This window comes from Luteibacter yeojuensis, assembly GCF_000964085.1.
Taxonomy (GTDB): Bacteria; Pseudomonadota; Gammaproteobacteria; order Xanthomonadales; family Rhodanobacteraceae; genus Luteibacter; species Luteibacter yeojuensis_A.
Map to the genome: position 1 here is coordinate 56062 of NZ_JZRB01000007.1, position 97162 is coordinate 153223.

Sequence of the window (97162 nt, forward strand, 5' to 3'; positions counted from 1 at the left end):
GACGGGGCGGTGGTGAAGAAGAACGCCTTTGTCGCGGCGGGCGCCCTGGTGCCGCCGGGCAAGGTGGTCGGCGAGCGGGAACTGTGGGTGGGGAACCCGGCGAAGATGGTTCGGGTGTTGAGTGACAAGCAGGTGGAGCAGCTGTTCTATTCAGCGGCTAATTACGTGCGGCTGAAGGATGTTTACCTTGAGGAAGCCGGGTAGGGAGCATCGCGCGCAAGCGCGCTCCCACAGGCTTCCACAGGCTTCCGCAGGAAATGGGTGGTCGGGGCTTTTGGAACAGGGGCTTAGCGCCTGCACAAGGTGCTGCTTGATTTGGCCCCGCGACAGCACCACGCTGGGTGCCGAACAAGGAGACACCCATGGACAGCACCACCAACCCCTTGCTGGATCCCAGCGGCGACCTGCCCGCCTTTTCGGCCATCCGCCCCGAGCACGTTGAACCGGCCATCGACCGGCTGATCGCCAGCCAGCGCGCCGGCGTCGACCAGATCACCGCGGCGGGCGCGGCTCGCGATTTCGACCACGTCATCCTGGCGCAGGAGCGCCTGGACCAGGCCCTTTCCCGCGCGTGGTCGCCGGTGAGCCACCTGCATTCCGTGGCCGACAGCGAGGCCTTGCGCAAGGTGCACGGCGCGGCGGAAGAAAAGCTCACCGACCACGGCATCGAGATGGGGCAGAACCGCGACCTGTACGCGGCCACCCAGGCCGTGGCCGACCGCGACGACTTCGCCAGCCTGCCCGCCGCCGCCCGCGCCGCGGTGGAACACGCCCTGCGCGATTTCCGCCTCTCCGGTGTTTCCCTCGAAGAACCGGCGCGTAGCCGCTTCCGCGAGATCGGCGTGGAACTGTCGAAGCTCACCACCGAGTTTTCCAACGCCGTGCTCGACGCCACCGAGGCCTGGCACAAGCACATCACCGACGAACGCGACCTCGCCGGCATCCCGGCCTCCGGCCGTGCCGTGCTGCGCGAGTACGCCCGCGAGCAGAACCTCGACGGCTTCCTCGTCACGCTGAAGCAGCCCAGCGTGCAGGCGGTGCTCACGTACGCCGAGAACCGCGACCTGCGCTTCGACGTCTATTACGCCTACCAGACGCGTGCGTCGGACCAGGGCCCGAACAAGGGCAAGTTCGACAACAGCGAGCGCATCGAGAAGATCATGGCCCTGCGCCACGAGGCCGCGCAGTTGCTCGGCTTCGCCAACGCCGCCGAAGAATCCCTGGCCACCAAGATGGCCACCTCGCCGCAGGTGGTGCTCGATTTCCTCCGCGACCTCGCCGCCAGGGCGCGCCCGCGCGCCCGCGAGGAGCTGGCCGAGCTGCGCCACTTCGCCAACGAGACGCTGAAGATCGACAACCTCGAACCGTGGGACGTGGCCTTCGCCGCCGAGCGCCTGCGGGTGGAGCGCTACGCGCTGGACGAGGAGCAGCTGAAGCCGTATTTCCCGGCGCTGCAGGTGGTGCAAGGCCTGTTCGATGTCGTGGAGCGCCTGTATGGCGTGACGTTCACCAAGCGCGCCGATGTCGATACGTGGAACAAGGACGTCACCTACTACGATCTCAGCAACGCCGATGGCACCGTGTTCGCCGGCGCCTACGTCGATCTCTACGCGCGCTCGGGCAAGCGTGGCGGCGCGTGGATGGATGTGTGCGAAGCGCGCTTCCGCGATGGCGGGCAACTTCAGCTGCCGGTGGCGTTCCTCACCTGCAACTTCCCGCCGCCGACCGATGGCGCCCCCGCGCTGCTGACGCACGACGACGTGCTCACGCTGTTTCACGAGTTCGGCCACGGCCTGCACCACATGCTCACCGAAGTGGATGTGCCCTCGGTGGGCGGCATCGATGGCGTGGAGTGGGATGCGGTGGAGCTGCCCAGCCAGTTCATGGAAAACTTCGCGTGGGACCGCGAGGCCCTGCGCCTGTTCGCGAAGCACTATGAAACGGGCGAAGCGCTGCCGGACGAGCTCTACGAGCGCATGCTCAAGGCGCGCCATTTCCACACGGGCATGTTCCTCGTCCGCCAGCTGGAGTTCGGCCTGTTCGATTTCCGCCTGCACCTGGAGTACGACCCCGCGCGCGGGGCCCGCCCCATGGAGGTGCTGGAGGAGGTGCGCAAGGAAGTGTCCGTGCTGCACCCGCCGGTGTGGCAGCGCTTCCCGCACGCCTTCACGCATATCTTCGCGGGCGGCTACTCGGCCGGGTACTACAGCTACCTGTGGGCCGAGGTGCTCTCGGCCGATGCCTTCGAGCCGTTCGAGGCCGCCGGTGTGCTCGACCGCGCCACGGGCGAGCGTTTCCGCAAGGAAATCCTTGCCGTGGGTGCCACCCGCCCGGCCCTGGCCTCGTTCACCGCCTTCCGCGGCCGCGAGCCGCAGCCCGAGGCCCTGCTCAAGAGCTACGGCCTGGCCTGACGGCAGCCCGAAACCCGCCTGACGCCGGGCCGTCACGCGGGTTTCCTTTACAATGGCGCGATGAAGATCGCTTCGTGGAACGTCAATTCGCTCAAGGTCCGCCTGCCCCACCTCCAGCAATGGCTGGGCGAGGCCGCGCCGGACATCATCGCGCTGCAGGAAACCAAGCTCACCGACGACAAGTTCCCCGTCGATGAAATCGCCGCCATGGGCTACCGCGTCGCGTACTCGGGGCAGAAGACCTACAACGGCGTGGCCATCCTGGCCCGGGGCGAACTGGGCGATGTCGTCACCGACATCGAAGGCCTCGACGATCCGCAGCGGCGCATCCTCGCCGCCACGGTGGGCGATATCCGCGTCATCAACCTCTACGTGGTGAACGGCAAGGCGCTGGGCGACGAGAAGTACGCCTACAAGCTGCACTGGCTGGCGAAGGTGCGCGACTTCATCGCCGGCGAGATGGCAAAGCACCCGAAGCTGGTGGTACTTGGCGACTTCAACATCTGCCGCGACGACCGCGATGTGTACGATGCTGCCGCCTGGGGCGAGGATATTTTCTGCTCGCCGCCCGAGCGCGCCGCGCTGCAGGCCATCCTCGACACCGGCCTGCACGACAGCTTCCGCCTGTTCTCCGACGAGGCCGGTCTCTTCAGCTGGTGGGACTACCGCCAGGCCGCGTTCCGGCGCAACATGGGGCTGCGGATCGACCTCATCCTGATCAGCGACGCCCTCAAGGCCGTGGCCACCTCGTCCATCATCGACAAGGGCCCGCGGAAGTGGGAGCAACCGTCCGACCACGCGCCTGTCGCGCTGGAGTTGAACCTTTGAACGTACCGAAATCCGAATGGCCCAGTTCGCTCGATGACAAGGAACTGGAAGAACTCGATACCTACCTGCGCAGGCACGGTGGCGACGGCGACCTGATGCTCGACGGCGTGCACGGGCTGCTCTCCGCCGTGGCGGTGGGCCCGCTCGAGGTCAAGCCCGAGGAATGGCTGCACGAAGTGCTGCACGACGCGTTCGACGACGAAGACGAAGGCAACCGCGTGCTGGCGCTGCTGGCCAAGCTCAACGATTCCATCACCGCCGAGCTCGACGTCGACGCCTACGAGCCCATCCTGGGTGAAGTCGATACCGACGAGGGCCCCATGCTCTCGGCCGCCGGCTGGTGCGAAGGCTTCAGCCGCGGCATCGACATGCGCGCCGCGCTGTGGGAGTCGCGCCTGGCCGAGGATCCCGAGCTCATGCAGATGCTCGGCCCCGTCATGGCCCTGGCCGTGGACGAGGGCGTGCTGCAGGCCGACGCCGAGTTCGAAAAGCTCAGCGACGAGGAATACGACGAGTGCCTGGGCCAGCTGCCCGAGGTGCTCGTGGGCGTGGGCCAGTACTGGCAGGACAGGCCGCCGACCGAGGCCGAGATCACCGCCATGGCCAAGCCCCGCGAAGGCGAAGAACACCCGCCCCGCCAACGCGCGGGCCACTGGGTCCACTAACCCGCTCCAGCGTCTGGGCGCTCTGGGGCACATGTGGGAGCGCGCTCGCGCGCGATGCCCCCCGGAACGGATCGTTCGCCAGATGAGACTTCTCCGCCACGCCCGGAGAAGCCATCTTGTGCGCAGTCCAAGAACCCACCCCGGAGCCCCCATGACATACCGCAGCATCGTCCGCCGCATCCGCGGCATGGATACCGCCGACGGCGCCGGCGTGAAACTCAAGCGCGTGATCGGCCAGCCTGCCCTCGACATGCTTGACCCGTTCCTGCTGCTCGACGAATTCCGCTCCGACCAGGCCGGCGACTACATCGAAGGCTTCCCCGACCACCCGCACCGCGGTTTCGAGACGGTGACCTACATGCTCGCCGGCCGCATGCAGCACGGCGACAACCAGGGCAACCGCGGCGATCTCGGCCCGGGCAGCGTGCAGTGGATGACCGCCGGCAGCGGCCTCACCCACTCCGAAATGCCGCAGCAGGAAGAAGGCCTTATGTGGGGCTTCCAGCTGTGGGTGAACCTGCCCGCCGCCGACAAGATGACCGCCCCGCGTTACCAGGACATCCCGCCGGGCGATATCCCGGTGGTGCATCCGGCCACGGGCGTCACGGTGAAGGTCGTCGCGGGCGAACTGGCGGGCGCCACGGGCCCGGTATCCGGGGTCGCCACGGCGCCGGTCTACCTCGATATCGGCCTGGAGGCTGGGGCTGGCTTCGAGCTGGCGCTGCCCGAGGGCCATAGCGCGTTCGCCTACGTGTTCGATGGCAAGGCGGCCAGCGTGGCGGGCCAGCCAGTGGCGCGTGGCGAGCTGGCCGTGCTGTCGAAGGGCGATACGGTGGCCCTGTCGGCCGAGGAGCCCAGCCGTGTCCTGCTCGTCGCCGGGCGCCCCCTGGCCGAGCCGGTGGCCCGCTACGGCCCGTTTGTCATGAACACCCCGGCCCAGATCCACGAGGCCATCGCCGACTTCCGGGCCGGCAAGTTCTGACCGGGCGAACCTGAACGGAACACGGAAGTTCCCTTCGGCGTTTAAGTGCTGGACGGGGAAGGGTTTGTAGGCTTGGAGCCATTCGAATTCGCAAGCCCTTCATTGCCCATGCGCTTCCTGCTCACCGTCGTCCCGCTAGCCGCCGCCTTCATCATCGCGGCCTGCTCGCCTTCCGAGCCCCCGGCGCCCCAGTCGGCCGGCCCCGCCGCGGCGTCCACCTCCGCCTCGCCAGCCCCGGGCCGCACCTCGCCGGCCACCGCCGCGCTGGGCACGCCCGAGTGGTACACGTGGGTCGACAAGACGCTCGCGGTCAGCGACGACGGGCACGGCCCGCAGCCGAACACCCCGGCATGGGACGATGCGGTAAACGCCAAGCTGGGCGAAGAAGCCCCCCAAGCCGCCGCCGGCTCCGCCGAGTGGCAGCAAGCCGTCGACGCCCTGCTCCGCACCCGCGTCGCAACGCACTAGCTGAAAGAACGGTGGGAGCCCGCTTGCGGGCGATGGCTCTTCGCGATGTGCCATCGCCCGCAAGCGGGCTCCCACAAGAGCATGGCCGCAAGTCAGAGATCGACGGCGAGCGTGCTCTTGCCGTTAGGTACTTTCGTTTCGCCCTTGGGCAGCGACAACACCAATCCACCGGGCGGCTTGATCGGCTGCGTGATCGTCAGTACCGCCTTGCCGCCTTTCGCTTTCAGCGTATAGCCGAAGCGCCCGTAAGGCGTGCGCAGATCGCGCACCGCGATGCCATCGCCTTCCAGCCACGCCGGCTGCACGCCGGCCGCGATGACCACGGCCTGGTCGGCGTCGCGGTCGTACGCGAACAGGTCGAGCGCCGAGCGGACGTAATCCGAAGCGATCCACGCGTGCGGCATGTCGCCAACGAAGCGCGGCTTGCGTGCATCGTGGCCGACCACTTCGGCCCACTGGTTCCAGGCGGCGGGGCGGCGGTCGGCGAAGAAGAACGCGATGAGGTCGTTGGTGCGGTCACGCCAGCCGAGGCGGACGAACGTGGCGATGACGCGCAGCTCGTAGGGCGTGTAGTCCTCCCACGCCATCTTTCCATCGCGGCGGGCGACGAAGGCCTGCCAGTACTTCTCGAACGTCGCGTCGACCAGAGCCTTCGGCAGGCGTGAACCTTCGCCGCCGGGTGACAGCGCGATGGTCGTGGAGGTCGCATCGAAATCGCCGAGCTCGGCGGAGCCGGGGATGAAGTCGATGCCCTTGGCCTTTACGGCCGCGTTGATCGAGGCGTGCAGGTCGGTGCGGAATGCATCGCGTGATGCACCGAACGACTTGGCATCGTCGGCACGGCCGAGCACGCTAGCCAGGTCGGCCGCGTCCTCGTAACCCTTCAACGCCCAGAAATCGTCCCAGTACGAATGCATCGGCTTGGCCGAATAACCTTCGTGGCTGATCGACGCCGGCATCAGGCCATACAGCGCACGGTCGTCGCCTTGCAGGCGCGACGGCTGGCGCTCGCTGGCGCGCAGCGTCTCCATGTAGGCCACGGCCTTCTGCACGTGCGGGTAAAGCGCTTCGACGGTCTTGCGGTCGTGCGAGTAGCGCCACAGCTCGGCCACACTGAAGACCAGCTCGCCGTGGCTGTCGTTCTCGGGCACCGGATCGGAGCCACGTGCGTCGACGCAGCAGGGCACCTTGCCATTGCTGAACTGGTGCGGCGCGTACCAGGTGATGAACTCGCGTGCCACGTCATCGTGGCCCGTGCGTAGCAGGCCCTCGAGCATCATGGCGCCGTCGCGCACCCAGGTGCGCGAATACGAACGTGTGCCTGGCTGCAGGGCAGGCCCATCGCGCGAGATCAGGATCTGGGCGATGCCGCTCTTCATCGTGTCGACGATGGGCTGGGCGGCGGCAGGTACGCGTACGTCGACGCGGTCGAGCTTGTCGCGCCATTGGGCGGCCACGGCGTCGGCGTGCGTGGCGAGCCAGGCGCTGGCGTCATTCGGTGCTTCGACGAGGTCATCCTGCTTTACCGGGACGACCAAGCCGAGGTCGATGTGGCCGTGTGCGGGGACGTGTACGGGGTATAGGAGTGCGGCTTGGGCGAAGCCTGATTCGTCGTGCAGCGAACCGACGCCAGACCCAGCGTGGTCGCGAGGAGATGTCGCCGGCGAGCCGGCTCCTACAGGGGGAGCGGGTAGCGACAGGGTCGAGAGCGATTCGCCGTTGTCGATGCGTTCGGTCAGCATCTTTGGCATGTTTGCCGAGCCGATGACGGACGACGGTGCCTGTAGCGGCACGACCTTGCGTGCGCCGTTGACTGTGAGTGCCTTGCCGTCCCACGCCACGTCGCGGATGGTGGCGATGCCGCCGGGGGCGTTAAGGAACTGCGTCGGGGGATTCACCTGGAACGGCCGTGCGGCCAGCATCAGGGTGATGTCTTTCGCCGCATCGCTGTCGTTGGCGATGCGGTACGACAGCACAAGCTGCGATGCGCCGGGCGCGCCCTGCGCAAATGCCGTCGTGGTCAGCGACACGTCGCCCTTCTTCCACGTCACCGACGGCATGGGCAGGTAGCGATCCCGCAGCGACTGGGTCTCGGTGACATCCGCCCATGTGACGAGCTTGCCGCCGTCGATCAGGAACGGCTCGATGGAGAACCCGCCACGCACGATCTCGACGGCGCCATCCTCGGAGATCAGCGCGGAATCACGGCTACCGCCATCCACGCCGACGATGGTCCAGTACGATTGCTCGCCGGAGAAACCACGCGGGTACAGCCCGCGGCGGATCGCCTTCGCTCGCTGCTCGAACACCGCGTTGGGCGTTGGTGGCGGCACCGGCACGGCCTCAGGCTTGCGCGGCACCATGGTGAGGTTGTCGAAGCACAGCTCGCCCTTGTCCGGGCCCATGGCCGGCTGCGCTTCCTTGTAGACGACGAACTCCACCTCGCGCGTCTTGCGCAACGTGCGGTCTTTCACGGGGCCCCAGGCGAATTCCACCTGGCGGCTCGTTGCTTCCATCGTCTTCCACGCCGCGGGTGGCACGAACCCCGCCTGCTGGTACCACCACACGTTATCGCCGCTGGCGTCGATCAGCTTCAGCTGCAAGGTGTTGGCCGGCATGCTGCCGCGCACGTCGAAGCTGAGCGCGAAGCCTTCGGGGAAATCGATGGGCAGCGTCTTGCGGATGGAAGCCGCACCCGATACACCGTTGAAGTCGAAGGCAAGGCAAACGGCCTGGCCGTTCTTGCCGGGCGCGGTGTGCAGCGAGGCGGAAACGTCGTCGGTGTGCGTCGCGACCCAGCCCGTCGTCGCGTCGAAGGTAGCGAGCTTGGTGGCGCTCGCGGCGACCGACGCGAAAAGCAACCCGACTGCCACAGCGCACTGTGGGAGCGCGCTTGCGCGCGATGCTTTTTTCGAGGGGCTGGAGCTATCGCGCGCAAGCGCGCTCCCACAAGAGGTGGGCGGGTTGGGGAGGGAACTGGACATCGCGTTAGCCTTTCACACTGCCGAGCAGCAACCCTTCGAGGTAGTAGCGCTGCAGGGCGAGGAACAACACCAGCACGGGCAGGATGGTGACCACCGAGCCGGCCATCATCAGCTCGCTATCCTGCACGTGTTCGCGCGATAGCGAGGCCAGCGCGATGGGCAGCGTGTAGTGCTCCTGGCCGGTCAGCGCGATCAACGGCCACATGAAGTCGTTCCATGCGGCGAGGAAGGTGAAGATGGCGAGCGTCACCATGATTGGCTTCAGCAGCGGCATGATGATGGTGGCGAAGATGCGGAACTCGCCGGCGCCGTCGATGCGCGCCGCTTCCATCAAATCGTCGGGGATGCCGCTGGCGTACTGGCGCACCAGGAAGATGCCGAAGATGGTGGCCAGCGCCGGCACGATCACCGCGCCGTAGGTATTCACCAGGCCCATGTACTTCAGCAGCAGGAACAGCGGCAGCATGGCCACCTGCGCGGGGATGACCAACGCACCCAGCAGCAACTGGAAAATGCGCGCGCGGCCCTTGAACTCCAGCTTCGCGAACGCGTAGCCCGCCATCAGGTTGAAGGCGAGCGAGACGACGGTGATGCAGGTGGAGATCAGCAGGCTGTTGAACAGGTAACGGCCCATGCCCGCGTTCATGAACAGCTCGCGGTAGTTGGCCAGCGTGGCGTGCGTGGGCAGCACCGGCGGCGGCAGCGCGCTCGCCTCGCCCTGGGTCATGAACGACACCGAGACCATGTACAGCAGCGGCGCGATGGCGATGGTGGCCGCCGCGATGAGGAGGCCATTGATGACGGCCTTGGCCATGCGCGGGCTCATGCCGGCTCTCCCCGCTTCGACAGGCGAAGCATCGCGGCGGTGACCACGAACATGATCACGAACAGGATGAAGGCCACGGCGGACGCCGAGCCCAGGTTCCACCACTTGAAGCCTTCTTCGTACATCAGGTACAGCACCGACGTGGTGCTCTGCAGCGGGCCGCCTTCGGTCATCACATACGGTTCGGCGAACAGCTGGAAGTAGCCGGAGACGGTGAGGATACCGACCATCACCATGGTGGGCTTCAGCATCGGCAGCGTGATATGGCGGAACTGCGCCCAGGCCGAGGCACCGTCGATGCGCGCGGCTTCGTAGAGGTCACCCGGGATCGCCTGCAGGCCGGCCATGAAGATGATCATGTTGTAGCCGAAGTTCTTCCATACGGCGAAGAGGATGATCGTGGGCATGGCCCAGTGCGGGTCGCCCAGCCAGTCCACCGTGGGCATGCCGATCGAATCCAGCGTGTAGTTCACCAGGCCGTACTTGGTGTTGAACAGGTAGCGCCAGATCACCGCTACCGCCACCACCGTCGTGACGACAGGCGCGAACAGCGCGGTGCGGAAGAACGGCTTGAACCGCGCGAGCGGCGAGTTCAGCAGCATGGCCGCGCCCAGCGACGCACCCAGCGACAGCGGTACGCCCACCACCACGAAATACACGGTGTGGCCCAGCGCCGACCAGAACAGCGGGCGCTGCAGCAGCGTCCAGTAGTTCTCCAGCGCCACGAAGCGCAGGTTGCGGATGTCGGCCAGCGCGTAGAGGTCGTAGTCGGTGACCGAGAGCACCAGTGCGGCGACCACCGGCAGCAGGAAGAACAGGCCGAGGACGATCAGCGCGGGGGTGATGAAAACCCAGGCGGCGCGGGTGGTATTCATGGCGTTGCCTTGTGGCCGTGGTCGAGCATCCAGCGGCGTTTCTCGAGGAGACGATCGGCGCGGCGGTCGATCTCGGCCGCGGCCTGGTCGATGGTGAGGTCGCCGTGCGCGGCCTGCGCCGCCACCAGCTGCATCTCGGTGACGATGCGTTCCCACTCAGCCACAGGTGGCGTGGCCTTCACGCGCTCCAGCTGGTCGCGGAACGCGATGGCCTTGTCGTCATCGCGCAGCGCCGGCGCGGCCCACGACGAGCGGCGCGGCGGCATGTCGCCGAGGATCTGGTAGAAGCGCTCCTGGATGGCGGGGCGCGACAGGAATTCGATGAGCGCCCAGGCATCGTCCTTGTGTTTCGAGGCGCGGTAGATGACAAGGCTGGAGCCACCGGCGTTCGACGCGCCGGGGCCCGTCGGGCCTGGCAGCGGCGTGGTGCTCCAGTCGCCCTGTTGCCCGGGCGGCAGGCGCTTGCGGAACTCGCCGATATTCCACGGGCCGGAAAGATAGAACGCGTAAAAGCCCTGGCCGAACGCGGCCCAGGGGTTACCGATGCCGACGTTCGTCATCATCGGCGCCTGCTGCTCCTTGAACAGCGAGACGTAGAAGGCCAGTGCCTTCTTGAAGCCGGCGCTCTGGAAGTTGCCGTAGCGCCCGTCGTCGCGCAGCAGGGGCTCGGGCTGCTGCAGCGCAAGCGCCAGCAACTGCTCGAACTCGTTGGTCGGCAGCAGCACGCCAAAGGCCTTGCCCTTCGGCTGCGACAGCTTCGCCATCATGGCCTGCCATTCCGCCCAATCCTTCGGCGGGTGGTCGTACCCCAGCTTCGCCAGCATGTCCTTGCGGTAGAACAGCAGGCGCGTGTCGACGTACCAGGGCACGCCATACAGCGTGCCGTCGATGACATTGGTGGACCAGATGGCCGGGAAGTAATCGCCTTTGTCGACCACTTTCGATGCATGGACGCGCGCATCGAGCGGCTCCAGCGCGCCGAGCGCCACCATCTCCGGGATCCACGTATTGCCCAGCTGGGTGATATCCGGCGTGGAATCACCCGCGTAGGCGGTAAGCAGCTTCTGGTGCGCCGCCGTCAGCGGCAGCTGCTGCACCGACACATGCAGGCCCGGGTGCTCGCGCTCGAACTCGGGCAGCAGCTTCTGCACCGCCTCGCCCTCGCGGCCGATCGTCCAGAACTCCAGCGTGCGGGTTCCGCTGTCTTCCTTCGCGCACGACGCGAGCCCCGCGCTGGCAAGCACCAGCGCGGCGACGAGGGCAAGGCGGGCAACGCGCATCACCACAGGTTGGAAGCCGTCTCGGCGTCGAGCCAGCCACCCGTGAAGCCGGCGCGCTGCAGGCCCTTGCGGATGTACGGGTTCTTCTTCATGACGTTCCACACGAACTCGCTGCGGTAGTTCTCGATCATGAGCACGATGGGGCCCTGGTCGATGCCCAGGTGCACGGTATCGGCCCAGCCGAAGCCCGGCACGAGCTGGCCGGTGCGCAGGTCGGTCTTGGTGTCGAAGCTGAGGTTGAACGCGTCGACGAAGCCGTACTTGGTGAAGATGTGCTGGCCGTACTTCTTTTTCATCTCCTCGAGTGCGGGGATGACGATCTCGGGCGCAAAGGCGATGGAGCCGCCTGCGGCCGTCGGCACGATGGTGCCGTCGTCGGAGATGTAATCCAGGCCCGCGCCGCGCGCGGTGTAGCCTTGGAACGTACGCTCCTTGTCGCCCTGCTTGATGATCAGGCCGCCCGGGCCATTGCTGGCGGTGAGGCCCCACACGTTCTTGCCGTAGCCCTTCCAGCCGCCCGGGTTGGCGATGGCGTAAGCCTGCTGGGAATACGTGGCGCGGCGGCTGTTCTCGAAGTAATCCAGGCCCTTCTCGCGGTTCCACGCATCCTTGATGCCGCGGAAATCGATCCACGTATGGCTGTACTGGTGGCCGAACATCGGCGCGAAGTTAAGGAAGGTCTGGCCGTGGAACTCGCCCCACGTACGGTCGTAGGTCTTCGTCCACGCCGCCCAGGCATCGTCACCCACCGGGTGCGTCGGCGAGCCCAGCGCCATGATGTAGACCATCATGCCTTCGTTGTAGCCGGCCCAGTCGTGCGGGATGGCCTTGCCGCCCGGCGTCCAGCCCATGCTGATGAGCGGCGCGTTGTGCTGCAGCCAGGTCCAGTCCACGCGGCGGTAGATCTGGTCGGCCAGGTCGCGGATCGCTTTTTCCTTGGGCGTATCGTGGTCGTAGTAGCTCTGCGCGAACAGCACGCCGCCCAGCAGCAGGGTGGTATCGACCGACGACACTTCGACCCAGCGCGCGAAGCGCTTGCCGGTCTTCATGTCGAGGAAGTGGTAGTAGAAGCCGTGGAAGCCGGTGGCGTCGTCCTCGGAATCGTTCTGCGCGGATTCGTTGAAGAACTTCAGGGTGGCCAGCGTGCGGTCCACCGCCTGCTCGCGCGTCACGTAGCCGCGCTCCACGCCCACGCCATAGGCGGTAAGGCCAAAACCCACCGAGGCGATCGAGGCGAACGAATCGGTCGGGTAGTGATCGGGAATGAGACCATTCTCAGGGTTGGCGCTGTCCCAGAACCACTGGAACGTGCGCTTCTCCAGGTCGGCGATCATCGGCGGCACCGGGTGCAGATCCTTCGACGGCATGGCGGCCTGGGCCGGGTGGGCCTTGGTGGCGGCCTTGGGCGTCTCGCCGGCAAAGGCCAGCGGCGCGGCGCAGGCCATCAGGGCGGCAAGGGCGAGGGTGAGGCGCTTGGTGGCGGAGGCTTTCATGGGGGGGATCCTTGGAACGGTGAGGCTAGCGCTGGCGGCGTGGGGATGGCGCCAATGTAAACGTTTACGCCGAAAGGTCAGAAGAAGGCCCCGAAGGGCCCTGGATACCACCGGGACCATACGGCGCCCGTATGCCCGTGTCCATGGGCCGCAGGCTCACGCGGCCACCTGCGGCGCCGGGCATTCCCGCGCGATGAACTGCTCGTGGGTAGGCATGAGGTCCACGTTTTTCGACACCACCTCGCGGACGCTGGCCATGAACTTCGGCAGGTCGGCGTCGGGCATCTGGTCCACCATCGGGTGGTAGCCGGTGGGCATGATGCCCTGGCCCACCATGACCTGGACCCAGCTCACCATGGCGAACATCTCCTCGGCATTGCGGAAGAAGCGCCCGCTGTGCCGGAACAGGTCGATGTTGGCCTGCAGCGAGTCGGGTATGGACATGGTGCGGCAGTGGTCCCAGAACGGCGTGTCGTTCCGCTCCGTGGCCTTGTAATGCAGGATGAGGAAGTCGCGGATGCGCTCGGCCTCGAAACGGCTCTGCGCGTTGTAGCGCTCCACCAGCACCGGGTCGATGTCGCCGGTGGCCGGGAAGAGCTGCAGCAGGCGCGAGATGCCCGACTGGATCATGTGGATGGACGTGGATTCCAGTGGCTCCATGAAGCCACTGGCCAGGCCCAGCGCCACCACGTTGCGCATCCACGGCTGGCGGCGCACGCCAGTGGTGAAGCGCAGCGGCTTCGGGTCGGCCAGCGCCACGCCGTCGAGGTTGCCGAGCACGGTGGCCGCGGCCTCGTCGTCGCTGATGTACTGGCTGGAATACACGTAGCCATTGCCCGTGCGGTGCTGCAGCGGTATGCGCCACTGCCAGCCGGCGCCGCGCGCGGTGCTGCGCGTGTACGGCGTGGGCGGGCCCACCTTCGCGCAGGGCACGGCCATGGCGCGGTCGCAGGGCAGCCAGTGGCTCCAGTCGTCGTAGCCCGAGCGACAGGTGCCTTCGATCAACAGGCCGCGAAAGCCCGTGCAATCGATGAAGAGATCGCCCTCCACGCGGTCGCCGTTTTCCAGGCGCACCGCGGTGACATGGCCGTTCTCCGGATTCGTTTCGACGTCTTGCACCTTGCCTTCGGTACGGCGCACGCCGAGGCCTTCGGCGAACTCGCGCAGGAAGCGCGCGTACAGCGCGGCGTCGAAGTGGTACGCGTAGGCGATGCTGCCCAGCGGGTTGTTCGCGGGCACGTCGACGGGCGCCGGCATGAACTTGCCACGCATGGCGGCCACGGTGTTGACCGAGTAATCGAGCAGGTCTTCCGCCTGGCCACGCAGGCGCGCCTTGATCCAGTACTGGTGGAACGGCAGCAGGCCAATATCGTGGCCCATGGTGCCGAAGCCGTGCACGTAGCTGTCGCCGAGGCGGTTCCAGTCGCGGAACTCGATGCCCAGCTTGAAGGTGCCTTGCGTGCGCGCCACGAACTGCGCTTCGTTCAGACCCAGCAGCTGGTTGAACGCCTTGATGTGCGGCACGGTGGCTTCACCGACGCCGACGATGCCGATCTCTTCGGATTCGACGAGGCGGATGGTGGCTTGCCGGTTGAGCGTGCGTGCGAAGGCCGACGCGGCCATCCAGCCGGCGGTACCGCCGCCGACGATGACGATGTTCGTAGTGCCGTTAGCCATCGCGCCCAACCACCAAGCCTGGAATGAAAAGGCGCCCGCGGGGAGACTCGCGGGCGCTAAAAGCGGGCCTTGCCGGTCATGCCCACCGGCGAGGCCCGTACCACGTACGCGTTGCGGTGCTTAGAACTTGAAGCCGGCGGTGAACTTGGCCGTGCGGGGCACGCCCGACAGGTTACCCAGTTTGTTGTACGACACCGGGTTACCCGTCGTGCCAGGACCCACGTTCGGCGAGTAGTCGGCGAAGTTCTTCCAGTTGAACACGTTGAGGATGTCGAAGCGGATATAGAACTTCGTCTGGTCGTTCTCGTCGATCACGAAATCCTTGGTCGCCTGAAGATCGAGTTCGCGATAGCCAAAGATCTTGCCACCGATAAGGAACTTCGAGGCTGCCGGGACACCTGCGATCGGGTACGACGACTCGCCATGCTCGTAGTAGCAACCGCTGCCGCAGTTCTGGAAGCCATTCCACGGGAGCGGCGTGGCCACGATCAGCTTGCCCGAGAACGTGAAGCCCCACGGGCCGTCCAATGAGCCAGTGGCCACGAAGCGATGCTTCGCTGCCGCGTTGGAGGTAATGAACGGATAGTCGTAGATCGTGGCTTCGTCGAACGAGTAGTGTTCGTTGATGTCGCGGTTCTGCTTGGCGTGGCTGTAGGTGTAGGCGAAGTTGGCGCTCCAGCCCGATTCACGCGTGTACGGCTTATCCGCCGACAGCAGGACCTGGGTCGTGGCGGTGCGGATACCGTTGTTGCCCACGATCATCGAACCGAAGCCCGGGATACCGTTGTTCCACGGCTGGCTGCCGTTCTGGAAGAACGAGCCATCCGGATAGCGGTTGCCCAGCGTGAACGCGAAGCCATCGTACGAGAGAACGCGGGTGATCGTCGCATCCGTGTTCCAGTCGCCCACCTTGTTCGACATGCCGATGCTGAACTGGTCGGAATACGGCGCCTTCAGGTTATTGTTGAGCATGTCAACTTCCTGACCCAGGTTCGTGCCGTTCACGAGACCCTGGAGTGTGGTCAGGCCGTTGAGGTAGGCCGGATCCCACGCGAAGCAGCTGTTGGCGCCCACAGTGCAGGGATGGCTCGCAGTGTTGATGTTGATCTGCTGGTACGGCAGCGCCGACTTGGTCTGTTCGAGCTGCAGATAGTCGTACAGGTTGCGGTCGTAGGAGCGGCCGGCACCGGCGTGGATCACGTGCTCTTCGTCGGCGAACAGGTCGTATGATGCACCGAGGCGGGGGGCCCACTGGTTCTGCGCCTTACGCTGGCTGCCGTTGCTGATGTAGTCCTGGTAGTTGACGCCACCCTTCGCCAGTGTCTGCGCATAGGTCTGGCCCGGGAACAGCAGCTGTGCGTTCGGGTCGAGTGCGCTGAACGCAGCGACGACGTTGGCCGGCGTCTGCCAGTCGAGATACGACGGGGTTTTTTCCTTGTCCCAGCGCACGCCGATGTTCAGGGTGAGGTGGTCGTTCACCGACCAGTCGTCCTGAATGTACGCGCCGAACTGCTTGTCCTTCGTCTCGGAGACCGAGTTCAGGCCAGCCACCGGGTTCGAGAACTGGATTTTGTACGGGATCGCTTCCGTTCCGGTCGGATCGACGTTGTAGGTGTACTGGGGATTGACGTTCTGCGCATCCTGCGCGTGCAGCGTCACTTCCTTGTACTTCCAGCCGACCTTCACGACGTGGTCGCCCTGCCACGAGAGGTCGTTGAACGTAAAGTCATCCTGGATCAGCGGACCTTCTTGCCCCTTGATCTGAGTGGCCAGCGGCGACGCTGCACCGATACCAATGATCGTGGCGTCGTTGGCCGGCTTCCAGGTGTAGTTGTAGCCGTTGCCGTAGTTGACGGGGAGCGGGTCGTTGGACGAGTTCTCGTACGACGCCTTGAGTTCATTGAAGTACCAATCACCACTGTGCTGCCAGCGGAACGTGCCGCGGGTGTCGTGGTTCTCGGTAACGATCGACTGCTCGCGCGACTGGCCGGTGCCGATATTGTCAGCCTGGGTCTCGCGGCGCACCTGCGTGCTGATCTCGATACGGTCACGATCGCTGAATTCCCAGTCGATCTTGCCGAAGTAGAGTTTTTCGTCGAACGGCAGCGACGCAGGCCCGAAGGCACCCTGCACGTTCGTCGGCAGCAGGCCGAGCGAGCTCGCAGGTGCATCGGTGCCAGGCGTGACGGTGATCGGCGTATCAAACTTCTTCTGCTCGAACGTCACGAAGAAGTGCATCTGGTCCTTGATGATTGGACCACCCAGCGCGAAGCCGTACTCCTTTTCGAACGAACGGGCCTTGTCGCCTTCTTCCTCCGCCGGGGTGCGGCTGCGGTACTTGTCCGAGGTGTAGGTGTCGAACACTTCGCCGTGAAACTCGTTCGTACCCGACTTCGTCTCGGCGGTGATCGCGGCCGACGACACCTGGTCGTACTCGGCCTTGTAGTTCGTGGTGATGACCTTGTACTCGCCGATGGCGAGCTGCGGGAACGGGTTGCCCTGGCTGTTGACCTGGCCGGAGACGCCGCCCTGCTTCACGTAGCTCTTCTGGCCGACGCCGTCGATGAAGACGTTTACCGAGCTATCGTTTTGGGCGCCGCCACGAAGCGACGTGTGGCCCTGAGCGTCGACGTTAAACACCATGCCCGGCACGGTATCGGCGAACTCGAGGAAGTTGCGCGACACCTGCGGGATGGTCTGGATCTGGCGCAGCGAGATGTTCTTCGCCACTTCGGGCGTCTTCACTTCGGTCAGCGTCGAGGCGCTAACCGTGACACCTTCGAGCGACGCCGCGTTGGCGGCGCTGGCGGCCACCGGGGCCGACGAGGCGGCTAGGTTCAGCGTCGCCGTGGAAGCCACGGTGAGCGTCACGTTCTGCTGGGTGTTCGGGCCTGCGTCGACCTGATACGTCGCCGGCGGCAAGCCGTTGATGATGTAGTTGCCATCGGCGCCGGCCGTCGCCTTGCGACTCAGGCCCGTGGACGGGTTGAACGCGGTGACGGTGGCACCCGGCGTGGCCTTGCCCTTCAGGGTGGCGACCACGGTCTGGGCCATGGTGGGTGCGGCGGTGGCGGCGATGCTGGCGGCGATGACACCGCACAGCAGCTTTTTCTTCATCTGCATCGGAGCTTTCATGGTACCCCTCTCTCCCAATCTTCTTCTGAGTGTGTGACCCGGCCCGCTTGGGCGTGGACACGGTGGCCGGCCTTGCGGCCGCATCGCGGTGGTCTGGGCCACCTCTGTTGTCGGCGATCGCTCGCCACGCCCCCGCCCGTTCCACTGCGGCCCGAATGGTTGTCGCAATCCATCAATGGCGCCGTCCTGGTTCCCGCCACGGCCCGGCAAGCCGTGTAATGCCGACGGTGGATCAGTTCCGTCGTCGCGCCTGGTCGCTGGCGCCACACGAGGCGCGTACGACGAGTTCGGTGCCCACGACCACGCGCGGCTCGGGCGCGGCGTCCTCGGGGGCTTCGATCATGCGTGCCAGGCGGTCCATCGCCGCTTCGCCCAGTTCCGCGATGCGCACGCGCACCGTGGTGAGGGGCGGCGAGACGTAGCGCGCCATGGGAATGTCGTCGAAACCGGTGACGGCGATGTCACCGGGCGTGGCCACGCCGGCTTCGGCGAGTGCCGAGAGCGCGCCGATGGCCATCATGTCGTTGGCGGCGAAGATGGCATCCGGGCGCGGCGACATGGCCAGCGCTTCCTTCGCCATGCGGTAACCGGAGGCTTCGGTGAAGTCGCCCTGCAGCACCACGGCGGTATCGCCAAGGCCCGCGGCGGCCAGGGCTTCGCGGTAGCCGCGTGCGCGTTCTTCCACGTCGTGGTTCACCGCCGGGCCGGCGATGAACACGATGCGCTTGCGGCCACCGGCCAGCAGGTGGTCGACCATGGCCTTTGCGCCGCCGAAGTCGTCGACGTCCAGCGCGGCGTGGCGCTCGGAGCGCACATGGCTGTTGATCAACACGGTGGGCAGGATGATCGGGAGGTTCTCGTCGAGGAAGGCGGCGTCGGCGTGCGGCGACATAACCAGCAGGCCATCGACGCGGCCCTGCATCGCGCGCAGGGCGATGGCGGCCTCGGTGGCATCGCCGTGCGAGCTCGACACGAGCAGGTACAGCCCGCGGGCGCGCGCGGCAAGGTCGATGCCGCGGATAAGCTCGGAGAAGAACGCGCCGTGCAGGTCGGGCAGGAGGGCGCCGATGGTCTGCGTGCGGCGGGTGATGAGGCTGCGCGCCGCGCTGTGCGGCACGTAACGCAGGCGGGCGGCCACCTCGCGGATTCGCTTTTGCGTTTCCGCGGTGACACCGCCATGGCCATTCAGTGCGCGCGAAACCGAGGCCACCGAAACGTTGGCCATCCTCGCGACGTCTTTGATCGTCACACTCACTTAAGTGGTCGCCCTGCGTCCCCGGCCCCTCCGGGGTTTGACGGCGCGGAACGTAAACGTTTTCAGCGAGCGTGTAAAGTGTGTTAAATCAAGGGCTTGTTGCACTGCACGAGTAAACGTTATTACGGGCAATACCACTCAGCGGCGAGACGCAGATTAGCTTTGCGAATCATGGGGTTGTGTGGTCTGCACCGGGATTTTGCGTTGCAGCACGCTTCTTCGCAAAACATTCACCTATTTGAATAGCTGCCGCAGCCATGAAACGCCATTTACGCGCTGCCATGTAAACGCCATTTACGTCGGTACACTCCCCCGAACCCAAGCGAAGGAGTCGTATGCATGAAGCAACTGCGCCGCGCCACCCTGCTCGCCCTGTCCCTGGCCACCCTGCCTGCCTTCGCCCAGTCCGATCGCGAAGTGGTGGAGAAGATGGTGACCCGCTCCGCGAACGTCTGCCCCGGGCATAGCACGGAGCGCACCACGCCCACTGTGCGCGCCACGCCCGTGGGCGCCCTGCGCGTCATGCTCGAACGTGGCCTGGTGATGTGCCCCGATCGCCGCCTGGACGCCGACGCGCCCGCCGCGTTTTACGGCCGCGTGGGCGTGTTCGAGTGGAACCCGGAAGTGAAGGGCGGCTCCGATGTGATCGTGAAGCAGATCGACGCGATGACCCGCAAAGATGAGTACCCGCAGGACACCCTGGTGTGGGATGCGAAGGGTACGGCGTTGAAGCAGCGCACGGTGCCGGCCTTCGAGGCCAAGCCCGGCGCCGCCGTGCTGTATCACGTGGAGTGACGGGGCGCCTGTAGCAGCGCGTCGAGCCAGCTGGCCACGTCTTCGTTCGTCGGCGCCTGCGCGGCGAAGAGGATGCGATACATCATCGGAGCCACCACGCCATCGAGCACAGCCTCGGTGGCGAGGGTGCTTTCGCCGCGCGCGGCGGCACGTTCGTGGATGGCATCCAGTTGCTGCGTGCAGTAAAGCGCGCACTTGCCCGTGTTCTCGGTACCGGCGCCCAGCACGTCGCGCAGCATGGCGCGGCCCGGGCCCGAGGACATTTCGTCGCGGTATTGCTCGAGCCACGCCAGCAGGTCACCCTGATAGCTGCCGGTGTCTTCCGGTGTCGCCTCGGGGCGCAGCGTTTCCACGGCCACATCGGCCAGCAGCTGGCCAAGATCGCCCCAGCGGCGGTAGATCGTCGACGGGGTGACGCCGGCGCGCGTGGCCACGGCGGGAACGGTGAGGGAATCGCGCGGGGCTTCAGCGAGCAGCTCGCGCACCGCCTGGTGGATCGCCGCCTGCACGCGGGCACTGCGGCCGCCGGGGCGCGGGCCGGCCGTGCGGGGGATGAGGGGCGTCGTGCTCATGGGGCCGATTCTAGAACAAAAGCGAAATATTTGCTTTAGGCAGCCAGCGGCGTAGACTAACGCACATTCTTTGCTTTTGAGCTTTCGCCATGAGTGTGCAAGACACTTGGCGGCCGATCGCCGTCCACACATTGACGCTGGGCACCTTCATCGGGGCCTCGGCCGCGCCGACGCCGCTGTATCGCCTTTACCAGGCCGAATGGCATTTCACGCCAGCGGTGCTGACGGCCGTGTTCGCGGTGTACGCGTTTTCGCTGCTGGCCGCGCTGCTTTTCGGCGGGCGCTTGTCCGACCACCTCGGCCGGCGGCCGGTGATCGCCGCCGCCATCGCGCTCGATATCGTCGCCATGCTGGTGTTCGTGCTGGCCGCGAACCCGTGGTGGCTGGCCGCGGCGCGCCTGCTGCAGGGCGTGGCGACGGGCGTGGCGATGGCCGCGCTTGGCGCGGCCGTGCTCGACATCGACCGCCACCGTGGCGCCGCCGTGAACAGCGTGGCACCCATGATCGGCATGGCGGTGGGCGCGCTGGGCAGCACGGCGCTGGTGGTGCTCGCGCCCGCGCCGTTCCAGACCGTGTTCGCGGTGTTCATCACCCTGCTCCTGGTCGCCTTCGTGCTGACGTGGCAGGTGCCGGAGACATCCGGCGGCAAGCCGGGCGCGTTCGCGAGCCTGCGCCCCACTGTGGCCGTGCCGCCGCAGGCCCGGCCTGCGTTGCTTGCGGTCACGCCGCTCAACATCGCGGTGTGGATGCTTGGCGGGTTCTATCTCTCGCTGATGCCGTCGCTGGTGGCGAAGACCACGCATTCGTCGTCGCCATGGCTGGGCGGCCTCACGGTGGCGGCGTTGATGTTCAGCGGCGCGGTGGCCGTGCTGTTCGGCCTGCGCCACGTCGCACTGCGCACGCTGGTGGCGGGCGCCATCCTGCTCGCGACCGGGCTGGTGCTGGTGCTTGCCGGCGCGGCCGCGGGCTCGGCACCCTGGCTGATGGGTGGCTCGGTGGTGGCAGGCATGGGTTTTGGCGCCTCGTTCCTCGGCGCCGTGCGCAGCGTGCTGCCGCTGGCCGGGCCGCATGAACGCAGCCACCTCATGGCCGTGTTCTACATCGAGAGCTACCTGGCCTTCAGCGTACCCACCATCGCCGTGGGCTTCCTCGCGCAGCAGGTGGGTCTGCCTGCGGCTGTGAACATCTACGCGGGCATCATCATCGCACTGACGCTGGCGGCCCTCGCATGGATCGCGACGCGCGCGCACCACGTGCGCGCGCCGGCCGCATCGTGAGGGTTCACCCGGCTGGGTGGGCCAGCGCGTAATCGATGGCGGCGCGTACCGCCGCCACCTGCGCGTCGTTGCATTCCCTGGGGGTGGCGCGCGGGCTATCGGGGTACACCTCGGTGGTGGTGCAGTAACGCGCCGGGGTGATGCCGGCGCACAGGCCGAGCTGCGCCAGCGCGTACTCGATGACCCCGTGCGCCACTTCGGGGGAGCCGATGATTTCGCCACGGGCATCCGCCGGCGCGATGTGCGTGACCTTCGCCACCGCATCGATCACGGCTTTCTGGAAAGCTGGCTGAGGCTTGGCGGCATCGTCGACGAGATAGAAGCCGTCGGGGACCTCGCCCGGTTCGTATTCCTTGCCGTCGCGTGCCGCCAGCGCGGGGCGGAATTCGGATTCGTCGGTGTCCGTGGTTTCGTGCAGGTCGATGTGCATCAGCACCTTGTCGCCCAGCGGCGCGAGCAGGCGCACCAGTGCCGCCGACTCCGCGGCCGGGCTGCCCTCGCGGAAGTTGCGGTTCGGGTCGATCGCATCGAAGTTCCAGCGGTGGATGCGTTCGTACGCCCACGGGCTGACGCACGGCACCACGAGCACGTTGGCGCGGCCGGCGTAGGCATTGCCGTGTTCACGCAGGAACTGCAGCGCGCCGTGCACGCCGCTGGTTTCGTAGCCGTGGACGCCACCTGTCACCACCATCACCGGCAGCTCGTCGTGCCACCCGCGCGTGCGCACCACCAGGAAGGGGTATTGCTCGCCAGCGTAATCGACGGAACCGTATTCCGTGACGTCGAACGCGGCCTGCAGCGGTTCGATGGCCGAAAGCACCTCGTCGCGGTAGCTGCGGTGCTTCACCTGCTTCGCACGCCAGGCCTCGATCTCGGCGGGGCCCCAGGGCGTGCCGGGCGTACCGATGGGATAAGGCGTGGCGTGGGTCATGGCGTGAGGCTCTGGCTTAGGGCTTCCCGATTGTATACGCGCACCCCGGTACAAGTGGCCTATGGCGACGGCGGCGGGGCGGGCCTACGCTGGGCTTCGCACATCGTTGGCCCGGAGGAACGCGCATGCACGAGCTTCGCCCGACGCACACCATCCGCTGGCCGCTGCTGCTCGTGGGCGCGGTGCTCACGGGCGTGGTGGCCCTTTCCGTCCATGTGGTGATGCTGCAGGTCATCGGCATTCCCTACCCCGCGCTAGGCGCGATACCGAAGTGGTTGTTGTCGTGCAACGGTGTCACGAGCTACATCGCCGTCGTGGTGCTGGCGCTGCTTGCCGCGAAGCCAACACCGCTGGCTGCCGCGTGGGTGCGGTGGCTGTTGCTGACCGTGGCTTACCTCATGATCCGCGAGACGCTGCGCGCCGGCATCATGGAGGGTGTGGTCACCACGACGTACGCGAAGCCGTTGCTGGGCGTGCTGCCCAACATCGTCCTCGGCCTGGTCGTATGCGGTATCGCCACCGTGGCGGCCGACCGCCTGCCGCGCTGGGCCGCCGTGGTGTTTGGCACGGCCGCCATGTATGCGGTGGCCACGTGGCTGGTGCGCCCTTACCTCATGGCGCCGCTCACCGCATGGATTGGCTCGCTGGGGCTGCCGGAGGGCGACGAGGTGTACAAGGCGCCCTATGGGTTCCACGTGCTGCTGCCCGCGTACCTCACGTTCGCCGAGGCCGTGCTGGGCGCGTTCGTGGCATGCCGGCTGGCGTGGCGTAGTGGCCGCTACGCGCTCGCCGGGTTCGCCGTCGCGATGACCTTCCTTGTGCCTTTCCTGCATGCGACGGCACTGTTGCCGGTGTGGCTGGCCATCGTCGGCCCACTGCCGTGGTGGGAAGGATTCCTGAGCGCGTTCCAGTTCTCACTGGAGCATGCCGTGCTCGGCCTGGGCGCGGCGTTCGCCTGGTGGTGGGCAGTGCCGCGCGGGGAGCACTAGCGCCGTGCCGTCACGTCGCGTGCGCACCGCCGGTCGCCGCCGGTTTGGGCGTACGGCCGTACCACACGCTACACGGATCGCCCTCGACCACGCGCTTGCGCGTCGCCATGCCCAGCCATGCGAAGCCGGCGCTCAGTGCCATCGCGCCGAGGTCCACGCCCAGCACGTCGTAGCGACCTTCGGCCAGCGTGCGGGCAAGGCGATCGCCGTGCAGCGCGATGTCGAGGATGCCGACGGCGGCCGACACGGCGGCGGTGGCGAACAACAGGTCGACCGCGGCTTTTGCCGGGCGCCGCCAGAACGTCCACGCCACCGCGGCGAAGAACGCGCTGAAACACACCGGCTGCACCACGTGGGTAGGCTCCGCGCCGAACAGCGGGGCGAGGTGGTTGCCAACGAACGTCACCGATATGGCGAAGCACGTGCCGAGGCACACGCCCACCGTGGCGGTGGCCATGGCGCGCACCTTCATCGGTTGCTCGGCGCTACGGCGCTTGCGCCGGGTTTCGATGTAAAGCAGGTTGCCCGAATAGAACAGGAAGGCGCCGGCCAGGCCGAGGATGAAGTAAAGCCAGCGCAGCGACAGGCTGCCGAACGTGCCGAAGTGCAGGCCGAAGATGGCCGAGTACGTGGCGTGGTTCGCATCGCGCGCCCCCGTCAGCTGCACGTTGAGGATGCGTCCGCTCGCGGGATCGACGGCAACCATGCCGTATTCACCGAGCGTCTTCGTGGACGTGCCGCGCACCTCCGCCTGCGCACCCGGCTGGCCGTAGTGGACGTAGCGCATGTAGTCGGGCTCGAAGTTCGCGGCGCCCGCGTCGAGCGCGGCCTTGCGTGCCAGTGCGCCGAGTTGCGCCGGCGGCAGCATGGCGATGTCGCCCGTGGCCTTGCCCTTCGCCGCGTTCGCGTCGGCCATCGCCGTCGTATCGGGCAGCGCGCTGGTCATGCGCTCGAACGCACCCATCAGCTTGCCGTCGAAGATCGCGGTGTTGAACGCCATCAGCGCTACCAGCGTTAAACACAGCAAGGCGCCGGTGACGGCGAAGATGATGTGGAAGGGCAGGCTGAGGATGCCGATGACGTTATGCGCGTCCTGCCACAGCCGCTTCAGGTTGTGGCCCGGGCGCAGCGCGAACATCTCGCGCACCAGGTTCGGCAGGTGGATCAACACGCCGGTGAGCAGTGCCAGCCCGTAGATGACGCTGACGATGCCCATGAGGTAGATGCCGATCTCGGGGATGCCGAGGTCGTAGTGCAGCTCGTAGACGAAATCCGCGAGGCCATGCGTGTGGTCTTCGGAATCATGCGCGGCGGCATCGTCGACGGCTTGCGTCTTCCACGTGCCGTCCTTCTCCATCCAGTAGGCGGCCACCTCGTGCGAGGGGTGCCCGGCCGCATACGTGACGCCAATCGAATCACGCGCGGCGGGGTGCTTCGCGACGATGTCGGCGACCATCGCGTCGGCCTGTTCCATCACCTTCGCATCCGCCAGCTCCGCCTGCGGCAACGCCCAGGTGTCGATGGGGTCGTGGAACATGGTCAGCGCGCCCGCGTAGAACGCGATGAACAGCGCGAAGCCAGCGAGCAGGCCTGTCCAGGTGTGCACGGTGGTGAAGGTGCGGAGGGTGCTGGACTTCATGGCTCAGAGACCGGGCAGGGTGTGCTTGGCGAGGAACAGCGCCGCGAAGGCGCCCACGTTGGCGACGGCCAGCCAGCCCCATGCGCGCACGCCGGTGCGGAACATGAAGGTGGCCGCGATCACCACCGTCCACAGGGGGAAGAACGCCACCAGCCACGGCATCAGCACGGCCTCGCTGGAACCTGGCCACAGGTAAACGACCAGGCCGATGACGGCCATCGAGAGCGGGCAGCCCAGCAGGATGCCGGCGAAGGTCTTGGCGAGCATCAGCGCGGCTTCCTTTCGTCACCGGCCGGCTTGAGCAGCCACAGCACGTAGGGGAAGGCCACGGCGCCGAGCATCAGGGCGGTCAGCGTTGAGAATATTCCGGGAAGCGTGGTTTCACCGGCGACCCAGCAGGCCAGCGCGCCCACCGCCAGCGCCCCTGCCGCCAGCTTGCCGCCACGGCCCAAAGGCCGCGCCAGCGCGCGCTGGTTGCGGGAGGAGAGGTAGGCGAGAGCCATGGCGGCGAAGGCCACCAGGCAGCCGAGGAAGTTCATGGGCGGGACCAGCTGGGTAGTTATTGATAATTGTTATCATTCACCACTTTGGGGTCAACAATGGTCATCGCTTGACCAGTGCTCAAGTTTTGACCAACCCAACCGCTAACTGAACATGGGGGTTTGGTAAAACTAGCGTTAACCCCCAAAGTTAAATTAGAATTAACCCCTCGCTCCATCAACGCGGTGCACCATCTCGGTATGCCGTGAGACAGGAAAACAACGTAACTACCTGATGTAACTGCCATGCTGACCATCACCTTCCTCGCCATCGTCCTTGCCACCTGCGTCCTCGCGGTCGCTTCGGTCAAGCGCGTGCCTGAGGGCCAGGTGTTCAGCGTGCGCCGCGTCGGTCGTACGCCTGCCCTCCTGTCGGCTGGCACCCATGTGGTGCTGCCCCTCCTCGACCGCATCACCCACAAGATCGACCTGGGTGGCCAGGTGCTCCGCTTCGACGGCGGCACGGTGTATTGGCAGGTGCTGGAGCCGGCCGCGGCCGATCCGGTCATCGAGGAAGCCCCGGAACTCATCCGCACCAACGTGGTGGCCGCCCTGCGCAACGCCGCCACCGCCCACGCCGCGGACCGCCGCGCCGTCGGCACCCAGTTGAAGCACGCCGTGAACGGTTCGCTCCGCGCCCGCGGCATGCTGGTGACACGCGTCGAGCTCGACGCCGCTTAACGTTCGTAATAAAGCTCGGCTTATTAGGGAGGCGACGGCAACGTTGCCTCTTTTTTTGTGCCCCGCGCCTGGCATGGGCGATACTTGCCCGCCTTATCGTAGACATTCGCCGCCAATGCCCGCCCGCGACGACCTCAAAGCCCTCCTCGAACGCGGCATCGCCCAGCTGCAGGTCGACCTGCCCGCTGGCGCCGTCGAGCGCCTGCTCGATTACCGCGAGCTGCTCGAGCGCTGGAACAGCGCCTACAACCTCACCGCCATCCGCGAGGCCCAGGCGCAGGTCACCCTGCACCTCATCGATTCGCTGGCCATCCTTCCTTATGTGCACGGCCGCACGCTGGCCGACCTGGGCACCGGGCCGGGCTTGCCCGGGATCCCGCTCGCCATCGCCGAGCCGGCCCGCGAGGTGCTCATGGTGGATTCGAACGGGAAGAAGGTGCGCTTCCTGCGCGAGGCCATCCGTTCGCTGAAGCTGGGCAATGCCAGGGCGCTCCAGAGCCGGGTGGAGGACGTGGAGGGCACGTTCGAGTGCATCACGGCGCGGGCCTTTGCCTCGCTGGCCGACATGCTGGGCTGGGGTGGGCATCTGCTGGCGCCAGGGGGTACGTGGCTGGCCATGAAGGGGAAGCACCCGGCGGAGGAGCTGGCGGGGGTGCCGGCTGGGTTCGAGGTCGAGGCGATTCACAGCCTTGGGGTGCCGGGGGTTGAGGGCGAGCGGCATTTGGTCGTTATTCGCAGGAGCTGAGCGCCTCGCGAAACGCTGTCGCGCACAGGGGTGCGCTCCTACAGGGGGCCATCGCGCGCAAGCGCGCTCCCACAGTAAAACGCCACAGATGCTACGCTAGCGCCCCTTCCGTGCACGGTAGCTAGCGACTTTCCATGGCCCGCATCATCGCAGTCGCCAACCAGAAGGGCGGCGTCGGCAAGACCACCACTTCCGTCAACCTCGCCGCGGCGCTGGCCGCCGCGAAGCGCAAGGTGCTGCTTGTCGACTTCGATCCGCAGGGCAACGCCACCATGGCGTCGGGCGTGGACAAGCACGAGGCCAAGCCGAACGGCTGCGAAGTGCTACTGGGTGAAGTGGGCATCGAAGACGTGCTGGTGCGCACCGAGGCCGGCTACGACCTGATGCCGGGCAATGGCGACCTCACGGCCGCCGAGCTGAAGCTGATGGACGGCATGGCCCGCGAGCAGCGCCTGAAGGAGCAGCTGGCCAAGGTGGCCGACCGCTACGACACCATCCTCATCGACTGCCCGCCGTCGCTGCACCTGCTGACGCTGAACGCGCTCACCGCCGCGAACGGCGTGCTCATTCCGGTGCAGTGTGAGTACTTCGCGCTCGAGGGCCTGTCCAGCCTGCTCGATACCATCACGGCCGTGCGCCAGCGCCTGAACCCCGAGCTCGAGCTCGAGGGCCTGCTGCGCACCATGTACGACGTGCGCAACAACCTCGGCAACGAGGTGTCGTCGCAGCTCACCACGCACTTCGGCGAAAAGGTGCTGCGCTCGATCATCCCGCGCAACGTGCGCCTCGCCGAGGCGCCCAGCCACGGCCAGCCCATCCATCTTTACGACCGCGGTTCGCGCGGCGCCATCGCCTATATCGGCCTGGCCGGCGAGATCATCCGCCGCGAGCGCGCCCTGAAGGGCGGCGCCGAGCCCAGCGACGCCGAAGCCACCGCGCCGACCACGCCCTAAGGAGCCCCCATGGCAACAGCGAAGAAACGTGGACTCGGCCGTGGCCTCGATGCCCTGCTGGGCGGTGGCGCCGGCCCGGAAGCCGCCCCCTCGGTCATCGAGCAGGAAGGCGAGCTGCGCACGCTGCCCATCCACCATATCCAGGCCGGCAAGTACCAGCCGCGCCGCCACTGGAACGACGAGGCGCTCGACGAGCTCGCCGCCAGCATCAAGGCCCAGGGCCTCATCCAGCCGGTGGTGGTCCGCGCCCTCGGCAAGAACAGCTACGAGCTCATCGCGGGCGAACGCCGCTGGCGCGCCGCCCAGCGTGCGCAGATGAGCGAGATCCCCGCGCTGGTGAAGGACGTGCCCGAGCAGTCCGTGCTCGCCATGGCCCTCATCGAGAACATCCAGCGCCAGGAGCTCACCCCGCTGGAAGAGGCGCAGGCCCTGCAGCGCCTCGTCGACGAGTTCGACCTGACGCACCAGCAGGCGGCCGACGCCGTGGGCCGCTCGCGCGCCTCGGTGTCCAACCTGCTGCGCCTCAACGAACTGCCGGCCGCCATCAAGCAGCTGCTCGACGAGGGCAAGCTGGAAATGGGCCACGCACGCGCCCTGCTCACGCTGCCTTCGACCATCGCCGAGCCGCTGGCCCGCGAAGCCGCCCGCAACGGCTGGACCGTGCGCGAGCTCGAGGAAGCCGCCCGCAAGGCCCAGCTGGAACCCAAGGGCAAGGCCAAGTCGGCCGCGCCGGCCGACCCCAACGTGGCCAACCTCGAGCGCGAGCTGGCCGAGCGCTTCGCCACCCGCGTGGAGGTGGCCCAGGGCCGCGGCGGCAAGGGCAAGCTCGTCATCCATTACCACAGCAACGACGAGCTCGACGGCATCCTCAGCAAGATCCGCTGACGCCCGGGCCTGTAAGGAAATGCCGACGCCGCCGGTCAAAGGGGATGTGAACCCCAAGCAGCGCCAGTACGAAGCCATGGTGCGCGCCCTGTCGGCGGACCTCTACCGGTTCGCCTGGTGGCTGTCGCGCTCCGAGACCGTCGCCCAGGACCTGGTCCAGGAGACGTTCCTGCGCGCTTGGAAGAACCTCGACGCCCTGCGCGACGCCGAATCGGCCAAGGCCTGGCTGTTCACCATCCTGCGCCGGGAACATGCCCGGCTTTACGAGCGCAAGCGCCTGGAGGTGGTGGAGCTGGACGATACGCTGCCCGAGGACGCCGCCTACGCCAGTCCCGAGCGCAGCGGCGATGCCGCGCAGGTACGCGAGGCCATCGGCCGCCTGCCCGATAAATACCGCGCGCCGCTGGCCATGCAGGTGCTGGGCGGCATGAGCGCCGACGAGATCGCCGAGAGCACCGGGCAGAAGGCCGGCGCCGTGATGACCCAGTTGTTCCGCGCCCGCCAGCAGCTCAAGAAGCTGCTGGGCGGCCGCGCCGCGGCCGAGGGGGGCCGGACATGAACTGCCTCGACTTCCGCCGCCGCATCAGCGCCGAACCGCGTTCGCGCGACCCCGCCCTGCTCGCCCACCGCGATAGCTGCACCGAGGGCTGCGCCGCGTTCTGGCAGCGCGCGCAGCGCTTCGAGGATGACGTGGAAGCCGCCATGGCCGTGCCCGTGCCGGATGGCCTCGCCGACCGGATCCTGCTGGCCCACGCCACCGGCGAGCGCCGGGCCCAGGTGGGCCGCCGCCGCGCATGGCTGGCCATGGCCGCCTCGGTGCTGATCGCGTTCGGTGGCGTCGGCATGCTATGGCGCTACAGCGACCAGCATTCGCTGCCGGCCCTGGCCGTGGCGCACATGCCGTGGGAGATGGACTCGCTGGCGCTGACCCGGCCGATGACCGACGACCAGGTGGAAGCCGGCTTCGTCGGCCGCGCCACGCACCTGAAAGGCCCGGCCCCGGGCATGGTCACCTACGTGCACGACTGCACCGTGGGCCCGTACCCGGCGGTGCACGCCGTCACCCGCATGGACGACGAGCCCGTGGTGGCGCTGTACATGCCGGGCAAGATGGACGGCAAGCCCGGCACCTTCCACCGCGATGGCTGGGATGGCCGCGAGCTACAACTGCACGGCGGCACGCTGGTGCTGCTGGCGCAGGGGGCGAGCCGCAAGGCGATGGAGACGGCGGAACGCGGCTGGCGCGCCGCCATCGAAGGGCCCGCGCCGGCATCGATCGGCCAGATCTGAACGAATGCCGCGGGCGCGGCCCACGCGGCCGCCGCATCGGCGATAATGCCGCCCGATCCCCCCTGACCGCCCCCGGAACCACGATGACCGACCTCGCCGTGGTCGTGCCAGTCTTCAACGAGCGCGACAATATCCCGCCCCTCCTTGCCGAGATCGCCCAGGCGCTGCGTGGCCGCGTGGATTTCGAAATCATCTACGTCGACGACGACAGCACCGACGACAGCGTCGCCGTGCTCACCGCGGCGAAGAAGGATTACCCCGAGCTACGTGTCATCCACCACGTCACCCGCAGCGGGCAGAGCACCGCGGTGGCCAATGGCGTCCGCGCCGCGCGCGCGCCGTGGGTGGCCACGCTCGATGGCGATGGCCAGAACGACCCGGCCGACATCCCCAAGCTGCTCGCCGCCCGCGATGGCGCCGGCCCGCAGCTGAAGCTCTTCGCCGGCTGGCGCGTCACGCGCCGCGACAGCTTCAACAAGCGCATCTCGTCGAAGATCGCCAACGCGGTGCGCTCGCGCATGCTGCAGGACGATACGCCCGACACCGGCTGCGGCCTGAAACTGTTCGAACGCGAGACGTTTTTGCGGCTGCCCTACTTCGACCACATGCACCGCTACCTGCCGGCGCTGGTCAAGCGCGCTGGCTACGCCAGCCAGAGCGTGCCCGTGGGCCACCGCCCGCGCACGGCCGGCACGTCGAAATACGGCATGCTCGACCGCCTGTGGGTAGGCCTGGCCGATTTGCGCGGCGTGGCGTGGCTCATGCGCCGCGCGAAGGTGACCAAGACCGAAGAAGTCTGAAATCGCGACGATATGTAGGAGCCCGCTTGCGGGCGACAGCTTTTCGCGAAGAGCAGCAGGGCCTGCGGCGTTGTCGCGAAAGATGTCGCCCACAAGTGGGCTCCTACGGTTACCGCAGCGACAGATCGCGCGGCACCCACTTGTCCAGCATCTCATCGGCCTTCTCGCGGCCCAGCTCGATGAGCTCGCGCGCGCGGTAAAACTCGTACACCGCCGAGACATTGCGCGGCAGCTCGATGAGCAGGTCGGGCTGGTAGGCGGCCAGGCGCAGGCGCGAGAGGTTCGCCTGCATCAGGTCCATCGCCTGGGTCATCAGCTCGAACGCACCGGGGTCGCGGCGCAGTTTCGATTCCGCCGTGCCCGGCAGCACCTTGCCGATGAGCCGACCCAGCTTCGCCGCGTAGCCGTGGTCGGCCACGGCCGCGACGTCTTTCTCCGGCGCCTTCTGCAGTTCCGCGGCGCCATCGACGCTCACCGCCACCACGTAGTCGGCGTCCTCGCGCATGAGCGGCAGCACGGGCAACGGGTTCAGCAGGGCGCCGTCGACCAGGCGGCGGCCGCCGTGGGTATACGGGCGGAACAGCGTGGGGATGGCGATGGACGCGCGGATGGCGTCGAACAGCGGGCCCTTGGTGAGCCACACCTCGCGTTCGCGGTCGATATCGGTGGCCACCGCCGTGTAGGCGATGGGCAGGTCTTCGATGTTCACTTCGCCGATAAGCTCGCGCAGCGCCGCCATGATGCGGTCGCCCTTGATGAAGCCACCCCCGGAGAAGCTCCAGTCGACGAGGCGCAGCACGTCGAAACGCGCCAGCGTCGATACCCAGTCGCGGTAGATGTCGAGCTTGCCCATGCCGTAGATGCCGCCCACCAGCGCGCCCATCGACGTGCCGGAGATGGCGACGATCTCGAAGCCACGATCCTCCAGCGCCTCGATGGCGCCGATGTGGGCAAGGCCCTTGGCGGCGCCGGCGCCCAGCGCGAGCGCGACGCGGGGTTTGCGGGGGTGGCCGTTCGCGGCGGGCAGCGCGCCCGGGTCGGCGATATCGAGTTCGGTCATGGAACGCAGTGCGGGATCAGTGGTGGTTGCCGTTGCCGTTCTGGTAGCCGGAGAGGGCCAGCTGCAGCAGGATCTTCATCTCTTCGCGCAGGGGCAGCGGCGACACGATCTCGGCATCGGGGCCGTATTTCAGTACGTCCATCAGCAGCTCGCGCGAGTTCGAGTACGGCACCTTGAGCTCGTAGCGGCCATCGGGCATCCACTCGCCCTTCTGCTGCGAGTGCCAGTGCTCGTCAGCCACCCAGCGGGCGGCGTGCGAGGTGAAGCGGATGGCGGCCCACGCCTTGGGCTTGCCCGCGAAGATGCCGTAGCTGGAGGCGAGCAGTTCGTTGAGCTCGGCGTCTTCGACGTCCCTGGCGCGCGCCTCGAGCGCGGTCGGCTCGGCGATGCGGTCGACGGCGAAGCTGCGCAGCGCCTCGCGGTCGTGGTCCCACACGTCGAGGTACCAGTTGTCGCGGTAATGCGTGAGGCGCTGTGGCGACACCGTGCGGCGCGTATCGGCATTGGTGGTGCGCGCGCGGTAGCGGAACGTCACCTGGCGGCGCTCGAGCACCGCGCCGGCCACGATACGGAACACCTGTTGGTCGAGCTTGCGCGCGCCCCACGAGATGACCCGGATGCGGTCGACGGGCAGCGCCTTGCCGCTGCCGTGGTCGGAGAGCAGGCGCTCGATGCGTGCCTTGAACGGTGCCAGCGCACCCGCCAGCACGCCCGGATCGGAGCGGCCGATGAGTTCGTTCAACGCCATGAGGGCGGCGAGCTCGTCGCTGGTCAGCCACAGGCCGGGCAGCTCGAACGAATCGCCCTCGCCGGCCTCGTAGCGGAACGAGGCCTGGTCGCCGGCGACGCTTTGCACCGGCGCGCCGAGGGCATCGCGCAGGAAGGCCACGTCGCGGTACAGGGTGGCGCGCGAGCACTCCAGTTCATCCATGAGCCGCGAGAGCGGAACCGGATAGTGCGCGGACTTCAGGAGTCGGTGCAGCGTGAGAATGCGCTCGTAGCGGTCCATGGGTTTCGCCGGCAGGTGGAGCTTTACGGAGTGTTACCGCGGGGGCGTGACGCCCGTATCTACGCCCGCCAAGCATGGCCTTGGGCCGAGCCATTCGCAAGGGCGAAGAGACGCAGCCAGAAGGCCGAGGCGGCGGCCGGATTTAGATCGATTTGCACGCGGAATCAATCAGGGTAAAAATAGACCTTTGCCACCGCCCAAGCCCCCGACCATGGCGCCACCCGACGACGCCCCGGCCGCTGCGCTGGACCCGAGTGCCCAGGGCGCCGGGGCGCGTACCCGCCAGCTGTTCGCCATGCCCGCCGTGGTCCTCCAGACCGCGACGGCAACCGGCTATGGCCTGTGGATGGTGCTGGGCACGGCCGTGGCACTGGGGTCGTACCCCGATGGCCGCGGCGACGTGCTGGTGCCGCTCTCGTTCGGGCTGGTGCTGGTCGGCCTGGGCCTCGTGGCCACCTGCCTGCGCCTGCCGTTCGCCCGCGAGTGGCACGGCTGGGATCCATTCAGGCGCATGTTGCCTACCACCGAGGGCATGGTGGCGATGGCGAACTTCCTCCCCATGCTGGCGCTTGGCGGCCTGGCGCGGGGTGAGAACGATTTCTGGGCCACCCGGCTCGCGGGCGCCGCATTGATGCTCTGCAGCCTGGCGACGCTGATCTACACCGCGCGCGGCGTGGTGAAGGAGATGCCGGCGCCGCTGGCGGCGGTGGCCAACGCGCAGCCCATGGGCCGCGCGGTGTCGGCGGTGTTCGCCGGTGGGTTGTGGTTCTGGCGGTGCGTCGCGCTGCAGGTTGAGACGACAGTCGGGCCCCTGAACCCCTGGCGCCTGAGCATGCTGGCCCTGGGCCTGGTGCTTGGCGTGATCGAAGGCATGCGCTGGCGCGCCTTGCGGCAGATGGCCGAGGAACGTGGCCATGGCACGGCCCCCGCCGCCGGGGGCACGGGCACGCTGCTGGCGTGGTGCTTCGGCATCGCGGCGCTGTCGGTGGGGCTGCCGTGCGTCCTGCTGGTCTCCCACCCCACGGGCCCGCTGGTGGCCGTGGCCGCTGGTATGGCCGCGTTAAGCTGCGTTATCGGTCAATGTCTTGAGCAACGGTTGTACGGACGCGCCTGGGCGCAGTTCGGCGGCGCTTAAACCACTTTCCACATACGGGTAGACAATGAAGAAGATCCTCCTTGCCTCGCTCGTCCTTGCCGCGCTGCCTCTCGCTGCCCAGGCCCAGGACGCTTTCGCCCCCAACACGGTCGCCCCGGCGCCGAGCTCCGACGCCTCGAAGAACGGCGGCTGGACAGGTTCCGGTGAGTTCGGCTTCGCCTCGTCGCGCGGCAATTCGCGTTCGGAGAACGCAAACGCCAAGCTCGGCCTTTCGCAGGAAAACGAAGTGTGGAAGAACAACTTCTTCCTCAACGGCCTGCGTTCGAAGGGTGATGTCGAAGTCCAGGACGCCAACGGCAACACCGTGGACAAGTTCAGCACCACGGCCAACCGCTACGACACCGGCGCCTCGGTCGGCTACAAGTTCGACCCGCGCAGCTACGTCGTCACCGCCGCGCGTTATGAGCACGACGATTTCGGCGCCAACCTGTGGCAGGGCATCGTCTCGGTCGGCTACGGCTACATCGCGCTGAAGAACGAGCGCGCCGAGCTCTCGTTCGAAATCGGCCCCGGTTTCAAGCGCTACCAGCCGGCCAAGACCACCGAGGACGAAACCCAGCCCGATGGCACCGTGGTGGCGGTCACCCGCACGCCCAGCGCCGAAAGCGAAGTGGTCGGCCGCGGCCTGGTGAACGGCAAGTACCGCCTCACCGACAACACCGCGCTGGAAGATACGTTCCTGGTGGAAGCGGGCTCCAAGAACCAGTACTACCAGAACGACATCGGCCTCTCGGTCAGCATGACCAAGAAGATGGCGCTGAAGCTCGGCTACCAGATCCGCTACAACAGCGACACGCAGCCCGGCACGGTCAGCACCGACAAGCTGATGACGACGAACCTCGTCTACAACTTCTGACGTTGCATCGCGCGCAAGCGCGCTCCCACAAGAGGGGCACCACGCCTTTCTGTGGGAGCGCGCTTGCGCGCGATGCCCCACCCTCACCGCTGGGGCTTAAGCAACTCCCCCGCCCCCTGCGCCAGCAACATCGCCGCCACCGCATGCCCCAGCGCCACAGGCGTATCCCCGTCGCTATCCGCCTGCGCGCGGATCAGCTCACCCGTGTGCGCATCGCCCACCAGGCCATGCAGCGTGAGCCCGAACTCCGCCACCACGCACATGGCGCCGATGGCGACGGCGCAGCTGCCGCCCAGTTGTTCGTTCAACGCGCGCTCGGCGTCCACCGCCAGGCGCGTGTCGGCGTCGTCGATGGCGGCCATCAGCTCCGCCACGCGGGTATCGCCCTCGCGGATCTCCACGGTGATGGCGCCCTGGCCCGGTGCCGGCAGCCAGTCGGGGCTGGCCAGGCGGGTGCGGACGCGGCCGCCGAGGCCGAGGCGGTCGACCCCCGCGCAGGCCAGCACGATGGCGTCGTAATGGCCCTCGTCGAGCTTGGCCAGGCGCGTGTTGACGTTGCCGCGCAGGTCGAGCAGCTGCAGGTCGGGGCGCAGCGCACGCAGCTGGGCCTGGCGGCGTAGCGACGACGTGCCCACGCGGGCGCCGTTCGGCAGTTCGGCCAGGGTGGCGTAATCGTTGCTGATGAAGCCATCCGCGGCATCGGCGCGCGGCAGGATGGCCGACAGGGCGAAGCCCGGTTCCAGCACGGCCGGCACATCTTTCAGCGAATGCACCGCGATATCGGCGCGGCCCTCTTCCATCGCCACTTCCAGTTCCTTGAGGAACAGGCCCTTGCCGCCGATGGTGGCCAGCGAGCGGTCGAGCACTTCATCGCCCCGCGTGGAGAGCGGCACCAGCTCCACCGCCAGCCCGGGGTGCGCCTGGCGCAGCAGTGCAGCCACGTGTTCGGCTTGCCAGAGGGCCAGCGCGCTCTTGCGGGTGGCGATGCGAAGCGGTGCGATCATGGGGTGTCCGGTGGGGCGGCGTGCGATGGTGCCATTGTCCCGTAAAACGCCGGCGGCGCGCAGGGATCAGTTGTCGCTACGCAGCAGCTGGCGCACGGCCGGCAGGTTGCGGCGGCTCACTTCCGGCGCGCTTTCGGTACCCGCCAGCCGCGCAAGGACGCGGCCATCGGCCAGCGTGCGCAGGCCCGTCAGCCGCTCGCGTGGCACCAGGCAGTTGCGGTGCAGGCGGATCACCCGGTCGCCCAGGGCGGCCTCCAGCTGGCGCAGCGAATCATCGATGAGGCGCGAGCCACCGACGTGCTCAATGGTGACGTACTTTTCGCCGGCCACCAGCAGCAGCACGTCGGCCAGCGGGATGCGCACCTCGTCATTGCCACTGCGTGCGCGCAGCCACGCGCCGCGCGCCGGCTGGGTGGGCGTGAGCCGCGCCGCGGCGCGGTCCAGCGCCTCGTCCAGGCGCTCGGCGCGCACGGGTTTCAGCAGGTAATCCACCGCGCCGACATCAAACGCGCTGAGCGCGTGTTGCTCGTACGCGGTGCAGAACACGACCAGCGGGCGCGATGGCATCGCGGCGAGCTTCGCCGCCACCGCCGTGCCGGAAAGGCCGGGCATCTCGATATCCAGCAGCAGCACATCGGGCCGCTCGCTGGCGCATGCGGCCAGCGCGGCATCGCCATCGGCGACGCTGCCCACCAGCTCCACGTCGCTGCGGCGGGCGAGCAGGCTGGCCAGCCGTGCCCGCGCCAGCGGCTCGTCATCGGCGACCAGGACGCGCACGCGCTACCTCCGGCAGGAACAGGGTGACGACGAAGCGGCCATCGCGCGCCTCGGCCTTCACCGTGGCGCGCTCGCCGAACTGCAGCCGCACGCGCTCGCGCACGCTGCGCAGGCCATGCCCGGTGCCGGGGGTGGCGGGTGCGTCGGCCAGCGGGTTATCCACGGTGACCGCCACGCCGCCCTCGACACGGCGGCCGCCCAGGCGCACCACGCCGCCCGCGCGCGACGGCTGGATGCCGTGGCGGATGGCGTTTTCCACCAGCGGCTGCAGGAGCAGGCGCGGCATGGGCAGCGCCTCGGGCGTATCGATGTCGCGTTCCACCTGCAGCCGCGCGCCGAGGCGCAGGGCTTCGATCTCAAGGTACTGGTCGACGAGGCGCCATTCCTCGCCCAGCGTGCCCTGCGCGGCGCCTTCGCTCCCCAGCGCGGCGCGGAACAGCTCCGCCAGGTTTTCCACCGTGCGTTCGGCGGCGTCGGGGTCGACGCGGATCAGCGCCGCCACGGCGTTCATGCTGTTGAAGAGGAAATGCGGGCGGATACGCGCCTGCAGCGCGGCCACCTGGGCCTGCGCCACCGCCTCGACGCGGACCTGCCACTGCGCCACCACGTAGAAGTAGCGCAGCATGGCGGCGCCCAGCAGGCCGGTGGCCAGCAAGGTATCGCGGACGAAGCGCGCCATCGACGGCGGCGTGAGCCCAGCCCCCAGGTTATGGTCGAGCCACGCGACGACGGCGCTGGTGAGGCCGACCATCGACATCAGCACGAGCCAGACGGCCGCATAGGGCAAGATGCCCGGCAGCCGCTGCATCAGGGGCTTCGCCTTGCACAACACCACGGTGAGCAGGATGGCGAGCCATGCCGTGTAGAGCACCCCAACCGACAGTGAACTCACCCGCAGGTCGCCACCCGGGGCAAGCCACATTAGGCACGCGGTGATCGTGCCCACCACCAGCAACGCGAACAGGGTCGGCAGGCTGCAGAAATCCGGCAGCGGCGCCGACGCGCGGGGCGTGGTGGGCAGGTCAGGGGACGCATCGGCCATGCGCGGAGTATGCCGGAACCAACCCCCTGTAGGAGCGCGCTTGCGCGCGATGCCCCTGGTCAAACCGCGCCGAAAATCCCACCGAGCCAGGCCCGTATATCCCCAATCTCCGGCAAGCTAACCTGGTGCCCCATCGGGTAGGTATGCCAATCGATCCGATGCCCCAGCGTCTCGAGCAACTGCTTCGACTGCTCACCCAGCGCCAGCGGCACGACCGGGTCGGCCACGCCATGCCCCCAGAAGATCGGCGTGGCATGGTTCGCGCCCGCGCGTTCCGCCTCGATCGTGTCATGCAACGGCAGGTAGGCCGACAGCACCAGCAGCCCCGCCAGCGTTTCACGGTGGCGCAAACCCGCAGACAGCGTCATGGCGCCACCCTGCGAGAACCCCGCCAGCACGATGCGCGAGGCTGGCACGCCGCGTTCCTGCTCGCGGGCTATCAGCTGCTCCACCTCGTCGATGGAAAGGCGGATGCCCTCGGCGTCCTGCTTGTCCGCGATGGCCAGGCCCTTGATGTCGTACCACGCGCGCATGGGCACGCCGTTGTTGACGGTGACCGGGCGCACCGGCGCATGCGGGAACACAAAGCGGATGCCCGGCCAGGCGGGGTCCACCAGCTCAGGCACGATCGGCGCAAAGTCGTTGCCGTCGGCACCCAGGCCGTGCAGCCAGATCACCGCCCACTCGGGCGCGGGGCGGGTTTCGTGTTCGACGGTGGGGAGGGGCATGGCGGGGGTCCGGGCGTGGGGGATCGGGGCATCGTAGCAGCCGCGCTTATCGGAACAGGTGCGGCACGAAGCAGCTGGTGTTCCGCGTGATGCGGTCGTTGTCCTCGCGGATGCCGATGCCCGCAGGCTGGTCGCCGATGATCCATGAGCCCACGAGCGCGTGGCGGCCGTCGAACACGGGCAGCGGCGCGAGGGCCTGGTACACCGTATGCGGTGCCGCGACGCCGCGCTCGTGTGCGCCGAGGATGCGGATGCCCTCGCCTTCCCGCCCCCAGAACGGCTTCGCCACCGCCGGCCCCGCGACGTCCTCGCGGCGCAGGCTGGCGGGCAGCAGGTTCGGGTGGTTCGGGAACCATTCCCACAGCAGTGGCAGGATGGCCTTGTTCGACAGCAGCATCTTCCACGCCGGCTCGATGAAGCGCGTGCGCGACGGTGCGATGTGCGGCGCGAAGGCCTCGGTGACCAGCCACTCCCATGGGTAGAGCTTGAACAGGCGGTCGATGGGCCGGTCGGCGGGGTCGATGAACGCGCGGCCGTTCCAGCCAATTTCCTCGATGTCGAGCGCCTGCACCTCGTGGCCGGCTTGCAGGCAGGTATCGAGCAGGTAATCGGTGGTGGTGCCATCTTCCGGGTTGTCGTAGCACGCGGCGAAGTGCACGCGGTTGCCACCACCCATGGTGCGCCACCGTTCCACCAGCTTCTCGTGGATCGAATTGAACTGGTCGGCGCTGGGTTCGCGCGCTTCAAGCCAGTACCACTGCACCACCGAGGCTTCAAACAGCGACGTGGGCGTATCGGCGTTGTACTCGAGCAACCTGGGTGGCGAGACGCCATCCCACGACAGGTCCATGCGCCCGTACAACGAGGGCTCGCGGTCGAACCAGCTGCGCTCGGCAAGCCGTGCCGCGTCGTCCGTCAGGCCCAGCGCCGCGTAGCGGCCATCCCGGACGATGCGGTCCACGGCTTCCAGGCACATCGCATGCAGTTCGCCCGTGGCCGCTTCCACCGCATCGATGGCATCCGACTCGAACACGTAGCACGCGTCTTCACGCCAGTACGGCTGGCCGTCCAGCGTGTGGAAGCCAAAGCCGACGGCTTCCACCTCGGCCTGCCAGTTCGGTCGCGGCGTGATCGCTTCGCGGCGCATCAGCCGCCCCGTGCGCCGACGCGGCCGCTGGAACCAAAGCCGCCGCGCGAGCCGAAATCGAAGCCCGTCGGGCCGTGCCCGGTGAACCCGGTGGCACCGCTGGTGCCGCTGGCTGCGTACGCCCGCCCCGGGCCGGGGTCTCCTGCCACGCGGTGGCTGCTCCAGTCGCTGCGGTACCACGGGCCGTAGTAGTGGTACCCGCCGTAGTAACCGCCGCCGCTGTCGCGTGACTGCTCGTAGGTGCACTGCCCCGTGGCGTAGTCGTGCTCGCAGTCTTCCTTGCTGGCGTAGCTGTTGCGCTGCACGTCGGTGCTGGGCCAGGCCGCGTAGCCGACCAGGCCGATGACACCCACGGCGACGGCGGCCGAGCGCATGCGCTTGCCGCGGTCGCCGATGTTGAACAACGGCTCCGCCTTGCCGGCGGGGTGGAACGAGGGGTGCCGGTACCCGGGCGGCAGGTCGGGCTTCTTTTGTTTCGCCATGGCCGCGACCTCAGTAGGTCATGGCGGCGGCGTTGAGCGCGCCGACGCACGTGGCCACCACGGCCACGAACAGCGCCACCGAGCACATGTTCGCCTCGATCTTGCCGCGCAGGTCGCGGACGATGAGCCGAAGCACCCCGTGCGTCGCCAGCTGCACCGCCCATGCGACCGCGCCCCACAGGGCCAGGTCGAGCAGGCTCACGCTATGGGCGATGGCGCTGGCCAGCGGCAGGACGAAGCCGATGGCGGCGCCGGCCAGGCTGATGGCGGCGGCGAGGTTGCCCGCGCTGATCAGCGCCATCTCGCGCTGGGGGGTGATCCAGATGTACGTCACCAGGAACGCGACGAAGTAGAGGATGCCCAGGCCAAGGTAGGCCACGAAGGCGGGCAGGGTGAACAGATCCGCTGCGAACACGAACGCTTCCTTGTAAAAACGGCCTCCGTTGGCCGCCCCGCCATCATAGGCGAGGCGGCGCCGGTATTACTCGCCCAGCCCCAGCTCATTCGCAAAGAATGTCATCGACAGCGCCGCGTTGCCCACCCGCTGGCTGAAGGGTGCACCGATGCCATGCCCGGCGTTCATGCGGGTGAGTAGCAGCACGGGGTTGCCCGAGGTGCTGGCGTCCTGCAGGCTCGCGGCGAACTTGCGTGACTGCCACGGTGCCACGCGCGGGTCGTTGGCGCCGGTGGTAAGCAGCACCGACGGGTAGTTCGTGCCCTTCTTCACGTTGTACAGCGGGCCGTACGCGCGCATGGCCTTGGCTACGGCGGGATCCTTCACCGAGCCGTATTCGCTGACGTTGTACGGGCCGTTGGCGAACGCGGTTTCGTGGCGGGCCACGTCGTAGATGCCAACCATGGCGACGACGGCACGGTACTGCTCCGGGTGCTGCGTGAGCAGCGCGCCCATCAGCAGGCCGCCGTTGCTGCCGCCCAGGATGCCGAGGTGCTTCGTGTCGGTCCACTTCGTGTCGACCAGCGCTTTCGAGGCGGCGTAGAAGTCGTCGAACACATTCTGCTTGCGGGTCTTCTGGCCCTGCTCGTGCCACTGTTCGCCAAACTCGTTACCGCCGCGGATGTTCGCGTAGGCCAGCACGCCGCCGCGTTCCAGCCATGCCAGGTTGGGGCCGATGAAGCCCGGGGTCACCGGGATGCCGAAACCGCCGTAGCTGTAGAGGATGGTCGGGCGCTTGCCGTTGGGCGTGATGCCATCCATGGAGATGAGGGTGACGGGGATCTTGGTGCCGTCTTTCGACGTGCCGTCGATGCGGGTGACGCGCACCTTCGAGTAATCGGCGGCGGGCTTCACCTCGAACACGGTCTTCAGCGTGCCACTGGTGCCGTCGTATTCGGCCCAGCGGGTGGGCTGCGTCCAGCCGCTGTACGTGACCAGCGCCTTGTCCTGGCCTTCTTCGGCCGCGACGCCGCCGATGGTGATGCCGGTGGCGGGCAGCGGCAGGCGGCGGACGAACGTGGCCTTGCCGTCGTACTGGTCGGCCCACCAGTCGGGGCCGGCGCTGCGCACCACGAGGAAGCCGTTGCCCATGGGCGTGACGCGCTGGATGGCGCCCTCGCCCTGCGGTAGCACGTCGGTGGCCTTGCCCGTGGCATCGAGCGCCACGACCTTGCCGCGCGGCGCACCGACGAAGGTCACCACGTAGAGTTTGCCGCCCACCCAGTGCGCCGAACGCACGTCGGCCTCGCGGCCCAGCGCCTTCTTGAACGCGCCGTTGCCCTGGCGCAGGTAGACCTCGGCCGGGCCACCATCGCCTTCGTTCGCGAGCAGCGCGGTGGCCTTGCCGCCGTCGCCCGCCATGAGGATGTACTCGGCGACGGGCGAGTAGCCCTTGCCGAACACCACGGTGTCCTTCTCCTGGGTGGTGCCGATGACGTGGTGCGCAAGGTACGCATCGAACTCGCGCAGTGGCTTGTCCTTGGTCGGCGCGTCGAAGCGCGCGTACGTCACGCCCTTCTCGTCGCCATCCCACGACAGCGCCTGCGGCGTGGTGCCGCCACCGGCCCACGGCAGGCTATCGCTGAGCGGCTTGCCGGTCTGCGTATCGAGGATGTGGATGGTGGTGAGCTCGCTGCCGCCCTCGGCCGTGCCGTAGGCGAGGTAGCGGCCGCTCGGCGAGGGCCAGTATTCGGTGATGGCGGTGTTGCCGTCGCCCTTGTTGAGGTCCACCAGCGTGCGGACGGGGCCATCGGGCCAGGCCTTCGCCACCAGCACGGGCTGCGGCTGCGGCGGCGTGTTCTCGAAGTAGAACAGCGTGCCACCGGCCAGTTCGGGCGACGAGCGCGTGGTGGAAGTGATGGCGAGCTCACGGATGCGCGCGCTCAGCTCCTTGCCCATGGGCATCTTGCCGATGGTGCCTTCGGTGTAGGCGTTCTGCGCCTCGATCCACTTCTGCACGCCCTCGCCGTCGGGGTTTTCCAGCCAGCGGTACGGGTCGGTGAGCGCCTGGCCGCCGAGGGTGTCCTGCACGGCGTGCTGCGGCGTCGGCGGCGGGGTGGCCGTGGCGGCATGGGCCGCGCAGGCGGCGAACAGGCTGAGTGCCAGGAGGCGGGGGGCGAAGGGGCGCATGGGGCAACCTCGGGGAACGGGGCACCGAGCGTAGCAAACCCATGACGCCTGGCACCCCTGCCGCCAGTTGGGGCGCGGCACCCGTTATCCTCGTCCGATTTACCGTTGCAAGGCCACCCCATGCGCACGCTCGCCACCGCCCTTCTCGCCGCCCTGGCCGCCGCGCCGGCCCTCGCCGCGCCGCCCCCGCCGCTGGACATGGAAACGATCATGGCCGACCCGGACTGGATCGGGCAGGCGGTGGAAGACCCGTACTGGAGCGTCGACGGCAGCCAGGTCTACTACTCGCTCAAGCGCGACGGCAGCCCGGTGCGCGACCTCTACCGCGTGCCTGCGGCGGGCGGCCCGGCCGTGAAGCTCGACCCCGCGGCCGCCGCCACGGCCGATGGCACGAAGCAGGTGTTCGACCACGACCACCGCCACGCGGCCTTCGTGCGCCATGGCGACATCTTCCTCCGCGACGTGGCCAGTGGCCGCACCGTGCAGGTCACGCGCTCCGCGAAGGCCGAGACCTCGCCGCGCCTTTCGGCCGATGGCCGCCTGCTCACGTGGCGCGCGGGCGACGACTGGTTCGCGTACGACACGGCGGGCGGCCCGGCGTGGCAGGCCGCCGTGGTCGAGGCCAAGGACGATCCGAAGAAAGACAAGAGCGACGACCTGCAGGACCAGCAACAGGCGCTGTTCTCCACGCTGCGCGGGCTGAAGAGCGACGAAAAGGCGATGAAGGCCGATGCGGACCAGCTCGCCGCCGCTGACCCGGCCCGCGCGCCGGAATCGTTCTACCTCGGCAAGGATGTCGCCATCGTCGACACCTCGCTCTCGCCCGATGGCCGCTACATGCTGGTGGTGACGAAGGCCAAGGGCGCGGATGACGGCAAGGTGGCCGACCTCACCCATTACGTCACCGACTCGGGTTACGCCGAGCCGGAAAGCACGCGCACCTACGTGGGCCGCAACGACCCGGCGCCGCAGGCGCTGAAGCTGCTCGACCTGCGAGGCCACGCCGTGTTCAACCTCGATACCGCCACGCTGCCGGGCATCCACGACGACCCGCTCGCGGATATCCGCGCGAAGACCGTTGCCGCCCTGCGCAAGGAAGGCAAGGACGACCGCGCCGACGCGCTGGCGGTGCCGAAGACGCGCCCGGTGGTGGTGAATGCCGAATACAGCCCGGGCATCGTGTGGAGCGACGATGGCCAGCAGGTGGCCGTGCAGCTGCGCGCGGTGGACAACAAGGATCGCTGGATCGCCACGGTGGATTTCGCCCACCATGCACTCGCCACCCAGCACCGCCTCACCGACAAGGCGTGGATCAACTGGGACAACAACGATTTCGGCTTCCTGCGCGATGGCCGCACGCTGTGGTACCTGAGCGAGGAAAGCGGTTACTCGCACCTCTACACGCGCCCCCTCGGCGGCAAGGCCACGGCGCTCACATCGGGCCACTTCGAGGTCGACCACCCGGTGCTCAGCGGCGACGGCAAGACGTTCTACGTGCGCACCAACCCGGTGGCGCCGTACAGCTTCGATGTCTACAAGGTGCCGGCGGCGGGTGGCGCGCTCACGCGCGTCACGAAGTACGAGGGCATGGATGATTTCGCGCTGTCGCCCGATGGCCGCCAGCTGGCCGTGCTGCACTCCGCGCCGTACGTGCCCTCGCAGCTCGCCACGGTGGGCGTCGATGGCGGTACGCCGCGCGAGCTCACCCACACGGTGAAGCCGGCCTTCGCCGAACGCCAGTGGATCGCGCCGAAGATCGTGCAGGTGCCGTCGAAGCACGGCGCCGGCACCATTTATGCGAAGTTCTACGGCCCGGCCGATGCCACGCAAGCCGCCTCGCGGCCCGCCGTGATCTTCGTGCATGGCGCGGGCTATCTGCAGAACGTGCACCTGTCGTACCCGTCGTACTTCCGCGAGCAGATGTTTCACAACCTGCTGGTGCAGCGCGGCTACGTGGTGCTCGACATGGATTACCGCGCGTCGAAGGGCTACGGCCGCGACTGGCGCACGGCCATCTACCGCAACATGGGCCATCCGGAACTGGACGACCTGCTCGACGGCAAGGCCTGGCTGGTTGCGAACCAGGGCGTCGACCCGAAGCGCGTGGGCATCTACGGCGGCAGCTACGGTGGCTTCATGACCCTGATGGCCCTGCTGCGCGCGCCGGGCGAATTCGCGGCCGGCGCCGCGTTGCGCCCGGTCACCGACTGGACTTCGTACAACCACGACTACACCGCCAACATCCTCAACGACCCGCAGCTCGATCCCGAGGCCTACGCCACCAGCTCGCCCATCCAGTACGCCGACAAGCTGCAGGACCCGCTGCTGATCGAACACGGCCTCATCGACGACAACGTGCTGGCCAGCGATTCGATCCGCCTGTACCAGCGCTTCATCGAACTGCACAAAAAGAACTTCTGGATGTCGCTGTACCCGATGGAGCGCCACGGCTTCGTCCACCCCGATTCGTGGCACGACGAATACCGCCGCATCGATGAATTGTTCAAGGACAAGCTCGGCCAATAAAGCGCCCGCCCACCCCATGTAGGAGCCCACCCCCGTGGGCGACCGCTCTTCGCGAATGGCTGTCGCCCACGGGTGTGGGCTCCTACACGCAAGCAGGCAAGCGTGCATGGTGAAAATTTACGCGGAATTTACGGCGGTGCCTGCCGGCCTTACACCGTAAATATCCACGCGGCAGAAAAATACGCTCCGTCCCCTCATGACGGAACCTTCCCGTGGAATTCCTGTGCGTCCTCCTCATCGTCGTGCTCACGGCGGTGACGATCGGCTTCCTGATGATCTGCGACCGGCTCGGTCGCCGCTAAGGGAGCCGCCATGTCCTTCATCTATGTCGTGGCCACGCTGCTTGCCGTGGCCCTGTGCGGCTACCTTTGCGTGGCCCTGCTGAAGCCGGAGTGGTTCGAATGACCACCAACGACTTCCTGCAGCTTGGCCTTTACCTCGCCGTGTTGATGGCCCTGGTAAAACCGCTGGGCGCCTACATGGCGCTCGTGTTCGCCGATGCGCCCAACCGGGTGACACGGGTGGGTGCGCCCGTCGAACGCCTGCTCTACCGGCTCGCTGGCGTGCGTGCCGACGAAGACATGGGCTGGAAGCGCTACGCCCTCGCCATGCTGGTCTTCAACGTGGCCGGCGTGGCCGCGGTGTACCTGCTGCAGCGCACGCAGCAGTGGTTGCCGCTGAACCCGCAGCACCTGGGCACCATCACGCCCGATTCGGCGATGAACACCGCCATCAGCTTTGCCACCAACACCAACTGGCAGGGCTACGCGGGTGAATCGACCATGAGCTACCTCACCCAGATGCTCGGCCTGGCGGTGCAGAACTTCCTTTCCGCGGCCACGGGCATCGCCGTGCTCATCGCGGTGGTGCGTGGCTTCGCGCGCCGCGGCGCCGGGGCCGTCGGCAATTTCTGGGTCGACGTGACGCGCACCACGGTGTACATCCTGGTGCCCTTCTCCCTCCTTATCGCCGTGCTGCTCCTCTCGCAGGGCGTGGTGCAGACGCTTTCGCCGTACGTGGACGTCGCCACGCTGCAGCATGGCACGCAAAGCCTGCCGCTGGGCCCGGTCGCCTCGCAGGAGGCGATCAAGATGCTCGGCACGAACGGCGGCGGTTTCTTCAACGCGAACTCGGCGCACCCGTTCGAAAACCCCACGCCGTTCTCCAACTTCATCGAGATGCTGGCTATCTTCGCGATCCCGGCCTCGCTCTGCTACACCTTCGGGAGCATGGTGGGCGACCGTCGCCAGGGCTGGGCCATCCTTGCCACGATGCTGCTGATCTTCGTGCCGCTCACCGTCGGCCTGGTGGCCGCGGAGCAGGCCGGTAATCCGGCCTTGCACGGCCTCGCCATCGACGCGCAGGCATCGGCGATGCAGGCCGGCGGTAACATGGAAGGCAAGGAAACCCGCTTTGGCATCGCCTCTTCCGGCCTGTTCGCGGCCATCACCACGGCCGCTTCGTGTGGCGCGGTGAACGCCATGCACGATTCGCTCACGCCACTGGGCGGCCTGGTGCCGATGTGGCTGATGCAGCTGGGCGAGGTGATCTTCGGCGGCGTGGGCTCCGGGCTATACGGCATGCTGGCCTTCGCCGTGGTCGCGGTCTTCATCGCGGGCCTCATGGTGGGCCGCACGCCGGAATACCTGGGCAAGAAGATCGAGGCCCACGAGATGAAGATGGCGAGCCTGGCCGTGCTCATCCCCTGCGCGCTGGTGGTGGTGTGCACCGCCATCGCGGTGATGGTGCCAGGCGGCAAGGCGGGCATCGCCAACCCCGGCGCGCACGGCTTCAGCGAAATGCTCTATGCCGTGAGCTCGGCTGCCAACAACAACGGCAGCGCGTTCGCCGGCCTTTCCGCGAACACGCCGTTCTGGAACACCTTGCTGGCCATCTGCATGTTCCTGGCGCGGTTCCCGCTTGCCATCGCCATGCTGGCCATGGCCGGTTCGCTGGCCGCCAAGCGCCACGTGCCGCCCTCGGCCGGCACCCTGCCTACGCACACGCCGCTGTTCATCGCGCTGCTGGCCTGCGTCGTCATCGTCGTCGGCGCGCTTACCTTCCTCCCGGCGCTGGCCCTCGGGCCGATCGTCGAGCACCTCACGTCCATCACGGGCCACTGAATCATGACCACCCAAGCCCATGCCCCGCGCGGCTTCGACCGCGCGCTGGTGGCGCGCGCCCTCCGCGACGCGTTCACCAAGCTCAACCCCCGCCTGCAGTTCCGCAACCCGGTGATGTTCGTCGTGTTCGTGTGCAGCGTCCTCACCACCCTGTTGTGGGTGCAGGCGCTGGCGGGCCACGGTGAAGCGCCCACCGGCTTCATCTTCCAGATCTGCCTGTGGCTGTGGTTCACGCTGTTGTTCGCCAACTTCGCCGAAGCCCTGGCCGAGGGCCGCGGCAAGGCGCAGGCCGACGCGCTGCGCGGCTCGCGCCGCGACGTGGCCGCGAAGAAGCTGGTGGCGCCCCAACGCGATGCGCAGGTGGTGTTCACGCCGTCGAGTGAACTGCGCACCGGCCACCATGTTCTCGTTGAAGCCGGTGACATCGTGCCGGGCGATGGCGAGATCATCGACGGCGCGGCCAGCGTGGACGAGAGCGCCATCACCGGCGAATCCGCGCCGGTGATCCGTGAAGCCGGCGGCGATCGCAGTGCCGTGACCGGGGGCACCCGCGTGCTTTCCGACTGGCTGGTGATGCGCATCACCAGCAACCCGGGCGAGAGCTTCCTCGACCGCATGATCGCGATGGTGGAAGGCGCCTCGCGCCGCAAGACACCCAACGAGATCGCGCTAACCATCCTGCTGGCGAAGTTCACGCTGATCTTCCTGCTCGCCTGCGGCACCTTGCTGCCGTATTCGATCTACAGCGTGGAAGCGGCGGGCAGCGGCAACCCCATCACGCTCACCGTGCTGGTGGCGCTGCTGGTGTGCCTGATCCCCACCACCATCGGCGCACTGCTCTCCGCCATCGGCATCGCCGGCATGGACCGGATGATCCGCGCCAACGTCATCGCCACCTCGGGCCGCGCGGTGGAAGCCGCCGGCGACGTGGACGTGCTGCTGCTCGACAAGACCGGCACCATTACCCTGGGCAACCGCCAGGCGGTGGCGTTCCACCCGGCGCCGGGCATCGAGGAGCGCGAGCTTGCCGAAGCGGCCGACCTCGCCTCGCGCGCCGACGAGACGCCGGAAGGCCGCAGCATCGTCGTGCTGGCCGAGACGATGGCCGGCGTCGGCGGCCGTCGCCGCGATGCGGACGCCACCTTCGTGCCGTTCACCGCGCAGACGCGCATGAGCGGCGTGGATACGGGCACCCGGCACATCCGCAAGGGCGCCATCGACGCGGTGGAGCGCTATCTCAGTGCGCAGGACAGCCACCTGCCGCCGCTGGTGAAACGCATGGCCGAGGACGTGGCCCGCCGTGGCGCCACGCCGCTCATCGTGGTGGACGGCGCGCTCACGCTGGGCGTGGTCGAGCTGAAGGACATCGTGAAGGACGGCATCAAGGAGCGCTTCGCCGAGATGCGCCGCATGGGCATCCGCACGGTGATGATCACCGGCGACAACCCGCTCACCGCCGCGGCCATCGCCGCCGAAGCGGGCGTGGATGATTTCCTCGCCGAGGCCACGCCGGAAGCCAAGCTGGCCTACATCCGCGACATGCAGGCCGAGAACCGGCTGGTGGCGATGTGCGGCGACGGCACCAACGATGCGCCGGCGCTGGCCCAGGCCGACGTGGCCGTGGCGATGAACAGCGGCACGCAGGCGGCGAAGGAAGCCGGCAACATGGTCGACCTGGACTCCAACCCGACCAAGCTGATCGAGGTGGTGGCCATCGGCAAGCAGATGCTGATCACGCGTGGCGCGCTCACCACGTTCTCGATCAGCAACGACATCGCCAAGTACTTCGCGATCATCCCCGCCGCCTTCGCCACCACCTACCCAGCGCTCAACGCGCTGAACGTGATGCACCTGGCCACGCCGCAGAGCGCGATCCTGTCGGCGGTGATCTTCAACGCGCTGATCATCATCTTCCTCATCCCGCTCGCCCTGAAAGGCGTGGCCTACCGCGCCATGGGCGCCGCCGCGCTGCTGCGCCGCAACCTGCTGGTGTACGGCCTGGGTGGCGTCGTCGTGCCGTTCATCGGCATCAAGCTCATCGACATGTTGCTGGTCCTCGTCGGGCTGGCCTGAAGCGGAGTAACCCCCATGCATACCGTGAACCTCACCGTGCTCATCGACGACCCGGCCGACATCGACATGGAAGTGCGCGTCGTGGCCCCCGACACCACGGCCACGGCGGCCAGCGCCACCGTCACCCCGCTGAAGCCGCGCAACGCGCCGGCCATCGCCAGCACGGCCGACGACGACTACACCCTCGGCGGCTACGCCGGCATCTGAACCAACCCAAGAAGACCCCATGAAAACCGTTCTGTTGGCCGCCTGCGCGGCCGTCGCCACCCTCGCCCCGGCTGCCCACGCGGCCGACACGCCGCCGCTCACCGGCAACGTGGCGATCGTTTCCGACTACATGTTCCGTGGCCTTACCCAGACCTGGGGCCACCCTGCCATCCAGGGCGGCGCCGATTACACCAACCCCAACGGCTTCGCGGCCGGCACGTGGGCGTCCAGCGTCAGCGACCGCAGCTATGCGGGTGGCTCGATGGAGCTGGACCTTTACGCGAGCTTCGGCCGTTCCATCAGCGACGACTGGTCGTGGCGCGTGGGCCTTTACGGCTACCTGTACCCTGGCGCGAACCTCGACCAGGCCAGCGGCTACCAGCGCCGCACCTTCAATACCCTGGAGGCGAACGCCGCGCTCACGTGGCGGCAGTTCACGCTGAAATACAACCGCTCGCTTACCGACTACTTCGGTGCGGACCGCGAGCAGGGCTACGACGGCGACACGCACGGCACGGGCTACCTGCAACTGGATGCCGCGCTACCGCTCGCCGACGCCTGGTCGCTCGCGCTGCATGCGGGGCACACGCACTACACCGCGTCGCTCGCCACGCCGACGGCCTACGGCGTGCGCAACGTCAGCTACAGCGACTTTTCCGCCACCGTGAAATACGCCTTCAACGACCACTGGTCGGTGAGTGGTGGCGTCACCCACGCCACCAACGGCCGCTACTACAGCCACGTCTCCAGCTACACGGATGCCAGCGACACGCGCGACATCGGGGGCAACCGTGGTCTCGTCATGATCCAGGGCACGTTCTGAGGAACCCGCCATGAAAACCCTCCTCCGCCAGGCGATCGTCCTGTTCCTCGGCCTCACCGTGCTCACCGGCATCGCCTACCCGCTGCTCGTTACCGGCATCGCACAGGCCGCCTTCCCGCATGCGGCCAGTGGCAGCCTCGTCGAAGCCAACGGCAAGGTCGTGGGCTCGTCGCTCATCGGCCAGGCCTTCACCGAACCTCGTTACTTCTGGGGCCGCCCCTCGGCCACCACGCCCGCCGCGTACAACGCGGCGGCGTCCACCGGCTCGAACCAGGGTCCGACCAACCCCGCGCTCACCGATGCCGCGAAACAGCGCATCGCCGCGCTGCGCCAGGCCGACCCGGGCAACAGCGCGCCGGTGCCGGTCGACCTCGCCACCGCCTCGGCCAGCGGCCTCGACCCGGAGATCAGCCCCGCTGCTGCGGAGTACCAGGTGGGTCGGGTGGCCAAGGCGCGTGGTGTTGCGCCGGACAAGGTCCGTGAACTGGTCGCCGCGAATACGAAGGGGCGCCAGTTCGGCGTGTTGGGCGAGCCGCGGGTGAATGTGCTGGAACTCAACCTCGCGCTGGACCAGGCGGTCCGGTAACACCGGCCCGCCCTGTAGGAGCTCACACCCGTGAGCGACAGCTTTTTGCGTAGTCGCGACGAGCTGTCGCCCACAGGTGTGGGCTCCTACACGAGCATGCGGTGCATCAGGCGCCGACCACCCCCACACCCTGTATCGTTCGCCCCATGACCGACACCCGCGACGCTCGCGCCGACGCCCTGCTGAACACCGTGAACGGTGACGTGGGCCAGCGCCTGAAGATCTTCCTCGGCGCGGCGCCCGGCGTCGGCAAGACCTACGCCATGCTTTCGGCCGCGCGCGACCTGCGCCGGCAGGGCGTGGACGTGGTCGTCGGCTTCGTGGAGACGCACGGCCGCGCGGAAACCTCGGCATTGCTGGAGGGCATCGAGGTGCTGCCGACGCGCACGGTCCCCTACGCCGGTCGCGACTTCCAGGAGTTCGACCTCGACGCGGCATTGGCCCGCAAGCCCGCGGTGCTGATCGTCGACGAGCTGCCGCATACCAACCTGCCCGGTGGCCGGCACGCGCGCCGGTGGCAGGACATCGCCGACCTGCTCGACGCGGGCATCGAGGTCTACACCGCGCTCAACGTGCAGCACCTCGAAAGCCTCAACGACCAGGTGCGCCGGATCACCAACGTCGCCGTGCGCGAGACGGTGCCCGATGCCTTCCTTGACCGCGCCCGCGACATTGTCCTCATCGACCTGCCCCCGCGCGAGCTGATCACACGGCTGAAGCAGGGCAAGGTCTATGTCCCTGAAACCGCGGCCGTCGCGCTCGATGCGTTTTTCTCGCCCACCAACCTTGCCGCGCTGCGCGAGCTGGCGGTGGAAACGGTGGCGCACCACGTCGACAGCGACCTGCGCGAGCACATGCTGGCCCGCGGCGGCGCCATGCCCGTGCGCCGCCGCACCATGGCAGCCATCGATGGCCATGCGCAGAGCGAGTACCTCGTGCGCATGACCCGCCGCATCGCAGAGCGCCGCGGTGGCCCGTGGAGCGTGCTGTTCGTCGACACCGGCCATGTCGACGGCGAACGCCGCGAGCGCGTGGACGCGGCCATGCGTCTCGCCCGCCGCCTGGGCGGCGAGCCCGTGATCCTGCGTGGCCATGCCATCGCCGACGAGCTGCTGGCATGGGCCGACCGCGAAGGCGTGGGCCAGATCGTCGTCGGGCGCACGCGCGAACGGCCCATCGCGCGGCGCATGGGGTTTTCGCTGACGCAGCAGCTGCTGCGCCGTGGCGCGCACCTGGAACTCACCATCGTCGCCACGCCCGCCGAACGCGCCCGCGCGCGGCGCAAGCTGCGTTCCGGCGTTGGCGCGGCTGGCGGTACGCGGCGCGATTACGCGTTTGCCACGGCGGCGACGGCCGTGGCGATGGGCCTGTCCTTCGTCGCCGACCGCTTCCTGTCGGTGGCCAACCTCTCGCTCATCTTCCTCACCGCCGTGCTGGTGGTCGCGGTGCGCACGCGTATGGCCGTGGCGGTGTACACGGCCATCCTCTGCTTCTTCGGTTACAACTTCTTCTTCGCACCCCCGCGCTACACGCTGGCCATCGCCAATGCGGATGACGTGCTGGCGGTGGTGCTGTTCCTCGTCGCCGCCCTGGTGTGCAGCCGCCTGGCCACGCGGCTGGCCGGGCAGGTGCAGTCGCTGCGCGCGGCACAGGTGCGTGGCCGCGCGCTCGTCACGCTCGGCCAGCAGCTCGCCACCAGTGCCGACGCCGAAGGCATCCGCACCGCGGGCGCAAGGGCACTGGCCCGTGCGCTCGAGGCGGAAGTGGCGATGCTTGCGCGCAACGCAGGCGGCGAGCTGGCACTCGCCGTGTCGTCGCCCGATGCTTTCGCGCTGTCGACGCAGGATCGGGCCGCCGCCGACTGGTGCGACAAGCACGCCGAGCCGGCGGGCCGCTATACCGATACGCTGCATGGCGCATCGTGCTGGATGCTGCCGCTGGGTACGGAACACCACCGCGCGGGCGTGGTGGCATTGCGTTTCCCGCTCGGCGCGCGCGAGCCCGACGCCGACCGCCGCGGCCTGGCGCAGGCCATGGCCGAGGACATCGCCCAGGCGCTCGAACGCGCCCGCCTCGCGGTGGAACTGGAAAGCGCCCGGGTGCAGGGCGAGACCGAACGCCTGCGTAGCGCCCTGCTCTCGTCGGTCTCGCACGACCTGCGCTCGCCGCTGGCCTCCATGATCGGCTCCGCCGGCACGCTGCTCAGCTACGACGCCCAGTTGCCAAACGACGAGCGCCACGCGCTCCTGCAGGCCATCCTCGGCGAAGGCCAGCGCCTGGATCGCTATATCCAGAACCTGCTGGACATGACGCGGCTTGGGCACGGCACCCTGCAGCTCCACCGTGACTGGGTCGATGCCGGCGAGATCGTCGCGGCCGCCGTGGCCCGGTTGCGCAAGCTGATGCCCGATACGCATGTCGACGTGCACCTGCCGCGCGACACCGTGCTGCTTCACGTGCACCCTGCGCTGATCGAGCAGGCGCTGTTCAACATCCTGGAAAACGCGGCCAGCTTCTCGCCGGCGGGCGAGCCGGTGCGCGTGCTGGTGCGCACCGAGGCCGGGCGGCTGCTGTTCGATGTCAGCGACCGCGGCCCGGGCATCCCCGAGGAGGAGCGGGCGCGCATCTTCGACATGTTCTACTCGGTATCGCGGGGTGACCGCGGCAAGCAGGGCACCGGTCTGGGCCTGGCCATCTGCCGCGGCATGGTTGGCGCGCACGGCGGCACGGTGGAGGCCTTGCCCCACGCCGGCCAAGGCACCACCATCCGGGTCTCGCTGCCCTTGCCGCCGCCGCCCGACGAACCCGCATGAATCCCGCCGCCCCGCGTGTCCTCGTAGTCGATGACGAAGCGCAGATCCGCCGCTTCCTCGATATCGGCCTGCGCGCGGAGGGCTACCAGGTGGTGCTGGCCGCGAACGGTGCGGAAGGCCTCGGCCTGGCCGCCACGCAGAGCCCTGACATCGTGGTACTCGACATCGGCCTGCCCGACATGGAGGGACACGACGTGCTGCGCGAGCTGCGTACCTGGAGCCAGGTACCGGTCATCATGCTCTCGGTGCGCGATGCGGAAACCGAGAAGGTGAAGGCGCTCGACAACGGCGCCAACGATTACGTCACCAAACCCTTCGGCATCCAGGAGCTGATGGCGCGCCTGCGCGTCTTGCTGCGGCAGAGCGCCAAGGCCGGCCAGCCGGAAGCGCCGGTGCGTTATGACGACGGCGCGCTGGTCGTCGACCTGGCCCGTCGCGAAGTCTTCTTGCACGGCCAGCCCGTGGCGCTCACGCGCAAGGAGTTCGCCGTGCTGGGCATGCTCATCCGCCACCCCGGCCGCGTCGTGAGCCAGCAGCAGATCCTGCGCGATATCTGGGGGCCCACCCACGTGCAGGACACCCACTACCTGCGCATCGTGATGGGCAAGCTGCGCCAGAAGCTCGGCGACGACGCCACCACGCCCCGCTGGCTAAAGACCGAACCCGGCGTCGGCTACCGCTTCCCGGCTGCGTAGGCGTTCCCTGTAGGAGCGCACACCTGTGCGCGATGGGTGTTCGCGAAAAGCTGTCGCGCACAGGTGTGCGCTCCTACAAGGGGGTGGGGGCCTGTGAACCGTGCGGCACATCACACGTCGCTCGATTGCCCCGATTTCTCAGAATAGTCTGATTCCCTTCGCCCCCTCGCGCCCGCAGGCTCGTCGGCCCCTGTACCCCATGGAGCCACCATGCGCCTGCTTCCGATCGCCCTGCTCTGCCTCGTCGCCACGCCCGCGTGCGCCACCATCACCTGCAACGCCGAGCGCTATGTGTTCGGCAACCACCACTTTCCCTCGCACGACGAGGCCATGGCGCAATGCCTGAAAGAGGAAGCCTCGATGACCCACGCGGAGACGGGCGCCTATGAACACGGCACCGGCTGCCACGACGTGGGCGCGGTGGGTGAGCACGATGGCTGGCGCTACGGGCGCGTGGCGACGGCGGTCATAGCGCGCGAAAGCGGCGAGACCTACACCTTCGAGGGCTTGTGGATGTGCAAGCCGGTGGCCGACTAACGCTCGGTGTGGGAGCGCGCTTGCGCGCGATCGCGCGCAAGCGCGCTCCCACATATTCAAGCGGCGGCCGCCTGGCGGGAGAGGTAACGCCCGGGCGTATCGCCGAAGGCCTTGCGGAACATCGCCACGAACGCGCTGGGCGTGGCGTAGCCCAGCGAATCGGCGATCGTGGCCACGGTCTCGCCTTCGGCCAGCCGCTCCAGCGCGCGGGTGAGCCGCGCGTGCTGCCGCCACTGCGCCACGCTGCACTGGGTCTCCTCGCGGAATAGCCGCGTCAGCGTGCGCACCGACAGCCCGGCCCAGCTGGCCCATTCGTCGATGCCGCGGGTGTCCTCGGGGTGCTCGAACATCGCCATGGCCACGCGGCGCAGGCGGCGGTCGGTGGGCATGGGCAGGTGCATCGGCTCCACCGGCGCGTGGCGGATCTCGTCCAGCAGCACGGCGAGCAGCCGCTCGCGCTCGGGCGTCATCGGCGCGTCGGGAGCCCAGGTGGCCGCGCGCTTCACCACGGCGCGGAACACGTCGTCCACGCCCACAACGCAGGCGTGCTCGGGCAGGCCGCGGGCGGCATCCGGCGAAACGAACACGCCCCAGGCGCGGCTGGGCCCCGAGATGCTCACCGTGTGAAGCATTCCCGGCGGCATCCAGCCGGCCCGGTGCGGCGGCAGCAGGTAAGTGCCTTCATCCGTCCGGGTAACGATAAGGCCCTGTTCTACGTAGAAAAACTGGCCGCGCACGTGCTTGTGCCAGTCGATTTCCAGCTGGGAGGTTTCGCGCTCGGCGGCGTACGCCAGCAGGGGCGGGCCGTCGGCGCTGTCGAACAGCTCATGGAACTGGGATTTATCCATTTTGGCCTGATCTCGACATTATTTGGCCCGATGACGATATCAGGCCGATAGGGGACATGTATAACATTTGCATCCCCAAGTAACTGTTCCGTGCGTGGCATCCGCCGACAGCCAGCGCAGGCGAACACCGAGCCCGGAGGTCCCCATGATCCGCCTCGTCACCCACGATTACACCGACCTGCAGGACGACACCAGCGCCGGCGAGGCCCTGGTCACGTTCGTGGCCTGCGCCCATGCCATGCTTGATTCCACCACGCCAGAGGAGCAGCGGCGCCGCCTGGAGCCCCGCCTGCTGGCCCAGCTGCCCACCCTGCGGGCCCTCGGCGTGTTCGAACTGTTCGACGTCCGTAACCCCGCCCTGGCCGCCCTGTTGGCCGACGAGGAGTAAACGCTCCATAACTTGAAAATATCTGACGCAAGCATATTTGCCTTGACAACTATCTGGTTGGCAATAGAATGCGCGTCATGAATACGAACCTCTGCGCTTCACCGGACGGCCGCGACAGCCTCGGTGCCCTCATCGGCATGGTCCGCGGTGAAATCGTGCGGGCCATCGAGGCCGACCTCGCCGCGCAGGGTGCGGACCTGAAATTCACCCAGTTCCACGTGCTGAAGCGCCTGGCGAACATCGGCCCCATGACGGCCACCGAACTCGCCCGCGCCGTGGACCTGGACGGCGGCGCCATGACGCGCCAGCTCGACCAGCTGGAAGCCAAGGGGTACCTGCGCCGCACGCCGCACGAGCAGGACCGCCGCGCCCTGCGCATCGAGCTGACCGAAGCCGGCGTGGCGTTGTGGCGCCACCTGCATGAAAGCAACGTGGCCACGCTCGAGCGGGCGCAGAAGGACCTCTCTGGCGACGAGCGCACGAAGCTGCTGGATTACCTGCAACGCGTGCTGTGCGCGTTGCGCGAAAAAAACTGACTCTAGATACCTGAGGCAAAACGCATGCGTCTGCACACTCTCGTGGCGGCCATCGGTGCCGCCTTCGTCCTTTCCGGCTGTGTCACCAGCCGCGGACTGGAACCGCAGGGCCACCTGACCGACCCGGCCACCCTCCATGCCGAGAAGAGCCTCGCCAAGGGCGAGGGCGCCACCTCGGCGTGGCCGGCGGCCGATTGGTGGACGGGCCTGGGTGACGCCCGCCTGTCCGCGCTCATCGACGAAGCCCTGAAGGACAACCCGAACCTCGCCGTCGCCGACGCCCGCGTGCGCCAGGCGCAGGCCAAGGCCGGCACGGCCGACGCCAACCGCGCGCCCACGTTCAACGTGGGTGGCGGCGTGGCCGGCGCGCACCTGCCCGAAGGCCTGGTGGGCCCCGAGCTCGGCAAGTTCAGCTGGACGAAGTACGGCTACGGCAACTTCAATTACGACCTCGACCTGTGGGGCGGCAAGCGCGACGCGTTCGAGGCCGCCGTCGGCTCGCAGCGCGCCGCCGAGGTGGACGCCCGCGCCGCGCGCATCGAGATCAGCACCAACGTGGCCCGCGGCTACGTGCAGCTGGGCTACGCGTTCGACCAGATGGACGTGGCCAAGGCCGAACTCGACCGCAGCCGCGCGTCGCGCGACCTGACCAAGCAGCGCGTGGCGGCCGGCGTCGATAACCAGATGCAGGTGAAGCAGGCCGAAAGCGAAGTGGCGTCGGCCGAGCGCGAGATGGCGGTGGCGCAGCGTGCCATCGACAGCGCGCGCACCCAGCTCGCGGTGCTGCTCGGCAAGGGCCCGGACCGTGGCCTCGAGATCGAGCGCCCGACCACGCTGGCGCCCTCGGCCGTGGCCGTGCCCGCCAACGTGCCGGCCGACCTGCTCGGCCACCGCGCCGACCTGGTGGCCGCGCGCTGGCGCGTCGAGGCCGCGTCGAAGGATATCGACTCGGCCAAGAAGGAGTTCCTGCCCAACGTCACGCTCGGCATCCTCGCCGCGCAGGTGGCCGGTGGCTCGGATAACCTGTTCTCGTCCGCCGCCCGCTTCTGGCAGGTGCTGCCGGCCTTCAGCCTGCCCATCTTCGATGGCGGCCGCCGTCGCGCGAACCTTGCCGGCAAGGATGCGGAATACGACCTCGCCGTGGCGCAGTACAACCAGACCCTGGTGGGCGCGCTGAACGAAGTGGCCGACGACCTGGCCGGCCTCGATGCGCTGAACGCGCAGCTGCAGGCCCAGCAGCGCGCGCACGATGCCGCGCAGCAGGCGTATGACCTTTCACAGCAGCGCTACAAGGCCGGCGTGGGCAGCTACCTCGATTCGCTGGTGGTGCGCCAGCAACTGCTCGAGGCCGAACAGCGGCTTGTCTCGCTGCGCGCCGAGCAGGTCGACACCAGCGTGCAGCTCATCCAGGCGCTCGGCGGCGGTTTCCGCCCCGAAGCCGGCGACCAGCCCGTCGCCGCCGCCGACACCCATTAAGAACACACACACTTCAAGGCACTGACCGATGTCACAAGAAACCATCGCCCCCACTGGCGCGACCGTGGCGCCGCCGCCGAAGAGCCGTCGCGGCTTCTTCCTGAAGCTTCTCGTCGTCCTCATCGTCCTCGCCGCCATCGCGTGGACGGTGTGGTACTTCGTCGACGGCCGTTGGTACGAAGATACCGATGACGCGTACGTCAACGGCAATGTCGTCCAGATCACCCCGCAGATCGCCGGCACCGTCACCTCCATCGGCGCCGACGACGGCGACCTCGTCCACCAGGGCGATACGCTGGTGAAGCTCGACCCGAGCGACGCCGAGGTGAACCTGGAAAGCGCCCGCGCCAACCTGGCCAACACCGTGCGCCGCGTGCGCGGCCTGTACAACAACGTGACCTCGGCGCAGGCCGATGTCGCCGTGCGCCAGACCGCCGTCGACCGCGCCCGCGCCGACTACAACCGCCGCCGTGACCTCGCCAAGAGCGGCGCCATCTCGGCCGAAGAACTGTCGCACGCGCAGGACACGCTGATCTCCGCGGAAAGCGCGCTGGCCTCCTCGAAGCAATCGTACAGCAGCAGCAAGGTGCTGGTGGACGACACCGTCGTCGCCTCGCACCCCGATGTGCGCGCCGCCGCCGCCAAGCTGCGTTCGGCCTACCTCGACTTCGTGCGCTCCACCATCGTCGCGCCGGTGGATGGCTACGTCGCCAAGCGCAGCGTGCAGGTGGGCCAGCGCGTGCAGCCGGGTGCCGCACTGATGGCCGTGGTGCCGCTCCACGAGGTGTGGATCGACGCCAACTTCAAGGAAACCCAGCTGACCAAGATGCGCATCGGCCAGCCGGTGGATGTCACCGCCGACGTGTACGGCGGCGACACGGTGTACAAGGCCAAGATCCGCAGCCTCGGCGTCGGCAGTGGCAGCGCGTTCTCGATCCTGCCGGCGCAGAACGCCACGGGTAACTGGATCAAGATCGTGCAGCGCGTGCCGGTGCGCGTGGTGTTCACCGACCCGAAGCAGCTGGAGAAGATGCCGCTGCGCCTGGGCCTGTCGACCAAGGTCACCGTCTCCCTGCACGACCAGAACGGCCCGCTGCTTGCGCAGCAGGCTCCCACGCAGCCCGAGTTCTCGACGCCCGTGTATGACAAGCAGCTGGCCGATGCCGACAAGGATATCGCCCGCGTCATCCACGAGAACGCGTCGGCCGGCGAGGGTGCCGAGCAGCAGAAGGCGCCGAAGTAAGGAGCCCGCTCCATGAATACGCCATTCCGGCCACCCAACCTGGCGTTGTCCACGGTCGGCCTCTCGCTCGCGACCTTCATGCAGGTGCTCGACACCACGATCGCGAACGTGTCGCTGCCGACCATCGCGGGCAACCTCGGTGTCAGTTCCAACCAGAGCACGTGGGTGATCACGTCGTTCGCGGTAAGCAATGCCATTGCCTTGCCGCTTACCGGCTTCCTCACCCGCCGCTTCGGCGAGACCAAGCTGTTCGTGTGGGCCACGCTGTTGTTCTCGCTGGCCTCGTTCCTGTGCGGCATCGCGCAGAGCATGAGCATGCTCATCCTGTTCCGCGCCATCCAGGGCGCGGTGGCAGGCCCCATGTACCCGATCACCCAGTCGTTGCTGATCTCGATCTACCCACCCGCGAAACGCGGCATGGCGCTGGCGCTGCTGGCCATGGTCACCGTCGTGGCGCCCATCGCGGGCCCCATCCTCGGCGGCTGGATCACCGACAACTACACCTGGCCGTGGATCTTCTTCATCAACGTGCCCATCGGCATCTTCGCCTCCATGGTGGTGGCGAACCAGATGAAGGGGCGGCCGGAGGTGACCGAGAAGCCGAAGGTCGATTACGTGGGCCTCATCACGCTGATCATCGGCGTGGGTGCGCTGCAGGTGGTGCTCGACAAGGGCAATGACGAGGACTGGTTCAACTCCAGCTTCATCGTCATCACCGCCATCATCGCCGCGATCGGCCTGGCCGTGTTCCTTATCTGGGAGCTCACGGACAAGGACCCGATCGTGAACCTGAAGCTGTTCCGGCACCGCAACTTCCGCATGGGCACGCTGTGCCTCGTGCTGGCATACGCGGCGTTCTTCGCCATCGGCCTGCTGGTGCCGCAGTGGTTGCAACGCAACGTGGGTTACACCTCCACGTGGGCGGGCTTCGCGTCGGCGCCCCTAGGCATCCTGCCGGTGATCCTCACGCCGTTCGTGGGTCGCTACGCGCACAAGTTCGACCTGCGGATACTGGCCTCGGGTGCGTTCATCGTCATGGGCGCCACATGTTTCCTGCGCTCGGAGTTCTACCTCGAGGTGGACTTCTACCACGTGGCGATGGTGCAGCTGATCCAGGGCCTGGGCGTGGCGCTGTTCTTCATGCCGGTGCTGTCGATCCTGCTCAGCGACCTGCAGCCAAACGAAATCGCGGCGGGCTCGGGCCTGGCGACGTTCCTGCGTACGCTGGGCGGCAGCTTCGCGGCATCGCTCACCACGTTCCTGTGGGATCACCGCGCCATCGTCCACCACGAGCGCCTGGCCGAGAACATCACGCCGTACAACCAGAACGCCCAGGCGGCGCTCACCCAGATCGGCCATGGCGACCCGACGTACGCCGCGGCGTCGGTCAACGGCATGATCACGCAGCAGGCTTACCAGATCTCGTTCAACGAGGTGTTCCACCTGCTCGGCTTTGTGTTCATGGCGCTGATCCTGGTGGTGTGGCTCGCCAAGCCGCCGTTCGCGGCGAAGGCGGGGCCTGCGGCCTCCGGCCACTGAAAGCGAAAAGGCCCGGCGATGCCGGGCCTTTTCTTATGCCTCCGTAGGAGCCCACACCCGTGGGCGACAGCTCTTCGCAAAAAGCTGTCGCCCACAGGGTGGGCTCCTACCGAGGTGACGTCAGATGTCGAAGCCGACGCCGATGAGCGCCATGGTTTCGCCGCGGTTGGGCTCTTTGAAGCTGCCGTTTGAGATATGGCGTACCTGGAAGCTCAGGTTCTTCCACTGCCAGCCCAGGGTGCTCACGAACTGGTACCCCGACGACAGGGCCTGCGTGCGGCCGCCGGCCGTGCCGGCCACCTGGAAGCTGAAGAACAGCGGCTGGTACCAGTCGCCCTCGCTGCCGTAGTGCAGGCGGGCGCCCAGGGCGCCGACCCACACATTGTTGGTGACGCCCGGGTGCGAGTCGCGGTAGCGGCCGATGTCACGGCCCTTGATGTAGCCGATGGAGACATCCGGCGACCAGGTAATGCGGCTGGCGCCCATCGGGTGGGCGTCGAACACCGATTCCACGAAGAACGCGTTGGTACCGTGGCTATCCATGTAGCTGCGGCCACCCTGCACTTCGATGTGGGTGTCGGCGAAGGCGGGCAGGGTGGCGGCGGAAAGGCTGAGGGCGGCAAGGGCGCCGAGGGCAACGCGGGACGAGCGCATGGGGTGACCTTATGCTGGGACGTTTATGGGGACGGCATTCACGAACTGGATCGTTCGGTAAATAGTGTTCATCTGGCGTGAAAAAAGGGGTGGGCGCACCACGATTTCTGCCGAATAGGCGTACGCGTGCTGGCCCATGCCCGTCCATCTCGTCTCAAGCACCGGGTTGCCCGGCCGATACAGGCCAAGGGCCTCGCCGGAGCGGGGCCGATCCATCGATGGCACGGGGCAGTGGCAAGGTGACAGGGGCAAGCGACAAGGGAGCGACGAAGCGGCGCGCGCGGCGTATCCGCGTGGCGTTGTGGCTTGCCGCCGCCGCCGTCTCGGTCGGCGTGGTGGCCATCGTCGGCCGCCTTCAGTTCGACGCCTACCAGCGGATGCTGAGCGCCAGCCAACGGCAGATCGCCGGCGCGGCCTCGGGGGTCCGGCGCATGCTCGACCAGGACATCGACGCCAGCCTCGGCCCGCTGCTGGCCCTGCGCAACGGCGTAACCAGCCGCGACCCCGGCCCGCTCAGCACCGCCCTGGCCGAAGTGCAGGCGCGCCACCCCGAACTCGCCACCTTCGTCGCGCTGGATGGCGAGGGCACGGTCATCGCGGCCACCCGCCCATCGCTCATCGACTGGCGCCCCATGCACGATGCGCCGCGCCACGAATCGCTTGGCGCCAGCGTCCGTGTCGCCGTGGCCCCGGCACGCGACGGGCTGGGGCCCACCGTGCGGGTGCTGGTGGATTCCCGCGTCGCCGACCCGGCGGCGTTCGGCGCCCGCATCGACAGCGACCGCGCCACCGACATGCTCCGCCATTCCATGATCAGCGCGAGCGGCGTGCTTACCGTGTTCTCGTCCGAGGGCCATGTTTTCGCGTCGAGCCGCGACATAGCCTCGCAACGCTGGTCGATCCCGGGCGTGCTACCCGGCGCCACCGGCAGCTACGACGAAGGCGACTACATGTACGCGTGGGCCGCGTCGGCCACCTACCCGCTCGTCGTGCGCGTCGGCGTCGACCGCGCGATGATCCGCGCCGAGTGGTACAGCCAGGCCCAGGCCACCGTCATCGCGACGCTGGTGCTGTTGCTCCTGTTGAACGGCCTGGCCGCGTGGCTGGGCCGCGCGTACCTGCGCCAGGGCACGCTGCTCGAGGCGCTGACGCGCAGCGCGCGCCACCTGGGCGACGTGCAGCGCAGTGGCCACATCGGCCTGTGGGAAGCCGACCTCAGCTCGCGCAGCATCCTGTGGTCGGGCCATGTGCATGAGATCACCGGGCTGCCCGTCGACCAGATGGGTGGCCGGCTAAGCACCTATTACAAGCTGGTGCACGTGGACGACCAGCCGGCCGCCGTGGCCTGGCTGGAGCGCTTCGCGCACGGCGATGGCCCGTACGAGCTCGAACACCGCCTGTGCCGCCCCGACGGCAGCGAGGTGCGCGTGAACCTGCGCGCCGCGCGCATCACCAACGAGGTGGGCACCACCATCCTCGCGGGCACCATCAGCGAGATCACGGCGCTACACGAGACCCGCCAGCGGCTGCGCGAATCCGATCGCGACCTGGCGGCCAGCGAGGCGGCCTACCGCAAGCTGCTGTCGCGCATGCCGCTGCCGTTGCTGGTGGTGCGCGACGACCATATCGACTACGCCAACCCGCTGGCGGAAGAGCGCCTGGGCATGGAAGGCGAGAGCCTCACCGGCCGCCATGCGTCGCAGGTGATGGATGCCGACGCGCTCGCCGCGCTGCGCATGGGCAGCAGCGAAGGCACCGGCGTGGCCGCGTGGCTGGAGCCCATGCAGGGCATGCCGTTCGAAGCCGAGCTCGCGCTTTCCGATTACAAGGATTCGCGGGGCCGCGGCACGCTGGCCATCGTCCGCGACGTGACCGACCAGCGCCGCTACGAAGAACGCCTGAACCACCAGGCCACGCACGACGAGCTCACCGGCCTGCCCAACCGCCGCGCGCTGCGCGAACACCTCGACGGCCTGGTGCGTGAGTGCATCCGCGACAACACCGGCCTCATGGTGCTGTTCATCGACCTTGACCACTTCAAGTTCATCAACGACGCGCTGGGCCATGCGCTTGGCGACCAGGTGCTGCGCGACGTGACGCTGAAGCTGGGCGACGCGCTCGATGGCCTGGGCCACGTCGGCCGTTTCGGCGGCGATGAGTTCGTGGCCATGCTGCCGTTCGACGGGCCGCCGGCCAGGGCGCTGGATGTGCTGCCGCGCATCCAGCGCGCCATCGAGGAGCCGCTCGAAGTGGGTGGCACCATGCAGCGCCTGAAGTGCAGCATCGGCGTGGCCTTCGCCACGCGCGACGGCGCCGACGCCGATACGCTGATCCGCAACGCGGACACGGCCATGTACGACGCGAAGCGTTCGGGCCGGCACACGTGGAAGCGCTACTCGCCCGAGATGCACGCCACCGCCATGGCGCGCCTCACGGTCATCACCCGCCTCGCCGCCGCCCATCTCGACCAGGAACTGGCGCTGGCGTGGCAGACCCAGCACGACAGCGTGACGGGCCGGGCCATCGGCGTGGAGGCGCTGCTGCGCTGGCCCATGGGCCCGGGCGACCTCGGTCGGCCGGACCGGCTCATACCGTTGCTGGAAGAAACCGGCGCCATCGTGCCCATCGGCCAGTGGGTGCTGCGCGAGGCGTGCCGCCAGCAGCGCCGCGTGCTCGAGACCCTGGGCGAAGGTTGCCGCGTGGCGGTGAACATCTCGGCCCACCAGCTGGCGCATGCCGACCTGGTGGCCGATGTGCGCCAGGCCCTGCGCGAAACCGGGGCGAGTGCGTCGGCGCTGGAACTCGAACTCACCGAAAGCGCGTTCATGGACGAGCCGGAACGCGCCATCCGCACGCTGCACGAGCTGCGCGCCATGGGCGTCAGCATCTCGCTGGACGACTTCGGCACCGGGTACTCCAACCTCACCTACCTCTCGCGCCTGCCGCTGGACAAGATCAAGATCGACCGCCACTTCACCTCGGCGCTGCTCGAGGACAAGGTCGACGCCTCGATCAGCCGTTCCATCATCTTCCTGGCCCGCAGCCTGAACCTGCAGGTGGTGGCCGAGGGCGTCGAGACCCAGGGCCAGCGCGAGTGGCTGGAACGCGAAGGCTGCACGGCCATGCAGGGATATCTGTTCTCGCGCCCGGTTCCGCTGGCCGATCTCGAAGGCGAGGCTGTCGCCCTGCGCTGAACAATCCGTTCCGCTGGCGGCGGTTTATCCGCGCCATGGCGATGCCTACATTGGTGATGCCCCCTAGCCACCCCCAGGCACACCGCCATGCAACGCGCACCCGCCCTCTTCGTTTCCCACGGCGCACCCACGTTCGCGCTGGAACCCGGCCTGCTCGGCAGCCAGCTCACGGCGCTGGGCGAGCGGTTCGAGAACGCCACCGCCATCGTCATCGTCTCGCCGCACTGGCAAACCTGCGGCGTGCGTGTGTCGGGGGCCGCGCGGCCGGCCACCATCCATGATTTCGGCGGCTTCGCACCGGAGCTCTATACGCTCAATTACCCCGCGCCCGGGCTGCCTTCGCTCGCCGCCGAAACCGCCGGCCTGCTCATCGACCAGGGCTTCGCCGCCCTGGTGGACGGCGACCGTGGCCTCGACCACGGGGCATGGGTGCCGTTGCGCTACCTGCGCCCGAATGCCGATACGCCGGTGCTGCAGGTCTCGATGCCGCACAACCTCGACGTGGACAGCGCGTTGCGCCTGGGCAAGGCGCTGGCGCCGTTGCGCGATCGCGGCGTGGTGGTCGTCGGGTCGGGCAGCCTCACGCATAACCTGCGCGAGGCGCGGGTGACCCGCGATGCCGAGGAGTACGCCAGGGCCTTCGCGGCATGGGCCCGTTCCGCGGTGCTCGCGGGTGATGTCGAAGCCTTGCGCGACTACCGCCGGCATGCCCCGTCGGCCTTGCGCGCGCACCCCACCGACGAGCACTACCTGCCGTTGCTGGTGGCCGCCGCCGCGGCAGGCGACGACAAGCCACTGACCATCGATGGCGGCATAACGTACGGCGTGCTGTCGATGGACTGCTACGCCTGGGGTGTCCATTGATCGTTATTTTACCCGGGCACTATTGACGATTAATTTTTACCGGGTAATATCTGGCGGGTCTTGGTTAGAAGGATCCACCCCCATGCCAAATCACTACACCGCTTTCGAGGGCACCCGCCGCGTCGCGGCGGGCACGTTGCCGCTCGTCGCCGAGCGCTGCAAGGCCCTGCTCGACGGCGAACCCAACGCCAGCCCCATCATCTACGACGATCACACCGGCCGGCCCGTGGACGTGGACTACCGCGGCACCACCCACGACGTGCTGGCGCGCCTGCCTGCCACGGCCGCCGACGGCGAAGCGCCTGCCCGCCGCGGGCCGGGCCGTCCGAAGCTGGGTGTTGTCGCGCGCGAAGTGACGCTGCTGCCGCGGCACTGGGAATGGCTGGCCACCCAGCCCGGCGGCGCATCCGTGGCGTTGCGCCGGCTCGTGGAGAACGCCAGCCGCGATAGCGTGGACGCCGACCGCACCCGGCAGGCCGACGAAGCCGTGGACCGCGTGATGCTGGCGTTGGCCGGGGACCTGGCCGGGTATGAGGAGGCGTCGCGCGCTTACCACCGGCGCGAGGTGGCGCGGTTTAGCGGACTTATCGATGGATGGCCTGCAGACGTCAGGGACTACGTGAAGCGCCTGGCGGGCGTGACGCTCGCGGCCTAGCCGCGAGCCTTGCGCAACTTCACCCACGCCTTGTAGCGCCGCTTCAGCATGCGGCGGTGCTTGCGCCGCACCTTGCGGATCTTGCGGTCGTGGTTCCACAGGTAGATGGCGGGCGTGCTCAGCAGCGTGAGCAGCTGCGACACCAGCAGGCCGCCGACAATGGCGATGCCCAGCGGGCGGCGCATCTCGGAGCCCACGCCGAAGCCGATGGCCAGTGGCAGCGCCGCGCCCATCGCCACCAGCGTCGTCATGGTGATGGGGCGGAAACGCACCAGCGCCGCCTGGCGGATGGCGGCCACCGGGTCCATGCCCTGCTCGCGTTGCGCGGTGAGCGCGAAATCCACCATCAGGATCGCGTTTTTCTTCACGATGCCGATCAGAAGCAGCACGGAGATGATCGCCATCAGCGTCACCTGGGTCTGCGTCACCAGCATGGCGAGGAACGCGCCGGCGCCGGCGGCGGGCAGGGTGGAAAGGATGGTGAGCGGATGGCCGAGGCTTTCGTAGAGGATGCCCAGCACGATGTACACGGCCAGGATGGCACCGATGAGCAGCACCATGCCGTTCGACTGCGCATCGCGCAGGCGCTGGTTCGTACCGGTGAAATCCATGCGCACGCCCTCGGGCAGGTTGAGCCGGGCCACTGCCTGCTCAACCAGCGTGTTGCCCTTGTCCGGCGTGATCTTCGGCGCGAGGTTGTACGTGATATCCGCTGATTCGAGCTGGTTCTGGTGCGTCACCGCGCTGGGTGTCGACGTCGGCGCGATATGCGCGATGGCGCTGAGCGGCACCATGTTGCCCACGCTGTTTTTCACGTAGGTGTTTAGCAGCGATTCCGGCGACAGCGATTGCGCGGCCGCCGAGGTTAGCACCACCCAGTACTGGTTGATGTCCGAATAGATGACCGAGACCTGGCGCTGGCCGAATGCGTTGTACAGCGCGGTATCGACCATGCCCATGCCCACCTGTAGGCGGCTGGCCGCATCGCGGTCCACCTTCAGCATCTGCTGCTTGCCGACCACGTCGAAATCGCTGCCGACGTCGCGGAATTCCTTCATGCCGCGCATCACCTGCACCAGCTTCAGGGTCCACGGCTCAAGGCTTTCGCCGCCGGTGCTGATCAGCTGGAACGAGTACTGGCCGCGGTTGCTGTTGCCGCCGCCGCCGCCCAGGAACTGCATGGGGTTCATGAACACCTGGACATCGGAGATCTTTTCGTACTCCTTGCCCATGCGATCCATGATGTCCTTGATCGACTCACGGCGCTGGCCGGGGCCATCGCCCTTCGGCTTCAGGTCGATGAACATCATGCCCTGGTTGCCCACGGCACCGCCGTTGTCGCCGCCGAGGATGGCGGTGACATCGGCCACCGTCGAATCCTTCTGCATGATTTCCGCGACACGTTGCAAGCGGCGGGTCATTTCATCGGGCGAGATGTTGGCGTCGGCGGTGATCTGCGCCTGCATCATGCCGGTGTCCTCGTCCGGCATGAAATTACCGCCGGCCGTGGCCACGACGGCCCAGGCCAGGCCGAACGTGGCCAGCAGCAGCGTGATCGGCTGCCAGCGCATGATGCGACGGTGGCGCATGGCCCAGTCCAGCGCGCGCTCGTACGCGCGCAGGAACCCGCGATCGAAGCGCTCCAGCGCCTTCTCAATGCGGCCCGGCTGGCGGTCGGGTGCATCGTGGTGCAGGTAGCGCGCGCACAGCGCGGGCGTCAGCGTCAGCGAGACGATGGCGGAGATGAGCACCGCCGCGGCCAGGGTCACCGAGAACTCGCGCAGGAGCTTGGTGATCATGTTGTTGCCGAACAGCAGCGGCGCGAACACGGCGACCAGCGAGATGGTGATGGAGATGACCGTGAAGCCGATCTCGCGCACGCCTTCCAGCGACGCCGGCATGGGCGCCTGGCCGTTCTCCATGTGGCGCACGATGTTCTCGATGACCACGATGGCATCGTCGACCACGAAGCCGATGCACAGCACCAGCGCCATCAGCGACATGGTGTTGAGGGTGTAGCCCAGCGTCCACATCACCACGAACGCGCCGGCCAGCGACAGCGGCACGCTGAGGGTGGCGATCAGCGTGGGCCCCAGGCGGCGCAGGAACACCAGCATCACCAGGCACACCATGACGATGGAGATCATCAGCGCGACCTTCACCTCGTGCAGCGCCGACTGGGTGGTCTGGGTCAGGTCGAAGATGGGCGTGACCACCGCATCCGCCGGCAGCAAAGCGCGGAACCGCGGCAGTGCCGCGCGGATCGCATCGGCCGTGGCGATCGAATTGGCCTCCGGGCGCTTGCTGATCTGCATGGAGACCGAGCGTTCGCCCTGGAACCATGCCTTCTGGTAGATATCCTGCTGCCCGCTGGTCACCTTCGCGATATCGGAGAGGCGCACCGGCACGCCATTGCGCATGGCGATGAGGATGTTGGCGAATTCATCGGCCGTGCGCAGGCCGTCGTTGGCGATCACCGTCATCTGCGTGCGGCCATTGCTCAGCAGGCCTTGCGGCGAGTTGACGTTGGCGGCCTGCAACGCGTTGGTGACATCGTTGGCGGTCAGGCCCTTGGTGCTGAGCGCATTGGTGTCCAGCTCCACGCGCACCGCGTGCGGCGTGCCACCGAACACCTGCACGCGCGCCACGCCGTCGATCTGCGAGACGGCGGGCCGGATCAGCGTATCGACCACGTCGAACAGCTTGTCGGCCGGCATGGTCTTCGAGGTGAACGACACCAGCAGCACCGGGATCTGCCCCGTATCGAACTTGAAGTACTGCGGCGGGCTGGGCATGCCCGCCGGCAGGTCGGCCGCGGACGCATTGATGGCCGCCTGCACGTCGCGCGCGGCGGCATCCGTGGAGCGGTCCATCGTGAACTGCAGGCGCACGAAGCCGGCGCCCTCGTTGCTCTGCGAGTACATGCGGTCCACGCCCGGGATCTGCCCCAGGTGGCGTTCGAGCGGCGCCACGATGGTGTTCGCCATCGTCTGCGCGTTGGCGCCCGGCATCTGCACCTGGATGAACACCGCCGGCACTTCGATCGAAGGCAGCGCGGCCACGCCAAGCAGCATGTAGGCAAGGATGCCGGCCAGCGTCAGCCCCGCCGCGAGCAGCGACGTTCCCCGGGGCCGGCGAATGAAAGGAGCAAAGAAATTCACGACACATCCTGTGACAGCGGGAGACCCCGCGCCGCGAACTTTATGCCGTCAGGCGCCTCCTTGTCGCCTGTGCCACCCGTAAGCCCCTGCCGAAAGGCACGGTAAACCTGTTCGAGCAGGTTTCCGGTCCGTAGGAGCCCACCCTGTGGGCGATGGGTGCTTGCGGCAAGACCCGATCGCCCACGGGGTGGGCTCCTACAAAGCGCGTGTTACATCGTCGGAGCGAACCGTAAGGTTACGTAATAGGTCCGCCCCAGCTGGTTGTAATACGCCGCCGTCTCGTAGCGCTTGTCGGCCAGGTTGGCCACGCGGCCCTGGACGCTCCACGCAGCGTCGATGTGCCAGGTGGCGCGCAGGTCGGCCGTGGCGTAGCCGCCCAGGCGGGTGGTGTTGGCGGCGTCGTCGTAGCTGTAGCCCGCGGCGTAGACCGAGCCGCCCAGCGTGAACATGCCCAGGTCCTTGTCGAGGTCGACGCGGCCGGTGCGGCGCGGCCGGCGCGCGAGCAAATTGTCCTCCTGCGGGCCACTGTCGCGGTTCAGCGGCTGCTGCAGCGTGGCATACGCGCGCACGTGCCAGCCGTCCACGTCGGCGCCCACCTGGCCTTCGAGGCCGCGGATGCGGGCTTCGTTGACGTTGATCGGGCGGTCGATGCTGAAGGCGATCAGGTCATCCACCTTGGTCTGGTAGGCATTCACCGCCCAGTTCCAGATACCCGGCGTGCCGCTGAGGCCGATTTCGGCCGTGCGTGACTTTTCCGGCTTCAGCGCGACCGATACGCCGTACGGGTAGTACTCATCATTGAAGTTCGGTGCGTGGAAGGCCGTGCCATACGACGCCGTGATGCGCATGCCATTGTCAAAGCGGAACCCGTACGCGGCCGAGCCGGTAGTGTGGTTGCCGAACTGGCTGTTGTGGTCGTGGCGAGCCGAGAGCTGGACCTCGTGGGGGCCGAACACACCCTGGTATAGGGCGAACACACCCGTGTTGTTCCGGGTGGTCTTGAGGTAATCCGTCGCGCTGTCCAGCTTTTCCTGCTGGTAGTCCACGCCCGCGCTGAGGGTCTGGCCCGGGGCAAGCGTGAAGTCGTTCTGCCACGCCGCCTGGTTGCGCTTTGAGTACAGGTAGCCCATGCGGAGCTTGTCCGCGCCGAGGTGCGGGGTAAAGGCGGCGTCATACCAGGTCTTCTGCGACCCGTTGAGGTAATCGTCGGCACGGTCCTGGTTCTGCCCCAGGCTCACCGACATGCGCCAGCCCGCCATGGCATCGAAGCTGAGCTTGCCGCCGGCCACCTGCTGCGAGCGCCGGGTCAGGTTCTGGTAGTCACCGTCGTATTCGATGGTGCCCTTGCTGCGCAGCCAGCTGCCCGTGAGCTCGGTGCCGTTGTCCCAGCGGTAGCCGCCCGAGAGTGCACCGTTATAGGTGCGGTAGGCGTCGTGGTCGGGCTCGTTGGTGAAGCAGCCCTTGAACACGTCGCCCGCGCCGTCACGGCAGGCATTGATGCCGGCGGTGTACTGGCCACCCAGGCTGGCGTTGTACCAGCCGTGGGTGGTGCCGCCCGAGATACCCACCTGGCCGGCGGTGTAGCTGTTGCTGCCGCCCGTCAACGAGATGCTGGGGGTCGGCGCCTGCCCGGCCTCGCCGTGGCGGGTGAAGATCTGGATGACGCCACCGATCGCGTCCGAGCCGTACAGGGTGGAACGCGGGCCGCGCACCACCTCGATGTGGTCGATCTGGTCCACCGGGAGCTGCTCGTAGGCGGGCAGGCCCGCGCCCACGGTGCCGACGCGTACCCCGTCCACCAGCACCAGCGTGTGGGCCGAATTCGTGCCGCGCATGAACATCGAGGTCTGCTGGCCGAGGCCACCGGTGTTCGCCATCGCCACGCCCGGCAGGCCGGTCAGCAGGTCCTGCACGCTGAGCGGCTGCAGCCGGTCGATATCCTCTCGGGTGATGACGGTGACCGGGGCCAGCACCTCGTCCAGCGGGGTGGGCGCGCGGTTGGCGGTCACGACCACCGACGGCAGGTCGGCGGGGGCATCGGCGGCGTGCGCCACGGCGATGGACGACAGCAGCGCCGTCGCGAGCAGGGTCTTTTTCATGAGCATCCTCGTAAGCGGAGGACGGACGCGGGGAAGGGCGAACGGCGCGCGGGGGCCAGGCCAGCCGCGGAGCTGTCCGGATCCGCCCGCCGCGAATCGTCCGAAACAGGGCACCCCCGCCGCGGGGCGGCAGGGGGCTTTCGGGCCGGTCTCCGGACTCGCACCTGCCGCGCTTGGCGCAGGCCCGGCGGGCGCCTTCCCGCTCCCGTGAGCAGTGGCGAAGGCCGGCCGGGCGGGGCGCAGGGCCCCTGGTGCTTACCGTTGCGGGGGCAGTGCCGGCCTTGCCGCGACGCGGCGCACCGGCTTCCCGTTTCATCCTACCGGCCCCATGGCCGCGGCGGACACCCGAACGGGCGGATTGTAACGCGCGTTACGTGGCAGGGGCCACGGATTTCACACGGGATGTTAACGGGCACTTGACGATCGCAAAAACAATCGATTACAACCGCAACTGATTGCTGCCAGGCGCATTAACTTGCGCCACGGGGGGCTTTCCGGGGCAACCCTGCCGTTGGGAGCGGCGGGCGAGCCGAAGGGAAGCGGTGGCCATCACGAACCGGGCTCGGCCCTCGTGTTGGTGGGCCGGCCTTTTTGCAGGTCATTCCGGGGAGACACCACATGCAGCGTTCCACCCTGCTTCGCGGCGCCATGCGCCGTACAAGCCTTTGCACCGCCGTCGCGCTTTGCCTCGCGTCGGGCGGCGCCTTCGCCCAGTCCAACGCCTCCGGCGCCGTCTTCGGCCGCGTCGCGCAGCCCGAGGGTGCCGTCGTCCACCTCCAGAACATGGACACAGGCCTCACCCGCGACGTCAACGTCGATGCCGACGGCCGCTACCGCGCCAGCTCGCTGCCCAGCGGCCGCTACAAGGTAAGCCTCGAGCGCAACGGCGCCGTGGCCGAGTCGCGCGATAACGTCACGGTCGCCATCGGCGGCGTCGACGTCTCGTTCGGCGGCGCCGCGCCCGCCAGCGCCGCCGAGGCACAGAACCTCGAGGGCGTACAGGTCGTGGGCAACGCCCTGCCGGCCATCGACGTGTCGCAGGTCGACTCGCGCACCGTGCTCTCGTCCGAGCAGCTGCAGAAGCTGCCGCTCGCCCGCGACATCACGGCCGCCGCGCTGCTCGCGCCGGGCGTCATCTCCGGCGATAGCCGCTACGGCAACGTGGCCTCGTTCGGTGGCTCGTCCGCGTCCGAGAACCAGTACTACATCAACGGTTACGCGGTGACCAACGCCCTCACCGGCCTCGGCTTCGTCAACCTGCCCTACGACGCCATCGATTCGCAGCAGGTGCTCACCGGCGGTTACGGCGCGGAATACGGCCGTTCCACCGGCGGTGTCATCAACATCGTGACCAAGCGCGGTGGTAACACGTGGAAGGGTGGCGTCGGCATGTACATCCAGCCGAACGGCCTGCGCCAGTCGCCGCGCAGCATCTACCGCACCAGCGGCCAGGAATTCCAGAACCGCCGCGACAACACGCGTGACGATATCCAGTACACCGCCTACCTGAGCGGCCCGCTGATCAAGGACAAGCTGTTCCTGTTCGCCGCGGGTGATTTCACCCGCACCGACACCAAGAGCACCAGCAGCATCCTCGCGCCGCAGCGTACCAACCAGACGCAGAAGGCCACCAAGTGGATGGCCAAGGTCGACTGGAACATCACCGACAGCCACATCCTCGAAGTCACGGGCGTCGGCGACAAGACCAACACCGATCGCAGCATCTACGCGTACGACTACACCTCGCACAGCCGCGGCAACTACCTCGGCACCGACAAGCTGAAGAACTTCGACGCGGGCCCGGGCTCCACGCCGGGTGGCGACGTCTACATCGGCAAGTACACCGGCTACATCACCGACGACCTGACCATCACCGGCCTGTACGGCCACACCAAGACGGTGCACGAGCGCGACATCGCCTACTCGGGCAGCCCGAACTGCCCGTGGATCACCGATAGCCGCCGTGGCATCGCCAACCCCATCGTCGGTTGCGGCCTGGTCAACGGCACCGTGCTGAACGCGGGCGCCAACGACAAGACGAAGGGCTGGCGCTTCGACGTCGAATACCGCGCGGGCGACCACGACCTGCGCGTGGGCGTGGATAACCAGACCCTGGAATCCACCTCGGGCCAGATCTACGAAGGCGGTTACCGCTGGATCTATCGCAACGCCGGTACCGTCCCGGGCCGTCCGGACATCGTGCCGCCGCCGGGCCAACCGTACTTCGTAGAGAAGCGCCTCTTCGAGACGGGCGCGAGCGTCAAGACCGAGCAGGAAGCGCAGTACATCGAAGACCACTGGCAGGCCACGGATCGCTTCATGGTCTACCTCGGCCTGCGTAACGAGCAGTTCAAGAACCTCAACGGTTCGGGCGATACGTACGTGAAGCAGCGCCACCAGCTGGCGCCGCGCCTCGGCGTCACCTGGGATGTGTTCGGCGATTCGTCGTTCAAGGTGTACGCCAACGCCGGCCGCTACCACCTCGCCATCCCGTCGAACGTCGCCATCCGCGGCGCCTCGGCCTCGACGTACTACAGCGAGTACTACTCGTATAACGGCGTGGGCGCTAACGGCGAACCGCAGAACATCGCGCAGCTCGGCAGCCGGTCCTACCTCAACGGCGAGGATGGCACCACGCCCGATCCGAAGACCGTGGCCGCGAAGGACATGAAGGCCTACTACCAGGACGAGTACATCGCCGGCTTCGACAAGGCGATCAACGATAACTGGAGCTTCGGCGCCAAGGCCACGTACCGCAAGCTGCGCGGCTCCATCGACGATTTCTGCGATTCGCGCCCGTTCGAGAACTACGCCGCGGCCAACAACATCGACATCAGCAACGCGTCGCTGCCGGGCTGCTACCTGTTCAACCCGGGCTCGTCGAACACGTTCCTGGTGGATACCGGTGGCGGCAACTACGTGCCGTTCGATATCTCGAAGGAAGGCTTCGCCGTCGTCGATAATGGCGTGCGCATTCCGTTCCCCGACCTCAAGCGTGCGTATTACTCGCTGGACCTGTACCTCGAGCACCACTTCGCGGACGACTGGTACGGCCGCATCGACTACACGTTCTCGCGCAGCTACGGCAACTCGGAAGGCCAGCTGAAGTCCGATATCGGCCAGCTCGATCCGTCGGTCACCCAGGATTGGGACGCGCCGGAGATCATGCAGTACACCAACGGCCCGCTGCCCAACGATCGCACGCACCAGCTCAAGGCGTACGGTTACTGGCAGGCGTCGCAGGAATGGCTGCTCGGCGGCAACCTCTCGGTGGCCACCGGCCGGCCGAAGAACTGCATCGGCCTGGATCCCACCGACGCCATCCAGTACGGCGCCTCGTACTTCGAGTGCGGCTTCCAGCCGTCGCCGCGTGGCTCGAAGGGCCGCCTGCCGTACACCTGGAACCTCGACCTCAATGCCGAGTACAAGCCGATGTGGGCGGGCGAGAAGCAGCCGCTGGCCTTCACCGCCACGGTCTTCAACGTGGTGGGCAGCCAGCGTCCGGTCGCGCAGATCGACGTGGGTGAAACGGGTTCGGTCGATGCCGCCACGGGCCAGCCGGTGGTCAGCGACGACTATCGCCGTCCCATCGCGTTCCAGAACCCGCGCTACGTGCGCCTGGGCGTGCGTTACGACTTCTCGCTCTAAAGCGTGACCCACGAGTGCCCGCGGACCATGTATCCGCGGGCACGACGCAACTCCCCTGTACTGGCCGGCGCGGAGCGCCGGTCTTTTTTATGCGGTGGCGAAGACGCGCTCGCCACCGATCCAGGTCTCGACGACCTGGTGGGCCTCGTCCATCACCACCATATCGGCGCGATACCCCGCGGCGATATGGCCATGCGTACGGCCCAGGCCAAGGAAAGCGGCCGGGTAAGTCGACGCCATGCGCGCCGCCTCGTCGTAAGGCACTCCCACCATCTCGATGGTGTTGCGCACCGCGGCGGCCATGTCCAGCGCCGAGCCGGCCAGCGTGCCGTCGGCCGTCTGGCAGACGCCATCGCGTGCCGTGATGGTCTCGCCCTTCAGCACGAAGTTCGGGTTATCCGAACCCACAGGCGGCATCGCGTCGGTCACCAGCATCATCTTTGTCGGCGCCTTCGCCGCGATGGCCACGCGCAGCGACGCGGGGTGCACGTGGTGGCCATCGACGATGAGGCCGCACCAGCTGTCACGGTCCTCCAGCGCCGCGCCGACCACGCCGGGCTCGCGGCTGGTGAAGGGCGTCATGGCGTTGAACAGGTGGGTGAAGCCGCGCACGCCCATGGCCAGCGCGTGGTGCATGGCGTCGTAGTCGGCACCCGTGTGGCCGGCGCAGACGATGACGCCGTTCGCCACCAGCTGCGCGAGCACATCATCGCTGGCGCGCTCCGGTGCCAGCGTGAGCAGCGTGACGCCGCCATGCCGGCGGGCCACCATGGCGATGTCGTCGGCACCCGCGATGCGGAACTTCGCCGGGTCGTGCACGCCCTTGCGTTCCGGCGCGATGAACGGGCCTTCGAGGTGGATGCCGAGCACGCCCGGCACGCCCTGCGCCACGGCATCGTTCACGGCATCGATGGCGCGCGACATCACCTCGGCGTCGTCGCTGATCAGCGTCGGCAGGAAGCCCGTCGTGCCGTACTTCGCATGCGCGGCGCCGATGGCACGGATGGCGTCCACCGTCGGTTCGTCGTTGAACAACACGCCACCGCCGCCGTTCACCTGGCAATCGATGAAGCCGGGCAGCAGCGTGCGCCCGCCCAGGTCGTGCTTCTCGGCCGCGCGCACGCGCGGATCGGAGGGCAGCGCCAGCGCGGTGATGTTTCCATCATCCACCAGCACGGCCATGCCGGTCTGGAAGCCGTTATCGGTCAGCACGCGGCCGTTGACGAAGGCGGTAGTCATTGTGTGGAGTCCGGTGCGTGTGGAGGGGTGTGTGGCGGTGGGGGGATGCAGGTGGTGGGCGATGGTGCTGGGTGATGGGTCGTGGGTGTGGCAACCCGGTTGCCTCGAGGCACAAAACGCCACTCCCTCCACCCATCACCCAACACCTTTCGCGTTCCTCAGACGGTCTCCGTCACCTTGTTAAGGTGCGGCGGCACATCCGGATTAAAACCCCGCTTGATCGCCAGCGCGGCCGTGGCCTTGTAGAAGCTCTGCACGGTAACCAGCGGTGCCGAAATCGGTGCCGTGGTGACGAGCGGCAGCACGCCCTCGCCTTCGGCGCCCGGCGCGGCCACCCATACGGCGGCGCCGCGCTTGCGGAATTCGGCGGCCACGTCGAGCACGCCGGGCAGGGTGTCGTCGTTCTGCGCGAAGAACAGCACCGGGAAATCCGGGCCCACCAGGGCCATGGGGCCGTGTTTCACTTCCGCCGCGCTGAACGCCTCGGCGTGCAGGCCGCAGGTTTCCTTGAACTTCAGCGCCGCTTCCAGCGCGCCGGCGAAGCCGAAGCCGCGGCCGACCACGAACAGGTTGTGCGCGTCGACGAGGCCGTCGGTCAGCGACGACCAGTCGGCGTCCCAGCCCTGGCGCAGCTGCGCGGGCAGCGCGGTGAGGGCATCGGCGATCTCCTGCTTGCCGCCCCAGCGCGCGGCGATGTGCAGGATGGCGAACAGCGCGCCGAGGTAGCTCTTGGTGGCCGCCACGCTCTTTTCCGGGCCGGCCTGCAGCGGCACCACCACGTCGGCCACGGCGGCCAGGGGGGAATCCACGACATTGACCAGCGCGACGACGTAGGCACCCGCGCGCTTGGCTGCTTCGGCGTTGCGCACCAGGTCGGGGCTCTTGCCTGACTGCGATACCGCGACGTACAGCGCGCCGTCGAGGTTCTGCGTGGCGTGGTAGATGGAGGTGACCGACGGCGACGCGGATGCGGTGACAACGCCCAGTTGCGTCTCGAACACATACTTGGCGTACATGGCGGCGTGGTCGGAACTGCCGCGGGCGCAGGTGATGACCATGCGCGGCGGGTGGGCGCGCAGGTGCTCGGCCAGGGCGGCCACGACGGGCTCGTTCCGGGCCAGTTGCCGCTCGACGACCTCGGCGGTCTCGTGCGCTTCGCGGAACATCAGGGTGTCTTGCGGCTGGATGGTCATGGGGGTTTCGGCTCGGTCAGTCGCTTTGCAGTTCCGCCACGAAATCGTAGATGTCGCCGCGGTACCAGGAATTGGTGAACTCGACGATGCGGCCATCCTCGAGGAAGCTGCGCCGTTCGATGTTGAGGCCGGCGCTGCCGGTGGGCAGGCGCAGCAGGCGCAGCTGCGCGGGGCCCAGCACCACGGCGCGCAGGCGCTGCAGGGCGCGGTTCGGCCGGTGGCCGAGCTTGTCCAGCGCCTCGTAGAGCGAATCCTCGACCAGGCCGGGGTCGGGCAGCAGGGCCAGGGGCACGGCGCTGCGCTCGATGGCCAGCGGCTCGTCGCCGGCGTAGCGCAGCCGGTGCAGGCGTACCACCTGGGTGCCCGGCGACAGGTTCATCGCCATGGCCTCCTCGGGGTTCACCTCGCCGATGGCCTTCTCGAAAAACTCCGAGCGCGGGTTCAGGCCGCGGGCGCGCAGGTCTTCAGTGAAGCTGGTCATGCGCGACAGCGGCTTCACGATGCGCTCGGACACGAACGTGCCTGCGCCGTGGCGCTGCGTCAGCAGGCCATCCTCGACCAGCCCGCCGATGGCCTTGCGCACCGTGACCCGCGACAGGGTGAGGGCCCTGGCCAGGTCACGTTCGCTTGGCAGGGCGTGGCCCACCTGCACTTCGCCGTTCTCGATCACGTTGCGGATGGCCCGGCGCAGGCGCATGTACGCCAGCGGCAGGCGGGCGGCCGGGTCGTGCTGCAGGCGCTGGTATTCGGCGACGAGGGCGGATTCCATCGAGCGAAGATACCAATACGTGACCACTTGGGCAAGGCGTCCCGGATTCTGCTCGAACGCTCGTTTAATCGAACACGCGTTGGCACGATCTAAACTGGCGTGAAAACGTTTCCTTCGTGTGATCACGAGGTTACGTGGGGAGGAAGCACATCCCCAGTGGTACGGGGCTGGTACGCCGTGGTATGTCACTGGTACGATCAAACGGAACCCCTCCGCGAACCCGTCAAGAGGCACTGTCGTGAGCGCTCCTTCCCTGCCGGTCGAACCCTTCGACCTGGTCATCTTCGGCGGCACCGGCGACCTCGCCGTGCGCAAACTCCTCCCCGCGATGTACCACCGGTTCATCGACGGCCAGATCCTGCCCAAGAGCCGCATCATCGGCGTGGCGCGCGAGGGCCTGGACGACGCCAGCTACCGGGCGCAGGTGCGCACCGCCGTGGAGAAGGGCGTCTCGCACGTGGCCCCCGCGCAGCTCGATGCCTTCATCGAAATGATCGGCTACCGCTCGCTCGACGCGCGCAAGGCCGATGGCTGGGACGAATTCGCCACGCTGATGGGCGACCGCCCCGACCACATCCGCGTGTTCTACCTCTCGACCTCGCCCGACATCTTCACCGACATCTGCCAGCGCCTCGCCTCGCTGGGGCTCAATGGCGAGGGCTCGCGCGTCGTGCTCGAGAAGCCGATCGGCCGCGACCTGCAAAGCGCCAACGCCATCAACGATGCCGTGGCCCAGGTGTTCACCGAATCGCAGACCTATCGCATCGACCATTACCTCGGTAAGGAAACGGTGCAGAACCTGCTGGCGCTGCGCTTTGGCAACGCGCTGTTCGAGCCGCTGTGGAACGCGCAGCACATCGACCACGTGCAGATCACGGTCGCCGAAACCGTCGGCGTGGGCCACCGCGCGGGCTACTACGACCGCGCTGGCGCGCTGCGCGACATGGTGCAGAACCACATCCTGCAGCTGTTGTGCATGCTCGCCATGGAACCGCCGTCGTCGCTGTCGCCCGATGCGGTGCGCGATGAGAAATTGAAAGTGCTGCGTTCGCTGCGCCCGATCAACGGCAGCAACGCGGCCCAGCTCACCGTGCGCGGCCAGTACCGCGCCGGTGCGGCCGAAGGCCAGGGCGTCCCGGGGTACAGCGACGAACTGGGCAGCGACCAGTCCAGGACCGAAACCTTCGTCGCCCTCAAGGCGGAGATCGGCAACTGGCGCTGGGCGGGTGTCCCGTTCTACCTGCGCACCGGCAAACGCCTCCCCAACCGCGTGTCGGAGATCGTGGTGACGTTCCGTGCGTTGCCGCATTCCATCTTCGACCCCGCCAGCGGCGCGCTCATGCCCAACCGCCTCACGCTGCGCCTGCAGCCGGACGAGGGCGTGAAGCTGTGGCTGACGATCAAGCATCCGGGTCCGGGTGGCCTGCGCCTGCGCCACGTGCCGCTCGACATGAGCTTCGCGGCGGCGTTCGGCGTCGAGCAGCCCGACGCCTACGAGCGGCTCATCCTCGATGTCGTGCGTGGCAACCCGACCCTGTTCATGCGCCGCGACGAAGTGGAAGCGGCATGGAACTGGGCCGGCCCCATCCTCGACGCGTGGGAGGCAAGCGGCGATACGCCGAAGCCGTACACCGCGGGCACCTGGGGTCCGAGCGCCGCCGTGGCGCTCATCGAACGTGATGGCCGCACCTGGGCCGAGGACGCCGCATGAACGCCAAGATCAACCGCCACGAATTCGCCGACAAACTCACGCTCGCCGACCAGCTCGCGCGCGATATCGCGTCGAAGCTGGATGCCGCCATCAAGGCGCGCGGCAAGGCCACGCTCGCCGTCTCCGGCGGCGGCACGCCGAAGCAGATGTTCGCCGTGTTGTGCGAGCAGGAAATCGACTGGTCGAAGGTCACCATCACGCTGGTGGACGAGCGCTGGGTGGATACCGACAGCGATCGCAGCAACGCGAAGCTGGTGGCCGACCACCTGCTGCACCACGAAGCGCACACCGCCACCTTCGTGCCGCTGTTCGACAGCGCGCACAAAGATGACGTGGACGCCGCGCTGGGTGACGTGGGCAAGCGCATCGACGCGCTCGGCCAGCCGCTCGACGTCGTCATCCTGGGCATGGGCCCGGACGGCCACACCGCGTCGTTCTTCCCCGGCGGCGACAACCTCGACAAGGCGCTCGACCTCGACGGCAAGCAGGCCGTGATCTCGATGCGCGCCGGCGGCGCCGGCGAGCCGCGCATCACGCTCACCCTGCCGCGCGTGCTCGACGCGCGCACGCTCTACCTGCACATCGAAGGCAACGACAAGAAGGAACTGCTTGCGAAGGCCGAGGCCGGCGAGGACGTGCCCATCCGCGCCGTGCTCACGCAGGATCGCGTGCCGCTGGATGTCTTCTGGGCTCCCTGACGGAATACCTGCCATGACCCTGCACCCCATCCTCGCCGAGGTGACCCAGCGCATCGCCGAGCGCAGCCACGCCACGCGCGCGGCGTACCTGGCCAAGATCGAGGCCGCCCGCGGCAAGGGCGCGAAGCGCCACCACCTGTCGTGCGGCAACCTTGCCCATGGCTTCGCCGCCTCATGCGAGCCCGACAAGGATGCGCTGCGCAACGGCCACGCCGCCAATATCGCCATCGTCACCGCGTACAACGACATGCTCTCGGCGCACCAGCCATACGAGGGTTACCCGGAACGTATCCGCACCATCGCCCGCCGCCTGGGCGCCACCGCGCAGGTGGCCGGCGGCGTGCCGGCGATGTGCGATGGCGTGACCCAGGGCCGCCCCGGCATGGAGCTGTCGCTGTTCTCGCGCGACCTGATCGCCATGGCCACGGCGGTGTCGCTTTCGCACGACATGTACGAAGGCGCCCTGTACCTCGGCATCTGCGACAAGATCGTGCCGGGCATGATGATCGGTGCGCTCTCGTTCGGCCACCTTGCCAGCGCATTCGTACCGTCGGGCCCCATGCCCTCGGGCATCCCCAACGAAGAAAAATCGAAGGTGCGCCAGGCGTTCGCCGCCGGCAAGGCCACGCGCGCCGAACTGCTCGAAGCCGAGGCGCGCTCGTACCACGGCGCGGGCACCTGCACGTTCTACGGCACGGCCAACTCCAACCAGATGCTGATGGAGATCATGGGCGTACACCTGCCGGGTGCGAGCTTCGAGCCGCCCGATACGCCGTTGCGCCATGCGTTGACCGAAGCCACCGTCGAGCGCGTGCTGGCCACCGACTGCATGGGCGGCCACTACATGCCGGTGGGCCACATCATCGACGAGCGCGCCATCGTCAACGGCGTCGTTGGCCTGCATGCCACGGGTGGCTCCACCAACCACCTGCTGCACCTGGTCGCCATCGCGCGCGCCGCGGGCATCGACCTGCGCTGGGACGATTTCGACGCGCTGTCGTCGGTGGTGCCGCTGCTGGCGCGCGTGTACCCCAACGGCTACGCCGACGTGAACCACTTCCACGATGCCGGCGGCATGGGCTTCCTCATCGACCAGCTGCTCGATGCCGGCCTGCTGCACAACAACGTCAACACCATCATGGGCCACGGCCTGGAGGCGTACCGCAAGTTGCCGGTGCTCGAGGACGGCAAGCTCACGTGGGTGCCGGTCCCGAAGGAAAGCGGCAATCGCGGCGTGCTGCGCGCGGTGACCGAGCCGTTCCGACACGATGGCGGCCTGCGCATGCTGAAGGGCAACCTCGGCCGCGGCGTCATCAAGGTGTCCTCGGTGCCGGACGACCGCATGGTCATCGAGGCGCCCGCCATCGTGTTCGACGAACAGGATGACGTGAAAGCCGCCTTCGACCGCGGCGAACTCAACCGCGATTTCGTCGCCGTCGTGCGTTTCCAGGGCCCGCGTGCACGCGGCATGCCCGAGCTGCACAAGCTCACGCCCACGCTGAGCCTGCTGCAGGATCGCGGCCACCGCGTGGCGCTGGTCACCGACGGCCGCATGTCGGGTGCCTCGGGCCGCGTGCCGGCGGCGATCCACGTCACGCCGGAAGCCGAAGCGGGTGGCCCCATTGCGCGCATCCGCACGGGCGACATGGTCCGCGTCGACGCGCACACCGGCGAGCTCGAAGTGCTGGTGCCCGCCGACGCATGGAACGCCCGCGTGCCCGATAACGTGGACCTTGGTGTGCACCACACCGGCATGGGCCGCGAACTTTTCGCCATGTTCCGCCAGTCGGCCGTCGCGGCCGACCTCGGTGCGGGCGTGTTCTGATCAACGGAGTAACGATGAGCAACGAAGCAAAGCAGTCGAAGGTCGAAGCCACCCTGGCGCTCGCGCCGGTGGTTCCCGTCGTGATCATCGAGGACGCCTCGAAGGCCGTGGGCATGGCCCGCGCCCTCGTCGCCGGCGGCATCCCCGCCATCGAAGTGACGCTGCGCACGCCGGCGGCGCTCGATGCGGTACGCGCCATCGCCGCCGAAGTGGAAGGCGCGTTCGTGGGCGTCGGCACCGTACTCACCGCGAAGGACCTCGACGCCGCGCTGAAGGCCGGCGCGAAATTCGCCGTGTCGCCGGGCAGCGCACCGCGCCTGCTCGATGCGGCCGATGACTCCGAACTGCCGCTGCTGCCGGGCGCCGCCACCTCCAGCGAAGCCATGGAGCTGCTCGAGCGCGGCTACCGTTTCCAGAAGTTCTTCCCGGCCATGCCCGCCGGCGGCCCCAAGCTCATCGGTGCGTGGGCCTCCCCGCTACCGCAGATCCGCTTCTGCCCCACGGGCGGCGTCAGCCTCGCCAACGCCCCCGAGTTCCTCTCCCTGCCCAACGTGGCCTGCGTGGGCGGCTCATGGCTCACCCCCGCGGACAAGCTCGCCGCCGGCGACTACGCCGCCATCGAAGCCCTGGCCCGCGAAGCCGCGCAGCTGAAGCGCTAAAGCCCGCTGCGTGTCGTAGGAGCCCACACCCGTGGGCGACAGCTCTTCGCAAAAAGCTGTCGCCCACGGGTGTGGGCTCCTACGCAAGGCCATTCATCCGGCACAAGGCGCGGAGTTCGTGCGATCCTTCGCACCTTTCGTATACCCGTAGCCCCGTCCCATGGTTTACATCGCCCTCGCCATCCTCTTCAGCGTCGCCGTTTCGGTCCTGCTGAAGTTCGCCCGCCGCGCGGGCATCGATATCGTCCAGGCCGTGGCCACGAACTACGTGGTGGCTTCGCTGCTTGCCTGGCAGCTGCTCGGCGCCACGCCGCAGGCCGCGCTCGCGGCGAAGGCCACCTGGCTACCGCTGGTCGCGCTCGGCATACTGCTGCCCGCCATCTTCGTGGTCCTCGCACGCTCCGTGCGCACGGCCGGCATCGTCCGCACCGACGTCGCGCAGCGCCTGTCGCTGTTCGTATCACTGTTCGCCGCGTTCGTGTTCCTCGGCGACGTACTCACTGGCCAGAAGGCGCTGGGTATCGGCATCGCGCTCGTCGCCGTGCTGTGCGTGCTGTGGCGGAAGGAACACGGCAAGGCGGAAGGCGGCGCGTGGTGGGCGCCGCTGCTGGTGTTCGCGGGGTTCGGCGCCATCGATATCTGCTTCAAGCTCGTGGCGAAGGCCGGCGCTTCGTTCGCGGCCGGGCTGCTCGGCGCGTTCCTGATCGCGCTGGTGCTGTGCTGGGTCGTCGCGATCGTGCGCGCCGTCGCCGGCAAGGCACCGCTCACGGCACGCAGCATCGGCTTCGGCGTGCTCCTAGGCGCGTGCAACTTCGCCAACATCCTGTTCTATGTGCGCGGCCATCAGGCGCTGCCGCACGACCCGTCCCTGGTCTTCGCGTCGATGAACGTGGGCGTGGTGGTACTCGGTTCGCTCGTGGGCGCGCTGGGATTCCGCGAGAAACTTTCCGCGGTGAACTGGGTGGGCGTGGTGCTGGCCATCGCTGCCGTGGCGATCATGACCTTCATGTGATGCGTTGCCCGCTGTAGGATCCAGCTTGCTGGCGACATCTCTCGCGACCACCTCCAAGGCTTTTGTGAGAAGCTGTCGCCCACAAGTGGGCTCCTACACAGGGCACATCCTTACTGCAGCAGGCGGTTGATCTCTTCGATGTCTTCGAGTGACGCGACGCCCGCGGAGCGCTTGAGGTTGAGCTTGTTGAGGATGAACTGGTGGCGCACCGAGATGTACTGGCTGCGCACGTTCGCGAGCTGTTCGATGGCCACCACCACGTTCGTCAGGCTCTGCGTGCCGATGTCGTAGCCGGCGCGCAGGGAGTCGAGCGCTTTCTTCGCCGCATCCACCGAGCCGCGCGCATCGTTCACCTGGCCGATGCCATCCACCACCTGGTTGAAGTAGTTGTACGCATCGCGCGCGGTGTGGCGGCGCAGGGCTTCAAGGTCATCCTGGTCGGCGTCGCGCTGGTGGATCGCCTGGCGTACCTGCGATTGCGTCAGCCCACCGCTGAACAGCGGCACCGTGAGCACCAGGCCTACCGTGGTGTTGCCCGGGCCATAACCGGCGCCGCCGCGCATGGTGTTCGACCACGCGCCCGTCTTGTCGTAGCCCATGGCAAGCCCCACCGTCGGCAGGTGGCCCGCGCGCGCGGCCGTGATCGAATGCTCGTCAGCCTTCACGAGGTGGCCCGCCGCGAGGATATCGGGGTTCTGGTTCATGGCCTGGTCCACCCACGCCTGCGCATCGTTCGGTGACGGCGGCTGCATCGGCAGGTCTTCGCGCAGGGTCTTCAGGTGGCCAGGCTCCTTGCCGGTCAGTTCCTGCAACGCGCGGCGCGCATCCTGCAGCGTGTTCTGCACGCTCACCCGCTGCGAGCGGATGAAGAAGTAATACGCCTCCGACTGGCTCACGTCCGCTGCCGGGTTGATGCCTTGCTGCACCAGCACCTTCGCTTGCTCGTTCTGCGCCTTGTAGCCATCCTCATAGGACTGGAACACCTCGAGCTGGTCCTGCGCCACCAGCACGTTGAAGTACGCGGTGGCCACGCGCACGTACAGGCTCTGCAGTTCACCGCGGTAGGTTTCCTCCTGTGCGTCGGCGGTATCGTGCGCGCCGCGTTCGCGGGCGAACTTCGACACGTCCACCACCGTCTGGTCCAGCGCCAGGGTAAAGTCGCGCTGGCGGCTGTGGCCGCCGCCGGTGCTCGTGCCCTGGTCGGTGCCATCGCTGTACACGCGGCCGGGGTGGAACTGCTGCATTTCCAGGCCCGCGCTCAGCTGCGGCAGCAGGGCCGAGCGCGCTTGCGGCACGGCTTCGGCGGCCACGAGGCGGCGGGCGTCGGCGCCGGCCAGCACCGGGTCGTTGGCCACGGCCTCGCGGTAGATGTCGAGCAGATCCTCGGCGCCGGCCGCGGCGGGTGCCAGGCCGGCCATCGCCAGCAGGAGGCGGTAGGCCCAGGTCTTCGTCCCCATGTTCGTTGTCCTTGCACGCTTGTCTATGGATGAAGCGGCAGGAGCAAGTCGCATGCCACGCCCGGAAGCGAGGCGTGGCGCGGGTTGCAGGGCTCATGCGCGTGTCCGCGGACACCGCCCTGCGGACACAGGGGACAACGCCGCCTACGCCAGGCGGGCGTCCGCGGTGTCGTCCGGGAGCGGCGGCAGGGCCTCGTCCACCGTCAGCGGTGCGTCGCCCGCCAGCAGCTCCTTCGCTTCGGCGTGGTCGGCCACGGCAGGCGGCGAGCCACGCAGCGGCAGGCCGGCGGTCTCGGTCACGAAGAGCATGGTGATGACACCCACCACGGCGGCGCCCATCAGGTAATAGGCGGGCACCATCGGGTCGCCCGTGCGCTCCACCAGCCACGCGGTAACCAGCGGCGTCGTGCCGCCGAACAGCGATACCGACACATTGAACGCGATCGACAGCGCGCTATAACGCACCGGGGTATAGAACAGCGCCGGCAGCGTCGCGGGCATGGTGCTGGTGAACGCCACCAGCGCCACGCCAAGCAACATCAGCCCGGTGAAGATCCACGCGTCGTTGCCCGTGCGCACCAGCAGCATGCAGGGGATGGCCAGCAGGAACATCGCCACGCAGGCGCCGATGATCATGGGGCGGCGGCCGAAGCGGTCGCTGAAACGGCCACCCACGACATTGAGCGGCATCATCACCAGCATGACGATGAGGATGAGCAACAGGCCCTTCGCTTCGCTGTAGCCCAGCGTCACCGTGAGGTAGCTCGGCATGTACGTCAGTAGCATGTAATCGGTGACGTTGAACACCAGCACCAGGCCGATGCACTTCAGCAGCTGCGTGCCGTGGACGGAAACCAGTTCGAGCAGGCCGATGCGCGGCTTGTCGCCCGCGGCTTCCATCGCTTCCGCATGCGCCTTGAACGCCGGCGTCTCTTCCAGCTTCATGCGCATGTACAGGCCGAGCAGGCCCAGCGGGCCGGCCACGAGGAACGGCACGCGCCAGCCCCACGCCAGCATGTCGTCGCTACCCAGCAGGGTAGTGAGCGCGGTGACCACGCCAGCGCCGGCGATATAACCACCCAGCGTGCCGAACTCCAGCCAGCTGCCCATTTGCCCGCGCCGCGCGTCGGTCGAATATTCGGCGATGAACGTCGCCGCGCCACCGTATTCGCCGCCCGTGGAGAAGCCCTGCAGCAGGCGTGCGAGCAGCAGCAACGCCGGTGCCCACAGGCCGATGCGTTCGTAACTGGGGATCAGGCCGATGGCGAACGTGCCGAGCGCCATCATGATCATCGTCGCGGCCAGCACGCGCTGGCGGCCAAAGCGGTCGCCCAGCGGGCCGAACACGATGCCGCCGATGGGGCGCACGAGGAACGCGACGGTGAAGGTCGCGAACGTGGCGATCACCTGCGCGGTGGGGCTGTTGCCTGGGAAGAACACATGGCCCAGCGTCACGGCGAGGTAGCCGTACACGCCGAAGTCGAACCACTCCATGGCGTTGCCAAGGGCCGCCGCGCCCACGGCACGCTTCAGCATGCCCTCGTCGACGATGGTGAGGTCATCGGGCTTGAGGTGTTTGCGGCGGCGGGTGAACCAGCCGAAGTGGGCGTCGTGCCCGGCGGTATCCTGCATCGTGTGTGCTCCTGTTTCTCGCGGCCACGCAGGCACGCCACAGCGTGGCCGGGGCCAACCGTCCTGAAGAAGGGGGATGCGCAACGCGGAAGGCGGCGCTCGGCGCGGTCCGCGGAAGGGGACACACGCGGTGAATATCAGCCGGATAATACCAAGCGTGACGTTAAGCGAATGTGGGGCCGTTGCTGTGGGAGCGCGCTTGCGCGCGATCGCGCGCAAGCGCGCTCCCACAGTTCAACGGATCACAAACGGCGCGGCGCCGTAGAGCCGCGCACTACCAAGTCGGGGCTGAAACCCTCGTTGCCGATATCCGGCGCACCGCCATCGCGCTCGAGTTCGGCGATGAGCCGCTGCGCCGCGTGGCGGCCGATTTCCTCGGTGTTCTGCCGCGCCGTGGTGAGGGCGGGCCACGACTGCTTCGAGAACGGGCTGTCTTCGAAGCCGGCGATGGAGAGCTCCCACGGCACGTCGACACCACCCGAGCGCGCGGCGGCGAGGACGCCGGCGGCGATTTCGTCGTTGGAACCGAAGATGGCGGTGGGCGGGTTGCGCAGCGCGAGCAGCCGGCGCGCGCCGCGGAAACCGTCGTCGAACGAGTAATCGCCTTCCACCACAAGCGCGGGATCCACGTCGATGCCGTACTCGCGCAGCGCATCCTCGTAGCCCTGGTAGCGCTCGGGGCTGGAGCGGTGCTCCTTGCCACCCCACAGGAACCCGATGCGGTGGTGGCCGAGCTGGATGAGGTGTTCGGTGATGGCGTAGGCCGCGTCGCGGTCGTCGACGAAGACGCAGGGCCAGCCGTCTTTCGGGTCCTGCCGCGCGGAGATGATGCGCACGAAGGGCACGTTCTGTTCGGTGAGCGAGGCCAGCAGGCCGGGCTGCTCGGACATGGGCGGGCACAACACCAGGCCGGCAAGGCGGTTGCGGCGGACCAGGTCGCCCAGCTGCTCGGCCAGGCGCGGGGCACCGGAATCGCAGGGGTGGATCTGCAGGCCGAAGCCACGCTCGCGGCATACCGACAGCACGCCGTTCTGCATGGCGATGACGTAGTGCGCGTTCGGGTTGTCGTAGACCAGGCCCAGCGCGTACGTACGGGCGCTGCGCAGGCTGCGAGCCGCCTGGTCGGGCTGGTAATCCAGCGCCTCGATGGCGCGCAGCACCTTGTCGCGCGTGCGCGCGTGCACGGAGGGTTCGTGGTTGATGACGCGGGAGACGGTCTTCAGCGAAACGCCGGCCCGCTCGGCAACGTCCTTGATGGTGGGGCTACGCAATCTACGACCCTCGATAGCAGGACGGCCATCCTAGCGGATGGCCGTCACCGAGCGAAGATGGGTTATCAGCCCTTCGTATGCTGGCCGACCTTATGGCCGACCGCGCCGTAAAACAGGATGTACAGGTAGCAGGGCGCCATGATCGCCAGGAAGACCAGCTGGAAGTCGTGGCCCTGCTTCAGGTGCACGAAGATCTGCGGCAGGGCGGCGCCGCCAACGATACCCATGATCATCAGCGCCGAGCCGATTTCCGTCAGCGAGCCCAGCCCCTTGATGGCCAGGGGGAAGATCGCCGGCCACATCATCGCGTTCGCGAAACCCAGCGCGGCGACGAATGCCACCGAGGTGTAACCGGTGGTGACATAGGTGCCGATCGAGAACAGCACGCCGAGGATGGCCGAGATCGCCAGGTACTTGTGCTGCGAAATGACCTTCGGGATCAGCACCAGGCCGGCCACGTAACCCACCAGCATGGCCACGAGGGTGTACGAGGTGAAGTGCTTGGTGTCTTCCGGCGTCATGCCGAAGCCCTGGCCGTAGGTGCCGATGGCATCGCCGGCCATCACTTCCACGCCGACGTAGAGGAAGAGGCAGAGCACACCGAGCCACAGGTGCGGAAAGCTGAAGATGCTGCCCTTCGCATGCCCGATAGCACGCTCGGAGTTGTCGGTCGAGGCGCGGATCTCCGGCAGCGACGAGCGCACCACCCAGATCGCCAGCACCACCAGCAGGCCGGCCATCGCGAGGTATGGCATGTGCACCTTCGCCGCGAAGCCGTTGAGCAGGGCTTCCTTCTCGGCGGGGGAGCCCGCCGCGGCGATCTGCTTGTCGAAGCCGCCGATGTTGCTCATCACGAGCCAGCCGAAGACGAACGGGGCCAGCGCGCCCGCGACCTTGTTGCAGATGCCCATGAAGGCGATGCGCTGCGCGGCGCTATCGATGGGGCCAAGCACCGAGATATAGGGGTTGGACGCCGTCTGCAGCAGGGAGAGCCCAGCGCCGATGATGAACAACCCGGTGAGCGCGCCCGGGTAGATGCGCATGGTGACGAACTGGCCGAAGGTCGCCGCGCCGATCGCCATGACGAACAGGCCCAGGCCCATGCCTTTCTTCATGCCGGTCTTCTTCAGGATGAAGGAGGCAGGCAGTGCCAGGCAGAAGTAGGAGAGGTAGAACGCACCAGGCACGAGGAAGGCGCCCACGTCATCCAGGTTGAAAGCCAGCTTCACGAAGGTGATGAGCGGGCCGTTTAGCCACGTGACGAAGCCGAAAATGAAGAACAGGATGCCGATGATGATCATCGGCCCGACGCTGGACTGACGCGTCTCGCCGACGGCGGCCGTGGTGGACGACATTGGGTGGTTCCCCTTAGCTGGTGTGGATCCGTCGTGGATTTGTCCTTTATTGACTCGTGCGCGCAACGTTGTCAATGCACGGTCACTGGCGAAACCATGACCTATGGCCAAGCCCTGACTTTCGATGTCGCGGCGCCGCAAGCACCTGATCGCCCGTCGCAAATGGCGACGCAAAGCCCTGCGGCGCAGTGCCCGCAGGAAATAGGGCCCCTGTCGTAAACGTTTCCTGTTGCGGCGCACGACGGGACGGCCCCTGTCCTAGCCATCTGTCCAGTTGACAACGTTGTCATCGCGCTCACAGACTCAGCCTCACACAGGGGCGTCACGGAATTTTTATGTGGCGACGCAGGCAAGGGTGAAAGGGGGAAGGCGTGGGTAAACAGGCAAACCAGCGGGAAGCCATGCTGACAGCGCGCGCGGAGGCGTTCATCGCCGCCGACGTGGGCGGCACGCATGCCCGCATCGGCCTGGTCCGCCCCGCGCTGGCCGGCGGCACCTTCGAGGTGCTGCGTTACGAGCGCTACGCCTGCGCCGAGTGGCCCAGCCTCACCGCCGTGCTGCAGGATTTCGTAGGCCACCTCGATGGCCAGTTCGCCGTGCAGCACTGCGCCGTGGCCAGCGCCGGGTACGTGGTGGGCGACGCCATCGTCAACGAGAACCTGCCCTGGCCGGTCTCCATCGGCGATATCCGCGACAGCCTGCACCTGGCTGGCCTGCGCGTGGTGAATGATTTCGAAGCCGTGGCCTACGCCTGCCAGTTCCTGCGCGAGCACGAGACCACCGCCATCATCGAGACGGCCGCGGCCCCGGCCATCGGCCCGATCCTGGTGATGGGCCCGGGCACCGGCCTCGGCTCGGCCGTGCTGTTGCCCGGCACACCGCACGCCACCGTGCTGCCCACCGAGGCTGGCCAGATCTCGCTCGCCCCGGGCACGCCACGCGAAGCGGCCATCCTGGCCGAGCTGGCGAAGACCCGCGATTACGTTTCCTACGAGGCCGCCCTCTCGGGCCCCGGCCTCGTGAACCTCTACAAGGCCATTTCGACGCTGCGCGGCACCGCCGCGACGCTGGCCGAGCCCGCCGATGTCACCACTGCCGCCCTCGCCGGGAACGACCCCGCCGCGGTCGAGGCGCTGGAGGTGTTCTGTGGCCTGCTCGGCAGCTTCGTGGGCGACCTCGCCATGCTCTACGGCGCCCGCGGTGGCGTGTTCCTCGCGGGCGGCATCCTGCCCCGGGTGCGCGACTACCTGGCCCGCAGCAGCTTCCCCGACCGGTTTTTCAACAAGGGCGTCATGCGCGCCTTTCTCCAGCAAGTGCCAGTACGACTGATGGACCACGGACAGTTGGGTGTGATCGGTGCCGCCGGTCTCTACCTGCACGGTCCGACTGCTCACTGACGAGCGGGAAAGGAACGCAGGCTCAGTAAAAAAGCGGGCCGGAAGGCCCTTCGCTACCCATCCTCTGAGGGGAGGACACCATGTCGCATCGCAGGAACCTGCTCACGGCGAGCATCATCGCCGGACTCATCTGTATGACCGGTACCGTCGCCGCGCAGGACGCGTCGACCCAGGACCCGGGCCACACGCAGACCGCCCAGGAAAAGGCTGACGCCGCCAAGGCAGCGCAGCTCGAGGGCATCACCGTCACCGGCATCCGCGCCAGCCTCGAGAAATCGCTGGACACGAAGCGCAATGCCGATGCCATCGTCGAAGCCGTCACGGCCGAGGATATCGGCAAGTTCCCGAACACCAACGTCGCCGAAGCGATGACCCAGGTGCCGGGCGTGACCATCGACCGCCAGTTCGGCCAGGGCGACCGCGTCTCGATCGACGGTACCGACCCCAGCCTCAACCTGACGTTCCTCAACGGCCAGCCGGTGTCGCAGACCCCGTGGCAGTACGGCGCCCAGCCGAACCGCGGCTTCGACTTCACCATGCTGGCCCCGGAAATCGTCGGCCGCCTGGAAGTCTACAAGTCGCCCGAAGCGCGCCTCACCGAAGGCAGCCTGGGCGGCACCGTGCTGCTGCACACGCTGAAGCCGCTCGACCTGCCGGCCAACACCATCCGTGGCTCGTTCGGCCTGAACTACAACGACCAGGCCACCCCGGGCACGCGCCCGAACGGCTCGGCGCTGTATAGCTGGAAGAACGACTCCAACACCTTCGGCATGATCGCCTCGATCCAGCATTACGAGGAAAAGATCGATCGCCAGGGCTTCGAGATCTTCAGCTACAGCCCGGTCTCGAAGTGGGCCGCCAGCCCGGCCGTCGCCGCGGGCATCGCCAACGGCACGCTCGACCCGAACGCCAAGGTGCCCGACGAGGTCAACTCGGCGTGGTTCCAGCAGAAGCGCAAGCGCGATACGGCCACGCTCGGTTTCCAGATCCGCCCGACGGATAACTGGGACATCGACATCAACAACCTGTTCGTCCGCGAGAACTTCGATAACTGGAACCAGTCGCTGTACCCGTTCACCGGCGCCACGCCGGGCAACGTCACCAGCTTCAACCAGGGCCCGAACGGCGTCGTCACCGGCGGCCACGTGTGCGGCAACGACGACCCGACCTGCCCGGCCATCGCGCAAGGCACGTTCGACAGCAACATCCGCAAGTCGGTGGTGCGCACCGTCGCCCACGACCTGAAGTCGACCTTCCACGGCGACGGCTGGCAGCTGGGCGGCGCGGCCGGCTACAGCAAGGCCATCAACAACAACATCTCGCAGGCCGTGATGGAGCCGGTGTATGCCGGTGGCTACACCTGGGACATCAACAAGGGCTTCAACTTCGACAGCCCCGCCGCCGCGCGCGACCCGGCCAACTGGCACATGGGCGACGTAGACGGCCTGGGCGGCTGGCCCGGCAACTACGGTTCGTACTCCGCGCACTCGCGTGATACGTACGCCCAGCTCGACTTCTCGAAGTTCTTCGATTCGTTCATCAACGAAGTGGCCGTTGGCTACCGCTGGAACCGCCACGAAGAGGGCATGAACGCCCACGTCTACGGCGGCAACGCACCGACCAACCTGGCCGACCTCGGGTTCGGCGGCTACACCGACACGCTGGGCGCGCTCGACGGCCTCGACGGTTCCGCCAGCCATGTCATGCCCGACCGCAACGCCCAGTACGCCTGGGTGCGCAACACCAACGGCGGCAACGAAGATCCGGGCACCTACCTCAACGGTACCTACAAGCTCGTCGAGAAGACCAACGCGGCCTATGCGCAGGCGAACTTCGCCGGCGGCGGCTTCCACGGCAACTTCGGCATCCGCTACGTCGACACCAAGACCGACGGCACCGGCTTCAACTACAGCGGCGCGCCGACGCTGCCGGCCCCGGCTGGCTCGTGGCAGACCTCGTCGCGTACCTCGAAGAACTGGCTGCCCAGCATCAACATCGCGTACGACCTCGCCGAGGACGTGGTGCTGCGCGCGGCGGCCGCCAAGGTCATCGCCCGCCCGCCGTACAACATGCAGGTGAACAACCTGTTCCTCAACGACTCGGTGCTTACCGGCTCGGGCGGCAACCCGAACCTGAAGGACTACAAGTCGAAGAACTACTCGCTCTCGGCCGAGTGGTACTTCGCGCCGCAGTCGTACCTCGCGCTCACCGGCTTCCTGAAGCAGATCGACAACTACGTGCTCGTCGATTCGGCCAACGAGCTGCAGTACAACTCGGGCCTGGTAAACGACCCGACGACGTTTGCCCGCCAGGTGGCGCAGGGCCTCTGCACGCCGGATGGCTTCTGCGAATACTCGATCAGCCGCCCGCGCAACACGGGTAGCGGCAAGGTCCGCGGCGGCACCCTGAGCTACCAGCAGGCCTTCTGGGATACCGGCTTCGGTGTCACGGCGAGCTACACGTATGCGAAGGGCACCCTGGATGCCGGCGGCTCGCTGCCGTACAACTCCAAGAACGCCTACTCGGTCAGCCCGTACTACGAAATGGGCCCGTTCAGCGCCCGCGTCACGTACAACTGGCGCAGCAAGTACCTCGCCGGCGGCTACATCGCCGGTGCGCCGCCGGCCACCACGGCCGATTACGGCGACCTGGGCGCCACGCTGGGCTGGAAGCTCAACGACAGCATCTCGTTCACCCTCGCGGGCATGAACCTGACGAACGAAAAGTACAAGCAGTACCTGACGGTCACGTCGATGCCCGTGGCCAAGTACACCACCGGCCGCCGCTACATGGCCTCGGTGCACTTCGACCTGTAAGCGTTCGCGTCATGGCTTGGCGGCCACGGATGGCCGCACATAACCCTCAAGCTCGAACTTTCCCCTGGGCCCGTCGACTCCCTTGCCGGGCCCTTCTTTTTGACTCTTTACGATTTACGGGGCGAGCCCTTACCCTCGCAGATTCTGTCGACATCGATGACCCAGGGGCCCACCATGCGCCGTATCGTCTTGCTCGCCCTGGCTTCCGGGCTTGCTGCCTGCGCCAGCCAGCCGAAGCAGCCCGCCGCGCCCGTCGACACGACGCCGCTTTCGCTCATCCCCATGCCTGCCCAGCTGGCGCGCGTGCCGGGCCACTTCCGCATCGAGGCTGGTACCACCATCAGCACGGCGCCGGGTGATACCCAGGCGAAGAAGGTGGCGGCCCAGTTGCAGGGCTGGCTGCGCCAGGCCCGCGGGCTCACGCTGCCCATCGTCGAAGGCAAGGGCGGCAGCGGCAGCATCTGGCTGCACACCGAGGCCTCCGTGAAGGGCATCGAGGCCTACACGCTCGACGTGGACGGCAAGGGCGTGCGCATCGCCGCCAATGACGAAACCGGCCTGTTCTATGGCGCTGTCACCCTGTGGCAGCTCGCCACCGACCCCGCCGCGCAGAACGGCCTGCCGGGCGTGCACATCGTCGACAAGCCGCGCTTCGAGTGGCGTGGCCTCATGCTCGATTCGAGCCGCCATTTCCAGTCGGTGAGCGAGATCGAGCACCTGCTCGACCAGATGGCCATGCACAAGCTCAACACCTTCCACTGGCATCTCACCGACGACCAGGGCTGGCGCCTGCAGATCGAGAAGTACCCCAAGCTCACCGAGGTGGCGGCATGCCGCACGCCGGTGGGCCCGGACATCGCCCTCACGGGGGGCGCCGACAAGCCCTACTGCGGCTTCTACACGAAGGAAGAAGCGAAGCAGGTGGTGGCGTACGCCGCCGAGCGCCACATCACCGTGGTGCCCGAGATCGAGATGCCCGGCCACGCGCAGGCCGCGGTCGCCGCCTACCCGAAGCTCGGTGCGGGCAAGAAGCACGCCGTATCGGCCGATTGGGGCGTCAACACCGCGCTGTTCAACGTCGACGATGGCACCTTCACCTTCCTCGAAGGCGTGCTCGACGAGGTGATGGAGGTGTTCCCGTCCACGTACATCCACGTTGGCGGCGACGAAGCCGCGAAGGACGAATGGGAGCACTCCGCGTCGGTGCAGGCGAAGATGAAGTCGCTGGGCATCACCGACGAGGAGAAGATGCAGGGCTGGTTCGTCGCCCGCATCGGCGATTACCTCGAGAAGCACCAGCGCCGCCTCATCGGCTGGGACGAGATCCTCGACGGCAAGGTGCCCGCCAGCGCCACCGTCATGTCGTGGCGTGGCACCAAGGGCGCCATCAAGGCAGCCAACGCCGGCCACGACGTGGTGATGGCCGCGGCGCCCACGCTGTACATGGATTACCTGCAGTCCACGCTGCATGACGAACAGCCGGGCCGCCCGAACGTGCAGACCCTGCAGGACGTGTACAACTTCGACCCGGTGCCCGAAGGCATTTCGCCGGCCATGGCCAGCCACGTGCTCGGCGAGCAGGTCACGCTCTTCAGCGAGTACCTCTCCACGTGGCCGCGCGTGCAGCATGCGGCGTTCCCGCGCATCGCCGCCATGGCCGAGCGCGCGTGGTCGCCCAGCGCTGACTGGAACGGTTTCCTGCAGCGCCTGCCCGCCCAGTTCTCACGCTATCGCTCCGCGGGCATCATGCCGGCCGACAGCGCCTTCGCCGTCACCATCGACGCCGCACCCGCCGGTAACGACAAGGCCACGGTGACGCTGGCCAGCCAGACCGGCTACGGCAAGATCCGCTACACCACCGACGGCACGCCGCCCACGTCGCAATCGCCGGAATACACCGCGCCGTTCGAGGTGCCGCTGCCGTCGACGGTGCAGGCCATCACGTTCAACGGCGGCTTCGGCCTCTCCGGCCCGCGCTCGTCGACGATTGATGCCAAATCCCTGCTCCGCCGCAACAGCGACCAGCTCGACCTTTGCAGCAGCAAGCTGCCCGTGCGCGTGGAATCGCCCACGCTCATCGATGGCGTCCGCCCGGTGTACAAGGTGGACATCATGGATACCTGCTGGACGTGGAAGGGCGTGAAGCTGGACGGCCGCTACGGCGTCGCGATCAGCGTCAACCGGCTGCCGTACAACTACGCGCTGTGGAAGGACGCGGCCGGCATCGTGTCGCGCAAGGCGCGCGGCCGCGATGGCGAGATCGAGGTGCGCCAGGATACGTGCGATGGCCCGAAGCTCACCACCATCGCGCTGTCGAAGGCGAAGGGCGGCCCGGCAACGCTGGATGGCATCCTGCCGAAGCGCGAAGGCACGCACGACCTGTGCTTCATTATCACGGGCAAGCCGGGCCCCAATAAGTTCTGGGTCATCGGCGACGTCCAGCTCCGCTAGCGCCCGGCTCTTGTGGGAGCTTGCTTGCAAGCGACGCTCTTGCACCGGTTCATTCGCTATCGCGAATGCATGTAACCAGCGGCTTGCGCCGCCTTAGGCTGGCGGCGTTTCGCCAGTCGGGGGCGGGCAGGCCCTTCGCTCATGTCGGCCCCAAGGGCCTGCCCGCCCC

The 97162-nt window shown here is 67.7% G+C and carries 78 protein-coding genes, 1 pseudogene and 1 riboswitch (1 of these 80 cut by a window edge); of the genes and pseudogenes, 45 read left to right on the forward strand and 34 right to left on the reverse strand.

Features of this window, described 5'->3' with window-relative positions; genetic code table 11:
• The 6 genes from VI08_RS04085 to VI08_RS04110 form a co-directional block, all read left to right on the forward strand.
• Window positions 1-204, forward strand: the final stretch of a protein-coding gene (locus VI08_RS04085; protein WP_045828276.1) for a gamma carbonic anhydrase family protein. The gene continues 339 nt to the left of window position 1, outside the view; only the last 204 of its 543 coding nucleotides appear in the window; its start codon lies off the left edge, out of view; the stop codon is at window positions 202-204.
• Between the two features lie 158 nt (window positions 205-362).
• Entirely contained in the window at window positions 363-2411 is a 2049-nt protein-coding gene (locus tag VI08_RS04090) for a M3 family metallopeptidase (protein WP_045828277.1), read from the forward strand.
• Window positions 2412-2471: 60 nt separating this feature from the next.
• Entirely contained in the window at window positions 2472-3239 is a 768-nt protein-coding gene (xth, locus tag VI08_RS04095) for an exodeoxyribonuclease III (protein WP_045828278.1), read from the forward strand.
• Window positions 3236-3904, forward strand: coding sequence for a YecA family protein (locus tag VI08_RS04100; protein WP_045828279.1), 669 nt, complete (start codon window positions 3236-3238; stop codon window positions 3902-3904). The genes xth and VI08_RS04100 overlap by 4 nt, the downstream gene beginning before the upstream one ends.
• Before the next feature lie 151 nt (window positions 3905-4055).
• A complete protein-coding gene (locus tag VI08_RS04105; protein WP_045828280.1) occupies window positions 4056-4886 on the forward strand; it encodes a pirin family protein in 831 nt (276 codons plus the stop codon).
• A 108-nt stretch (window positions 4887-4994) separates the two neighbouring features.
• Window positions 4995-5354 carry a hypothetical protein gene (locus VI08_RS04110; protein ID WP_045828281.1) on the forward strand — a complete coding sequence of 120 codons (360 nt, stop codon included), beginning with the start codon at window positions 4995-4997 and terminating at the stop codon, window positions 5352-5354.
• 92 nt (window positions 5355-5446) lie between these two features.
• Here VI08_RS04110 and VI08_RS22485 read toward each other — a convergent pair.
• The 8 genes and pseudogenes from VI08_RS22485 to VI08_RS04150 all read right to left on the reverse strand — a co-directional run.
• Window positions 5447-6223 (reverse strand): annotated as a pseudogene (locus VI08_RS22485) (discoidin domain-containing protein); the annotation flags it as partial.
• 2119 nt (window positions 6224-8342) lie between these two features.
• Entirely contained in the window at window positions 8343-9164 is an 822-nt protein-coding gene (locus VI08_RS04120) for a carbohydrate ABC transporter permease (RefSeq protein ID WP_045828283.1), read from the reverse strand.
• Window positions 9161-10039, reverse strand: coding sequence for a carbohydrate ABC transporter permease (locus VI08_RS04125; protein WP_045828284.1), 879 nt, complete (start codon window positions 10037-10039; stop codon window positions 9161-9163). Before VI08_RS04125 ends, VI08_RS04120 begins: the two co-directional genes overlap by 4 nt.
• Window positions 10036-11319: a sugar ABC transporter substrate-binding protein gene (locus VI08_RS04130; protein WP_045828285.1), complete on the reverse strand. Its 1284-nt coding sequence runs from the start codon at window positions 11317-11319 to the stop codon at window positions 10036-10038. Before VI08_RS04130 ends, VI08_RS04125 begins: the two co-directional genes overlap by 4 nt.
• Window positions 11319-12812, reverse strand: a complete 1494-nt coding sequence (locus tag VI08_RS04135; protein WP_428992129.1) for a glucoamylase family protein — start codon at window positions 12810-12812, stop codon at window positions 11319-11321. The genes VI08_RS04130 and VI08_RS04135 overlap by 1 nt, the downstream gene beginning before the upstream one ends.
• Before the next feature lie 156 nt (window positions 12813-12968).
• Window positions 12969-14489, reverse strand: a complete 1521-nt coding sequence (locus VI08_RS04140; protein ID WP_045828286.1) for a tryptophan halogenase family protein — start codon at window positions 14487-14489, stop codon at window positions 12969-12971.
• Window positions 14490-14609: 120 nt separating this feature from the next.
• On the reverse strand, window positions 14610-17612 hold the full coding sequence (locus tag VI08_RS04145) for a TonB-dependent receptor (RefSeq protein ID WP_232309457.1): 3003 nt from the start codon (window positions 17610-17612) through the stop codon (window positions 14610-14612).
• A 244-nt stretch (window positions 17613-17856) separates the two neighbouring features.
• A complete protein-coding gene (locus tag VI08_RS04150; RefSeq protein ID WP_084621244.1) occupies window positions 17857-18879 on the reverse strand; it encodes a LacI family DNA-binding transcriptional regulator in 1023 nt (340 codons plus the stop codon).
• Window positions 18880-19242: 363 nt separating this feature from the next.
• On the opposite strand from VI08_RS04150, the gene VI08_RS04155 reads away from it, so the two are divergent.
• Window positions 19243-19674 (forward strand): hypothetical protein, encoded by a 432-nt coding sequence (locus tag VI08_RS04155; protein WP_198148836.1) that lies wholly within the window; start codon window positions 19243-19245, stop codon window positions 19672-19674.
• Here the strand turns inward: VI08_RS04155 and VI08_RS04160 are convergent.
• Window positions 19662-20246 carry a TetR/AcrR family transcriptional regulator gene (locus tag VI08_RS04160; protein ID WP_045828290.1) on the reverse strand — a complete coding sequence of 195 codons (585 nt, stop codon included), beginning with the start codon at window positions 20244-20246 and terminating at the stop codon, window positions 19662-19664. The two genes, VI08_RS04155 and VI08_RS04160, sit on opposite strands and share 13 nt — an antisense overlap.
• Before the next feature lie 89 nt (window positions 20247-20335).
• On the opposite strand from VI08_RS04160, the gene VI08_RS04165 reads away from it, so the two are divergent.
• Window positions 20336-21523 (forward strand): MFS transporter, encoded by a 1188-nt coding sequence (locus VI08_RS04165; protein ID WP_045828291.1) that lies wholly within the window; start codon window positions 20336-20338, stop codon window positions 21521-21523.
• A gap of 4 nt (window positions 21524-21527) precedes the next feature.
• Here VI08_RS04165 and VI08_RS04170 read toward each other — a convergent pair whose 3' ends face one another.
• Window positions 21528-22454 (reverse strand): M14 family metallopeptidase, encoded by a 927-nt coding sequence (locus VI08_RS04170; protein WP_045828292.1) that lies wholly within the window; start codon window positions 22452-22454, stop codon window positions 21528-21530.
• 125 nt (window positions 22455-22579) lie between these two features.
• Here VI08_RS04170 and VI08_RS04175 point away from each other — a divergent pair, with 125 nt between their 5' ends.
• Window positions 22580-23443 (forward strand): hypothetical protein, encoded by an 864-nt coding sequence (locus VI08_RS04175; protein ID WP_045828293.1) that lies wholly within the window; start codon window positions 22580-22582, stop codon window positions 23441-23443.
• A gap of 10 nt (window positions 23444-23453) precedes the next feature.
• Here VI08_RS04175 and VI08_RS04180 read toward each other — a convergent pair whose 3' ends face one another.
• Genes VI08_RS04180 through VI08_RS04190 form a run of 3 tightly spaced genes read right to left on the reverse strand, consistent with a single transcriptional unit; the run spans window position 23454 to window position 25621 of the window.
• Complete coding sequence (locus VI08_RS04180) at window positions 23454-25082, reverse strand: PepSY-associated TM helix domain-containing protein (RefSeq protein WP_045828294.1); 1629 nt, start codon at window positions 25080-25082, stop codon at window positions 23454-23456.
• 3 nt (window positions 25083-25085) lie between these two features.
• Window positions 25086-25349, reverse strand: a complete 264-nt coding sequence (locus tag VI08_RS04185; RefSeq protein WP_045828295.1) for a hypothetical protein — start codon at window positions 25347-25349, stop codon at window positions 25086-25088.
• Window positions 25349-25621 (reverse strand): hypothetical protein, encoded by a 273-nt coding sequence (locus tag VI08_RS04190; RefSeq protein WP_045828296.1) that lies wholly within the window; start codon window positions 25619-25621, stop codon window positions 25349-25351. The genes VI08_RS04185 and VI08_RS04190 overlap by 1 nt, the downstream gene beginning before the upstream one ends.
• Window positions 25622-25867: 246 nt before the next feature.
• On the opposite strand from VI08_RS04190, the gene VI08_RS04195 reads away from it, so the two are divergent.
• From VI08_RS04195 to VI08_RS04225, 7 genes are all read left to right on the forward strand, one after another.
• Window positions 25868-26302 (forward strand): hypothetical protein, encoded by a 435-nt coding sequence (locus VI08_RS04195; protein ID WP_045828297.1) that lies wholly within the window; start codon window positions 25868-25870, stop codon window positions 26300-26302.
• 115 nt (window positions 26303-26417) lie between these two features.
• Entirely contained in the window at window positions 26418-27047 is a 630-nt protein-coding gene (rsmG, locus tag VI08_RS04200; RefSeq protein ID WP_045828298.1) for a 16S rRNA (guanine(527)-N(7))-methyltransferase RsmG, read from the forward strand.
• Window positions 27048-27181: 134 nt separating this feature from the next.
• Window positions 27182-28000: a ParA family protein gene (locus tag VI08_RS04205; protein WP_045828299.1), complete on the forward strand. Its 819-nt coding sequence runs from the start codon at window positions 27182-27184 to the stop codon at window positions 27998-28000.
• 9 nt (window positions 28001-28009) lie between these two features.
• Window positions 28010-28885, forward strand: a complete 876-nt coding sequence (locus VI08_RS04210; protein WP_045828300.1) for a ParB/RepB/Spo0J family partition protein — start codon at window positions 28010-28012, stop codon at window positions 28883-28885.
• A gap of 19 nt (window positions 28886-28904) precedes the next feature.
• Window positions 28905-29444 (forward strand): sigma-70 family RNA polymerase sigma factor, encoded by a 540-nt coding sequence (locus VI08_RS04215; RefSeq protein WP_045828301.1) that lies wholly within the window; start codon window positions 28905-28907, stop codon window positions 29442-29444.
• On the forward strand, window positions 29441-30175 hold the full coding sequence (locus VI08_RS20720; RefSeq protein ID WP_052697679.1) for a DUF3379 family protein: 735 nt from the start codon (window positions 29441-29443) through the stop codon (window positions 30173-30175). The genes VI08_RS04215 and VI08_RS20720 overlap by 4 nt, the downstream gene beginning before the upstream one ends.
• An 83-nt stretch (window positions 30176-30258) precedes the next feature.
• Complete coding sequence (locus VI08_RS04225; protein ID WP_045828302.1) at window positions 30259-30975, forward strand: glycosyltransferase; 717 nt, start codon at window positions 30259-30261, stop codon at window positions 30973-30975.
• A gap of 109 nt (window positions 30976-31084) precedes the next feature.
• Here VI08_RS04225 and VI08_RS04230 read toward each other — a convergent pair whose 3' ends face one another.
• Together VI08_RS04230 and VI08_RS04235 are read right to left on the reverse strand one after the other, a co-directional pair.
• Entirely contained in the window at window positions 31085-32035 is a 951-nt protein-coding gene (locus VI08_RS04230; RefSeq protein ID WP_084621246.1) for a patatin-like phospholipase family protein, read from the reverse strand.
• Between the two features lie 16 nt (window positions 32036-32051).
• Window positions 32052-33044 carry a helix-turn-helix transcriptional regulator gene (locus tag VI08_RS04235; protein ID WP_045828303.1) on the reverse strand — a complete coding sequence of 331 codons (993 nt, stop codon included), beginning with the start codon at window positions 33042-33044 and terminating at the stop codon, window positions 32052-32054.
• A 211-nt stretch (window positions 33045-33255) separates the two neighbouring features.
• Between VI08_RS04235 and VI08_RS04240 the strand changes: the two genes are divergently transcribed.
• Window positions 33256-34179, forward strand: a complete 924-nt coding sequence (locus VI08_RS04240) for a hypothetical protein (protein WP_045828304.1) — start codon at window positions 33256-33258, stop codon at window positions 34177-34179.
• A gap of 25 nt (window positions 34180-34204) precedes the next feature.
• Window positions 34205-35056, forward strand: a complete 852-nt coding sequence (locus tag VI08_RS04245) for a DUF481 domain-containing protein (protein ID WP_045828305.1) — start codon at window positions 34205-34207, stop codon at window positions 35054-35056.
• Between the two features lie 83 nt (window positions 35057-35139).
• Here VI08_RS04245 and hemC read toward each other — a convergent pair whose 3' ends face one another.
• The 8 genes from hemC to VI08_RS04285 form a co-directional block, all read right to left on the reverse strand.
• Window positions 35140-36060: a hydroxymethylbilane synthase gene (hemC, locus tag VI08_RS04250; protein WP_045828306.1), complete on the reverse strand. Its 921-nt coding sequence runs from the start codon at window positions 36058-36060 to the stop codon at window positions 35140-35142.
• A 66-nt stretch (window positions 36061-36126) separates the two neighbouring features.
• Window positions 36127-36837 carry a LytR/AlgR family response regulator transcription factor gene (locus VI08_RS04255; RefSeq protein WP_045828307.1) on the reverse strand — a complete coding sequence of 237 codons (711 nt, stop codon included), beginning with the start codon at window positions 36835-36837 and terminating at the stop codon, window positions 36127-36129.
• Window positions 36815-37879: a sensor histidine kinase gene (locus VI08_RS04260; RefSeq protein WP_045828308.1), complete on the reverse strand. Its 1065-nt coding sequence runs from the start codon at window positions 37877-37879 to the stop codon at window positions 36815-36817. The genes VI08_RS04255 and VI08_RS04260 overlap by 23 nt, the downstream gene beginning before the upstream one ends.
• Window positions 37880-37938: 59 nt before the next feature.
• Window positions 37939-38607 carry an alpha/beta hydrolase gene (locus tag VI08_RS04265; RefSeq protein ID WP_045828309.1) on the reverse strand — a complete coding sequence of 223 codons (669 nt, stop codon included), beginning with the start codon at window positions 38605-38607 and terminating at the stop codon, window positions 37939-37941.
• Between the two features lie 46 nt (window positions 38608-38653).
• Window positions 38654-39754 (reverse strand): glutathionylspermidine synthase family protein, encoded by a 1101-nt coding sequence (locus VI08_RS04270; RefSeq protein ID WP_045828310.1) that lies wholly within the window; start codon window positions 39752-39754, stop codon window positions 38654-38656.
• On the reverse strand, window positions 39754-40236 hold the full coding sequence (locus tag VI08_RS04275) for a hypothetical protein (RefSeq protein WP_045828311.1): 483 nt from the start codon (window positions 40234-40236) through the stop codon (window positions 39754-39756). Before VI08_RS04275 ends, VI08_RS04270 begins: the two co-directional genes overlap by 1 nt.
• 10 nt (window positions 40237-40246) lie before the next feature.
• Window positions 40247-40651 (reverse strand): DUF350 domain-containing protein, encoded by a 405-nt coding sequence (locus tag VI08_RS04280; protein WP_045828312.1) that lies wholly within the window; start codon window positions 40649-40651, stop codon window positions 40247-40249.
• A gap of 66 nt (window positions 40652-40717) precedes the next feature.
• Entirely contained in the window at window positions 40718-42820 is a 2103-nt protein-coding gene (locus VI08_RS04285; RefSeq protein ID WP_052697680.1) for a prolyl oligopeptidase family serine peptidase, read from the reverse strand.
• A 120-nt stretch (window positions 42821-42940) separates the two neighbouring features.
• On the opposite strand from VI08_RS04285, the gene VI08_RS04290 reads away from it, so the two are divergent.
• From VI08_RS04290 to VI08_RS04330, 10 genes are all read left to right on the forward strand, one after another.
• Complete coding sequence (locus VI08_RS04290) at window positions 42941-45346, forward strand: S9 family peptidase (RefSeq protein WP_045828313.1); 2406 nt, start codon at window positions 42941-42943, stop codon at window positions 45344-45346.
• 312 nt (window positions 45347-45658) lie between these two features.
• On the forward strand, window positions 45659-45751 hold the full coding sequence (gene kdpF / locus VI08_RS21160; protein WP_084621248.1) for a K(+)-transporting ATPase subunit F: 93 nt from the start codon (window positions 45659-45661) through the stop codon (window positions 45749-45751).
• A complete protein-coding gene (kdpA, locus tag VI08_RS04295) occupies window positions 45748-47469 on the forward strand; it encodes a potassium-transporting ATPase subunit KdpA (RefSeq protein ID WP_045828314.1) in 1722 nt (573 codons plus the stop codon). Before kdpF ends, kdpA begins: the two co-directional genes overlap by 4 nt.
• Window positions 47470-47472: 3 nt before the next feature.
• Window positions 47473-49542: a potassium-transporting ATPase subunit KdpB gene (kdpB, locus tag VI08_RS04300; protein WP_045828315.1), complete on the forward strand. Its 2070-nt coding sequence runs from the start codon at window positions 47473-47475 to the stop codon at window positions 49540-49542.
• Window positions 49543-49557: 15 nt separating this feature from the next.
• Window positions 49558-49749, forward strand: a complete 192-nt coding sequence (locus tag VI08_RS04305) for a hypothetical protein (protein ID WP_045828316.1) — start codon at window positions 49558-49560, stop codon at window positions 49747-49749.
• 19 nt (window positions 49750-49768) lie between these two features.
• A complete protein-coding gene (locus tag VI08_RS04310) occupies window positions 49769-50572 on the forward strand; it encodes a TorF family putative porin (RefSeq protein WP_045828317.1) in 804 nt (267 codons plus the stop codon).
• A 10-nt stretch (window positions 50573-50582) separates the two neighbouring features.
• Window positions 50583-51158: a potassium-transporting ATPase subunit KdpC gene (kdpC, locus tag VI08_RS04315; RefSeq protein WP_045828318.1), complete on the forward strand. Its 576-nt coding sequence runs from the start codon at window positions 50583-50585 to the stop codon at window positions 51156-51158.
• A gap of 146 nt (window positions 51159-51304) precedes the next feature.
• On the forward strand, window positions 51305-53971 hold the full coding sequence (locus VI08_RS04320) for a sensor histidine kinase (RefSeq protein ID WP_045828319.1): 2667 nt from the start codon (window positions 51305-51307) through the stop codon (window positions 53969-53971).
• Window positions 53968-54666: a response regulator gene (locus tag VI08_RS04325; protein ID WP_045828320.1), complete on the forward strand. Its 699-nt coding sequence runs from the start codon at window positions 53968-53970 to the stop codon at window positions 54664-54666. The genes VI08_RS04320 and VI08_RS04325 overlap by 4 nt, the downstream gene beginning before the upstream one ends.
• 210 nt (window positions 54667-54876) lie before the next feature.
• The gene (locus tag VI08_RS04330; protein ID WP_045828321.1) at window positions 54877-55203 is read left to right on the forward strand and encodes a hypothetical protein; all 327 of its coding nucleotides are present in this window, start codon (window positions 54877-54879) and stop codon (window positions 55201-55203) included.
• Window positions 55204-55259: 56 nt separating this feature from the next.
• Here VI08_RS04330 and VI08_RS04335 read toward each other — a convergent pair whose 3' ends face one another.
• Window positions 55260-56051, reverse strand: a complete 792-nt coding sequence (locus tag VI08_RS04335) for an AraC family transcriptional regulator (protein ID WP_045828322.1) — start codon at window positions 56049-56051, stop codon at window positions 55260-55262.
• A 145-nt stretch (window positions 56052-56196) separates the two neighbouring features.
• Between VI08_RS04335 and VI08_RS04340 the strand changes: the two genes are divergently transcribed.
• The 5 genes from VI08_RS04340 to VI08_RS04360 all read left to right on the forward strand — a co-directional run bounded on the left by VI08_RS04340 (window position 56197) and on the right by VI08_RS04360 (window position 61233).
• Window positions 56197-56439 carry a hypothetical protein gene (locus tag VI08_RS04340; protein ID WP_045828323.1) on the forward strand — a complete coding sequence of 81 codons (243 nt, stop codon included), beginning with the start codon at window positions 56197-56199 and terminating at the stop codon, window positions 56437-56439.
• Between the two features lie 77 nt (window positions 56440-56516).
• Complete coding sequence (locus VI08_RS04345) at window positions 56517-56975, forward strand: MarR family winged helix-turn-helix transcriptional regulator (RefSeq protein ID WP_045828324.1); 459 nt, start codon at window positions 56517-56519, stop codon at window positions 56973-56975.
• A 24-nt stretch (window positions 56976-56999) separates the two neighbouring features.
• Entirely contained in the window at window positions 57000-58451 is a 1452-nt protein-coding gene (locus tag VI08_RS04350; protein ID WP_045828325.1) for an efflux transporter outer membrane subunit, read from the forward strand.
• Between the two features lie 28 nt (window positions 58452-58479).
• Complete coding sequence (locus VI08_RS04355; protein ID WP_045828326.1) at window positions 58480-59694, forward strand: efflux RND transporter periplasmic adaptor subunit; 1215 nt, start codon at window positions 58480-58482, stop codon at window positions 59692-59694.
• A 12-nt stretch (window positions 59695-59706) separates the two neighbouring features.
• Window positions 59707-61233 carry a DHA2 family efflux MFS transporter permease subunit gene (locus VI08_RS04360; RefSeq protein ID WP_045828327.1) on the forward strand — a complete coding sequence of 509 codons (1527 nt, stop codon included), beginning with the start codon at window positions 59707-59709 and terminating at the stop codon, window positions 61231-61233.
• 120 nt (window positions 61234-61353) lie between these two features.
• Here the strand turns inward: VI08_RS04360 and VI08_RS04365 are convergent, their stop codons facing one another.
• The gene (locus VI08_RS04365; RefSeq protein ID WP_045828328.1) at window positions 61354-61887 is read right to left on the reverse strand and encodes an acyloxyacyl hydrolase; all 534 of its coding nucleotides are present in this window, start codon (window positions 61885-61887) and stop codon (window positions 61354-61356) included.
• A gap of 218 nt (window positions 61888-62105) precedes the next feature.
• On the opposite strand from VI08_RS04365, the gene VI08_RS20725 reads away from it, so the two are divergent.
• The 3 genes from VI08_RS20725 to VI08_RS04380 all read left to right on the forward strand — a co-directional run bounded on the left by VI08_RS20725 (window position 62106) and on the right by VI08_RS04380 (window position 66600).
• Window positions 62106-65081, forward strand: a complete 2976-nt coding sequence (locus tag VI08_RS20725) for a bifunctional diguanylate cyclase/phosphodiesterase (RefSeq protein ID WP_084621250.1) — start codon at window positions 62106-62108, stop codon at window positions 65079-65081.
• Between the two features lie 87 nt (window positions 65082-65168).
• Window positions 65169-65945, forward strand: a complete 777-nt coding sequence (locus VI08_RS04375; RefSeq protein WP_045828329.1) for a dioxygenase family protein — start codon at window positions 65169-65171, stop codon at window positions 65943-65945.
• A gap of 82 nt (window positions 65946-66027) precedes the next feature.
• On the forward strand, window positions 66028-66600 hold the full coding sequence (locus VI08_RS04380; RefSeq protein WP_045828330.1) for a DUF2239 family protein: 573 nt from the start codon (window positions 66028-66030) through the stop codon (window positions 66598-66600).
• Here VI08_RS04380 and VI08_RS04385 read toward each other — a convergent pair.
• Entirely contained in the window at window positions 66597-69761 is a 3165-nt protein-coding gene (locus VI08_RS04385; RefSeq protein ID WP_045828331.1) for an efflux RND transporter permease subunit, read from the reverse strand. The two genes, VI08_RS04380 and VI08_RS04385, sit on opposite strands and share 4 nt — an antisense overlap.
• A 209-nt stretch (window positions 69762-69970) precedes the next feature.
• Window positions 69971-71860 (reverse strand): TonB-dependent receptor domain-containing protein, encoded by a 1890-nt coding sequence (locus VI08_RS04390; RefSeq protein ID WP_045828332.1) that lies wholly within the window; start codon window positions 71858-71860, stop codon window positions 69971-69973.
• Window positions 71861-71986: 126 nt separating this feature from the next.
• Window positions 71987-72224: riboswitch (cobalamin riboswitch) on the reverse strand.
• 254 nt (window positions 72225-72478) lie between these two features.
• Between VI08_RS04390 and VI08_RS04395 the strand changes: the two genes are divergently transcribed.
• Window positions 72479-75508 carry a TonB-dependent receptor gene (locus VI08_RS04395; RefSeq protein ID WP_045828333.1) on the forward strand — a complete coding sequence of 1010 codons (3030 nt, stop codon included), beginning with the start codon at window positions 72479-72481 and terminating at the stop codon, window positions 75506-75508.
• Between the two features lie 87 nt (window positions 75509-75595).
• Here the strand turns inward: VI08_RS04395 and nagA are convergent, their stop codons facing one another.
• The 3 genes from nagA to VI08_RS04410 form a co-directional block, all read right to left on the reverse strand.
• Window positions 75596-76747 (reverse strand): N-acetylglucosamine-6-phosphate deacetylase, encoded by a 1152-nt coding sequence (nagA, locus tag VI08_RS04400; RefSeq protein WP_045828334.1) that lies wholly within the window; start codon window positions 76745-76747, stop codon window positions 75596-75598.
• 158 nt (window positions 76748-76905) lie between these two features.
• Window positions 76906-77940: an SIS domain-containing protein gene (locus tag VI08_RS04405; RefSeq protein ID WP_045828335.1), complete on the reverse strand. Its 1035-nt coding sequence runs from the start codon at window positions 77938-77940 to the stop codon at window positions 76906-76908.
• 16 nt (window positions 77941-77956) lie between these two features.
• Entirely contained in the window at window positions 77957-78709 is a 753-nt protein-coding gene (locus VI08_RS04410; RefSeq protein WP_045828336.1) for a GntR family transcriptional regulator, read from the reverse strand.
• A gap of 238 nt (window positions 78710-78947) precedes the next feature.
• On the opposite strand from VI08_RS04410, the gene zwf reads away from it, so the two are divergent.
• The 5 genes from zwf to VI08_RS04435 all read left to right on the forward strand — a co-directional run bounded on the left by zwf (window position 78948) and on the right by VI08_RS04435 (window position 84614).
• Window positions 78948-80420 carry a glucose-6-phosphate dehydrogenase gene (gene zwf, locus VI08_RS04415; protein WP_045828337.1) on the forward strand — a complete coding sequence of 491 codons (1473 nt, stop codon included), beginning with the start codon at window positions 78948-78950 and terminating at the stop codon, window positions 80418-80420.
• Window positions 80417-81118 carry a 6-phosphogluconolactonase gene (gene pgl / locus VI08_RS04420; RefSeq protein ID WP_045828338.1) on the forward strand — a complete coding sequence of 234 codons (702 nt, stop codon included), beginning with the start codon at window positions 80417-80419 and terminating at the stop codon, window positions 81116-81118. Before zwf ends, pgl begins: the two co-directional genes overlap by 4 nt.
• A gap of 13 nt (window positions 81119-81131) precedes the next feature.
• Entirely contained in the window at window positions 81132-82943 is a 1812-nt protein-coding gene (gene edd, locus VI08_RS04425; protein WP_045828339.1) for a phosphogluconate dehydratase, read from the forward strand.
• Between the two features lie 14 nt (window positions 82944-82957).
• On the forward strand, window positions 82958-83602 hold the full coding sequence (gene eda, locus VI08_RS04430; RefSeq protein WP_045828340.1) for a bifunctional 4-hydroxy-2-oxoglutarate aldolase/2-dehydro-3-deoxy-phosphogluconate aldolase: 645 nt from the start codon (window positions 82958-82960) through the stop codon (window positions 83600-83602).
• A gap of 160 nt (window positions 83603-83762) precedes the next feature.
• Entirely contained in the window at window positions 83763-84614 is an 852-nt protein-coding gene (locus tag VI08_RS04435) for a DMT family transporter (protein ID WP_045828341.1), read from the forward strand.
• 110 nt (window positions 84615-84724) lie between these two features.
• Here the strand turns inward: VI08_RS04435 and VI08_RS04440 are convergent, their stop codons facing one another.
• The 4 genes from VI08_RS04440 to VI08_RS04455 form a co-directional block, all read right to left on the reverse strand.
• On the reverse strand, window positions 84725-86071 hold the full coding sequence (locus VI08_RS04440) for a TolC family outer membrane protein (RefSeq protein ID WP_052697682.1): 1347 nt from the start codon (window positions 86069-86071) through the stop codon (window positions 84725-84727).
• A gap of 144 nt (window positions 86072-86215) precedes the next feature.
• Window positions 86216-87703 (reverse strand): glycine betaine/L-proline transporter ProP, encoded by a 1488-nt coding sequence (proP, locus tag VI08_RS04445; protein ID WP_045828342.1) that lies wholly within the window; start codon window positions 87701-87703, stop codon window positions 86216-86218.
• 242 nt (window positions 87704-87945) lie between these two features.
• A complete protein-coding gene (locus VI08_RS04450; protein WP_045828343.1) occupies window positions 87946-88974 on the reverse strand; it encodes a LacI family DNA-binding transcriptional regulator in 1029 nt (342 codons plus the stop codon).
• Between the two features lie 65 nt (window positions 88975-89039).
• On the reverse strand, window positions 89040-90329 hold the full coding sequence (locus tag VI08_RS04455) for a sugar MFS transporter (protein WP_045828344.1): 1290 nt from the start codon (window positions 90327-90329) through the stop codon (window positions 89040-89042).
• A 371-nt stretch (window positions 90330-90700) separates the two neighbouring features.
• On the opposite strand from VI08_RS04455, the gene glk reads away from it, so the two are divergent.
• The 3 genes from glk (at window position 90701) to VI08_RS04470 (ending at window position 96993) form a co-directional block, all read left to right on the forward strand.
• On the forward strand, window positions 90701-91726 hold the full coding sequence (gene glk / locus VI08_RS04460; RefSeq protein WP_428992130.1) for a glucokinase: 1026 nt from the start codon (window positions 90701-90703) through the stop codon (window positions 91724-91726).
• A 134-nt stretch (window positions 91727-91860) separates the two neighbouring features.
• Entirely contained in the window at window positions 91861-94542 is a 2682-nt protein-coding gene (locus VI08_RS04465) for a TonB-dependent receptor (RefSeq protein WP_428992131.1), read from the forward strand.
• A gap of 174 nt (window positions 94543-94716) precedes the next feature.
• Window positions 94717-96993 (forward strand): family 20 glycosylhydrolase, encoded by a 2277-nt coding sequence (locus tag VI08_RS04470; protein ID WP_052697683.1) that lies wholly within the window; start codon window positions 94717-94719, stop codon window positions 96991-96993.
• The last annotated feature ends 169 nt before the right edge of the window (window positions 96994-97162 follow it).

Bases quoted from the DNA above. Each gene is read 5' to 3' on its own strand.
- VI08_RS04090 (WP_045828277.1), top strand. From the start codon at position 363: ATGGACAGCACCACCAACCCCTTGCTGGATCCCAGCGGCGACCTGCCC.
- xth (WP_045828278.1), top strand. From the start codon at position 2,472: ATGAAGATCGCTTCGTGGAACGTCAATTCGCTCAAGGTCCGCCTGCCC.
- VI08_RS04105 (WP_045828280.1), top strand. From the start codon at position 4,056: ATGACATACCGCAGCATCGTCCGCCGCATCCGCGGCATGGATACCGCC.
- VI08_RS04110 (WP_045828281.1), top strand. From the start codon at position 4,995: ATGCGCTTCCTGCTCACCGTCGTCCCGCTAGCCGCCGCCTTCATCATC.
- VI08_RS04120 (WP_045828283.1), bottom strand. From the start codon at position 9,164: ATGAGCCCGCGCATGGCCAAGGCCGTCATCAATGGCCTCCTCATCGCG.
- VI08_RS04125 (WP_045828284.1), bottom strand. From the start codon at position 10,039: ATGAATACCACCCGCGCCGCCTGGGTTTTCATCACCCCCGCGCTGATC.
- VI08_RS04130 (WP_045828285.1), bottom strand. From the start codon at position 11,319: ATGCGCGTTGCCCGCCTTGCCCTCGTCGCCGCGCTGGTGCTTGCCAGC.
- VI08_RS04135 (WP_428992129.1), bottom strand. From the start codon at position 12,812: ATGAAAGCCTCCGCCACCAAGCGCCTCACCCTCGCCCTTGCCGCCCTG.
- VI08_RS04140 (WP_045828286.1), bottom strand. From the start codon at position 14,489: ATGGCTAACGGCACTACGAACATCGTCATCGTCGGCGGCGGTACCGCC.
- VI08_RS04145 (WP_232309457.1), bottom strand. From the start codon at position 17,612: ATGCAGATGAAGAAAAAGCTGCTGTGCGGTGTCATCGCCGCCAGCATC.
- VI08_RS04160 (WP_045828290.1), bottom strand. From the start codon at position 20,246: ATGAGCACGACGCCCCTCATCCCCCGCACGGCCGGCCCGCGCCCCGGC.
- VI08_RS04165 (WP_045828291.1), top strand. From the start codon at position 20,336: ATGAGTGTGCAAGACACTTGGCGGCCGATCGCCGTCCACACATTGACG.
- VI08_RS04170 (WP_045828292.1), bottom strand. From the start codon at position 22,454: ATGACCCACGCCACGCCTTATCCCATCGGTACGCCCGGCACGCCCTGG.
- VI08_RS04175 (WP_045828293.1), top strand. From the start codon at position 22,580: ATGCACGAGCTTCGCCCGACGCACACCATCCGCTGGCCGCTGCTGCTC.
- VI08_RS04180 (WP_045828294.1), bottom strand. From the start codon at position 25,082: ATGAAGTCCAGCACCCTCCGCACCTTCACCACCGTGCACACCTGGACA.
- VI08_RS04185 (WP_045828295.1), bottom strand. From the start codon at position 25,349: ATGCTCGCCAAGACCTTCGCCGGCATCCTGCTGGGCTGCCCGCTCTCG.
- VI08_RS04190 (WP_045828296.1), bottom strand. From the start codon at position 25,621: ATGAACTTCCTCGGCTGCCTGGTGGCCTTCGCCGCCATGGCTCTCGCC.
- VI08_RS04195 (WP_045828297.1), top strand. From the start codon at position 25,868: ATGCTGACCATCACCTTCCTCGCCATCGTCCTTGCCACCTGCGTCCTC.
- rsmG (WP_045828298.1), top strand. From the start codon at position 26,418: ATGCCCGCCCGCGACGACCTCAAAGCCCTCCTCGAACGCGGCATCGCC.
- VI08_RS04205 (WP_045828299.1), top strand. From the start codon at position 27,182: ATGGCCCGCATCATCGCAGTCGCCAACCAGAAGGGCGGCGTCGGCAAG.
- VI08_RS04210 (WP_045828300.1), top strand. From the start codon at position 28,010: ATGGCAACAGCGAAGAAACGTGGACTCGGCCGTGGCCTCGATGCCCTG.
- VI08_RS04215 (WP_045828301.1), top strand. From the start codon at position 28,905: ATGCCGACGCCGCCGGTCAAAGGGGATGTGAACCCCAAGCAGCGCCAG.
- VI08_RS20720 (WP_052697679.1), top strand. From the start codon at position 29,441: ATGAACTGCCTCGACTTCCGCCGCCGCATCAGCGCCGAACCGCGTTCG.
- VI08_RS04225 (WP_045828302.1), top strand. From the start codon at position 30,259: ATGACCGACCTCGCCGTGGTCGTGCCAGTCTTCAACGAGCGCGACAAT.
- VI08_RS04230 (WP_084621246.1), bottom strand. From the start codon at position 32,035: ATGACCGAACTCGATATCGCCGACCCGGGCGCGCTGCCCGCCGCGAAC.
- VI08_RS04235 (WP_045828303.1), bottom strand. From the start codon at position 33,044: ATGGACCGCTACGAGCGCATTCTCACGCTGCACCGACTCCTGAAGTCC.
- VI08_RS04240 (WP_045828304.1), top strand. From the start codon at position 33,256: ATGGCGCCACCCGACGACGCCCCGGCCGCTGCGCTGGACCCGAGTGCC.
- VI08_RS04245 (WP_045828305.1), top strand. From the start codon at position 34,205: ATGAAGAAGATCCTCCTTGCCTCGCTCGTCCTTGCCGCGCTGCCTCTC.
- hemC (WP_045828306.1), bottom strand. From the start codon at position 36,060: ATGATCGCACCGCTTCGCATCGCCACCCGCAAGAGCGCGCTGGCCCTC.
- VI08_RS04260 (WP_045828308.1), bottom strand. From the start codon at position 37,879: ATGGCCGATGCGTCCCCTGACCTGCCCACCACGCCCCGCGCGTCGGCG.
- VI08_RS04265 (WP_045828309.1), bottom strand. From the start codon at position 38,607: ATGCCCCTCCCCACCGTCGAACACGAAACCCGCCCCGCGCCCGAGTGG.
- VI08_RS04270 (WP_045828310.1), bottom strand. From the start codon at position 39,754: ATGCGCCGCGAAGCGATCACGCCGCGACCGAACTGGCAGGCCGAGGTG.
- VI08_RS04275 (WP_045828311.1), bottom strand. From the start codon at position 40,236: ATGGCGAAACAAAAGAAGCCCGACCTGCCGCCCGGGTACCGGCACCCC.
- VI08_RS04285 (WP_052697680.1), bottom strand. From the start codon at position 42,820: ATGCGCCCCTTCGCCCCCCGCCTCCTGGCACTCAGCCTGTTCGCCGCC.
- VI08_RS04290 (WP_045828313.1), top strand. From the start codon at position 42,941: ATGCGCACGCTCGCCACCGCCCTTCTCGCCGCCCTGGCCGCCGCGCCG.
- kdpF (WP_084621248.1), top strand. From the start codon at position 45,659: ATGTCCTTCATCTATGTCGTGGCCACGCTGCTTGCCGTGGCCCTGTGC.
- kdpA (WP_045828314.1), top strand. From the start codon at position 45,748: ATGACCACCAACGACTTCCTGCAGCTTGGCCTTTACCTCGCCGTGTTG.
- kdpB (WP_045828315.1), top strand. From the start codon at position 47,473: ATGACCACCCAAGCCCATGCCCCGCGCGGCTTCGACCGCGCGCTGGTG.
- VI08_RS04305 (WP_045828316.1), top strand. From the start codon at position 49,558: ATGCATACCGTGAACCTCACCGTGCTCATCGACGACCCGGCCGACATC.
- VI08_RS04310 (WP_045828317.1), top strand. From the start codon at position 49,769: ATGAAAACCGTTCTGTTGGCCGCCTGCGCGGCCGTCGCCACCCTCGCC.
- kdpC (WP_045828318.1), top strand. From the start codon at position 50,583: ATGAAAACCCTCCTCCGCCAGGCGATCGTCCTGTTCCTCGGCCTCACC.
- VI08_RS04320 (WP_045828319.1), top strand. From the start codon at position 51,305: ATGACCGACACCCGCGACGCTCGCGCCGACGCCCTGCTGAACACCGTG.
- VI08_RS04325 (WP_045828320.1), top strand. From the start codon at position 53,968: ATGAATCCCGCCGCCCCGCGTGTCCTCGTAGTCGATGACGAAGCGCAG.
- VI08_RS04330 (WP_045828321.1), top strand. From the start codon at position 54,877: ATGCGCCTGCTTCCGATCGCCCTGCTCTGCCTCGTCGCCACGCCCGCG.
- VI08_RS04335 (WP_045828322.1), bottom strand. From the start codon at position 56,051: ATGGATAAATCCCAGTTCCATGAGCTGTTCGACAGCGCCGACGGCCCG.
- VI08_RS04340 (WP_045828323.1), top strand. From the start codon at position 56,197: ATGATCCGCCTCGTCACCCACGATTACACCGACCTGCAGGACGACACC.
- VI08_RS04345 (WP_045828324.1), top strand. From the start codon at position 56,517: ATGAATACGAACCTCTGCGCTTCACCGGACGGCCGCGACAGCCTCGGT.
- VI08_RS04350 (WP_045828325.1), top strand. From the start codon at position 57,000: ATGCGTCTGCACACTCTCGTGGCGGCCATCGGTGCCGCCTTCGTCCTT.
- VI08_RS04355 (WP_045828326.1), top strand. From the start codon at position 58,480: ATGTCACAAGAAACCATCGCCCCCACTGGCGCGACCGTGGCGCCGCCG.
- VI08_RS04360 (WP_045828327.1), top strand. From the start codon at position 59,707: ATGAATACGCCATTCCGGCCACCCAACCTGGCGTTGTCCACGGTCGGC.
- VI08_RS04365 (WP_045828328.1), bottom strand. From the start codon at position 61,887: ATGCGCTCGTCCCGCGTTGCCCTCGGCGCCCTTGCCGCCCTCAGCCTT.
- VI08_RS20725 (WP_084621250.1), top strand. From the start codon at position 62,106: ATGGCACGGGGCAGTGGCAAGGTGACAGGGGCAAGCGACAAGGGAGCG.
- VI08_RS04375 (WP_045828329.1), top strand. From the start codon at position 65,169: ATGCAACGCGCACCCGCCCTCTTCGTTTCCCACGGCGCACCCACGTTC.
- VI08_RS04380 (WP_045828330.1), top strand. From the start codon at position 66,028: ATGCCAAATCACTACACCGCTTTCGAGGGCACCCGCCGCGTCGCGGCG.
- VI08_RS04390 (WP_045828332.1), bottom strand. From the start codon at position 71,860: ATGAAAAAGACCCTGCTCGCGACGGCGCTGCTGTCGTCCATCGCCGTG.
- VI08_RS04395 (WP_045828333.1), top strand. From the start codon at position 72,479: ATGCAGCGTTCCACCCTGCTTCGCGGCGCCATGCGCCGTACAAGCCTT.
- nagA (WP_045828334.1), bottom strand. From the start codon at position 76,747: ATGACTACCGCCTTCGTCAACGGCCGCGTGCTGACCGATAACGGCTTC.
- VI08_RS04405 (WP_045828335.1), bottom strand. From the start codon at position 77,940: ATGACCATCCAGCCGCAAGACACCCTGATGTTCCGCGAAGCGCACGAG.
- VI08_RS04410 (WP_045828336.1), bottom strand. From the start codon at position 78,709: ATGGAATCCGCCCTCGTCGCCGAATACCAGCGCCTGCAGCACGACCCG.
- pgl (WP_045828338.1), top strand. From the start codon at position 80,417: ATGAACGCCAAGATCAACCGCCACGAATTCGCCGACAAACTCACGCTC.
- edd (WP_045828339.1), top strand. From the start codon at position 81,132: ATGACCCTGCACCCCATCCTCGCCGAGGTGACCCAGCGCATCGCCGAG.
- eda (WP_045828340.1), top strand. From the start codon at position 82,958: ATGAGCAACGAAGCAAAGCAGTCGAAGGTCGAAGCCACCCTGGCGCTC.
- VI08_RS04435 (WP_045828341.1), top strand. From the start codon at position 83,763: ATGGTTTACATCGCCCTCGCCATCCTCTTCAGCGTCGCCGTTTCGGTC.
- VI08_RS04440 (WP_052697682.1), bottom strand. From the start codon at position 86,071: ATGGGGACGAAGACCTGGGCCTACCGCCTCCTGCTGGCGATGGCCGGC.
- proP (WP_045828342.1), bottom strand. From the start codon at position 87,703: ATGCAGGATACCGCCGGGCACGACGCCCACTTCGGCTGGTTCACCCGC.
- VI08_RS04455 (WP_045828344.1), bottom strand. From the start codon at position 90,329: ATGTCGTCCACCACGGCCGCCGTCGGCGAGACGCGTCAGTCCAGCGTC.
- VI08_RS04465 (WP_428992131.1), top strand. From the start codon at position 91,861: ATGACCGGTACCGTCGCCGCGCAGGACGCGTCGACCCAGGACCCGGGC.
- VI08_RS04470 (WP_052697683.1), top strand. From the start codon at position 94,717: ATGCGCCGTATCGTCTTGCTCGCCCTGGCTTCCGGGCTTGCTGCCTGC.